This window comes from Actinomyces gerencseriae DSM 6844 (genome assembly GCF_000429265.1).
Classification (GTDB): Bacteria; Actinomycetota; Actinomycetes; order Actinomycetales; family Actinomycetaceae; genus Actinomyces; species Actinomyces gerencseriae.
The window spans coordinates 232,430-321,621 of record NZ_KE386872.1 but is presented as its reverse complement, the minus strand read 5'-3'; the positions used below and the strand labels follow the sequence as shown (position 1 = coordinate 321,621).

Genomic DNA, 89,192 nt, shown 5'->3' with positions numbered 1-89,192 from the left:
GTCGTACCCGGAAGCGCGCGGTCGTACCTTAAAGACCCTCTAAGGTACGACCGCGCGAAGTTGCGTACGACCGCGCGCGCCGGGGGTACGACCACGCGGCTTTACGTACGACCGCGCGGGACCGATGACGCACGGCGACGAAGCGGCATACGCTCCCCGGCGCCCCGGGCTCCACAGGCCGACGGCGCACGGCGCGCGGACCAGCAGCGCAGGACTGCGGGACCCGCGGAACGCAGCAGAACCCATGCCGACGCCAATGCGCGCACCCGCAAACAACGCGCGACGAGCACCCGGGACCTCCGAGACTCATTCGCGCAGGGGCGCGCCCGGAACGCTCTTAGCGCCGAACGAACCCCGCCGGCGGATAGTGCGGCGCGGGCCGACGTCCTCCGCGGAGACGACGACGAGCGGGCCCCGCCGGCAGGACGACGCAGGCCCGGGACGCGCGCCAGCACTCGCCCCGGAACCATGCCCCCCCGCACCGGGGACCGGGAGACGTCACATGCCTGATGACCTTTTCATCCTCGTGCCCGCTCCCCCACCGGGGACCGGGCCACACCCGCACCCGCCCCGGAACCATCCGACCCTTCCCGGGGCGGGGAGATCAGGTCCCCGCCACACCCGCACCCGCCCCGGAACCATCAACCGGCACCCCGAGACCCCGACGAGAGAAGACCCGAACAACCCCACCCACCACGCCCCCACAACACGAAGAACCGCAAAGGTGCGGTCACGCCCTGGGACCCCTCCGGGCGGATCCTGCGCATCCCCGGCGCGGCCTCCGGTGCGCTCACGCCCCGGGAACCCTCCACGTCGCCCGGGGGTCACGCGGGGAGCGGCCATCGCGCTCGACCAGCCCCTCATCGCGCAGGGCTTTGAGTCTCTTGAGCGCGGTCTGCCGCGTCACTCCCATTGCCAACGCCACGTCGGCGGTCCCGAGCGGCCCGGTCGACCGGAGCAGGGGCACGATGTCAAGCGCAGCATCGCCGACCCGCTGCGCGACCGGCTCGGAGATCCGCGAGGATGCGTCGAGCCGCACGATGACGCTCGTGGAGGTCTGCCGGTAGACCGGGTCCCCCAGACCCGACTGCCGCATCTCCCCCACCATGCGTCGGATCCCCTCTCCGAGCTCCTGAGCATAGCCGAGATCGGAGCACGCCCGGGCGATACGCGGATTCCGGGCGTAGCGCGCGATCTCCAGAGGGCGAGAGGGATCGATGAAGCCGGGGAAGCGCCCGGGCGACGAGACCTCGATGCGGTGCGGGAAGATCGAGATCCTGATGTGGTCTCCGGCCATCGAGTAGGAGCGATGGATGACGGCGTTGACCACCGCCTCCATCCAGGCCTCCCGCGGGATCACATCGACGGGTCCGAAACGCCCGTCCGCCCTCAGGGCCCGACGACGTGGCGCCCACTCGTCGACGAGCATCCGGGCGGCGTCGATGACATCCGGGATCGCGCCCTCCAGACGCCGGTCGCCGTCGGCGATCATGGTCTGCCGCGAGCCAGCGCCGGCTTCATCCTCCTGGTAGCGCAGGACCCGCACCAGAGACTGCGGGAGATACCGCTGGGGACGCTCGCCGAGAAGAAGAAGGCCCGCGATGGTCAGCCTGTCCTCCGCTGTGACGAGGCTCCTGGCCCGAAGCACGTGCAGGTCATCTCCGAGCGCACCGATGCACTGGCGGAGTCGATCCACGTGCCCGGGATCGATCGCGCTCATCCCGACCGGCGCCGGTTGAGCCTCGTAGCTGTCCGCCTCCCGATCGTAGACGAGCTCCTGCCACGCCGCTCGATTCAGTGCGATGGTCGAATCGCCCGCCCGGATGAAAGCCTCTCCGTCCGTACGCTGGTGGGCGTGCCGGCTGGGCGCCACGACGAAGAGCAGGACGCGGCCGGAAGTCCCCTCGCCGTCGACGACCTCGACCTCCTCGGTTCGAAGCAGCAATGGGGGCTCCACGAGCTCCACGGGAGTGCGGCGCAGGCGATTGATGCGACCGAGGTCGGCGTCACCGCCCTCAACCCTCCCCTCGCTCAGTCCAACGGCGACGATCCCGCCCTCGGCGTTCGCCATGCCGATGACCGCGGCGGCCAACTTCTTGGCGTCAACGCGGAAGGCCTTGCGCTCGAACCACTGCGACTCCGGGGCCGAGAGGAGTCTCGCCCCCCTCTCATCGGGATCGAGTCCGAGCAGCACGTCGAGATCAATCCAGTCCACAGAACCGACTGTAAAAGAATTAACAGTAGTTGTCAGTCGGGTTGTCAGTACTGCCAGAGCCGTCAACGACGCCACCGGTGACCGTCTGCGGTCCCCGGCAGCCGCCCGGATGCGGGTCTCCCGGCCCGGTGGCTCCCGCCCACGGGCCGCCGCTTCCGATGGTGCGCGGGTGTCCCTCACGGAGTCCAGCTCCGCCCCCGGACCGCCGGGCCGCTCCGCCCGGGGGCACTCGGGCCCACTCAGAAGTGCGAGCTCGACCCGGAGGAGCCCCCGCCGCCGGACCAGTCGCCGCCGGACCCGTCACAGCCGGACCAGCCCGAGACGGAGGGCGACCATATGGCCGCTGACGTGTACGTGATGACGAGTCCCGAGATCGGCAGTGAGTACTGCGACGAGTCGCCCGTTATCGGCACGCGTCGTCCGACTGCGCCCGAGCGACCGGCCTCCGGCGAGGACGGGTTGACTCGAATGGTCGAGGCCGGATCGTATGAGCCGCTCCTCCCGTTGAGACTCCATCTGCCCGAGTACCGGCGGGAGAAGTCGCCGGACCACGACTCCACCCCTTTCTCGAACATCCGGAGGCGCTCGGCGTGCCTGTGGGAGCGGTCGGCGTCGATCGCGCTCCTGGCCAGCTGCTCGGCCCAGAAGCGGATCTGACCGGAGATCGAGTCGAGCCGGTCCAGGGCCTCCGCGGGCCCCAGCCCGCCCCGGCCCAGCTCGACGGTCATCCGGTCCAGTGCACGCGCCTGCTCGCGCAGCCACATGCGCACGACGTGGATGTTCGTGCTCAGGGGGCGCCTGGCCTTGTGCATGCGGGGAGTGCCCGCCCCATCGCACAGGCTGTCGAGAACGGTCAGGTCCTCGCGGATCGGCCCCTGCTCATTGGCCCAGGCCTGCTGCCATCCGGCGGATCGCGTGAACAGTGCCGAGGCATGGGCGATGACACCGTTGAGCGAATCGAGCTCGGCCGCCCGGCGCTCCAGGTCCTGCGCCCTCGAACGCACCTTGAGCACCGCCCACTGCGCCCCACGCGGTCGCCCGAAATCGCCGAGACGCCGGGGAAGCTCGACGTAGTCCCTCTCACACGGACGAAAGCGGGCGAGGACCTGGGCGCCGTGGGCGTCGTCGGCGGGGATGAGCCCCGCCCTGCTCCGCATGACCTCGTAGTCGCGGATGACCCGGGCGCAGTGACGACACGCCCGCTCGAAGGCGCTCCTGCCGCTGATGGAGATCCGGACGAGCGCCGAGAGCTCGACGACCCCCAGGAGAACAACTCCCGCCGCCACCATGATCGCCTTGAAGGACAGGAACCGGCTCCCGATCGAGCTCGCGGTCTCCCGCGCCATGTCCTCGAAGCCGCCGGCCCAGTCGCCCGAGCGGAACGCTTTCTCGCCGGCGGACCGGATATCCCCCTGCGCATCCGCGTCGACCTCGACATCCTCGCCGACGTAGCAGCCGACCCAGCGACCGGACGGCGAAGCCGCCAGGACGATCACGTCATCGTCCCACTGGCTGGAGCCGGAGGAGAGGAGCCACTCGGGGTGCTCCGCGCGCGCGTAGTCGAGGACCTCACGATCGAAGTCGGCGTCGTAGTCGACGTCGAGCGTGAGGACCACCAGGTGGACATCCTCTCGGAAGTCGACCTGTTCGAGCGAGGTCCGGACGGCGTCGTCCTGAAGGATCCCGGCCTCGTCGTGGACCTCGACCCGAGGGGGACGCGTGCTGCTCGACGACATCCAGATGACGACGATCGGCAGCACGATGAGGGCGACGCCCAACGCGACCTTGAGGGCGAGCACGCCAAGGGCCCGACGGCCCCCGAGCACCTCCATAACCCTCACGATCACGCACCGGCCCGCTCAGAAGTGCGAGCTCGACCCGGCTCCGGAGAAGCCCCCGCCGGAGTACCCGCCGCCCGAGAAACCGCTGCCGCCGCCCGAACCGGAGGAGGACGGCGACCAGCTGGCCGCCGAGCTGTAACCGGTGACGAGCTCGGAGATCGGCGTCGAGAACTGGGAGGCCGATCCGGCGCCGACCCACCGCACACCGGAGGCGTCGGCGGCCGGGGAGGAGGGGTTGATGCGGATCGTCGAGGCCGGGTCGTAGGAGGACTGGTGCCCGCCCATGGCCCACCAGCCCGCGTAGCCGTTGGTCCTGCCCCACCCCCAGCCGCTCTGCGCGGACTCGTAGCGGCTGAGGCGGCCATCGCGATACGAGGACGTATCGGCCTCCAGCGCCCGGCGCGCCAGCGAATCGGCGCGGGCGCGCACGTCCCGGGAGATGACGTCCAACTCGTCGAGGGCCGCGGAGGGCGACAGCCGCCCCGAGGAGAGCTCGTTGGTCATGGCGGCCAGTCGGTTCGAGCGCTGCCGCAGCCAGTCGCGATCCTGCGCCGTACTGAGGTGACCCTTCGCCTCCACCGAGGCGCACAGGCTCTGGAAGGAGGCCAGGTCCTCATGGACGGGACCCTGCTCGTTGGCCCAGGCCTGCTGCCATCCCTCGGACATGGTCAGCAGGGCGGAGGCGTGGGAGATGGCGTCGTCGAGGGAGTCGAGCTCGCTGGCCCGGGTGTTGAGACCCCTGGCGTCCATCCGCCGCCTCCAGGAGAACCACTCGGCGCCGCGCGGCTCCCCGAAGTCGCGGAAGGCGCGGGTCAACTCCGCGTAGCGATCTTCGAACCAGGCGAAGCGGGCCAGCACCTGGGCGCCGTGGGCGTCGTCGGTGGGAATGAGCTCCGCCTTGATCTGCGTGCCCTCGTAGTCGGCGGTGACCTGCGCGTAGTGGCGCCGGGCCCGGGTGAAGGCCAGCCGGGCGCCGCTGCGACTCACGAGCATCAGGATCCCCAGGGCGCCGCCGCTGATCACTCCGAGCCCGGCGACGATGATCGCGCCCGACGGCGAGACGATCGGGCGGCCCATGACCTCGGCGGCATAACCGGCCATCTGCTCGATCCCCAGCGCCCACCGCTGCTCTCGGAAGGAGTTCTTGCCCGCTTCCTGAATCGCCCCCTGGACGGCGGTATCGACCTTGACGTCCTCGCCGAAGTAGCAGCCGGTCCAGCGGCCCGACGGCGAGACCGCCAGGATGACCAGGCCGTCCGCCCAGTAGTTGGAGTCGGAGGAGCTGATCCACTCGGGGTGCTTCTCGCGCGCGTAGCCGAGGACCTCGCTGTTGAAGTTGGCGTTGGGCTTGGCGTCGAGAGTGAGGACGGCGAGCTTCACGTCCTGGCGGAAGCGCAGGTTCTCCAGGGAGGAGGCGGTGGCGTCGGCCTGGAGGATCCCGACCTCGTCGTGGACCTCCACGGCGGGCGCGTGCACCTTGCCGAAGGGCCAGTAGGCGAATAGCGGCACCCCGACGACGAGCAGGATGACAACGAGAATCCTGAGGATCAATGACGCCACGGCGCGGGAACCGCCCCAGCGGATCAGTATGTTGCTCACGGGCCCCACAGTAGTCAGCGACGACCGCCCTCCGCGGCGGAAGCGGGCGACCCGCACGGGGAGGGCTGCCCCGGCGTGCGTTATCGCCGTGCTGGCCACCGTGGAGGGCGACCCGCACGGGGAGGGCTGCCCCGCCCTCACCCTTGGGGAGCGGATCTGACCTCGCCAATCCCGTCGCGCTCGCCTCTGACCCCTCCCCCCCCCCGGCGACGGGCCCGCGTCCGAGGGCGGCCGACGCGCTCAGGGCCGGACGGCGACCGCCTCGATCTCGACTCGGGCGCCCAGCGGGAGGGCGGCGACGGCGAAGGCGGCACGGGCGGGCAGCACCGGAGCGGTGAAGAAGCGGGCGTAGACCTCGTTGACGGCCTTGAAGTCGGCGATGTCGGCGAGCAGCACGGTGGTCTTGACGACGTCGGCGTACCCGAGGCCGGCCTCGACCAGAATGGCCCCCACATTCTTGAGAACCTGCTCGGCCTGGGCCTCGACGCCGCCCTCGACGAGCGCACCGGTGGCCGGATCCAGCGGCACCTGCCCGGAGATGTAGACGGTGCTGCCGGCGGCGGCGCCGGTGGACACGGCCTGGGAGTAGGGGCCGACGGCGGCGGGGGCCTCGGCGGTGGCGATACGACTGACGGTCATGGTCCCTCCTGGGTACACGGGTGCGTTTCCGGTGCAACGGCATGGGTACGCGAGCAACCGGGTCAGACTACCCATGCCCCGGGCGCCCGCCGACCTCCTAGACTGGGCGGCAGCCGCTCGCATCGCCCCAGCACTCACCCCTCATCCTTCCCGCTCTTCTTCTCATCGTCGAGGACCACCGTGAAACTACCCAACATCCCGTCTCATGACGACCTGACGGCCCGAGCTCGCAGCCTCACCGGCCAAGCGGCCCCGAGCGCCGCCGAGGCGGCCGGCTCCACGTCTCGGACCTCGGCGGAGACGGGCCGCCAGGGATTCCCCGACGCCGTCGAGGCCGGACCCGGAGGCGCGCGGGGCTCCCGCCCCCGCTTCACCGGCACGCCGCCGATTCCGCCCGCGACGCCGATGGGCGAGCCCTCCCGCCCCCGCTTCACCGGCACGCCCTTCGCCCGAGCCACCGCCACCGCCTTCGCCTCGCGCCCGCACGCACGCAGTCTTGGAAGCACGTTCCTGGGCTCCGACCTGTTCCGCACCGGTTTTCGTCTCGGCGGTCGTGAGAGCAAGCGGCTCAGGAACAACGGGTTCGCGCCCGAGACCATCGGCGCCTCCGGCATGCCCGAGCTCGATCTCAACGAGCTCATCCACATTCACGGACGCCGCCTGCCCTCCCTCATGCGAAGCGCCTCCTCCCGACTCATCAAGCGCGATACCCGGGGAATCGTGGACAGCGGCTCGGCCACAGGCTCGCTGCACCAGGTCACCGTCTCCGAGCGGGAGCGGGCCCAAGGGGCCATGGGATGGACCCGCCTGTGCGTGGACACCGATCAGAACGAGACGTTCCAGCTCATCACGGACCATCATCTCGATGTCGTCATCGCCCCGGTCGGTCGGGACCCCGGCGAGTACGCCGCCGACATGGCCCTCATCCTGCCGCGGGGGATACCGCCCGAGGCGTGGCGGGCGCTGACGACCGATCCGGCGCGCCCGACGGCGCGTCTGCACCTCCTGGGCCAGGACCGCATCGGAGTCGACACGGGCGACCGGGCCTACACGCTGTTCCGGAACGTGCCGCACCCGGTGCGCGGTTCCCTCCTCGTCATGGGCAACCGGGTGACACGGGCCGAGCTGTGGGTGACGGACCGCCGCAACGTCACCATGTGGGACTGGATTCCCGCCTAGCCCGGGCCGTGACGACGCACGGCGTCGTCGGGCCCGCCCCCCCCGCGAGCACGGGGGTCCGCTGGATTGTGCAGTTTCCCCGGCCACCACTCGTAGTGCCCTCCCCCGCGAGCACGGGAGCCTCATGCGCGGATGAGACCGGATAAGCCCGGACGAGAAACGCGGGGAAGGCCATCCTCGCACGATCTCACATCCGACTTTCGGGATTCCCAGGACACGTCCAGTGATCGGTGACACACTGACCCCATGCACCCACGCGCAGGACAACCAGCACAGCCCGACGACCTCGTCAACATCGATGAGGTCCTCTCCGCCTACTACGACCTCGTCCCCGACCCCGCCGTCCCGACCCAGAAGGTGGTCTTCGGGACCTCCGGCCACCGCGGCTCCTCCCTGGACACCGCCTTCAACGAGGCCCACATCGTGGCCATCACCGCCGCGATCGTGGAGTACCGGCGCTCCCAGGGCACCGACGGCACCCTCTACCTCGGCCGCGACACCCACGGCCTGTCCGAGCCCGCCTGGCGCACCGCGATCGAGGTGCTCACGGGCGCGGGCGTCACCACCGCCGTCGACGCCCGCGGGTCCTACACGCCCACCCCGGCCGTCTCGCACTCCATCCTGCGGGCCAACGGCGCGGGCACCGAGGCCGGCGTGCGCACCGCCGGCCCGGGCCTGGCCGACGGCATCGTCATCACCCCCTCGCACAACCCGCCGCGCGACGGCGGCTTCAAGTACAACCCGCCGCACGGCGGGCCCGCCGGCTCGGACGCCACCGGCTGGATCGCGAACCGCGCCAACGAGCTGCTGGCCGGCGGCTGGCGCGAGGTGCCGCGCGTTCCGATCAACGACGCCCTGGACGGCCCCCACGTCGTCAAGCACGACTACCTGGAGACCTACGTCGCCGATCTGGAGAACGTCATCGACATGGACGCCATCCGGGAGGCGGGCGTGCGCATAGGCGCGGACCCCCTGGGCGGCGCCTCCGTCGACTACTGGGGCGCCATCGGCGAGCGCTACGGGCTCGACCTCACCGTGGTCAACCCCGAGGTGGATCCGGCCTGGCACTTCATGACCCTGGACTGGGACGGCAAGATCCGCATGGACTGCTCCTCCCCCAACGCCATGGCCTCGCTGCGGGACAAGATGACGCCCGACGCCGCCGGCAAGACCCCCTACGACGTCGCCACCGGCAACGACGCCGACTCCGACCGCCACGGCATCGTCACCCCCGACGGCGGCCTGATGAACCCCAACCACTTCCTGGCCGTGGCCATCGAGTACCTCTTCACCCACCGCCCCGGCTGGCCCGAGGGCTGCGCGGTGGGCAAGACGCTGGTCTCCTCCAGCCTCATCGACCGGGTGGTGGCGGCCATGGGCCGCACGCTCGTGGAGGTGCCGGTGGGCTTCAAGCACTTCGTGCCCGGCCTCATCGACGGCTCCGTCGGCTTCGGGGGCGAGGAGAGCGCGGGAGCCTCCTTCCTGCGCAAGGACGGCACCGTGTGGACCACGGACAAGGACGGCCTCATCCTGGCCCTGCTCGCCAGCGAGATCATCGCCGTCACCGGCAAGACGCCCTCGCAGCTGCACGAGGAGCAGGTGAAACGCTTCGGCGCCAGCGCCTACGCCCGCATCGACGCGCCCGCCACCAAGGAGCAGAAGGCCAGGCTCGCGGACCTGGCGCCGGAGGACGTCACGGCCACCGAGCTCGCCGGCGAGCCGATCATCGGCCGTCTCGTGCGGGCGCCCGGCAACGACGCGCCCATCGGAGGCCTCAAGGTGACCACCGAGGACGCCTGGTTCGCAGCACGCCCGTCGGGCACGGAGGACGTCTACAAGATCTACGCCGAGTCCTTCAAGGGGGCCGAGAACCTGGCAGTGGTCCAGGAGGAGGCCAAGAGCGTGGTGGACTCGGCGCTGGGGCAGTGACGTCGGAACCTCGGGTACTCCGGGCCGGGCGGCTCGAGCACCCTGTTGGTCGATCTCGAACCAATCATTCGGCGGGTGCCCCGGGCCGGGCGGCTCGAGCCATCGGCTGCCGGGTCTCACTGATCCCCATCTCCGGAGCCCCGGGCCGGGCGCCCTGAGCCCCGGGGGCGGCGTAGCGCACCGCTCGCCGTCGTCTCCGCGGAGGGCTTTGGTCCGCGTCGCGCCGTTCCCCGGAGGGGTTCGTCTCGGCGCTCGGATGTTCGGATGAGTCCCGGAGATCCTGAGTGCTCGTTGCGCGCTGCTTGCGGGCGCACGGCACCGGCACCGGTACGGGTCCTGCTGCGTTCCACGGACTTCGCGGCCCCGCGGCCCCGAGCCGCTGGTCTGCGCACCGCGCGCTGTTGGCCCGCGCGCTGTTGGCCCGCGCGCTGTTGGCCCGCGCGCTGTTGGCCTGCGGAGCCCGGCGCCGAGGCTGCCCTCAATGCGGCCTTGCGCTGGTCTGTGCCGGTGGAGTTCGCCGCTGCACAGCCCATCACTGCATGCTCACCGTTGCGCTCCGCCGACCTGGGCACTGCACGCCACCGGCCTGTGGAGCCCGGAGCGCCGGGGAGCGTGCCCCGCTTCGTCCTCGTGCGCCATCGGCCCCGCGCGGTCGTACGTAAAGCCGCGTGGTCGTACCCCCCCCGCACGCGGTCGTACGCAACTCCGCGTGGTCGTACCTTAGAGCCCCTCTAAGGTACGACCACGCGCCCCCGGGTACGACCACGCGCCCCCGGGTACGACCACGCGCCCCCGGGTACGACCGCGCGCTCTGAGACACCGAACCACCGGCGCCCGCCCACCCCACCCACGCCCTCACACACGAATGGCGAGGAACCGGCCGACGACGGTGCGACGGCCGTGTCGAGCCCGGCCGACCCGGTTCCCAGAGTGAATCCCGCCGACCCGGGAACCGGAGCGAACGGGGCGTCATCACGCTCGCCGGGCGTCTTGCCGGCCTCCTAGGCTTGCGAGTGTGAGCCAGTCACCACCCGCCGGTCCCCGTGGCCGCAGCACCGAGCGCCCTGAGGAGAGGACGTCCGCCGCCGACCGGCCGCGCGAGGCCCCGGCCCCGCCGTCGTCCGCGCAGCCCGAACCGTCGGCACCGTCGCCACGTCCCGAACCGTCCCAGCCGCCCGCGCCGTCCAGACCCTCCTCGCAGAAGAAGCCCGGTCGTCGGCGCGGCAGGCGCGGCTGGGTGCCCAACTACCACGGGGCATGGGGGATGCTCGTCCTTCCGCCGATCGTCGGTATCGCCGTCGGAGGCTGGAGCCGGGTGGACGCCCTCGCCCTGCCGGCCTGGTGGTTCGCCTACTTCAGCTACTGGGTGCTGGCCCAGTGGATGCGCACCCGCACGGCCCGCAAGCGGGCAGCCCTCCGGGCTCCGCTGCTCACCTACTCGGCGGCCACGGCGGTCCTGGCGGTGCTCGCCCTGCTCCTCGCCCCCTATCTCGTGCGCTGGGGGCTCCTTCTGGTCCCGCTCGCCGTGGTCGCGATCCATCAGGCGTGGCGCGGCAGGGAGCGCTCCCTGCTCTCGGGGGCCGCCACGACGCTGGCGGCCTCCCTCATGGCCCCCGTCGTCTACGACCTGGGCACCGGGGGGCGCGGGGGTCCGCTGGGTCTGGGGCCGGACGCCGCGGCACTGGCGGGGGCGAGCCCGGACGGCTCGCTGACCGGGTGGCCGTGGATGTGGCTGGTCACCGGTTTCCTCGCGGCCTACTTCGTCGGCGCGGTCCCCTACGTCAAGACGATGGTGCGCCAACGCGGCGACCGGGGGATGATCGTCGGATCGGTCGGTCTCCACGCCGCGCTGATGGCGGCGGCGCTCGGCTGCGCGGCGGACGGGCTCCTGTCCTGGGCGCATGCGCTGGTGTGGGTCCTACTGGCGCTGCGGGCCACCGTGCTGCCGCTGATCCAGCTCAGGCGCATGAGGAGCGGGCAGCCGCTCATCAGCGTCAGGCTCGTCGGACGCCTCGAGATGATCGTCTCCCTGCTCGTGCTGCTCAGCCTGCTGCTGGGCTGAGCGGAACGAGCACCGCCAGGCCCGAGCGGCACGGGATCCATTCCCCATCGCCACCGGCACGGCCGCGCCGGACACTGACGGCGTGAACAACGGCGAGCCCCGCGACGAGGGCGATGAGAACGGTGACGGGCAGTCGGACGCCGGCTCCTCCCCGCGCTCGCGAACACAGGGGACCGCCGGCCCACGAGGACCGAGACCGCTCCGCAGCGCCCTGATGGGCGCCGGTCTCGCCGCGGCCATCGCGACCCTCGTCCTGCTGATCGGCACCCTCGTGACGTGGACGCGCTCGCCGCTGTCGATGACCATGGTCTCGCCACTCCTCCACGTGGTGGGAACGGGCGCCGTCGCGCTCGTGGGCGCCCGGGCGCTGCGCCCCTCCGTGCGACTCATGCGCATCGACGTCTGGGGCGCGACCGGAATCCTGGCCTTCCTCGCCCTCATCGGATGCGCCGTCGTCGGCACCGAGACCAGCGAGGTCATCAGGACGACCCGCACCGTCCCCGCGGTCACCGGCTGGTTGGTCACCGCATGGGCGTGCCTCTCCATCGCCGTCCTGACCCATATCGCCGCACGCGCGCCTCGTCGCGCCGAACGGTCTGCGGCGCGGCTCGAAGACGACTCCCCCGATCCCGAGGGGGACTCCGAGACCGCCAGCGCCCTGGACGACGCCTCCTCCCCGGACGCAGCGCCGGCCCCGACAGGACGCGCAGGGGCGGTAGGGCGGGTAGGGCCAGGGCCGCTGCCGCCCCGCGGCGAGCGGATGACACGCCTGCGCGCGGCCGCCGTCGGCGCGGCCGCCGTCACGGTCCTCGCCAGCGCCGCTCCGGCCGTCATCAACGAGCGCCTCGATCCGCTCATCCGGATCACGGTCGATGAGGCCTCCGAGGAGCCGCCCGAGTCGTTCCCGGCGGTCGAGGAGATCGCGACCGCCGCCTCCGCCCAGTCCCAGCCGGCCATCGCGGACCCCGACTGGACGACCTCCGTCGATTCGCACGAGCGGCACCTGCTCGCCGGAGCGCACGGAGCCGTCCTCGTCACCAGCGAAGGAGCCTACGGGCTCGACTCCGAGACGGGACGGGTCACGTGGTGCTTCGGGACCACCGGGCTCGGGCCGGAATCGAGCGCTGACGACGGCTATGACGACCATGCCAACCATGACGACCACGGCAACGGCGCCCTGCTCGGCGTCGACATCTACGCGGGCCGGTCCGCGTTCACCTCGCCCGACGGCGAGTGGCTCGCCTACGCATTCGACATCACCCCCGGTGGCTCCACCACCAGCACGAGCCCCTCCGAGGAGCTCAGCCGCGTCGTCGTCCTGAGCACCGGCACCGGCCGCGTCGCCCTCGACACGCAGATCGCCGGGGCGACACCGACCGTGCAGCTGACCGACTCCATGGCCGTCGTCGGCCAGCGGGTCTACGACCTCGCCGACGGCCACGAGCTCACGCCGCTGGACGCCGGTACGGCGGCGATCCCGGGACCCGGCGGGCACACCAATGTGCTCCTGCACGACAAGGGGGACGACGACACGGACCAGTCGGCCTCGTCGCTGTCGGTGAGCAGCCGGCCCGCGGAGTACTTCCGCATGTCGCAGCACGACAGGAAGCACCTGGGGGATGGCCGCAGGCTGGGCAGGATTCAGCGCGCCGAGGGGCGTCCCATGAACGTGGGCGGCTGGATCGTCAACCCCATCGACGTCGGAAGCGTCCAGGAGATCGACACCGGTGGAACCGTATTCCTGGACGACGCGTTCGTCGACAACGGCCGGGAGATCTCCTACGACGACGGCTGGGAGATCATCCGGGTCGAGGCCAGCTCCCAGGCGATCGTCGTCTGGGCCTTCGACAGGACCCTGGAAGGGGACCTCGAGACGACCGATCTCCACCCGCTGTCCATGTCCGTGCTCGACACGCGCACGGGGACGAAGATGCCCATCGACACGGCCGATCTCTATCGGCGTTCGGTGAGCGGAACGCGTCACTCGGCGCACGACATGGCCTTCCCGCTGAGCGTCGGCGTCGTGGACTCCGCCCTGTTCTCCACCCAGACGGAGGACTGCGGCAGGTACAATGGCAAGTTCGTCGTCGGGCTGAACGACGAGGACGGGAGGAGCCCCGACAGCCGCCTCCAGGAAGTCAGACTCGCGAACGGCACGATTCTGCCGTGGGCCGTTGTCACAATCCCATCGGTGATGAGAAAGGACGCCGACTCGGTGCTGTGCGCGGACGGAATGATCGTCTCCGTCGAGCCCCGGGACGGCGGCGTCAGCGCCGGCGCTCGCGCCGAGCTCACCGGTCGACGGGCGCCCCGCGGATGACGCGTCTCCCGGCGCCCCGGCCCCGACGGCACGCGGGACCCGACGTCGATCCGCCCCGATCCGCCCGGGTGCCGAGCCGGCACGCGCTCGCGAGGCTGATCTAGGCTGATTTCGTGAGTCAGCAACGCCCCTCGGGCCCCTCCGACCGCCACGTCGAGTACGTCTCCGGCGACCCGGCTCCGGACGACGGCGCCCCGACCGCGGGGGCGTCCCCGTCCGAGGCGGTCCCCTCCGCCGCGCCCTCGGCACCCTCCGATCGGGACGCCGTCTCCCCCGCCGGGGGACGGGAGCCGCGCTCCGGCATCCCCTACCAGCAGTCCCGGCCCGGCCCCGACGACGACATCCTGCTCGCCACCGGCAGGCCCCGCCGTCCCGCGAGGACCCGCGAGGGCGGGACCTTCATCCAGTCCGAGCGGCGCAGGCAGGAGAGGATCCGCCAGCAGCCGGGCCGGCGCGCCTGGGTGCCCAATCAGCACGGCGCCTGGTCGATGCTCGTCATGCCGGCGATCATCGGCTGGGTCGTGGGCGGCTTCAGCTGGGTCAACCTGCTCTTCATCCCGTCCTGGTGGGGCGCCTACCTCACCTACTGGGCTTGGTCGCAGTGGCTGCGCACGCGGTCCGCGCGCAAGCGGGCGCTACTGGTCGTGCCGTTGGCGGTGTACACCGGGTGGACCGGCGTGCTCATGCTGCTGACCCTGGTCGCCGCCCCGCACCTGCTGCAGTGGGCGGTGCCGATGCTGCCGCTGTTCGCCATCGCCCTGTGGGAGGTGTGGCGCGGGCGCGAGCGCTCGCTGCCCTCCGGGCTGGCGACGACGGCGGCGGCGAGCCTCATCGCCGCGGTGACGTACAGCCTGGCCGTCAGAGGGGCGGGCGGATTCCTCGGGACCGGCGGGAACAACACGGCGCTGCCCGGCGCGAGCCCCAACGGCGAGCTGGCGGGCTGGCCGTGGATGTGGTTGGTGACGGCGTCGACGGCGGCGTACTTCTGCGGGACGGTGCCGTACATCAAGTCGATGATCCGGGAGCGCTTCAACAACCGGCTCCTGGCCTGGACGGTGGCGGCGCACGCGGCCGTGGCGGCGGGGGCCGTGTGGCTGGCCGCCGGGGGATGGCTGCCGTGGCTGCACGCGGCGCTCTGGGTGGTGCTGGCGGTGCGGTCCCTGGTCATGCCGCGCTGGCAGTGGAGGCTGGTCGAGCAGCGGCACCGGCCGCTGCGACCCGGGACGATGGGGCTGGTCGAGGTGGTGCTCGAGCTGGTCTTCCTGGTGTCGATCACGACGGCGTAGCGCTCGGGCGATGGCCCCGAGTGGGAGCGCACGACCGGGGCGGGCCGCGCCGATCATCCGTCAGTGGACTCAGCGGTGTCCTGACGAACCCGGCGGTCGCCCAGATCCTGGCCGAGAGCGACCCTGACAGCCGACTCCAGGGCGATGTCCTCACATGGTCCGGCGCTCGGAAGGCCACCCGGACTCACGTTGATCGTCACATCCTGATCCGTCTCGACCACCTGAGCGTAGACGCCCTCGCAGTCGGCGGGTCCGCTGATGAACGTGACCTCGACGGTCGCGGGATCGAACCGGTTGCGCCACCGACGTCACCGGCACGACGACGGCAACCGCCCAGCAGCCCGGCGCCAAGAGTCATGACCGCAGTCGGATACTCGTTCATCGTCTCACGATGCCTCCGATGCTCCGGGCCCGACGTCGCAGCCGCGGATCGAGTCCCGATCATTGATCCACGCGTTGAAGATCCGCAGGGTTCGCACCGCCCAGATTCCCACCGAACCGGGGTCCGCGCCATTCGCATGAGCCGTCAGCCGCGCGGACCGTCCCACGCAGCGGCGGCCGCGAGCACCCGGTCGTTCTCCTCTCGCGTCCCCACCGAGACGCGCACGCCCTCCCCGGCGAAGGGCCGCACGAGCACCCCGGCCCCGGCGAAGTGCTCCGCCAGGCGCGCCGTCGCCTCCCCCACGCCGAGCCAGTAGAAGTTCCCCTGCGCATCGGGCACCGCCCACCCCTGCGCGCGCAGCGCCGCCAGCACGCGCTCCCGTTCCCGGGCCACGGCGGCCGCACGCTGCGCCGTGGTGGCCAGGGCCCCGGGCCGGCTGGCGGCGATGGCCGCGGCCTGCGCCACCAGCCCCACCCCGAAGGGCGTCGCCACGCTGCGGATCGCAGCGGCGATCGCGGGCGCCGCCACGAGGTAGCCGACTCGCATCCCGGCCAGGGCGTGCGCCTTGGAGAACGTCCGCGACACCACCAGGTTCGGGTAGCGGTCCACCAGGGTCAGCGCGTCACCGACGGCGTCGTCGGTGACGAAGTCGAGGTAGGCCTCGTCCACGAGCACGAGCGCCCGCTCGGGCACGCCGTCGAGCAGTGCGACCAGCTCGGCGCCGCTCAGCGCCGGCCCGGTCGGGTTGTTGGGCGTGCAGGCGATGACGGCGCGGGTACGCGGTGTGACGGCGGCGGCCATGGCGGCCACGTCGTGGCGGCCGTCGGCCGTCAGCGGCACCCTGGTCGCCCGCGCCCCGGCGATGGCGATGCAGATCGGATAGGCCTCGAAGGAGCGCCACGGCACGACGACGTCGTCCCCCTCGTCGCACACCGCGTCCAGCACGTGCTGGATGAGGGCGACCGACCCGTTGCCGACGACGACCCGCTCGGCGTCGACCCCGTGCCGCTCGGCGAGCACCGCCACGAGCGAGTCCGCCGCCATCTCGGGGTAGCGGTTGGCGCCCGACGCGGCCTCGGCGAGGGCCGACAGCACCCCCGGCTGCGGCGGGTAGGGGAGCTCGTTGCTGGAGAGCTTCGCGACCCGGCCGCCGCTCGGGCGCGCCCCGGGCACGTAGCCGGGCAGGGAGCGGACGGCGTCGCGGATGTGAACGGGGGTGGAGGCACTGCTCATGGCCGCATCCTCTCACCGGGGCGCGGGGCGGGTCGGAGCCGATCGACGGGCCGTCAGGAGGCCCGGTCCCCGGACGAGCGGGAGCGCCCCCGGCTGCCGCCCGTCCGCCGGGCGGCAGCGCGGGCGCGCCGGGGCGCGCCGGGGCGCGCCTCATCGCGTCCGTGATCAGCCGGCTCGCCGAGGCCGGCAGCCCGGGCGCGCCGGGGCGCGCCGCCCGTCGCTCCGGTCCGCCGGGCACCGAGCACAGCCGCGTCTCAGGAGCGCGTGGGACAATAACCTCATGGAGTTCCTCGTACGCACGATCGGCAACGCCGTCGGCCTCTGGCTGGCGACCACCTTCATCAGGGGAATGGACGTGCCGGGTACGCCGACGACGCTCATGACGATCGCCAACCTGCTCGTGGTCGGCCTCGTCCTGGCTCTCGTGAACTCACTGATCAAACCCGTGGCGCGGTTCCTCGCCTTCCCGCTGTACGTCCTGACCTTCGGCCTGTTCGCCCTCGTCGTCAACGGGGCGATGCTGCTGCTGACGAGCGCCATCACGGACAGGCTCGTCGGCGTCGGCGCGCAGGCGGGACTCACCCTGGGACTGCACGTGGACTCCTTCGGGTCGGCGATCCTCGGCTCGATCCTGGTCTCGATCGCCTCCGCCCTGGTGGTGGGCGTCGTCGGTTCGCGCGACGACTAGCGCGCGCCTCGACGGCGGCGCACGCGGCCCCTCGACGGCGTCGGCCCGGGAGACGCGCCCGCGCATCACGACGGCTCACCGGCCTGCGGCTCCGTCTGCGGCTCGCGCCCGAGAGCGAGCATGGTGAGGTCGGCCCGCGAGGACGCACCGGTCGTGCTACGGGTGACGTCGAACACGAAAGCGCTCGTCGTCGCCCCCTGCTCATCCGTACCGGTGAGCGCTCCCAGCCGCTCGGTCCACGCGTCGATCGTCGGATCCCCGCGCATGCCCTCGACGGCATCGGCGTAGACGCCGCCCCCGTGCGGGTAGCCAGGCGCGCCGGAGCCGGTGGTGTCCACGGTCACGACGGTGCGCGTGGGCGTGCGCGGGGTGGGCGCGCCGTCCAGGCCGGGAACGGCGTCGGCATTGTTCTCGATGTGCAGCGCGTTGACGTTGTCGGGCAGATCGGCCCCGGCCGTGGGCCCACCGGCCGTCAGCAGGGTCGTGACGTTGTACCTCTCGTTGACGGCGGGGTCCGCCGCGATGTTCGCAGCCACGATGGCCCCCTGCGAATGACCGTAGAGCCCCACCGGATCGTCCGGGCCGATCCCCGCCCGGCGCATGGCGGTGACCACGGCGCTCTCCATGTCGTTCGGCGCCCCGGCCACGGCCTGCAGATTGGTCAGGAGATCCTGCGGGTTGGTGCCGCCCAGGCCCCAGTCGGTGGTGCCCGGCACGACCACGACCCACGAGCTCGTGCCATCGGCGTGCATGGTGCGCACGATTCCGATGACGCCGCTGGAGGGGTCGTCGTCCTCCGCCTTGAGCGAGTCGCTGTAGCGGATGACGTCCGCGGCCGTGCCCAGCGGCCTGCTCAGCGCCGCCCCGTTCGCCGCCCCCTGCGCCTCGGCGCCGTCGGACCCGGTGAGAGCGGGCACGGCGGCGCCCCACGCCATCGGGTCCTCGGCGGCCGGCGGAATGGTGACGGAGGGACCACCGCGCACGGTGACGGTGGTACCGCTCGGATCGCCATAGCGCTTGGCGGCGACCCCCGCGGAGAGTATGGACATGTAGTAGGCGACGCGCTCCATCGGGGTCAGCGACGAGGCGGGGACCATCCGGCCCCCATCGGTCATGACCTCGGCGGGGAGCTTCCTGCTGATCTCCGGGTCGAGCCGCTCCGCGACGCCGGCCAGGTAGGTCTCGACGGCAGCCCCCTCGCGACCCGTCCTCGCGGCCCGGGCGTAGTCCACCAGGACCGCGATCGTCATCAGGTCCTTCCTCACCCACTCGGACAGGTCGGCGTCGGACATGACGACGGCGAGATCGTCCAGGACGTCGGCGAGGTCGCCGTCGGCGTGCGCGGTCAGACCGGGGTTCGTCACGGCCTTGCCGGCACCGAGCAGGAGGAGGAGCCCCGCGGGCGAGGTCGTCCCCATGAGGAGGCCCAGCGCGCCCCAGGAGGCCGCGCCGAGAGAGCCGAGTCCGGCGCCTCCGCCGGCCCGCGTCGCGGTGGAGGCGCCGGACTCGGCTCCGTCGTAGACGCGAACGCAGGCCGTGACATCGGCGGCGAGAGTGCGCAGGGAGTCGGCCGCGTCCTGGAGGGAGCCGACGCCCGTCGTCAGCGCCGTGGCGGCGTCGATCGCGCTGGTGCGCAGCGCCTCGAAGCCGGACGGCTCCCGCCACGGGTCCCGTGAGGCGCCGCAGGAGGGGAGCCCCGCGCCGCCGAAGCCCGAGTAGCACATGGGGTCGGACCAGGTGGCGCCGGTGCTGGCCGAGCCGTCTCCCCGGGAGAGCGCGCCCGACGACTCCTCGTCCGACTCGGGCGGGGCGATGGCGGCCCGCGCCTCGGCCTCGGCATCGAGGACGTGCGCGCGGGCGTCGTCAAGGTATCCGGCGGCATCGGTGAGCGTGGTGGCGAAGCCGGTCAGGGCGCCGGTATCGACCGCGTAGGTGCCGCCCGACACGACGGCGGTGACTCCGGCGGTCATCCCGGGCCAGGACAGGGTTGCCGACCCGTCGCCGTCGCCCGCCGTCGGAGGACTGACGCCGTGGGCCTTCGAGGGCGGACCGCTCGCGCAGCGCGGCATCGCGTCGCCCAGGGTCGTCTCGGGGAAGGGGTCCCTGGTGTTGTGGACGGACCTGTCGGCCGCGAGGAGGGCCTCCCCCGGCTCGCAGATGTCCCTCCCGTCCATCGCCTGCTGAGATGGGGCCCCGGCCTCCTGCTGGGAGGGCGGGGAGGCCGTCGCGACACTCATCCGACGACTCCGCACTGGTAGCCCGCGTCGTCGAGCGCCGTCATGGCGCTAGCGGCCGTCTCCAGGAGCGGATCGAGTCCGACGAGCAGGGTGCGAAGAGTGTCGAGCTGCGTCTGACAGGCGGTCGACGCGGGCCCCGTCCAGCTGGCGGGGACGGAGGCGGGGACGAGTGAGACGCCGGTGGTGGCGTCCTCCTTGGCTAAGGCGATGTTCAAAGAGGTCACGTCACGACGGTACGGCCGTCGGCCCACTCCCCGCTGAGCCCTTGTGAACGCCGCCTCGCAGGGGGTGCGCGCGCCGGCCTGTGGAGCCCGGAGCGCCCGGGAGCGTGCGCCGCTTCGTCGCCGTGCGCCACCGGGCACGCGCGGTCGTACGCGGTCTCACGCGGTCGTACGTAAAGCCGCGTGGTCGTACCCCCGGCGCGCGCGGTCGTACGCAACTCCGCGTGGTCGTACCCCCGGCGCACGCGGTCGTACCTAACTCCACGCGGTCGTACCCCCGGCGCACGCGGTCGTACCTAACTCCACGCGGTCGTACCTTAGAAGGGATCTAAGGTACGACCGCGCGCTCCCGGGTACGACCGCGCGCTCCCGGGTACGACCACGCACCCCCACGTACGACCGCGCGCGAAGAAGCGGATCGGGAAGACACTGGTGCGCAGACCGTCATCGGCCTCAGGCCCACAACTCGGGCACCAGTCGGGCCCGGTGAACGATCTCGGGCGGGAAGAGCGCAAGGATCTTGGCGCACAACCGGGCGGGATTGCGAAGGTCGTCCCAGGTGACGTGCTCACCGCGCCACCCCAAGCGCGCCAGCGCGTCCCGACGCTTCTTCTCCCGCCAGAGATCGGCGTCGGACTCGTACTTCAACCGACCATCGAACTCCAGATAGATCTTGAGCGCCGGCCAGGCCAGGTCCGGGAAGTAGACCACGACCTCGATGCCGTCCTCGACGCCGGGCTGCGGAACAGGTGCAGGCAGACCCAGAGCCGTGACGAAGCACCGCATGATCGACTCCCCGGGAGACTCGGCGAAGGGGGAGGCGATTGCGATGACCGCTCGTGCGCGCCTGGCGCCCGACCTGCCCGCCATGGCCTCCAGCTCATCCTGAAGCCGACGCCGAATGGTGGCCGCACGATGCTCCGAAGCGGTGCGCTGATCACGCGTGGGACGGACGAGAGCGCGCAGCGCCGAGTCCGCGATGCAGATGGATTCGCTCGGCGGCACGTCGAAGGCGCAGTCGAGAACCGTGCGTAGCACAGTGGTGACGGGAAGCCCGGAGACGGTGGTGATGTCGTCGTCGGGCATGCGAAGACTGCGTCGGCGAAGAAGCACGTCCGTCCTCCCTCCTCGCATCGACGGAACACGAGTTCCCGGGCGTCGGGGTTTCGAGGGGACGACGACGCTGACGTCCGGCTCCCATCCGCGGACTGATAGCCCATGAACCAGGGCGGCCGACTCATGACTGAGACAACGCGCCGAGGTGACTACCTGGCAGGCGGCGACGCAACGGGCCAGGCTGAGCGAGTGCGCCACTTCCCACGGGGGCGCACCGGAGGAGTGGAGATCGGCGTAGAGTCCACGCAGAAGCCTGACCGGATGAGCCATGAACGTCGGCGGGCCGGGTGAGGTGACGACGGGCGGGAGCCGGGGCGGCTCGGGATAGGTTTCCATGATGCGAGCGTGCCTCCGAGGAGGGCGGAGGCGTCACGACGGCGTTCCACCCTGTGGATATAGGTGTCACGACGTCGGCCTGTGGAGCCCGGCGCTGGTCTGTGCCGACGCGGCCCTGCGCCGGCCTGCGCCATCGCGGCCCTGCGCCGATCTGTACCGGTGGAGCCCGCCGCTGCGCAGCCCAGCACTGCATGCTCACCGCTGCGCGCCGCCAGCCCGTGCACCGCTGGCCTGCGGAGCCCGCAGCGCCTGGGAGCGCACACCGCTTCGACATCGTGCGCCATCGGCCCCGCGCGGTCGTACGCAATCTCACCCGGTCGTATGTAAAACCGCGCGGTCGTATCCCTACCGCACGCGGTCGTACGCAACTCCACGCGGTCGTACCTTAGAAGGGATTTAAGGTACGACCGCACGCTCCCGGGTACGACCGCGCGCCCCCACGTACGACCGCGCGCCCCCACGTACGACCGCACAAGCACGCCTCGGGCACGCACATCGCTCGACTCCATCGACTACTCGCGCCTCGAACGAGCGAACCACCCAGGCACGCGCGTCACCCGGGCGCTCGGTCGCGCGCTCTTCTTCGACGAGGCCCACCTACCGTTCTGCGTCACCCGGGCGCGCACGCCGCCCAAGCGCACACTCCCAGACCGCGGACCGCTCAGGCGGGTCGACGCACGCAGACCACGGCGTCGGAGCGCCGACCCGCCTCGCCGTCGGGCCCGACGACCTCCCGCCACCGCTCCCGCCCGGCCTCGACCCGCCATCCCTCCGTCGCCCCGGCCAGGCCCGCGAGGAGCTCGGCGGGGGTGTAGGTGCGCCCATGATGGCCGTGCCACGGCGGGTTGGTGCAGTGAACGGCGGTCAGCAGACGGCCTCCGGGGGACACGAGCCCGGCGCCCCGGGCCAGGAGGTCGATCAGGTCGAGCGACCCGGGCTCCGGGCCGCCATGAAGGTAGAAGGCGACGACGAGGTCGAACGGCCCCGCGGGCAGATCCTCGTGCGTCACATCGAGGACGATGCCGCGAACCCGCTGCTCCAGACCGCGCCCACGGGCCTCGGCCTCCATGCGCGCGATCGCGGTGGCGGACAGGTCGAGGCCGACGACGTCCCAGCCGCGCTCGGCGAGCCAGACGGCGTCGGCGCCCTCACCGCAGCCCAGATCGAGGGCGCGCCCCGGCTTCCAGGGGTCCGCGAACTCGGGCAGCCAGTCGTTGGGGTGCCCGGACCACAGCCGGTCGACGGCGGCATAACGCGCTTCCCACTGCTCCTGGCGCTCACTCATGCGGGCGAGACTAGCGTCTCCGGTCCGCGAGGCGCACCCGGGAGCCGGAGTCCGCCGCCGTCTCACCCGCGTGCCGCCCGGATCCTCGCGCGCCACCCGCGTCCGTGCGTCGAACCGAGCAGGTCGGCGCGAGGCCGACGGCGACGGCGGCCTCATCCAAAAGTCGATCTCGTGGCCCGGCAGTGACACGTGTTACTGTTAGCGACGTCACTCAACCCGGCATTCCTGAACCAGGGAGAGAGTTCACCATGACCCTGGCTGTTGTTTATGACGAGTTGCGTGCGGCGCGGAGAGCCATGGAGCAGTGCGTCGACGATTTGGCGCGGGTGTTCCCGGCGCACGGGAGCGCGGACGCATTCGGCGATGATGCGCTGGCCTCCGCGGCCTCGGCGTGGGCGCTGTCGTGCCGCGAGGAGGCGATGGCGGGCAGGAGCGCGGCGGATGGTGTTGTCGACGCCCTGCTGAGCACGGCCGATCGTCTGCGACGAAGCGATGAGGAGGCCGCGGACGCCGCGACGGCACTCGGGCATCGGACGCCCGGCGCCGGGGGCGCCGCCTCCGGGCTCGGCATAGGAGGAACGAGGAGCATGGGAGGCCTGCGCTGATGGTGACGACAGCAGCGGCGGGTGCTGATCTCATCGAAGCCGTTCCGGGAGATCCCGCACGAGTCCGGGAAGTCGCCACATCATGGCTGGAGACATCGCACACGGTCGGCGAGGCGCTGGAGAGCACCGCGACCGCGACACGGGCAACGCCCTCCTGGGAGGGCCTGTCAGCCCGGGCCTTCGCCGCGCATGCGACCGCCGTCGGCTCGGGCCTCGGTCAGGTGGCCGAGCGCATGCGGTTCGGTGCGGACGTGCTGAACGGCTATGCCGCATTCCTCCAGTTGGCGCAGGCGGAGGTGGAGGCGCTGCGGGCTCAGGCCCGGTGCCTGCATGCGGTCGGGGGCGCCGGGGCCCTGCCGGAGATGGCGACGCTAGTGCGCGCCCGCGCCGATGTGATGACGCGTCTTCACGCCGCCGCGCTCGACGCGGCGGCCCGGCTCCAGGGAGGATCCGAGGCGGACGCCGGGGGCTCGAACGGCATCGGAAACAAGAAGAAGGAGGCTAAGAAACCAATCTCAAGCGACCCGTTCGGCCCCCATGGGCTTCCGTGGATCAACGATCAGATCACCGGCAAGTACCCGGTTCCGTGGAGCACCACCAAGCAGGGCGAAATCGGCGACTGCTTCTTCCTCGCTGCTCTGTATTCGGTGACTCAGGACCCGGAGGAGGAGAAGCGCCTGCGCGAGAACGTCACCTGGAACGAGGACGAGAAGGCTTACGAGGTCAAGCTCTACGACTCCAACGGGGAGCAGCGCGTCGTCCTCGTGCACGACTACTACACCAATGGCGCGTATAGCCCAGGACCATTCAACCCCAGTTTGATCAACATCTACGAGAGAGCCTACTCCACGCTCTACGGCACCGACTACGTGGAAGGCGGCCAGCCGCAGGACGCCTTGCTCGCCCTCACCGGGAAGAGGCCCTCGAAAGTGGATAACTACGGCAAGGCTTTAGGATTCATCCCCTATCCAGGGGACACCTACGACGACGATGAATGGGAGAAGATGGAGGAGGCGGTCGACGAGGAGAGGCCCGTGGTCGCGTCATCGGGATCCTCGTCATCCAGGATGCTGCCGGGCGTCGCCGACGTCACTGGCGACGGGCACGTGGACCAGAGCGACGTGGATGCCGAGAATGGCGGCACCAGGGACTTCGAATTCCACAGCTGGCACGGCTACAGCGTGGTGGAGATGGACGAGGACACCGTGACACTGCGCAATCCGTGGGCGAACAGCAAGGAGGCGGGGGATGACGGCTTCGGTCATGACGCGAACGGTGACGGCCACATCATAGAGTCGGATGGCGAGAACCATGGGGACCGCGTCGAGGGGACGGGCGTCATTCGGATCAGTCGGGAGGACTACGAGAAGTTCTTCGAATCGACGGAGATCGGCGGTTGACGGGTGATGATGCGCTGGCGGATGACGACCAGCTGGCGGAGGCGAGCCGCAGCCAGGCTGGCCGCCCGGGCGGCCAGGGCCCGGCGAGCCCGGGCCGACCGGCCGCCCGCCCTGCGCATAGCGCTGCGCGCGCTGCGTCTGACCGCACGGGCGCTCCTGGTGATCGCCGTCATGACGACGACGATCGCAACGGTCGAGGTACTGGACCTGTGGTGGACCAGACCACCGACACGCACGACGACCGCGGTGAACCTGCACGACCCAGACATCTACAACTTCTGCGCCAACTATTGCTACACCGAGTGGCAATGGCGGACCGATACAGATCTCTTCCTCGCCGACGGCGGCAACCTGCGTGAGGAGCACCACTCCTGGGTCGCCACCTTCAGATGGAGCCGGAAGGCGACGGACACGGCCTACAACGACGTCGAACTGAAGTTGGGCGAGTCGGAGCACATCGGCGGCCTGGGAACACTCACCCTGGTAGAGGTCTGGCCCGAACCACTGTCAGAACGCCTCTACAGGGACTTCGCAGGCATCGGCATCCCCCCGGGCTGGCTGGGAAGATGCGGCCCCCTCTCGGGATTCCTGATCCGCCTGGAACCCGACCCCGGCATCACGATCTACGACTGCTCCAGCCCGCGAGACGGCGAAGACGAGGATGAAGAGTGCAGGCCCGTCCACGAACCCTGACCCCCAGCGGGCAGACGACGGACGGTCCCGGGAGGCGACGGATGATCCTGCGCGCAACGATCCTGGCGCTGGCGGTCCTGCTGATCGTGCTGAGCCTCGGCGATCTCCTCCTCGACTGGCCCTCACTGCCCTCGAAGGCGACCGTGCCACTGCTGATCCTCCTGGCGGGCCTGTCCCTCCTCAGTGAGAGACGACGCATTCGCCCACCTCGGCGAGGCGAGCGGAAGCAGAGCGAGCGAAGGACGTAAGGGCGCCGCCGTTGGCGCCGCACCGGCCCACTCCCCGCGGCGGCCGCCCCGACACGGCCGGCCCCGCCGGCCCGGCCACGGCCGCGCTGGACCGCCATATCCACCGTCGTCAACCGGCCCCGCCGGCCCGGCCACGGCCAGGGTCGCACAGCGCCGCTCGACCGGTTGCGGGCCGGCCCGCGGGGCGGGGCCCCGAGATGACGGGCGACGGCGCTACCCTCGCGCCATGACCGACCCCCACGCCGTCGACCCCGCCTGGGTCGCCTCCCGCAACGCCGCCGTCCTCGCCGACCCCGCCGCCCGCGTCGCCGGCAATGCCACGGCCACCACGAACGTCGAGAAGCTCACTCTGGACCGCGCCGTCGTCACCTCGATCGACACCTCGGTCTCCGACCTCATCCCCGACGCCGCCATCACCGACCAAAGGCATTCGGGCCGCTGCTGGGCCTTCGCGGGCCTCAACGTCCTGCGCGCCTCCCTCATCAAGGAGCTGAACGTGGAGTCGGTGGAGCTGAGCCAGAGCTTCGTCTACTTCCACGACAAGCTGGAGAAGGCCGCCGCCTTCCTGGACCGCGCCATCGCCGACGCCGAGCGGCCGCTGGACAACCGGGAGGTGACCGCGGCCCTGCGCGAGCCGATCGGCGACGGCGGCTGGTGGCCGGAGTTCGCCCGGATCGTCGCCAAGTACGGGATGGCGCCGCACGACGCCATGCCGGACACGGACTCGGCCACGAACTCCGCCGCCATGAACGACCACCTCGCCACGGTGCTGCGCCGGGCCGCCCTGCGCCTGCGCGCGGCCGTGGCCGACGGCGGGGACCCCGAGCCGATCCGCGCGGCGGCGATGGAGGACGTCCACCGGGTCCTCGTCATCCACCTGGGCACCCCGCCGTCCGAGTTCGTGTGGCAGTACCGGGACAAGGACAAGGCCTTCCACCGCGTCGGGACGATGACCCCGCGCGAGTTCGCCGAGCGCTACGCGACCGGTCTGGAGGAGTTCGTCGTGGTCGCCCACGACCCGCGCCCCGAGATCCCCCTCAACACCAGGTTCGGCATCGACCGCACCGACATCATGATCGGCGAGCCCACCCAGGAGCACGTCACCGCCGAGCTGTCCGTGCTCAAGGCGGCCGCGATCGCGGCCATCCGCGACGGCGAGCCGGTGTGGTTCGCCTGCGACGTGGCCAAGCAGCGCGACAAGGACGCCGGGATCTGGGACGCGGCCCTGCACGACTACGAGGGCCTGTACGGCGTCGAGCTGTCCATGACCAAGGCGGAGCGGCTGGTGGCGCGCGAGTCGGCGCTCACCCATGCCATGTGCCTGACGGGCGTGGACCTCCTCGACGGCGCGCCGCGGCGCTGGCGGGTGGAGAACTCCTGGGGCGACAAGGTCGGCGAGAAGGGCTTCCACACCATGAACGACTCGTGGTTCGACGAGTACGTCTTCCAGGTGGTCGTGCGCGCCAGTCGCCTGCCCGAGGAGGTGCGGGCGGCGCTGGAGGCCGACCCGGTCATCCTGCCCAGCTGGGACCCGATGCTCTGAGCCGGGGCGGAGCGTCGAGCCGGAGCGACGCCATCCTGCTCAGTGCGAGAGAGGCCTCCGCGAGCGTCGTCGCCCGCCGGCCTGGTGGCCCGCTCACAGCCGCGTCGCCCCGTGGGGACCCGTCACGCCGTGAGGACTCGGCGCCCCGAACCGGCTCGGCACCGGCGGCGAGAGGGCCCCGGCGACCAGTCGCACCGGATTGTCCAAATCTCCTACACGGACGCCATCAGGCATCATCCTCGGGCCGAACCGGCTCCTCCCGCACCCCATCCAGCCGCATCGCCCCCGTCGGCGAGCCGAGATCCGCGCCGTCCCCATGACGAGCCCCATAATGACCCCATGGTCGACCTCTCCGCCGTGTCCCCCGCCATCGCCCTGGGCCCCCTGGACGGCCGCTATCGCGCAATAGCCTCCCCACTGGTCAATCACCTGTCCGAGGCCGCCCTCAACCGGGCCCGCCTCAAGGTCGAGGTCGAGTGGCTCATCCACCTGACCGACCACGGCGTCCTGCCCGGTGCCCCTCGCCTGAGCGAGACGGAGAAGACCTACCTGCGCGGAATCGTCGAGGGCTTCGGGGCCGAGACGATCGCCGAGCTGGCCGACATCGAGGCCGTCACCCGCCATGACGTCAAGGCCGTCGAATACCTCCTCAAGCGGCGCCTGGCCGTGGCCGCGCAGTCCCCCGGCGTCGTCGGCGCCGACGGCGGCCCCACCGTGCTGCCCACGGTCGGCGAGATCGTCCACATCTTCTGCACCAGCGAGGACATCAACAACCTCTCCTACGCCCTGACCATCCGCGCCGCCGTCGAGCAGGTCTGGCTGCCGGCCGCTCGCGGCCTGGTCGAGGACCTGGCCGCCATGGCCCGCGAGTACGCCGACGCCGCCATGCTGGCGCGCACGCACGGCCAGCCGGCCACCCCCACCACCCTCGGCAAGGAGCTGGCGGTCCTGGCCCACCGCCTGCGCCGCCAGGTGCGCCGCGTCGAGTCCGCCGAGTACCTGGGCAAGATCAACGGCGCCACCGGCACCTTCGGCGCGCACGTCGTGGCCGTGCCCGGCGCCGACTGGCAGGCGGTGGGCCGCGGCCTCGTCGAGCACCTGGGCCTGACCTGGAACCCGCTGACCACGCAGATCGAGTCCCACGACTGGCAGGCCGAGCTCTACTCCGACGTCGCCCGCTTCAACCGCATCGCCCACAACCTGGCCACCGACGTGTGGACCTACATCTCGCTGGGATACTTCCGCCAGCGCCTCGCCGCGCAGGGCTCCACCGGCTCGTCGACCATGCCGCACAAGGTCAACCCGATCCGCTTCGAGAACGGCGAGGCCAACCTGGAGATCTCCTGCTCGCTGCTGGACACGCTGGCCGCCACGCTCGTCACCTCCCGCCTCCAGCGCGATCTCACCGACTCCACCACGCAGCGCAACGTGGGCGTGGCCCTGGGGCACTCGCTGCTGGCCGTCGACAACATCCGCCGCGGCCTGGCCGGGCTCGACGTCGACCGCGCCCGCCTGACCGAGGACCTGGAGGCCACCTGGGAGGTGCTCGGCGAGCCCGTCCAGCAGGCCATGCGGGCGGCCGCCGTCGCCGGGGCCACCGGCATGGCCGACCCCTACGAGCGCCTCAAGGAGCTCACCCGCGGCAAGAAGGTCACGCCCGAGAGCATGCGCGAGTTCATCTCCGGACTCGGCATGCCCGACGACGTCGAGGCGCGACTGCTCGCCCTGACGCCCGCCACCTACACGGGCCTGGCCGCCGAGCTCGTCGCCCACCTGGACGACTGAGGCCCGCGGGCCACGAGTCTCCGGCCGGGCATCGCCGGCCGGGCCAGGCGCACCGCCCGCACTGCACGGGGTTCGGGGGCTACTGGCCAGGGGTTGTCCGTACTGCACGAGACCCCGAACCCCGTGGAGTACACCCACCTCCCAGCCAGTACGACCCAAGCCTCGTGGAGCACGCCCGGGCTCAGCCTGACGGCAGCCCCTTCATGAACACCTCATATACACTCCGGAACCCTCCATGTGCACTCCATGTACAATCGCCATGTGATTGTCGATCTGGATGACCTCACGGAGGCCCTCGCTCGTTTAGAGCTGGAGGGCGGCGACTGCCTTGAGATCGAGGCGAAGACCTTCTCCGAGTACTCCCGCGCGGCCCTCGGCCCCACACTGTCGGCCTTCGCGAACCTCCCTGGAGGCGGCACCATCCTCCTGGGCATCGGCGAGGACCCGGTTTCCGTCATCGGAGTCCAGCAGCCGCACGAGCTCCAGCAGGCCCTCGTCTCGCAGGCCCGTCAGGGCTTCTCCACCGAGATCGCTGTCGATCCGCGTTCCATCGCCATTGACGGCAAGACCGTCATCGCCGCCAATGTGCAGGAAGTCCCCATCAACAGCAAGCCATGCCGGTGGCGGGAGACAGGATCGGCGTACCTTCGTCAGTACGACGGCGACTACCGCATGTCTCAACAGGAGCAGCAGCAGCTCCTTCTCCGGCACCAGCGCCCCCGACAGGACTCCGTTGCCGTTCCCGGCACCTCCGTGGACAACCTCGAGGGCGACCTGGTCCAGCGCTTCCTCCGAGCGGTTCGTACCGGCTCCACCGCGCTGACCGGCCAGTCCGACGCCGAGGTCCTCCTCAATCTGAATGTTCTCACCGAGGACGGAGAGGCGACCCTGGCAGGACTGTACGCACTGGGCCGTTATCCCCAGAGGCAGTTCCCCGGCCTGTCCATCACGGCCGCCGTCACCGGTGCCAACGACGGAGTCAGGGCAACGGATCGACTCACGGTCGCGGGCCCCCTGCCGCAGATGCTCACCGATGCCGTCGACTGGGTCGCACGCGCCACGCAGACACGCATCCGGTTCGGGGATGACGGGCACGGCCGCGATGTCCACGAGTTCCCGCTCATCGCGGTTCGCGAGCTCATCGCCAACGCTCTCGTCCATCGAGACCTCTCCGAGCCCGCGCTCTCGAAAGGGGTTGAGATCCGTCTGCTGCACGACCGTCTCATCATCTCCAGCCCAGGTGGTCTCTGGGGGCTGAGTGTGGACCAGCTCGGTACACGCGACGGGAAGTCTGCGGTCAACGAGCACCTCTACACCATCTGCACCTTCGCCACGGACTACGAGGGACGGCGCGTGATCGAAGGCTTGGGCTCCGGGATTCGGGAGGTCCGGCGCGCCCTGCGAGACGCGGACATGGAGTCCGTCCGCTTTCAGGACACCGGTGTGCGCTTCACGGCCCTGCTCCCCCGAGGCGCCCTCCTCTCGCCCGAGGATCTCACCTGGCTGTCCGACCTCGAGGCCCACGGCCTCGGCGTCGAGCAGCGCCACGCGCTTGTCGAGATGCGGCATGGAACCTCATGGACGAACTCCTCCTACCGCCGTCGCTTCGGCTGCGACTCCCAGCAGGCCCGTCGTCAGCTCCAGGAGCTGGTGAACCGGGGCTATGCCGAGGCCCGAGGACAACGCGGCTCCACCTCCTACGTTTTGGCCTCCGACGGCGCTCGGCCGGCTTCCGACGTCAAGGCCGTCACTGTTCCCGCGGAGATCTCCGCCCTGTCCACCAATGCGCCCACCGTCTGGGCCTGTCTTGAGGGCGGGCCGCGCACGCGCCAGCAGATCGTCGAGGCCACGCACCTGTCCTCACGCCAGGTGATGTACGCGCTCAGACGTCTCAAGGAGGCGGGAGCCGTTCTGACGGATGGCGGTCGGGGCGATATCACCACCAGGTATCGTCGAGCCTGATGGGCACGCCTATCGACTGCGTCTCCTACCTGGACGACTGACGCGCCCACCGCGCCATCGCGCCCCGACGGGTCGCGTAGTCCGTCGAGGCGGGCATTCTTACGCGAGGCGGGCATTCCTGCACGAGCCGGACGACGCCGTCGTCGGACTCGCGCCGAAATGCCAGCCTCGTGGTTCCGGCCACCGGGCAGTGGCCCCGCCGGACCGATCTCGACGCGGAACTGAACCGATCTCGAGCCGGAACCGGACCGATCTCGGCGTCCGGTGCGCATCGCCGGGGTGCGCCCCCGACACCCCCGTCGCCCCGACGGCGACTCAGGACCCGGAGCCGCCGAGCAGATAGCGGGCGCACACCCCGGCGACGCACTCCTCGGCGGGGTTGACGCCGAAACGGTTGGCATCCATGTGCAGCAGGTCGAGTGCACGGCGTCCGGCGGATCCCGTACCGATCTCGCGCACGGTGCGGGCGGCGTCGGTGGCCAACTGCCCGGTCAGCTCGTCGGCGCGCCCCCACCCCGGGACCTCGCCCAACCGGCAGGCGAGCACCTGCTGCACCACGGAGCCGAGCGCGGTGCCGTCGCGCAGGCGCTCGGGGAGGCGGGAACCCCACATGCGCAGGTGGGCACCCAGCAGCTCGGCCGGCGGTAGTGGTCCGACGGCGGCCGCATTCGCCAGGAAACGAGCGGTCAGGGCGACCCTGGGCAACGGGCGGGGGACTGTCCAGACCCGGTTGTCCCAGCACCAGCGACTGGAGACGTCGAAGTGCCGCTCGGCCTCCTCCACCCCCGTCGGACCGCCGTACTTGTCGTACTCGGGCCCGTACACCGAGCACGCGACGCCGGCTCGTCCGCTCCCGCCGCCTGCGGTCAGCGGGTCGGGGACGAGGCGCTCGACCGTGCGCACGCGCGCCCGCCGGGCGGCAGCGGCCACGACGCCAAGATGCTCGAAGACCTCGTCCAGCGCATCCGGATCGGCCTGCAGCCGCAGCCTCACGTGGTGACCACGCAGATCGATGAAGCGCAGGAAGTGGGCGGAGCGGATCGGCCAGCGTGCGCGAACCTCGCCAATCCAGCGCGCGATCGCGGGCAGCAGCGCATCGGTGTCGTCCCCGCCGGCGCAGTAGATGCGCGCGTACAGCCAATCGACCTCCTGGCCCTCCCGGTCCTCGAAGGCCGCCCCGGCTTGCGCACCGACGTCGTCCGACAGTCCTCTCACCGGTCATCCCCACCATTCTCGGGTCGCTTGGGCCACTGCATGTTGATCAGGTACTCCAGGACCGTCGCCCGGCCCGCGGACGTCGCGCCCGCCATCTGCTCCCTGGCCGGCAGGGCCTCGATCAGGCTGAGGTGCTCGGCATCCGGATCGACCCAGCCGCGCAGCGCCAGCAGCGACACCGGCGATCTCAGGTCCACGTACCGGGGCTTGTGCTCGTCCGACGTCGTGCCGAGCTCCGCCTGGGCGCCCAGGTGCTGATGGACGTAGACCTCCGCGGGGATGCCCCACCGCTCGCGCAGATCCGTCACTCTCACGAGCGTCGCCGCTGGATCGCGGTCCAGGAGGCCGGCCACCTGGGCGGCCGGGAAGGTCCAGGACTCCCGACGTGTGACCAGGCGCCCGTGGGTGGCGCGCGGGGCGTGGACCGCCTCGTCCGGCATCGGACCGGTCATCTCCAGGCGACGACTGGTCCAGTGATCCGCCAGGGGGGACATCCGGGCCCACGGGTCGCTCAGCAGAACCAGCCAGGAGCGGTATCCGCCGAGGCGGTACTGCGGGATGAGCCCGAGATAGGCCAGCCCCACCGGTCCGTGAGCGTCGGTCAGGAACAGCGTGTCGGTGCGCGGATCGTGGGCGAGCCTCAGCGCGCTCAGAGGCGTCGCATCCGGCGCCGCGGGCTCGCCGGGCAGTCCGAGCGGGGGAAGGACGCCGCAGGAGGCGGCCTGAGCGGTGTTGCAGTCGGTGGAGACCTGAATCTCCAGAACGCGCTCAGTGCCCCAGGCCGCGCGGATCCCCCGCGCCAGGCGCTCGCGGTACCCTCTGCCCAGCAATCGGTGGAAGCGGGCCTGAAGGGCGCCGTTGCCATTGGTGAAGGCGTTGACCACCACCAGGCCCCGACCCGCGCTCAGCGCCTCCCGATCGGCGCCGATCGGCTGAAGATAGGCGCCCATGTGCCGCGGCGAGGCCGATGCGCCTCCGGACATGGCCGCGCGCTCGGGATCCGGCCCGGCGGCGAGATCCCGCGCGGCCGCGCCCAGCATCTCCGGGTCGCCGTCGGGGGCGTGCGCCAGGCTCATGAGGAAGGCGAGCGGGTCCTCGCACACCCCGCCGCGCCCGTACCGGGCGACGTACCGGCGCACCATGAGGTCGTAGATGCGAGAGCGGGTCACCCAGGGGTCCACGAGCCCGGCCAGGGACTCGACCTCCTGGCGGAACGGCGACAGCCTCATCGGGTCGTCCCAGTCCCCCCGCGACTCGCAGTCCTCGTAGAGCAGGCCGCTGGGCCTGGCCCCCAGCTCGCCGTCGGGGAAGATCCGCTGCGCCAACCGCTGCACATCCATGAGCAGCTCCGCCCGCCCCGGACCGTCCTCGACCGTGATGGCCCTCCCGAGCCTCTCAAGCCGGTCGAGGTCCTCGCCCCAGAGGCGTCGCTGACCGTCCGAGAGCGTGGCCGCCAGAGCCGGGAAGGGGTCCGCGCCCCTCGGCCAGGGGGCGTGGGGGCGTACGGCTCCCGAGGCGAGCAGACGACGCAGACGCAGATGCGGATCCCGCCCGCCCACGAGTCGGGTGGCCTCGCGCACGGTCACCGGCGCCGCATCGGGCCGCGCGCCGGTCAAGCGGTCGTGGGCGCCGACGAGCCAGCGGGCCGGCTGCACCTCCTCACCCCGGAAGACCAGGCCGTTGGCGTAGTCGTGCTCCGCGACGACGGTCAGCCCCAGCGCGACGGCGGACAGCGCTCCGACCGGTCTCGCGGCGGTGTCGGCCGTACCGACCGCGTCCGGCGCCGCAGTCGGATCAGCCGCCGCACCCGCGCCCCCGGGCGCCCCGGCACCGCCCCCGACGGCCGAGCCGGTTCCGTCCGGTCCCGGGGACGATCCATCAGCACCGCCGACGCCGCCGGCGCGATCGGGTCGATCGACACCCCCGTCCCCGGGGACTTCCCCGACGGGCACGACGTCGTCCCTGACGGGGGCGGCCTCCAAGCGCAGGAAGCCGGCCGGATCGAGATCGCGCGCCGTCGCGGCGAGGATCCCGTGGGCGAGATGAAGCGCCACCATGGTGCGCCGGCGACCGCGAGCCGGCCGGCCGGCCTCGCAGACCGTGGTCAGGCCGGAGAAGGGGCTGGCCTTCAGGGCCGCCCGGGTGGCCAGCGTGTAGAGGGTTCGCAGCACGCGCGGGTCGTCGAGTCGCCGCCCGCGTCTGGTCAGCGCCGTCACCAGCGCGGGGGCGGCCACCGCCACGGCGCGCAGGTACTCGACGTCGTCGAGGCCGGCCGCCAGCAGGGCGCGACTGCGCTCCAGATCCGAGGCGACCGCCGCCTCCACATTCGCGTACTCCGCGTGCCGCTGGGAGACCAGGTCGTCCCAGGCCGAGAGCATGGCGCCGACGTCGGCGGGCAGGCGATCCCGCACATGGACCGTCAGACCGCTGACGCGCCCCTGGAAGACCCTGCGCTTGGCACGCAGGACGGCCCGGCGCTCGTCGCGCTCCAGGCCGGGGACGAGCCGGTACAGGGGTTCGAGCAGCCGTTCACCGGCCCACTCCATCTCCCGGTCGAGGCGGCGCAGCCGCTCAAGGGCCTGGACCAGGGCCTTCTCAGGACCGGGGACGGCCGCCGACGGGAGACCGCCCAGGCGCACGAGGGTGGGCAGCAGCGACGTCGCGCGAGCGGGCGCGGGGCCCGGTCCGGCGGGCCCGGCCAGCGCAGCGGGCGCAGCGGCTGCAGACCCGGCCGGCTCAACCGACGCGGGCGCGGGGCCCGGTCCGGCGGGCATCGGGTCCGGTCCGACGGAACCGGCCGCGCGGCCGGGCGACACCGGCGAGGCCGACGCACCGGCCCTCGAATCGGCGCGCATCATGCGAGCGCTCCTCTCACAACGCTCACCGCGGCGAATCCCAGCCACACGACGCCCAGCACGGTGCCGACCACGCTCAGCAGCACGCACGCCAGGCCGTAGAAGAAGTAGGCCCCGCGGACGGCCAGCCCCATTCGCGCCAGCGCCGGGGGCAACGGCGCACGCCTGACGACGCTGCGCAGAATGAGCATGGAGCGGCCGCGCAGGTTGACCGAGCCGGTCAGCGCCTCGATGGTGGCCACGCCGTCGGACTGGGTCAGGGGGTTGAGGTTGGTGACGAGCATGGTGAGCTGGAAGGCGCACAGGGTCAGGGCCACCTGCCGCGCGGTGCCCGTGAGCGCCAGGGCCGCCGCCGCCTCCGCACCGCACACCACGCCGTCGGAGCAGATGCCCGCGAAGGCGAGCATGGCGCGCCCGAGCCGCGAGCGCACCTGATAGGAATCGGTGCGATCCACGTAGGCGATCGGCATCACCCAGAACATGAAGGCCACCCCCAGGCCGCGGACGGGGGTTCCCAGGTAGCCGGCCACGATCGCGTGCCAGGACTCGTGCCCGACGATGCTCACCAGCTGAATGGCGACGGCGATGAGGAACACGGACGCGGGCGGACGGGGGCCTCCGGACAGGTGGATCAGACTCTCCACCCCCGCCGCGTAGCCCCCCGCCGCCGCGAGGACGAACAGCCAGCCGAGCGTCCGCGCCGGCAGGTGGTGGAGCGCCGCCGCCACGGGTGCGACCACTCTCCGGTAGCTGCGGATCAGCATGAACCGCGGCAGCATCCAGTTCCCACTCCACCGGGGCGGGTGGATCCGCTCGTGCCGTCCGACGTGCGGCGGTGCGACGTGGCGGCCATCGACGCGCTTGCGGGCGCGGTCCTGCGATACGACGACTCGGGGAGGCTCGCCGCCCTCCAGCAGGCTCTTGGAGCGCAGGTACTCCACGAGACGAGTGATGCGCTGCCTTCCGGCGGCGTCGATCTCCTGGGGCAACTGGTCGATGATGGTGGGCAGCGAGCGAGCCCCGTCGAACTGGTCGACGATGAAGGCCGCGGCCTTCCCGAGACGGTGGTACGCCCCCGACGCGCTGTCGAACAGCATCGGCTGGTCGTCCATCCCGACGATCATCTTCACTCCTCGGCGCAGACGCGGGATGTCGCTGCTCGACACCCTTGCGGTGCTCGTCGTCGTGGTCATCGGGTCATGACTCCCTCGGGTCGGTTCGCGGTGGCGTGGTTGGCGGCGGGCGGAGGGAACGGCGCCTCCACCCGCCGCCATGCCGTCTCAGCAGGACGACGTCGACGCGCAAGCGCTGCAGGACGGGCACGAAGCGCACGCCGCGCAGGACGGGCACGACGCGCAGGACGGGCACGACGCGCAGGCACCGCAGAAGGCGCATCCCAGGGCGTTGCCCTCGGGGAGCTCCTCGACGCCGAAGTCGCTGTCGGACAGTGTCAGATCGATGGTGCTGGCCATATGCTGTTCACCTCCTTTCTGGTTCGTGTCACTGGTCAGGAGCGAGGCCCGTGCTGGGCCTCGTCGAGGGGTCCGGTCCGTCTGCGGGGACCGGGCCCCTCACCCCGCGGAACGGGGCGTCTTCGGGGACTCGCGCCCGGCTCAGGGCGATGGAGCGGCGCGAGCCGGGACGGCCACGGTGACGGCGAGCATCTGATGGCGGCTCACCCCGTCGGAGTCGAGCAGGTGGCGCACGGCCGAGGGTGACAGCCCTGCGAAGACCGTGCCGGTCAGACCGCGGGCGGCGCTGCGCAGGTGCACCGAGTAGATGACGGCGGCGGCGCGGGCCATGGCGTGGCGGTAACCGTGGGCCCCGGCCCACGCGTCGGCCCGGTCGAGGTCGGCGGCCACCGAGACGATGGCTCCGGCGCGGGCGAACTCCTTCTGCACGGCCATGCCCTCGATCTCCTCCGGGTCCGGCAGGTCGCGCACGAGGTCGGCGCCGTCGGGCCTCACCCGGTAGACGCCTGGTCTGGCGCCGCGCGGCCGCAGGAGCAGGACGAAGGGCTCGAGTGCGACGGCGGCGGCGTCCCGGCCCCAGGTCTCGGCGTCCTCGACCAGGGCGGCCCGCACACTCGCCAGGAGCGGTCCGGCGTCCAGGGGCTCGGGCGCGTAGTCGGTGGTCGACGAGCGCCGCTCGAAGGTCCGCCGCACATCGTGGCGGTAGGGGCCATCCTGCTCCAGGACGGAGGCATCGAGGGCCTCGCCGCCCAGTGGCCGGCGCGGGCGTCGCGCGGCCAGGCCGTCGGAGGTGGGCGCGGCGTCGGGATCGGAGAAGCCGTCGATGATCTCGCGCAGGATCTTGTAGTCAGTGCGCATGACGACCTCCCGAGGCCCCCTGGTCGGCGATTCCCAGGTCGATGACGGCCACGACCGGCTCGCGCCGCGGATCGGCGCCGATGGCGGCCGCCAGCTCCCGCTCGTCCCAGAGGGCCCGAGCGCGCAGGGGCAGGTCCAGGCAGCGGGCGACGAGCCGGATGACCTCCAGGGAGCACCCGCAGTCCTGGATCGCGAGCCGCAGGCCGAAGGACATGTACTTCTTGGCGAGCTTGTCCATGTTGCCGGTCAAGACGAGTCGCACCGCGCCGTCGGGGACCCTGGAGGCGCCGGGTGGCGGTCCCACCAGGGCCAGGGCGTGGTCGCGCTCGATGTAGGCGTAGACGCCCGGCGCGAGCGGAGTCGGCGAGCCTCCGTCTCCGGGGGCGAGGGCCCCGGGGGACGCATCGCCGGCCTGGGTCTCGGAGGCTCCGTCGGCCCCGGAGGACGTGCCGCCGGGCACGAGGACGTAGGCGGTGACCGAGCCGATGTTGCCGCCGGCCGCCGTCCAGCGGCGCAGCTTCGAGGTGTCGTTCGAGGCGCCAGCGGTGTCGGCGGGGGGCTGCTCGCCCACAGCCGCCCGCGCTCCCGGGCGCAGCGGCTCGCGCACGCCGACCGCCAGGGCCAGCAGAGTGGCGAGCTCCGCGAGCGTCGGTCGGCCGCCCGGTGCGGCCGGGTCGCCGGGGCGTCCCGGGGCGGGAGCTCCGGCCTCCAGGGCCTCCTGGGCATCCGCCTCCCGCTCGCCGGGCGCATGCGGCGCGTCCGCCTCGGTCAAGGGCCCGGTCAGGGGCCAGGGCCGATTCAGGCGCTCCAGGTCGGCATCCGGCAACGACGTGCGCGGGCAGGTGGGCCAGTCCCGGAACTCGCGCTGAAGACGCAGGTTGGAGGGCTTGTAGTGCTGCTGGTGCCCCTTGGAGTCCATGAAGGCCGTCGGGGGGATGGCCACCGCCTGCTCGTAGCGGGCTCCGACGGGGGCGGAGGGCGCGATCGGCGCCGGCGACCCGTCCGCCCTTCTCGATGCGCTGGCCGCCGAGCAGACGGGGCAGCCCGGGCGAGTGGCCACCGGGCGGTCGGAGCGGGTGAAGGTCTCCAGGTCGATGCGCCTGACGTCGCCCGGCAGGTGGGTGACGGTGGCGCGGGCGATGAGCGCGGCCACGGTCCGCGCCGCCAGGCCGACGGCGAGGTCCCGGCGATCCGCGTCCGGCATCGCCCCGGGCCCGGGCTCATCGGCGGTGGCGCACTCCAGGCAGGGAGAGAAGCTCGGATCGATGTACGGTCCGACCGTCACGGCATCGTGCTCGATCCGCACGCGGAGCAGGGGGATTCCGAGCGTCCAGCAGCGCTCGGCCACGCCGGCGGCGGGAGCGGAGGCGGTCGTCTCGACGACGACGGCGAGGGTGTCGTCCGGCTCCGCGCCGGCGGCGGCCCGGGCGGACAGCGTGGGGTCGAGGGCGCCGATGATCTCCTCGACGAGCCCGGCGTCGCCCAGAACCGCCACGCGGGCGGCCGCCAGGCGGCGAGCCGCGTCCTGCCAGGAGTCGTTGACGCCCGTGGAGTCGCCCAGGCGCGACAGCAGGCAGGCCAGCTCCGGAGCCGGTTGCGGATCGGGGAGCGGATCGCAGTCGCCCTCCTCGACGATACCGCCGGTCCACAGCAGGGAGACGGCCTCGAAGGCGCCGCCGGCCCCTATCCCGGTGGTCTCGCCGATCTGCTCGACGGTGCGGGTGCCGTCGCAGGCCTGCAGCAGGGCGCCCAGGTGGTCGCGCGCGAACGCCCCGCCCAGGACCTGGCTCTTCCGTCCGCCGTCGAGCACCCAGGTGTCATCCTCGTCGGGACGCATGCGCACCCCGAGCCGGACCACCGGCCTGCGGGGGATGCGGAATTGCAGGTCCTGACGGGCGGCCCGACCGACGTCGGCCGCTCGCATCCCGGAGGTCGTCGTGCTGTCCGCCATTCAGATCACCCGCCCGGGCAGGAGGGCGGCGAGCGCGGGGACCCCGTCGCGCCGGGCGGCGTAGCGCCCGGAGCAGGTCTCGCAACGGTCGGTCGCGATGGTTCGGGCCAGGGAGGTCATACCGGTGACGAGATCGACGGTCCACACCTGCCCGCCGAGCCCGTCGGCTCCGGTGGCGTCGTCCGGGCCGGGCTCGCCGCCGTCGACCGGGCCCTCACGGTCCAGGACGCCCAGGGCCAGGGCGATCAGGCCAGCGCCGAGAACCACGTGATGCCGGGCGTATCCCTGGGGAAGAGGTTCGAGGTCCTCGGGAAGCGGGCGGTAGCCGTGCTGCTGCCGACGCCGGGCGTAGCAGTGGTAGCAGGCCGTGCGCCCGGGTACGACCAGGGGCCCGCAGCGCAACTCGGTGGGGGTCAGCTCCAGGCCCAGGGAGGGCAGGGACCGGGTGAAGGACAGGTCGTCCAGGGCCTCGCGCAGGGCGACGCGGTCGGCGTCGGCCACCAGGACAAGGCGGTCGGCATAGGGGACCAGGGCGTCCACCAGGGCGTGATCGACGGGCAGGACGACGTCCTGCGGCCGGGCGAGGCGGTGGACGACGGCCTGTCCGAACTGCCCTTGCGGCAGGTAGGCCGTGACCGGTCGTGCTGCGGCGGTTCTCATGCTCATGCTCGTTCCTGCGGATGCGGGTCAGGCGAAGGGCTGACGGACGGGGTTGATACCGGCCTCGTCGTGGGCCTTCAGGCCCATGGCGCGGGGTGCCTCGTAGAGGCGGGGGGTGGCGAGGTAGCGGGCGTGGTGGCTGAAGGACAGCGGCACCGCCTCGGGCACGAGGGTCTTGACCACGTGCATTCCGACCTGACGGGCCTCGTCGGTGGTCAGGTCCACCACGACGGCCTCCGACCCCGCCCGCTCCAGCGCGGAGACGACCCGGTCGAGCGAATCGTCGGACGATTCACGGATCCCCCGGAGCTCGGGCCGTCCCATGTCGGTCAGCCGGCGGATGGGCCGGGGGCCCTCCAGGAGGAAGTCGAAGACGTGGCGCATGGAGGGGGCGGCGTCGGCCAGGGCGCCGCCGACCACGGTCATGTCCTGGCCGGTGACCTCCTGGGCGCGGGGACTGCGCGCGTGACTGCGCAGGGCGATGCGCAACGAGGCGAGCTCGCGGTAGATCTTGGCCAGGGCCCGCTGCGGGTCGAGGTCGCAGGTGGCCGCCACCACCTGGGACAGCTCGGTGTCCGCCTCGGAGGTCTGGACCGCGTAGAGGATCGGAATCCCGTAGTCGGTCGTGGCGTCCCGGAGGTGAACCGTCAACTCGGTGGAGGTCCCGACGCGGTGGTACTCGGCGACCTCGGGGTCGAGGACGGCGGGGTCCACCACGATCTCGGGCAGCCGAAGCCGCTGCAGCCAGGTCAGGGCGATGGCGTCCCGTTCGATGACCTCCAGCAGACCGCCGAGGACCGCCTCGCGCAGGTCGGAGTGAGCCGCCGTGCCCGTGGACACCGTGTTGGTGAAGCGCTCGGAGGGGCTGTGCACCGGGAACTTCAGGTAGACCAGGATGGCCGGCACGAAGACCTCGCGCCCCCGGGTCAGGGACCAGCCCCGCACCCAGCGCAGCGGCACCCTGGAGTCGAAGGGGACCAGGCCGCAGTGCGGGTCCGCCAGCTCCGTGGGCGAGCAGGCGGGCCAGCGGTCCGGGCCGATGGCGGCGTCGCCGAGGCCGGCGGGGGTGTCCCAGATCAGGTCCTCGTCAGCCCACGAGCAGCTGGAGTAGCGCTCCAGGGACTCCACGATCGCGATGTGCCTGGCGAGATCGGGGTCGATGGCGCCGCCGGCGCCGTCGATGTTCCCGGACTCGACCCGATGCGTCCAGGTGCGCTGCGAGCGCAGCGCCGCCGAGAGGTCGCCGAGGAATCCGGTCCAGATCGAGAAGGGCGGCTCCCCCGAGGACTGCGACAGCTCCGCGGCGCGGGACACCAGGCCGACGGGCGACTCGAGGGACGCCGTGCGAGCCAGTGAGGGAGCGATCGGCTCCACGAGCGCAGACCTGTACACGGATCCGCCTTTCACGCTGGGACAGGGTCGGGCACACCTTCAGGAACGTGCCGTTGATGCGACGAGTCTGCCCGGATCGCCCGGAACCGCGCATCAGTCGTCGATCTACTGCGCTGTCTCTCTTGGAGTGATCGCACACGCCCCGTTCGAACGACCCGATTCATCCCTTCGGCGCACCGCCGGTAGAGGGATGTCGGACGCGCTCCGGGCCGTGGCGGCCCGCCGCCGTGCGGGCCCGGTTGATCCGGTCGTGCGAGCCCGGGCCGCGACACGCTGGCATCTCACGGGCGGGGCCTCGCCGAAGCGACCTCGCGACATCATCAAGCGCACACCCGGGGGGCACCGTCAAGCCGAGGTCTTGGGTATTCTGAATCGTAATATTATCGTTATCTTCCCGGAAGCCGCGGGCGTCTCTGACCACGGCTCGTGCCGGCTACTTCGCGAGGAGACGTATGAGTTCCCTGACTGCCCTTGACCCCGAGCACACCCTCGACCCCGAGCGCATCGGCGTCGTCCTCATCGACGACGACGCGATGGCACTAACCTGCCTGGAGTCCTACTTCGCCGCGGCGGAGGATATCCACGTCCTGCTCGCGACGCGCCACGCCGACCAGATGCTCGAGTTCCTCGGGTCGAACCGGGTGAACGTCCTCATCACCGACGTTCACATGGAGAGCATGGACGGAGTGGAGATGGCGCGCGAGGTGCTGCGGGTATCCCCCAGCACCGGCGTCATCCTGCTGACCACCGTGGACACGGACGACAGCCTCATCCAGGGCCTGAGCGCGGGCGCCAGCGGCTTCCTGCTCAAGAGCGCGTCCGCCCACGAGATCCTCTCCGCGGTCCGGACGGTGCACTCCGGGGCGAAGGTCGTCACTCCGATGTCGACCGCGCGGCTGATCGACTATGTGCTGGCCTCCGCTCACGCCGAGGACGGGAGCGTCACCCTCTCGAAGCGGGAGCGCGACGTCCTCCACATGCTGTGCGAGGGCGCCTCCAACCGCAGGATCGCGTCGCAACTGTCCATCTCCGAGGCCACGGTCAAGTCGCACATCTCCGTGCTGTTCACCAAGACGGGGACGAAGTCTCGCCTGGAGATCGTCGTGTGGGCCTTCAGGCACGGCTACGCGGCCACCGGCCGCGCGCCCGCCACCGCGCCTCGCGAATGAGAGCCCCGGGGCCGCCGCGGCGCTCCGGGCCCCGGGGCGCGCAGCTCACGCCGGGCCGTCCCGCGCCCGGCCCGGCACCCGGGAGGGCACGCGGCGTCGGCTCATCTGATGGAGCTCCAGACCATGACGACCAGGAAGAGGATGAACCACCACAGGTAGGAGCCGGCACCGACCCCGCCCGATCTCGCGGGCCGAGTACGCCGAGCCCGATCGGTTGGGACGTAGGGCTGCGGCTGCGCATACGGGTTGGGGCCCGCGGGGGCCGCCGGCCGAACAGGGCCGCCCATCGGTTGCGCGCCGTTGTAGCCGGGCGGCAGTCCGGGGCCACCGCCGTAGCCGGCCGGCCGCCCGGGTGCGCCGTTGTAGCCGGGCGGCAGCCCGGGCACGCCGCCGTAGGGCGTCGACGGCGCCGGTACGGGCGCCGGACCGGTCCGCCGCGCGGGTCGGGCAGCCCTCCGCCCATCGGGGCCCAGATGCCCGTTCGCGGCGCTCGGCCGCCCGTCGCGGGCGCGCCCGTATCCCGAGGGCTGCGGGGCGGCCGCCCGCTGGTCCTGCGGGATCTCGCGCCGCATGGCGCGTCGCTGCTCCTCGGCCCGGGCGCGCAGCGCGGCGGTCGGGTCGGGCCGGGCCCCGGAGTCGGACGCCGCCCCGTCATCGGGCGCAAGCCGATCCTCCCGCGTGCGCCGGTCGGGTCCCTCCTCCGACCGGCGCTCGGGCGAGGGGTCGTCGAGCTCCGAGTCGTCGAACAGCAGCGACCCCATGAGCGGATCGCCAAGCACGGAGCCGAAAGGGGCCTCATCGAAATCCAGGTCATCGGCCTCCCAACCGATGGGGGCCCAGGAGTCCGAGTCAACGTCTTCGCGAACTGGCGGCGTGGTCATGGGCCCAGGATCTCACGCCGAGCCGATTCCGGGTCCCTTCCGAGCCGGCCCCCCTCCACGCCGGGCCCCTTCCGTAGCGGCTCCGCGCCCATCCCGGGCCGACGTGACGCCGAGATTCCTGTCGATCTCACCATGGAGCGGCTCCGCGCCCATCCCGGGCCGACTCCGACCCCCGCGCCCCGCCCGTCATCGATCCAGCCACGGACCCGGAGCGGCCGGGACACCACTTGACACCCCTACCCCCTAGGGGTACTTTCGCCATTGCCTCGACGGAGGCTCGCAGGCGCGAAGGGAGTGAGGTCGCATGGCCGGCTACACGGGCACCAAGGACGACTACCTCAAGCGGCTGCGCCGCATCGAGGGGCAAATCCGCGGCATCTCCCGCATGGTCGAGGCGGACACGTACTGCATCGACGTCCTCACTCAAGTCGCGGCGGCCACCAAGGCCCTCCAAGCCGTCAGCCTCGGCCTGCTGGAGGACCACATGAGCCACTGCGTCATCCACGCCGCCCAGTCCTCCGACGCCGAGGGCCAGGCCAAGATCCGCGAGGCGTCCGACGCGATCGCCCGCCTCGTGCGGTCCTGAACGCACAACCCAAGGAGCACACCCATGTCCGAGTTCACAGCCGACGGCACCGACCGCACCACCACCCTCAAGCTCTCGGGCCTGACCTGCGACCACTGCGTCACCCACGTCACCGAGGAGCTCAAGAGCCTCGACGGCGTCAAGAACGTCTCCGTCGTCCTCGACAAGGGCGGCCAGTCGGTGGCCACCGTGGTCTCCGACGTCGTCCTGAACGACGCCGCGCTGGCGGCGGCCATCGATGAGGCCGGCGACTACACCCTCGACGCCGTCGAGCGCGACGTCGTCTGAGGGCCCCGCCCCACCCGCGCGCACGTGGTGCGGGACGCACGTCCCGCACCACGACCGGCTGCCCCCTCCCCGACACGCCCGGGCCCGGTTCCCCGTCCAGGTGGACCGCGGGACCGCCGGAGCTCCTCCCCCGGCGCGCCCGGCGGGCCCCTGCGGCGGCTCGCCGACTACGCGCTACCCGTCCTCCTCCCCCGGCGCGCCCGGCGGGCCCAGCACTCACGTCCAGGAGTCTGATCCATCATGACCCGAACCACCGGCATCGCCACCGCTCCCGCGGGCACCGCCGACGCGACCGGCCTGCGCGCCATCGACCTGACCGTGGAGGGCATGACCTGCGCATCATGCGTGGCGCGCGTGGAGAAGAAGCTCTCCAAGCTCGACGGCGTGAGCGCCAGCGTCAACCTCGCCACCGAGTCCGCCCGTGTCACCGCACCCGCCGCGATCTCCGACGACGACCTGCTCGCCGCCGTCGCCCGAGCCGGTTACACCGCCACCGTCATGTCGTCGGCCGCGTCATCGACGCCCCCGGCCTCCGGCGACCGGCATCCGGGTGAGTCCTCCGCGGCGGGCGCCGCGAGATCCGCGAGCGACACCCCGAGCGACCGCGCCGAAGAGGAGGCCGGCCCACCGGACGCGACCGGCCCGGCGGGCGCCGAGCGAGGACCGACCGGGGCCGTCGGCCGGGGGACGGCCCCCCGGGACGTCGCGGCGACCGACGAGCCCCCAGCCCCGCGCATCGGGGCCTCTCAGGTCGCCCGGGCCGCCGATCTGCGCATGCGCCTGACCTACAGCCTCATCCTGTCCGTCCCCGTCATGGCGATCTCCATGATCCCGGCCCTCCAACTGCCCGGCTGGCAGTGGACGGTCGCCCTCATGGCGATGCCGGTGGCGACCTGGGGCGCCTGGCCCTTCCACAGGGCCGCCGCCCGCGCGCTGCGCCACGGCTCCTTCACCATGGACACGCTCGTGTCCCTGGGGGTGGTCGCCGCTTCCGCCTGGAGCCTGTGGGCGCTGGTCTGGGGAGGCGCCGGGGAGATCGGCATGCGCATGACCATGGAGCTCATGCCGCGCCACCAGGGCCACGCGGCGCACATGTACTTCGAGTCGGCCGCCTGGGTCACCACCTTCCTCCTGGCGGGCCGCTACGCCGAGGCCCGCGCCCGGTACCGATCCGGCGACGCCTTGCGCGCCCTGCTCGAGCTCGGCGCCAAGGAGGCCGTGCGGGTGCGCCTGACCTCGCCGTCGGGCTCCGCCGACGCGATCGATGTCCTGGACGACGACGGCGCCCCGCGCGCCGACGCCGACCGCGCCGAGGAGCGAGTGCCGGTCGATGCGCTGCGGGCGGGCGACCTGCTGACGGTGCGTCCCGGGGAGAAGATCGCCACCGACGGCGTCGTCGTCGAGGGCCGCTCCGCGGTGGATGCCTCCATGCTCACCGGCGAGTCGGTGCCCGTCGAGGTCGGGATCGGCGACGCCGTCGCAGGCGGCTGCGTCAACACCTCCGGCTCGCTGCTGGTGCGGGCCACCGCCGTCGGCGAGGGCACGACCCTGGCCCGCATCGGCGCCATGGTCACGGCCGCCCAGGCGGGCAAGGCCCCGGTGCAGCGCCTGGCCGACCGGATCTCGGGGGTGTTCGTGCCCGCCGTGCTCATCCTGTCGGCCGCGACCCTGGCCGGCTGGCTCCTGGCGGGGCAACCGTTGCAGCAGGCCCTCATGGCGGCCGTCGCCGTGCTCGTCATCGCCTGCCCGTGCGCACTGGGCCTGGCCACGCCCACGGCCCTGCTGGTGGGCTCGGGGCGCGCCGCCCGGCTCGGCGTCGTCATCAAGGGGCCCGAGGTGCTGGAGTCCACCCGCGCCCTGGACACGATCGTGCTGGACAAGACCGGCACCGTGACGCGGGGTCGCATGAGCCTGGACGCCTCCGACGACGACGCCATCACGGTCTCCGACGGCACCGATCGCGCCGAGGCGCTGCGCCTGGCGGGCGCGCTCGAGGCGGCCAGCGAGCACCCCGTGGCCGCCGCCATCGCGCAGGCCGCCCGCGCCGCCGGATCGGGCTCCGGGGCCGACCCCGGAGCCGGTGCCGACACCGGTGAAGGCGGTGGGACCGGCGCCGGGATGTCCAGGGGGACGAGCGCCGAGGCGCCATCCGGGTCGGGCGTCCGCCCGACCCCGCCGCCCCGCGTGGAGGACTTCTCCAACCATGAGGGCCAGGGCGTGACCGGACGCGTGGAGGGCCGCGAGGTCGCCGTCGGCCGCCCGACCTGGATCGCCGAGCGCGGCATCGGGATCCCCGACTCGCTGGAGAAGGCCCTGGGGACCGCTCAGGACTCGGGTGCCACCGCCGTCGTGCTCGCAGCCGCCCCGCGTTCCGGCGGGGACGGAGCGGAGGGCCGGCCCTTGACCGCGATCGCCGTCCTGGTGGTGCGCGACACGGTGCGCCCGAGCTCGCGCGCCGCGATCGCCGACCTGCGCGCGCTGGGAGTGCGGCCGGTTCTGCTCACCGGGGACAACGCCCGCGCCGCCGCGCGCGTGGCCGCCGAGGTCGGGATCGCGGGCGAGGACGTGCGCGCCGACGTGCTGCCGGGCGACAAGCGCGACGTCATCGCCGAGCTGCAGGGCCGGGGACGGGTCGTCGGCATGGTCGGAGACGGTGTCAATGACGCGGCGGCCCTGGCGCAGGCGGGCACGCGCGGCCTCGGCTTCGCCATGGGCACGGGCACCGACGTGGCGATCGAGGCCGCCGACATCACGCTCGTGCGCGCCGACCTGGACGCGGTCGTCGCGGCGATCCGAGTCAGCCGGGCCACGCTGCGCGTCATCAAGCAGAACCTGTTCTGGGCCTTCGCCTACAACGTGGCCGCGATCCCGCTGGCCGCCGCGGGACTGCTCAACCCGATGATCGCCGGCGCCGCCATGGCGGCCTCCAGCATCATCGTGGTGGCCAACTCCCTGCGCCTGCGCCGCGCGGGCTCCGGGAGCGCCGAGGCCGGGGCGGGCGCCGAGGCCGGGACGTAGCCCTTCGCCGAGATCGGTTCAGTTCCGCACCGAGATCGGTCCGGGCTCGCGGTTCGCGACGCGAGGCCGCTCGCTCGGCACGACCGACCAGCCATTGGGGAGCACGCCCGGCTATGCTCCCGGACGCGTGGGACCGGTTGGAGCGCAGATGTGTCCAAATCTGCCACAAAGGCGTCGCGAGCCGACACAGGCGACGGAGAAAAGCCCGGAATACCAACGATTTTCTTCGAGCATTCCGACCGGTCCCGGGCCTTTGTGGCAGATTTGGACACGGGACCGCCACAGGCTCGGGCATCAGGGCCGCCCTGGCCGCCGTCTGGGGTCGAGGAGGCGCTCACGATATCTCCGCACCGCCGGGCGCACCGAGCCCGCCGAGCGCGCTTCGACGAGGCTGGCATTTCGGCGCGAGTCGGGCGGCGCCGTCGTCGGACTCGCGCCGAAACGCCCGACTCGACGCCCCGAGGCTCGACGGCCGAACCCGGCGGCATTGCGCGCCGCCGCCCCGCATCCTCACGCCGTCGGCGCGGGCCCCCGACGGAGACACGAGCCCCGGTGAATGAGGCGGACGGGAAGCACGGTCCGCTTCACCGAACCGGCTGCACCGCTGTCCGCCGCACCGCGGGCACGGGCACGGGCCAGAATCCGCTCGGCAGCCAGAGACCCCATCTCCGCGGGATCCTGGTCCACGACGCACACCGGGATCGCAATCGAGGACGCCATGGGGAAGTCCCCGAAGGAGACCAGCGAAAGACCAGCGGCGAGCAGCGGCGGGACGAGCAGCATGGTGCACGCGGCATTGGATGAGAACACGGCGGTAGGGGGCTCCGCGAGTCCGGTGATCCCCCGGATGGCCTCATCCGCCGTCCGCTCATCGACGACGCCGAGGCGCTCGAACTCGGGCCGGCAGTCCAGTCCGTGCTCGCGCAGGACCTCCCGGTGGACGCGCAGCCGCTCACGCGTGGTGGGCAGGTCGGAGCTGTCGCCGGTGAAGGCGATGCGCCTGTGGCCGTGCTCGATGAGGTGCTCGACGGCGAGCCGGGCCCCCGCGGCGTCATCGTGGTGGATGACGTCGGAATCGTGGCCGACCGGCTCCCGATCCACGAACACGACCGGGAGCCCGGCGGCGGTGACATCGAGATAGCCCTGGTCGGGCCCGACCGGCGCCATGATGAGACCGCTCGGAGCCCGACGCAGGAGGTTGCGCACAACATCCTCCTCCCGGTCCGGGTCGTGACCCAGGCTCGCGACGAGGGTCGACATGTCCGCCTCGCGCGCGACGGCGTCGACGGCGCTCACGATCACGGCGAAGAACGGATCCCCGACGTCGGGGACGGCGATGCCGAGCACCGGGACCCTCCCCGACCGGAAGACCCCGGCGATCGGGTTCGCTACGTAGCCGAGATCCCGCATCACGCCGCGCACCCGCTCGCGGGTCTCGGGACGCACGTGCGGATCGTCATTGAAGACGCGGGAGACGGTCTTCTGGCTCACTCGCGCGCGCGCGGCCACCTCGCGCATGGTGACCATCGGGCCTCCTGGGGCTCGGGACGGGGCGGACGGGGACTCATTGAACCACGCTCAACCGCGGGCGACGGCGCCCGGGCGGGGGCCGTCCGTCGGCCGCCCACTCGGGAGAGGCCCGTCGCGGCGGAGGCTGCGGCCACGGCGATGGCGCAGCGGCCGCGCGCCCGGCCGTCGGCCCGCACCTGCGCACCCGGCCGCGCCCGCCCGTCAGCGGTTGGTGTAGCCGCCGTCGATCGGCAGGCTCACGCCGGTGATCATGGCCGCATCGTCGCTGAGCAGGAAGACGATGGGCCCGGCGATGTCGTCCTCGGTGGCCCAGCGGCCCAGGGGCATCTGCTCCAGGTAGGGGCCCTCGATCTCCGGCTTGCCCCAGTACCAGGCGGACATGGGCGTCATGACGACGGTCGGGTTGACGCCGTTGACGCGAATGCCGTGCTCGCCGAGCTCCAGAGCGGAGACCCGCGTGATGTTGTCCAGCGCGGCCTTGGAGGAGCCGTAGGCGATGTGCCCCTTGAGCCCCACCAGGCTCGCCTGGCTGGACACGTTGACGATGGCTCCGCCCCGCCCCACGCGCACCATCTCCCGCGCGGCGTACTTCGTCACGAGCAGCGCGCCGCGGGCGTTGATGGCCATCACCTTGTCGAAGACCTCGACGTCGGCCTCCAGCGGCGTCTCGATGGCCCCGCCCCAGCCCCCGCAGTTGACGACGCCGTACAGGTCGCGGCCCTCGATCGCCCCGCGGACGCTGCCCTCATCGGTCAGCTCGAAGGGCAGGGGCCGCGCACCGGTCTCGTCGGCCAGGGCCGCCAGGGCCTCCTCATCGCGCCCGCCCGCAAGGACGGTCGCGCCGCGCGCCCGCAGACGCCGGACGGTCGCACCGCCGATGCCTCCGCTCGCGCCGGTCACCAGAATCGTGCGTCCATTGAAGAAGTCGTCCATGAGTGCCTCCTTGCATCCCTCGCATTCCTCCCGCGGGGTACCCGGGAGCGCCAGTGCATCCGGCGTCGGTGACGACAGTCCAACACGGCATGACTCCGGTGTCATTATGGCACTGATCACGATTGATTCCGGTGTCATAGGCGATTAGCGTTCGAATCACCCGGACTACCGGATCACCCGTCGCCGAAGCGAACCGCCGCGCCGAAGCGCACCACCGCACCAGCGCGTCGGAGCAGCGGCGCACCGGCGCGCTCAACGAGGAGGAGCCATGCGCGAGACACCGGGCGGCCCTCGCCGCCCCGCCGGCCGGGACGACCGTTCCGCGCCCGACCAGACTCGGATCGAGGACCTGTCCCTGGCCGTCGATCTGGCCAACGCTCTCGCCGCCCGGGCGGCGAGAGCCGGCGGACGGGTCATCCTGGGGATCATCGGGCCGCCGGGGTCCGGCAAGTCGACAGTCGCCCGGAAGATCGTCCAGGCGGTGGGGGACGACGCCGTCCTGGTCCCCATGGACGGCTTCCACCTCGCGCAGGAGGAGCTCGTCCGTCAGGGGAGCCGCGACCGGATGGGAGCCCCCGACACCTTCGACGTCGGCGGCTTCGCATCACTCCTGACCCGTCTGCGCCGCCAGGACGAGGAGGTCGTCTACGCCCCCGATTTCGACCGCTCCATCGAGAAGCCGATCGCCGGATCGATCGCGATCCCGCGCCGCGTGCCGCTCGTCGTCACCGAGGGCAACTACCTGCTGCACGACGACGACGGCTGGCGGGTCATCGCCCCACTGCTCGACACCACGTGGTACGTGGAGGCGCCCCGGGCCCTGCGGACGGAGCGGCTCGTGGCCAGGCGCATCGCGCACGGCGACGACCCCGCCCACTCGGAGCAGTGGGTGCGCACGGTCGACGCGCGCAACGCGCGGACCGTCGAGCGCACCCGCGCCCTCGCCGATGTCGTGCTGGAGCGGGGGAAGGGGGCCACGAGCATCGCACTGACGGCCTCGTCCCTGCCCCGCCTGGACGAGTCCGTCGCCGTCCCCGACTACGACCGCCGGACCGGGGACCGCCAGATCGTCCACCTCGGCGTCGGCGGCTTCCACCGCGCCCACCTCGCCCAGTACATCGACCGCCTCCGCCGGGGCGGGGACCTGCGCTGGCGGCTCGTCGGGGTCGGCGTCCTTGAGCACGACCGGGCCCTGCGCGACGCGCTCGCGGCGCAGGACGACCTCTACACCCTGGTCACGGTCGATCCCGACGGGAGCGAGCACGCCCGCGTGATCGGCGCGCTCTCGCAGTACCTGTTCGCCCCCGAGGAGCCGCGGGCCGTCATCGACGCGCTGGCGGACCCGCGGACCCGGATCATCTCCATGACGATCACCGAGGGAGGCTACGAGACCGACGGCGCGGGCGCGTTCTCCCCCCGCTCCGAGGCCGTGCTCGCCGATCTCGCGGCGGATGACGGCGCAGCGCCGGGCAGCGCCCTGGGGCTCATCGTCGCCGCGCTGGAGCGTCGCAGGCTCGCCGGCGCCGGGGGCGTGACGATCATGAGCTGCGACAACCTGCCTCGCAACGGCGAGGCCGCCCGGGAGGCGGTGCGCGGCTTCGCGCTGCGCCGCGCCCCCGACCTCGCGCCCTGGATCGACGAGCACGTCGACTTCCCCGGCTCCATGGTCGACCGCATCACGCCCGCGACCACCGATCGCACCAGGATGGACCTCGCCGAGCACTTCGGCGTCGAGGACGCCTGGCCCGTGCGCGCCGAGTCCTTCATCCAGTGGGTGGTCGAGGACCGCTTCCGCGCGGGGCGCCCCGCCTTCGAGGACGTCGGGGCGCGCGTCGTCGAGGACGTCACCCCCTACGAGCGGATGAAGCTGCGCCTGCTCAACGCCTCCCATCAGGCGCTGGGCCACCTCGGCCTGCTCGCCGGGCGCACCATGGTGCACGAGGCCATGCAGGACGCGGACATCGCGGGGTTCGTCGGCAGCTACATGCGCCACGAGGCGCTGCCGACGCTCGGTTCCGTCCCCGGCATCGACCTGGGGGCCTACTGCCGGTCCCTGGAGGAGCGCCTCGCCGGGGAGGCGGTGCGCGACACCCTGGACCGTCAGGTGGTGGACGCCTCCGACCGGCTGGCGACCTTCCTCGCCCCCGTCATCCGGGATCGCATCGCCGCGGGCGACGGCGTCGGGCACGGGGCCCTCATCCTGGCCGGCTGGCGCCAGCGCCTCGACGACTTCGAGCGCTCCGGCGCCGACGCCCGGGAGCTGCCCGATCCGCTGCGCGACCGGCTCCTGGACGCCGTGCGCGAAGATCGCGACCGGCCCGGCGCATTCCTGGATCTGCCGGAAGTGCTCGGCGACCTCGCCTCCTCGCCCGAGCTGCGGGCCGCCTTCCTGCGCGCCCGCCAGCAGCTGGCCGCCGAGGGGCTGCGCTCGGCCCTGAGGGCGGCGACGACCGCGAGGCCCTGAGACGAGCCCGGAGACCGCCATGGCAGCCCGGCTCCTTCGCCGAGATCGGTTCAGTTCCGCGCCGAGATCGGTTCAGTTCCGGCTCGAGATCGGTCCGGTTCCGCGCCGAGATCGGTCGAGTTCCGGCTCGAGATCGGTTCAGTTCCGCGTCGAAATCGGTCGAGTTCCGGCTCGAGACCGGTCCGGCGACCCGCGCTCGGTTGCCGGGGCTGCGGGGCCGGCCCCAGAGCCCGAGCCGACGGCGGACCCCGTCACCCGAAACCGGGGTGGCGCCCGGAAGGACCGTCCCGAACCGCTCACGCCGGACGACGCCGCACCCCCAGCCCCCGCCCCGGAGCCAGCTCCTCGACAAGAGCCGCAGTACGGGGATCGACCCGGCGCAGGTCATCGGCCCCGGACAGATCGAGAAGGGCGTTCACTCGTGCGGCGAGCCGGTCCTGGCCCGACGCGGCGGCCAGGCGCAGGTCGTCCCGCCACAGGCGCTGGTCGAGATCGACCACCTGGAGTCCCACCGCGATCGCTCCGGCGGCCCCGTCGGGGTCGTCATCGCCCAGGAGGACGGCGACGCGATGGGCGGCGTCGGTGATGAGCCCCTCGGACTCGTGGGTGGTGCGCAAGCGGGCGAGCCACCCGTAGCGGCCCTGGTCGGCGCCCTGGCACACGGGGCCGCGCACGAGTCGCAGCGCCTCCTGGAGCAGGCGGAGCTCCTCCTCGTCGCCCCCTCGCGCCTCAGCGCGCCGGGCCGCCGCCAGCAGGCCGCGGAGCACGTCCCAGTCCACGGCCACGTCGGGGGCGAGCGTCAGCCTGCCCTCGGCGTCCTCGCGCAGGTGGTCCGCCCCGGTCTCGTCGCGCCCCAGCCAGGAGCGGAGCCGATCGATCGAGGCCGCCACGACGTCGCCCGTCACGCCCAGCGGCCAGATCATGGATCCGAGCACGCGGGGGTGGAGTCCCTCGCGGTGCAGGGCCAGGCACGCGACTTCCTCGGTGAGCAGCGGGAGCCGCTCGGGATCCACCGCGCCGGGAGCCACGACGACGGCGGGGCCGAGCACCTGGACGCGCACCGGCGCGCTGCGCAGCGCCGCGGCCGATGGTGGCGAGGGCGGCTCGGGCACGGGGGGGACGCCCTCCCGCGACGGGATCGGCGAAGAGCTCGCCCAGGGCCTCCAGATCGGCCTCCGTGGCGCGCGTGACCCGCACGGCGACGTCGAGCGGCTCGACGCGCGCTCCGCCCGAGGAGTCCACCTCGATGCGCCAACGGGCATTGCCACCGCCGGTGCGCACGAGCGCGACCCCGCGGCCGCCCACGGGCGCGGGAGGGACGACCTCCTGGCTGACGGCCAGCACGATGTGATTGTTGTATCCGTTGTCGCTGTTGCCGGCGCCGACGCCCCCGCGCCGACCGGTGAGGACCTCGGCGGGCGAGGGCGCGCCACCATCGCTAGCCGCGCCCGCCGCACCCGCTGCGCCGCTGCCGCCGACTGCGCCGGCGATGTCCGGGGCGGCCTCCAGGCGGGCCCCGCACAGGGAGTGCAGGGCGGAGGGCAGGCCGACGCCGGTGACCCGGACGCGAGCCGACCACGGGTTGGTGCACAGCTCCAGGGCGAGGGCCGAGACGATCTCGGCGGCGAGCGAGGGCGCGCCGCCCACGGCCACGTCGCCGTCGACCATGCTCAGGTCGATGAGCACATCGGTCCCCCGCTCGTCCCGGCCCAGGGTCACCAGTCCGGTCCCCACCCGGGCGGGCTCGGCGGGGGCCCGGACGTCCGCCTCCCGCGGCAGCTCCCAGATCCTGCCCTCCTTACGCGTCCGCCACGGCGCGGGGGCCTCCGGGACGCCCCGCGTCAGGAACAGGATCACCGCGGAGTCGTCGACCCCGGCCGCGTAGGGCTCGGGCGGGGCGGCGAGGTCGGACAGGGACCGCAGGGCGGTGTCGAGCCGCCCCGCGCGCTCGGGGTCGGCGCCGACCCGCAGGAGTCTCTCGAGCTCGCCCGCGTCGGAGTCGGGGAACCTCCAGGAGCCGTAGCGCCGTCTCCGGGTCAGCAGGGCGAGTACGGAGGCGGCCGTGATCGCCCCGAACGCGGGGAGGTCCGCCGGGAGGACGTCGTCGATCCGCTGAGCCGGGGGCGCCTGCTGCTGCTCCCCGCCCGTGGGCTCCGGCTCGGGGGCCGGCGCGGGCGGGGCGAGGGTCGTCACGGCCTCGACGCGGGGGACGTCGGTCGCCGACTCCGGCATGATGAGGTACCAGTTCGGCTGGATGAGGCGCGCCAGCTCCAAGGACCGGCCATCGGGCTGCGTCCGGCCGGCGTTGAGGTCGTAGATCTGCTGATAGGCGCGGCCGTCGCCGAGCGTGCGCTCGGCGATGTCCCAGAGGTTGTCGTGGTAGTGGCCCTGCGGCGGCTGGACCACGTAGACGCGCTGACCCACGAGCTGAGCGCCGATCTCCGGGTCCAGCACCGTGTCGCCGAGCTTGTAGGTCACGTTGCCGACCACCGTGCCGGTGTCACCGGAGCCCTGGGAGGACTGAGGGTCCTGGGAGACCTGGGGCCCCTGGGGGAGTCGGGAATCCTGATCCTCTAGCCGGCTGGTCACCGGTCCGGCAGCTGAATCGGCCGACGAGCCGCTCCCCGGGACGGGAGCCGCGTCCCCCCGGGGCGCCTCCACGGCTGCCGCCGTCGCCGTCGGCGCGGGGGTCGGGGGCGCTGCGGCGGGCGCCGCGACGGCCGGCGTGGAGGCCGAGGTGATCAGCAGCGCGGTGATGACCAGCCTGCGCACCAGCGACTGCATGCCGCCCGACAGCGGCAGGTGCCCGGGCACGTCGTCGCCGCGCAGGGCTGAGACCAGCTCGACCGCGGTGCACGCGGTGAACTGGAGCCATGCCAGCCACACGACCCAGACGAGCACGCCCAGCAGCGCATCGACGGACACGGCGCGGGTCAGGACGCTCAGCGACAGGTCGGTCGGGATGGGCGGCAGCCCCAGGGTGGTGAGCAGGAGGATCGGCAGGCCGACGACGACGAGGAGCAGCGCGAGACCGGCGAGCAGTGAGCGCCCCGTCGCTCCGGGGCTGCTCGCGGGCGCTCGGAAGCGCTCGGGTCCGATGACGGCAGCGGACTGGCGGGAGGCCACGAGTCTCTGACCTTTCCTAGTTGGATCCGGTCTCCGCCTCCGCGGAGCCTGAGACGGTGATGTGGACGGTGGACAGGCCGACCAGGGAGAGCATGAAGGTGGGGACGTCCTCCTCCATCGTGACGGTCACCGTGTTCCCGGTGGTCGTCACGTCCGACCCGGCCGCGCCGGTGCCGCCGGCCGAGGACAGGTAGGCGTTCGCCGCCGCCCTCGCCTCCCGGGCGTCGAAGACGACGGCGCCGCTCCGGCGGAGCTCGCCGACCTGGACCCTCTGGGCGCCGGCCCGCGCGGCCTGCTCCCATCCCCGTCACCGAGATCCAGACCATCAACGTCCCAACCCCCGACCACTAACACACCGCCGCCCGACTCACGCTTCCGCCTGCCGGGGCCGCGGCATCGTCGGACCGATCTCGGCGCGGAACCGGACCGATCTCGGCGAAGGGAGCGGCGAACCAGTAACTCACCCCCGCCTCTCACCCACCACTCCCGCCAGCGGGAGCCGCGGCACCGCTACCATCGGCCGCATGAGTCCGCCCGCACCCGCGCCCGATCGCCGCCCGCACCTCGACCTGCGCACGGCGGTCATCGCCGTCCTCATCGGAGCGCTGACCCTGGGAGGAGTCGTCGGAGGCGGGCTGCTGGCCGCCGGAGACACCAACTACGCCCATCCGGCCGCCGTGGACTATCTGTACTACATGCCTCCGTCGGACTCGTGGGCATCGGGCTCGACCCAGCAGTGGTCCACGACCATCGACCCCGGCGCTTCCATCTTCACCTCCGCCGACCACCTCTTCTCCGTCAAGACCGACGGCGACGACACCCGGAACTCCACCCTGACCGCCTACACCATGGACGACTCCGGCCCGTCCACGGCCTGGACCACCACCGTGGACACCACTGCGGACAGCATCGCCACGAGCGGCGCTAAGAACAACCCCGTCTACCCCGCCTTCCTCATCTGGGGCAAGAACACCCTCATCCACGGCACGACCCTCTACGACATCACCACCGGCAACACCACCGACGCCCCATGGCCCACCGACGCCGTTCCCGTCGTCGCCGGCGACACCGTCGTCGCCTGCCAGAAAACCACCTGCGCAGGCTACCGCGAAGGCGACACCACCCCCGCATGGTCCTCCGCGATCCGCGCCCTCATCAAAGGCTCGTCCGCCGACGCGACCGACGTCGTCGCAGAAATCTCCGAGTCCGGCGACAACTACGCGACGGTGCACGTGCTGTCCGGCACGAAGTACGTCATCATCGCCTCCCGCTACGTCATCAACATCAGTACCGGGGAGATCCTCGACTTCGTCATGCCGGAGAAGAACACCTCCGTCTACGCCATCACGAGCACCGCCGAGGGCTGGGCCATCCTCTCGGTGGCGCAGTCCTCGAAGGAATGGCACCTATCCTTCTACGACGTGGACGGCGGGCGCGCCACGTCCACGCACACCCCGCAGAGGAGTCCCGATGGCGACCAGCCGATGTACTTCCCGGCCCCTCGTTCGGTCAAGGACTTCCAAGCGGTGTGGCTGAAGAACGACTCCGGGCCGCTGGCCGGAACAATGGAATTCACGACCGATGGCAGTAAGGACTGCGCGCAGAAGCTCTCGATGACGAATGCCGCCACGATCGACCTGTCCGGCTTCGACAAGGACACCTTCCCGTGCTTCGACAGGGTCGCCACTCAGGTCTCCGACAAAGCGAAGGTGGTGACAGCGGGAATGAGGCAGGTGACCAACGAAATCCCCTTCTCACTGATGTTCGACTCCGCGACGGGCGAGCGGATCGCCTTCGAGGGGCTGGACCCGGACAACGGGGCCGTCTTCGACGTGGTCGCCCCGAAGCAGATCATCGGCTACTCCCCCGCGGACGGCACGCTCATCAGCTACAAGCCCGCCAACGGGTGAGCCACTGGTCCGCCGCCCCCTTCGCCGAGATCGGTCCGATTCCGCACCGAGATTGGTCCGACGGCACAGTAGCCCTTCGACGCCGGAACCGCTGGCCGGATCCGAGCCGGAGACCACATGAGGAGAGCGGATGAGAAGTACAGCTACCCGTTGCCGTCCGACTCGGCGGCATACGGGTCGTCGTCGACCCCGTCGGGTCCAGCGGCGTGCGCCTCGGCAAGCCTGGCGGAGAGGTCGGTGAAGGCCTTCCTCAGACTGTCGACCTCGATCCTCACGGCCTCTGCTTGGGCATCGGCTATGGGGTCGGTCCAGGTGCCCGGGACGCTGAGCCTGGCGGCGTAGTGCTCGCCAACGGGTGCGGGTACGCAGAAACGGGTCACACCCACGGACGCAGAGCCAGCACCCCCGGGAGCGGGGGCGGTGGTTCCGGCGCGCACTGGACCGCCGCGTCCAGCAGGACGCTCATCTCCTCGGAGTCGGTGGGAGCCACGGCCTCACCCGCGGTGGTATAAGCCAGCACCAGGTCGCCCCTGTCGCCGTCGGCGAGGACCAGCCGGGCCAGCGCGTAGCGCATCGTGGTGATGCCATCGGGCTCGTGCGGCACGCTCGTCCACGCGTAGACCCCCTGGGGCAGCCCCTGGATCGCGGTGAACGTCTCCCACCAGTCCCCCTGGACAGCGTCTGAGGCCCCGTGGCCGGAGTGTCCCGAGGAAGCACCCCGTAACCCACGCACGTCGACGCCTGCTCGTAAATGTAGTCCTGCCCGAGCTCCGAGGCGATGGCCTCGAAGACCGCGTCGCCCTCCCCGGTCCCGTCCTGGCCGGTACCGGGCCTGCGCCAGTAGGCCGTCGCCACGGGCCTATCGACCGTCTCCGAAAACTAATCTCCAAAGTACCGGCGATACGAGGGCAACGCGTACTCGGGACGGGCAGCACGTCCGGGTGATAGACCCTGGGAACGCTCCCGCCCTCGGCCTCGGAGGCATCCAGAGCCTGCGCCCCACCAGCAGGGAGGCGTAGACCGCATCAGGACTCCTCTCATCGAACGGCAGGGACTTCTCCTTGCCGCCCGAGCATCCCGACACCACCTGGCACACCACGTACACCACCACGACAAGCAGAACCGCAGAACGACGAGAACCCATCACCTCGAGTAGCACCCCCACCGACGCCAGAGTTATACGCCCGGTCGCCCTCCCGGCTCCTCACAGCGGATGGCGTCGAACTCGTCCCAGCGGCCGCTCGCGGGCTCGGAGGGAGCGGCCAGGTCCGGGACGAGACCGACGACGTCGACGGCGACGCGGGCGGCCAGGTCGATATCGTCGAGGTCGTTGCGGGCCCGAGCGGCATCGACCAGCCGGTCGGTGGGCACGACGCCCACACTCAAAACGGGGTCGTCGACCGAGTCCGTGATGGCCCGGGCGGCCTGCCGGCACTGCTCGCGGGTCATGGCGTCATCTCGGGTGCCGACTCGGGTTCTGGTTCGGGGCTCGGCGTGGGAGTCGGCGTGGACGTGGATTTGGGTGTTGGTCTGGGCTCGGTCCGGTAGCCGGCCCGGTCCAGCAGGGTGGGGGCCCGACTGATCAGGGTGCCCATGATGGGCACGACGGCCTGCTGGGCGAGCCGATCGTCGCCCATGTTCCGGGTGGAGATGATCACGGCGCTATCGGCCTCGAACCAGGCGGCCGCGGCATCACCGCCGGCGGTCCAGGCGATCACCGTGGCATCGGTGCCCGGAGGACGGGTGGAGACCGCCCCGGGAATGGAGGCCCGACTATCCTGGAACGACATACCATCCCACCCGACCAGACCGTTGACCATGGAGGTAATCTCGATTTTGAGAGTCTGGCCGTTAGAGCCCCTGATATTGCAAATCCAATAGCCATCGGCGTCCTGGGGACTGTCGTCCACGGTGACGATCTCGGTGGGCGCCTCCAGGACCGGGGCGACATCACTGCGATACAGCCCCAGGCACAAGGGCTCACTCGGACCCCGAGCAGCCCACCACCACCAGCCCGCCCCCGCAGCGGCCAGGACCAGAACCACCACCAGCACCACCACGAGCATTCGGCGGCGGCGTTGGTGACGGCGGTGGTCAGCGGGCTCGGTGTCAGCGGGCATGATCGGGGCACGACAGGTTGGAGCGGGCGGTGGCTGTCATGGCGTCATCTCGGGTGCCGACTCGGGTTCTGGTTCGGGGCCCGGCGTGGGAGTCGGCGTGGACGTGGATTTGGGTGTTGGTCTGGGTTCGGTCCGGTAGCCGGCCCGGTCCAGCAGGGTGGGGGCCCGGCTGATCAGGGTGCCCATGATGGGCACGACGGCCTGCTGGGCGAGCCGGTCGTCGTCCATGTCCTGGGTGGAGATGATCACGGCGCTGTCGGCCTCGAACCAGGCGGCCGCGGCGTCGCCGCCGGCGGTCCAGGCGATCACCGTGGCATCGGTGCCCGGAGGACGGGTGGTGACCGCCCCGGGAATGGAGGCCCGACTGTCCTGAGCCGACATACCATCCCACCCACCCAGACCATCAACGTGGGAGGTGATGTGGACGTTGAGGATCTGGCCGTTGGACCCGTTGATGCCGCAGATCCAATAGCCATCGGCGTCCTGGGGACTGTCGTCCACGGTGACGATCCCGGTGGGCGCCTCCAGGACCGGGGCGACATCACTGCGATACAGCCCCAGACACAAGGGCTCACTCGGACCCCGAGCAGCCCACCACCACCAGCCCGCCCCCGCAGCGGCCAGGACCAGAACCACCACCAGCACCACCACAACCACCAGACGCCGCCGGCGCCTCAACCACCCCCACCACCGCCAAGCGGACTCGTCGAGAGAGTCGTCAGTCATCACTTGGCCGTCTTTCCGCCGTCTTCGACGCCTTGACTGAAGGTGTCGTGTATGTCCACAGAGGGGATGCTGGCGTCCTTGAGCCAGTTGGTGAACTGGCCGCGGTACTCCTCGGAGCCGCGCACCATGTCGAAATCAATAGTGTTGTTGTCGTCCATCCACTCGTAGAACTGACTGTAGTTATTCCCGTCCAAATCGGTGTAGGCCTCCTCCGGCAGGCGTCCGGCGTTGGACAGCTGAGCCATCATCGAGCCGTGAGTGGTGTCCTCCGCCTCCGCCGTCAAGTCGGACACGGCGGTCCGGGGATCGTCCGGGCTGGGCATCCAGGGCGTGGACAGGCTGAGGGCCGTCGACAGGCCCTGACCGGCCGGCCCGGCGGCAGACAGACCGGTGGTGAAGGCCGACAGGAGCGTGGAGTCGATCTTCTGCGCGGTCTCCGCGTCGTCCGACCGCTTGTCGATGGCCGACTGGCGGATGTATCCGAGCAACTCCCCGTCGGCGTGGGAGCCGTTCTTGAGCTCTGTGGAGAACTGCTCGTCCTGCCCGGCCATGGCCCCAGGGTAGCGGTCGATGATCGTCTCGGTCCGTCTTTGGGAGTAGTTGCCCGCAGCGCCCGACAGCGTCGTCAAAGCGGCGTCGTCGGTGCCGACCACGGAGACGAGCCTGCTGAGGTCGGAGGAGGAATAGCCCGGCAGGGAGGCGGGAGCCCCCTTGGACCACGCCGTCGGCCTCGCCCCTGAGCTGTCCTTCACTCCGTCCGCCACCTGCTCCAACTCCGTCATGGAGTTACCCAGAGTCAGCGCGACATTGTTCTTCGCCGTCGAGGAGAAACTCTTCTCACTGAGGCCCGCGAAATGCTCGACTCCCTGCTCGGTGGCCCAGGCGGCACGCTCATCAGTGGCATCCTGGCTCTGCACCCGCTTGGAAGAGACCCCCGCGACCGCAGCGGTCAGAGCCTCCACACCATCTGCGCCATGCACACTCCAGTCTCGCATGGTCAGCAGCCTCCACCGATCGGCGGTCACCCGGGAGGGGACCCACCCGCCCTCACCGACCACAGCACCACCACCAGCCGGGGCGAGACAGCCCAGTTTCGTGGTGAAGGCCGTGAAACACCCCGCCGCGCAGCGGCCTGCCGTCATGTACCATCGGCCTTCGACGCGGTGTGATAGGCGGGGCCGTCGGCGACTGGTGGAATCGTGTCAATAACGCCGTCCAGGACGGTCTTCATGCCCACGTCCTCGGCGGTATCCACGACGCCGGAGTGCAGGACAGCCCCGTCGCCCCGCGATACGGCCTGGTCCTTGAGCCGGTCCGTCCAGGCCCCCACATCCTCGTAATCGCCACGACCAGCACCGGAGAACCCCCGGGGCCGTCATGGTGGTTCGGGGTAGGAAGTGGACAGGACACGGGGCAGCGTGCTGACGGTGTCGGGCAGGGTGGGGGCGATGCGGGGGAACAGGTCCTGCAGAGCGCTCATGGCCGCATCGCGCTCGGCATCGGTGGCGGAGTCCATGAGGCCTGTGCGTATGCTCGCGAAGTGGCCGTCGGGGTACTCCCAGACCAGGTCGAGGTAACCGAGGCGGTCGTTCCTGTAGGTGTTTCCACGGCCCTCAAGGCCCTCGATGCTCAGGGGCGAGGAGTGGGAGTCGGCGGCCAGGGACTCGAACCTCGAGACGGACAGACTCGCCGCGGACGCGAGCTGGCTGCTGTAGTTAACCTCGATCCTCTTCAGCGGATAGGGGGACCCGAAGTAGATGCTGCACCGGAAATCACCAAGAGTGTACATGTCGAAGGCGTTGATCTGCTGGCCGGTGGCCTCCTCGATAACCCGGGCCGGCAGAAGACCGCAGACGGAGATGCCCTCGCCCACGCGCGCAGTGGCCGACGCCCGGGCGACCGCCCGACGATGCCGATCCCACGCACCCCGCCCCCAACAGGCCAACCCCACCACCAGCACCACCCGCCGCCACCGGAACCACCCTCTGAGTTCCCGGTTCGCCGAGTCATCACGAGTGCGCATACCGACGCCCGTCGTTCTCCCCGTTCGCATGGTCCCCGGTGAAGTTGTTCTCGAGGGTCCTGATCGTGGTCACGGCCGAGACCGCCCCTGCGTGAGGAACAAGACCACGCCATCAGCCGGGGCGTAGACTTTGTTCGTCGGTGACACGTTCCACAGATACCACGGCCTTGCGCGGTACAGGACCGTGAGCATCAGGATGGTCTCATCGGGCGGACGCTCTCCGAACATCGCATGCCGGTAATCGGCATCTGCCGGGTGGGCCTCAGCAGTCGAGGCGGACGAGGCCGACGCCGTCGTGACCGCGCCTGCTGACGCCCCGGGGCGCGGCGGAACCGGTTTCGTCAAGGAGCCGCTGGGATACTCCTGGGGCGCTAGTGCTAAAGGCGCACGTTCAAGTGTCGGCATGGTGACGGACCTTTGTCGGGTTCATTGGGGTGTGGGTGAGGCGGTTTGTTGTCCTGCTCCGGGGTAGGGGGTGTAGCTGAGCTCGGGGCCGTCGGCGACCGGGCCGATGGTCAGGGCGATGTGTCGGAGCACCTGTGTCAGGAAGACCTGCTGATCCTCGGATGAGACGTCGTAACTCGGCCCGCCGTGCAGGGTGAGGACGTGGCCGTCGGGGTACTGCCAGGCAATGTAACTGTCGGTCATGCCGTCCCTAGTGACAGTGATGCCCTGCCCGGCCAGGCCATCAATGCTGAGCGGGGCGGCCTCCGGGAGGGCCTGGACCTCCTCAAAAGTCCTTCCCGGTCCCTGAGCCCGATAGCCGTCCGTGATCCAGTCGGTGCCCCGGTACTCGAGTTCGAGGCCGTAGTAAGGGGCGGGCGTCTCAAGCCAAACGTTGACCTTCATGATGGACAGTCGTGCGGCCGATACAGCGGGCTCGTGCTCGCACTGGAACCTCTCGATCTGCCTTCCACCTGCGAGGTCCTCGAGGGTCCCTGCGCTGATGAGCCCGCACACGCTGACCTCGGGGGTCACCTGGTCCGCCGACGCAGAGGATGACGGGCCGGTCCGTCCGAGCGATGAGCAACTGGCCGCTGCGAGCACGACCGCGGTCACAAAGCCGGTAGCGAGAGCGGTGCGGGTCCGGGGACCAGTGGTTCTGCGTAGGCGCATGTCTCACTTCTTCAATGCCAGGGCCGCACCGGAGCCGGTGCCGCGACCGGAGGCGTAGTCGCCGTTGAAGTCGTTCCTCAGGTCCCGGATGGCCTGATCCCCGTCGCGGGTGGGATGGTTGACCGTGTTGGTCCACGAGCCGACCTCACCCGTGTTGCTGTCCAGCAAGCGGTTCAGGTCGATGTCATAGGTGCCGTCGCTCTTGTGGACGATCCACGGGTAGTCCGAGGAGCCGGGGACAGTGAAGTCCCGCTGGTCGAGCAGACCAGCGTTGGCGGCGTCCTGGATCTCCGCCGCCCACAGGCCGTTCGTGGGGTCCGAAGGCATCGCCGGCGCCACATGATGAGGATCGCTGCCGTCGAGGGCATCCGCGGCCACCGGGGTCGTCAAGGTGGTCAGGGCGGAGGCGACAGCTCCCCCGGCCTTACTGCCGACCGCAGCCCCCACAGGGCCGCCCACTGCGCTCAGACCAGCGGTCGCCACCGCGCCAAAGACCCCAACGGCGGTCTTAGCCTGAGTGCTGCGGGCCTCGGCGTCCTCGTCGAGTTTCTGATTGACTTCCCCAGCCTTGACATCCGCCATGCCAGTCAGGAATCCCATGGCCTGGCCTCCCCGATTGTAGGAGATGTTGATGGCGTTGATCTGCTTTCCCGGGTCCCCCTCGTGCGCGGCGACGCCCGCCTTGGACATGCTGCGCGAATAGTCGCCCAGGCTCGCTGCAACAGTAGCCATGGCGTCAACGTTGTCCGCCACCCGATAGGTCAGTTTATTGACATCGCTCACCGACGCCACGGGCAGGACCTCACCCGTGTCGATATCCTTCAAGACCTCATCACCAGAAGTCCAGGCGTTGGTCAGTTCGTGCGAGCAGTTGGCCAGTAGGACGCCGATGCGGGCCTTGGTGGTGTCGTTGTAGTCGTCCTCGCCAGTGCTGTGGGCCAGGCCGTGGATGGCATGACCGGCGAGCTGGGTGGCGCGCTGGCTCTGACCGGTCACGGAGGTGGCGCGTACGGAGGAACCCACCGCCAGGGCGGCGGTGTACCCGGCCAGGCCCTGGTCATCGACCCAATGGCGCTCGCACAGCGCATCGACCCGACTGGTATCCACCGACCCGTCAGCGGCCGCGGGAGCCAGGTAGCCCAGAGCCGCGTAGGGATTAGCGCCCATGGCCTCCAGGACCCCGGCCATCGGATCGAACGAGGCGCCAGAGATATGACGGCCGGCCATGGCGGCTCCCTGCGCCTCCTTGACCTGATCGGTGTCGAGATCGTCCAGGCAGTCGGCCAACTCGATCAACAGGTAACGATTAACAGTCAGATCACTCATGCGATCCCCATCAGTATCATGACCGCCCAGCATGGTGTTCAACACCGTCAGGTTGGCGCACTCCTCGGGGTCATCGACCGACTCCGTGATGGCCCGGGCGGCCTGCTGGCACTGCTCGCGGGTCCATCCCGGCCACGAGGCGCGGGGAGTGGACGCGGTGGCCAGCACGGTGCCCAGCAGGCTGGCGAGCTCGGTCGGTGCGTTGTCGGGGTCGGCGCACAACTCGCGGCTGTAGGACTCGGTCATCTCCAGCGGCAGAGAGGTCAGGTTGCCCGTCCCGATCGCATCGATCACCCCGCTGGCGTACAGCGGGTCGTGGCAGCGCCTGCGCATCGAGGCGATGATCTCGTCGTAGGAGCGGTCCGGCAAGTGGCCCTCGTCCAGGGCGTCGACCAGGTCCGCGGCGTCCTTGGAGCCCGCCCAGCGGCTCACGGCGTCGGCCGAGGTCAGTTCGACGTCGTCGGGGACATCGACCGTGACCACCCCGTCGGCGTCCATCGCGGCGATGCCCGACTCGTTGAGAGCGACAATATTGTCCTTGCAGGTGCCGAGCTCGGAGGCCCGGGATCGCAGCGTGGCGATGGCCGCATTGGCCGCGGTCCTGAAGTCCTCCGGCTCCCGGTATCCCCGGCTGGCCAGAGTGTCGCCCCCGGCGTCGTAATAGCCCGCGACGTCCTCCCTGGCCGTGACGCAGTCATCGGCCAGGTCCCGCAGACTCTTGATCGCCGTCTCCAGATTCTCCGGATTCATCGTGACCTTAGTCACGATCTCACCCCTCCCCGCCATCGCCGCCGGCGTCCTGGCCCGACTCCATCCAGGTGGCCCGAGGATCGGAATCGTCGACCTGATCGGGCTCGCGGAGGTAGGCGTAGTCGAGCGCGTCGAGCAGGTCGGTGAAGGCTTTCACCAGAGCATTGACGTCGGCCCTGGTGTACTCCGCCTGCGTATCAGCCAGCGGCCCGCTCCACGTGTCCGGGTCATTGATCTTGGAGCCGTAGTCCGTGCCGGGATCGACGGCGTCGTAGACCTTGGATCCGCCGCTGGCGGGGATCCCGAACATCGAGGACACCGACATGCTGAAACTCAGCCCGTCCGATACGTTGAAGCCCAGCTCCTCCAACTTTGAACTGATACTGGACCGCTGCGTCTCAAGAGTGGTCTTCATCTTGTTTTCAACCATGAAAACAGGGCACCTCGCACAATGAATAGGACGACCAGCAGAGTGGCGGCCAGCAGGAGCAGCGACATCGGAGCAGGAACGAATGGTCTGACAGCGGCGAGCGAAGAACCAACTCCAGGATAACAGGGAAGTCTCGTTGCGTCACCGTCCCTGCACCCATCCCGCCTATCCCGCCGGGCCGTCCACTGCGGGTGTCGGCCCAGCGGTGCGGGGGATGTGGATCCAGGACCAGCCGGTGGTGGTGGCCAGGATGCCGCGGCCCAGGGGGACGGGTCCACCCACCGAGCGGGGCAACGACGCGTGGAGCCTGTCGCCGTCGGACATCGATCGTGGTGCCAGCAGGACGCCGGTGCGGTTCCTGCGCACCGAGGTCAGCAGATTCTGGCCGTACCCCTGCACCTCATCGAGATTGCAGGCGATGAGGACGCCGCCGGAGTGGTCGCGGCAGGTCTGCATGTAGCTGCTCACGGCCGCGGCGAGCTTGTGGTCCTTGCCGAGGATGTCGAGGTCGTCGATGATGACGAGAGTGTCGTTGTTCTTGTTGTCGTCATTGTTGAGGAGCTTGGTGAGCTGGTCGACCGTGGCGGTGGCGTCGAGCACTCCTGCCACGCCGGGGTGGTGGGCCCAAGCGGTCAGGGGTGAGCGGCGCGGGAGGATGAGGATCGCTCGGGCGCCGGTCTGAAGGGCGGTGTCGAGGGCGAAGGCCAGGGCGGTGGAGCGCCCCGAGCGGCGGGGGCCGTAGATCAGGACGCCGTTGCCGATGTCCTCCATGTCGATGGTGCGCACCGACAGGGTGTCGCCGCCGATGCCCAGGGCGAGATGACCGGGGGGCACGGCGGGGCCCAGGGCCAGGGCCTGGGGGGCGTCGATGACCATGGGCAGCTCATCGACCCGGGCGGGGCGCGCCTCGCGGGGAATCTGGCCCCATCGGGTGGCGGCGGCCCTGGCCCGCTGGTAGAAGGCGGCCCTCTGGGCGGTGCCGGCGGGGTCGGCGTCCAGCAGGGCCAGGTGGACCTCGCGGGGGCGGGTCCCGGAGCGGAAGGCGCGGCCCGGCGGCATGCTCACCGGTACGTCCCGGGCGCGCATGCCCACCAGGTCGAAGTGGTCGGGCGAGGGCATGCGCAGCACGAGGCGATCCTCCAGGGCCATGCCCATGCGGCCGCGGAAGCTGGTGCGGTCCCCGGTGAGGACCACGCGCACTCCCGCGGCGGCGCCCTCTCGCAGGAGATTCTCGACCTGGGTGATCAGTTTGCCGCTGTCCTGGGTCTCGTAGACGGTGGTGAAGGCGTCCCAGCGGTCGATCAGGACCACGAGGTAGGGCAGGCGCTCATCGGTCGGGGCGGCGGCGCGCTGCTCGGCCAGGGAGGAGTAGCCCTCCAGGGCGAGGGCCTGCTGGCGGCGGGCGGTCTCGGCCCCCAGCATGTCCAGCAGGCGGCGGATGCGGTCGGACTGGTCGCGGGTGACCACGGCCCCGGTGTGGGGCAGGGACACCAGCGGGCCCAGGGCGCCCGAGCCAGCGTCCAGGCCGTAGAGGTGGACCTCGCGCGGGGAGGCGGTGCGAGCGATCTGCACCGCCAGGGTGCGCAGGAAGGCCGACCGGCCCGAGCGCGGGGCCCCGGCGACACCCAGGTGGCCGGCGCGGGTGTAGTCCCAGGTCATCGGCCGCTGGGCCTGCTCGCCCGGAACGTCCTCCAACCCGATGAGCAGCGGCGGCAGAGAACCCGCGACCCGGTCGTCGTCCTCGTCCGGGCCGGCGGAGGCTGCGGGGGCCCCGGCCCCGTCCGCCCTCTCCGGGCCGACGGCGGCTTCGACCCTGCCGGCGGCGTCCGGGCCGGCCTCCCCGCCCCGGCCCGCGTCCACGCCGGCCCCGGCGCCGTCGGCGGTGGCGCGGCCGGCGCTGGTGGGGTCGGGGTCGAGTTGGTCGAGAGTGATCAGGTCGGGCAGGGGCTCCAGCCATGGCCGGTGGGGGCGGGGGGCGCCGGAGCGCTGGTGGGCGCCGATCATGGAGTCGACCAGGCGGGCCAGGTCGGTGGGAATCGAGACGTCCTCCTCGATCATGGATCCGGCGGGCGCGGAGCGGGACAGGGCCTCGAGTGTCAGCGGCTCGAGGCGCGGCCCGACGGTGCGCACCGCCCCGTGCGGCCGCCCACCCACCCGGGAGGCCTGGAACTGCATGAGCCTGCCGTGGCCCAGGCGCGCGTGGGCGCGCCCGGGGATCGACGGCGGGATGCGCGCCGAGGCGGAGGACTCCACCACGTCCTGGGAGTCGGACTCGTCGGTGACCCGCAGCGCGATGCGCAGGTTCGTGTTGGACTTGATCTCGGCCGACACCACGCCGGCGGGCCGCTGGGTCGCCAGGACCAGGTGCACGCCCAGGGAGCGGCCGCGCCGGGCGATGTCCACCAGGCCGGTGACGAACTGGGGCAGCTCGGCCACCAGCGCGGCGAACTCGTCGATGATGAGCATCAGGCGCGGCATGGGCTCATCGCCCGGCCCCATGGCCGCCACGTAGTCCTCGATATCCTTAGCATTGGCGCGGGCCAACTGGTGCTCGCGCCGGCGCAGCTCGGCGCCCAGGGACTCCAGGGCCCGGGAGGTCAGGTGCCCGTCCAGGTCGGTGACCATTCCGACCGTGTGGGGCAGGCGGGCGCAGTCCTTGAACGCCGCGCCCCCCTTGTAGTCCACCAGGACGAACGTCATCGCCTGCGGGGTGTTGCCCACGCACAGGGCGGCGATGAGGGTCTGGAGGAGCTCGGACTTGCCCGAGCCCGTGGTCCCCGCCACCAGGGCGTGCGGCCCGTCGGCGCGCACGTCCAGGGCGAAGGGGCCCTCGGCGTCCTCGCCGATGATCGCCCTGGTCGTCCGCGCCCCGCCCCGCCAGCGCGACAGGACCGTCTCGGCGTCGGGATCCTCCAGGCCGATCAGGTCCAGCAACCGTGAGGAGCGCGGGATCGCCCCCTCGGCCCCTTGGGCGGATGCGTCGCGCACGGGCGCCAGGGCGCGGGCCACGCGCTCGGCCCAGCCCGGCGGGGGCGCATCCAGCACGACCTGCTCGACCTCGTCGGCCCCCGTGCGGGCCACGGTGGCCAGCGGCTCGTCGGCCATGACCACGGACCGGCACTCCTCGGGCAGCGCCACCCGGTCGGCGTCGATGCACACGAACATGACGCCCGCCCTCGGGCCCCGGCGCAGCGCGCTCGCCATGCCGGGCACCAGGCGCAGCGCCCGCGCCCCGTCGAGCACCACCACCATCCGCTCGCCCGCCGCGCCGCCCTCCTGCTCGCGCTGGTCGATCAGCGCGCCCAGGGCGCCCACCAGGCGGGCGATCGACTCCTCGTCCACGGCGGCGCGCACCCGCGCCCCACCGCCGTCGGGGACCCGGGCGTGCGGCAACCAGCACACCCACTCCCACCACCGACCCGCCTCACCGGCGATGGCCGGATCGACCAGCACCATGAGGCTCAGCTCGGCCGGGGAGTGCAGGACCGCGCACTGGGACACCATCCACCGCGCCGTCCCCCGCCGCCCGGGCCCGGCCACCCCGATCACGCCCAGCGTCCCCAGGGGCACGCTCACCGGCACGTCCGGGGCGGTCCACCTCAAAGGCTCCTCGTACGAGGCCCGCTCGGGCACGCTCAGCTCGACCTCGCTGGGCACATCCGCCGTCCCCACCCTCAGATCCAACCAGTCCCCATCGGACACGCGCCGCTCCCACAGCCCCGCCCTCGGGCCGGTGGCCCGCAGCATGACCTCCGCCGGATCCGGGTGGTCCCGCCTGCGCAGCCCCCGCTCGGCCACCAGCGCCTTGAAGGCCGCGGTCTCGGCGTCGTGCTTCTGCTGCTCGTAGCGGGCCATCGCCTGACGGAACATCTTCTTGCTGTTAGCCCGACCGGCAAGACGGTTGGCGATCATCATGATCGGGGAGAACGCCAGGAACACCAGCGACGCCACCCGATGGGTGACGAAGAACATGACCCCGCCCATCACCACCGGCGCCAGCAGCATCACCGGCGAGAAGGGCGGCCTGCGCATATCCCTGGGCTCGCGCGGCAGCGTGAACACCGTCGGGCGCTCGGGCCGAGCCAGCCGCGGCGGACGATTGAAATCAACACTCGGGGCGCCGGCGGTCGGAGTCACCACCGCATCCGCATCCGGGACGGGCCCGACCATCAGCTGCACGTCCCCCACGCTCAGAACCGTCTCCTCGGGCCACCTCGCGCATCCCTCAAGACCGCGGCGATCCAGCTCCACCAGCCCGCGCCGGGCATCGGGATCCAGCTCCACATGCTCGGGCAGCACCGCCCGCGCCCCCTCCCCCCGTCTGAGGCGACGGCGCTCCCGACGGCGCTCCCTGCGCTCCAGGCGCCGACGACGACGCCTGGCCCACCACGACTCGTCCGCGCCCTCCCCGTCCCCGGAGTCCTCCTCCTGGCCCGCGCCACCGCGGCCCAGCACCAGCGGGCCGGGCAGGACCCGCCTGCGCACCGGCCGCGCGGGCGCCTCCAGGCCCTGCGCACCACCCAGCGCCTCGACGCGCACCTCGCCCCCCACGCCGACACTCACCCGCACCACGGCCCCCGAGACACCCGACACCTCGACATCGCAGCCGGCGCCCCCGATCGTGTACTCACCCAGGCCGAGGCGGTGGACCGCCCCGGCCCCGGGGCCGCCCACCAGGCGCAGTTCGACCAGACCGCGGGGCTCACCCGCACCCACCACCGGCCCGCCGAGGCCAACCACCGCCCCGTCGCGCAGGACACCCTCATCCAACCGCGCCCCCGGGTCCAGGAGCGCATCCCCGACCCACAGGTCCGGGACCCGCCCCTCCCCGACACCGGGCGGGCCGTCGGCATCGTTCAGCCCACCGCCCCCGTCAGAACCACCCGCCCCACCGGACCTGAGATCGACAACGACCCCGCCCCCGGCGCGTCCTGCGCCCGCTGCGGTCCCCGAGCCATCCGACGGGGGCGGGGGCGCCGCGCCCCGCGAGTGCGGGAGGCTCGGATGCGGGCGCTGCTGAGCCCCCGCGCCCGCACGCTCATCAAGCGCACGCGCCAGATCGGCGACCGTCGCCCCCTCCCCCACCGAGACCAGCGCATCCTCGCGCACCTCCGGGCCCGGCCCGGGGCGCACAACAGTGAGCAGCAGATCCACTGACGACTCCCCTCTCGGATTCACCCCGAACCACTCACGCCGACCAACGCCGCACGAGCCTCCTGAGGGCATGGTCCAGGGATCCACCCGGCGGGCACGGACGGCCCGCCCCGACGGCGCACCGCCCAGCCACCGCACTGTGACGCACGCAACCCAAGCACATCCGCTCCCGCAGAACAACCCCCACGCTCCCTCAGCACTCGCAGTTCGTCCACGTAACAACGCATCCACCACTCGCAACCGCCCGCCCCCACCGGCGCGGCGCCGTCACCGTCCCCCGCCCGCAGATCTTCCATAGGACTGGGCGAACTCCCCGGTCCCGCCCGTAGACTTCCACCATGACCTCCGCTCTGCCCCCGGACCCGCGGGTCGCCGGCGCCGCCTCCTCGACGCCCGCGACCTCGCCCGTCGGCATCCCCCGGATCGGTCTCACCCCCATCATCGCGAAGCGCCCGACCCCGCCGGCCGCGCAGCCGCCCCGCTCGACCACCCTCCTGGTGGACGCCGCGCCCCACCGCCTGCGCCGCATCGAGGACCTGCTCGACGTCGCCCTGACCGCCGTCGGCGCCGCCTCGATGTTCATCCTGGCGGCCTACGCCCGCGAGACGACCACCGGGGTCACCGCCGATGTGCAGAACGCCCTGGCGATCCTGCTGCGCCAGATCCTCGTCTTCCCCCTGCAGACCGTCGAGGGCCTGGCGACCTTCGCGGTGCCCGTGGCCGTCATCCTGCCCAACCTCATGCGCCGCTCGTGGCGCACCACCGGGGAGGCCCTGCTGGCCGGCGTCGGCGGCTTCCTCCTGTCGTGGACGACGCTCGTCGTGGTCACCATCTGGGCCCCGCACGTCATCGTCTCGGGCCTGACGATCACCACCTCGGGCATCGCCCGGGTCGGCATCTCCACGGTCTTCGCCATCCTCGCCGGCATGCTCACCGGCTCGGGCGAACGGCGCACCTCGCGGACGGTGCGCTACGGCTGGACCGCCGTGTGGATCATCGTCGGCCTGACCGTTCTGCGCAGCGCGCTGACCCTGCCCGGCGCAATCCTGTCCGTGCTGCTGGGCCGGATCCCGGGCCTGGCGGTCCGCTACGCGTTCGGCGTGGAGGACCGTCGCGCCCACGGCATCGCCCTCGTGCGCGCCCTGCGCCGCGCCGGGATCGACGCCGTGCGGGTGGTGCGCATGGACCGCGCGCCGGAGGCGCGCGCGTGGACCGTCGAGACCGACACCCCGCTGGGCTACACCGAGCGGGTGCGGGAGAACCCCCTGACCAGGCCGGCCGTCCTGGCCGAGTCCGACGACGACTGGATGGAGACCGCCGAGGCCGACGAGGAGGTCGCCGCCACACTCCTGCCGGAGGAGACCGCGACGATCGTGCGGGCCGACGACGTCGATCTGACGGCGGTCCTGGCCGAGGCATCCTCGGCCGCCCTGACCGAGGGCCGCCCCTCGGTGCACCGGCTCTACGCGGTGTGGGACGCCGACGGCACCCGCTACGACGTCACCGTCCTGGACACCGACCAGCAGGTGGCCGGCTTCGTCTCCACACTGTGGGATCGCATCCGCGTCAAGGGGCTGTCCCCCGAGCGGGGCCTGTCCGTGCGCTCCGCCGCCGAGCACGCGGCCCTCATGGCCCTGGAGGCCCGACGCGCCCATGTGCGCACGCCGGCGCCGTTCGGGATGGCCGAGGCCGACGAGTCCGTCCTGCTGGCGACCGATCACGTCGTCGGCGCCCGCTCCCTGGGATCCCTCGGGTCGGTCTCCAACGACATCCTGGGGCAGCTGTGGGACCAGCTGGGCCGCGCCCACGCCGCCGGCCTGGCCCACCGCGCCATCGACTCCTCCACCGTGGTCGTCGATTCCGCCAGTCGCGTCTGGCTCCTGGACTGGGACTCGGGCGAGACGATCTCCTCCGAGCTGTCGCGGCGCGTGGACCTGGCTCAGGCCCTCGCCCTGACGGCCTCCGTCGTCGGGGTCGACCGCGCCATCGCCGCGGCCTCCCGGTCGCTGACCACCCCGCAGCTCGCCTCCATCGCGCCGATGCTCCAGCGCGTCGTGCTGCCCGCGGCCACCCGCGACGCCCTGGGACGGCGCGGCCGGCTGCTCCAGGAGCTGCGCGACGCCCTGGTGGACCTGACCCCCACCGCTCACGCCGAGCCCGCCAGGCTCGCCCGGTTCTCCCCGCGCACCGTCATCATGGCCGTCGTCGGGCTCACGGCCCTGTGGACGCTGCTGGCGCGCATGAACTTCGAGCAGATCAGCGAAGCCGTGTCCACGGCCAACGGGTGGTGGGTCCTCGCCGCCCTCGTCTTCTCCCTGGCGACCTACCTGGGCGCCGGCCTCTCACTGGTCGCCTTCAGCCCGGTGCGTCTGAGCGTGTGGAGATCGACCGAGGTGCACCTGGCCAGCTCCGTGGTCGCCCTGGTCGCCCCCGCCGGCGTCGGCGGAGCCGCCATCAACCTGCGCTTCCTCAACCGCAAGGGCGTGCCCACCCCCGTCTCCGTGGCCACCGTCGCGCTCGTGCAGGTCGTGCAGTTCCTGGTGGCGGTCGTGCTGCTCATCGTCCTGGCCGCGATGACCGGGCAGTCCACCGGCCTGACCCTGCCCTCGGCCTGGCTCGTGCTGGGGGCCGTCGTGCTGATGGCCGTCATCGGCTCGGCACTGTTCGTACCGCGCGTGCGCACCTGGGTGTGGGCGAAGATCGAGCCGACCTACCGGCAGGTGTGGCCGCGCCTGGTGTGGATCATGTCCAACCCGCTGCGCCTGGCGCTGGGCGTGGGCGGCACCCTCCTGCTGAGTCTCAGCTACATCCTCTCCTTCGGCGCGAGTCTGTGGGCCTTCGGGTACACGTTGCCCTTCTCGGTCCTGGCCATCACCTACCTCGCCTCGAACACGGTGGGCTCGGTGGTCCCCTCGCCGGGGGGTATCGGTCCGGTCGAGATCGCGCTGACCGCCGGACTCGTGGCGGCCGGCATCCCGAGCGGGGTGGCCCTGCCGGTCGCGATCGTCTATCGTCTGGTTACCTTCTGGATTCCCATCCCCACGGGCTGGCTGAGTCTGCAGCGCCTCCAGCGGACCGGGGATCTGTAGAAGGACACGCCTTGTCGCTACCATATTTCCTTGCGAGCACTTGTTATGGTAACCATGTGGCAGAAGCACTCGATGAATAAAGGCACCATGAGTACGACCTTGCATGGGCCCTCAAATCCCATACCCCAGTGGCGTCCCAGTTTCCTCCATCGCATGACCGGCCGACACGTGTACGTGTCGATCGGGATCCTCGTCGGCATGGCGAACATCGTGCTGGCGACCAAGAGTCTCAACGCCTTTCGCCCCAGCACCATCGATTTCGCCTTCACGGTCGCGGCGCTCCTCATCCTCGCCGTGATACCACTGCGTCCCGTCTGGGGCGTCATCGCCTACCTCGTCTGCTGGCTCCTCCTGCTCGCCCTGCCGGACACCTACTCCTCGGACATGACGCTGACCCACGTCGCCTTTTTCTTCTTCCTGGGGCGCTTCCTCCCGCCGGGGTACGCGGGGGTGGTCTTCCTCATCACAGTCGGCGCCAACATCCCCGCCATACAGCGCGACGCGACCGGCGCCTTCGATTACTCCGGGCTACTGGCCTTCCAGATCACCATGGGGCTGATCATCATTCCCATCGGCTCCATGATGCGGGCCAGCGAGCGGTCGCGCCTGGAGGAGGCGCGCCAGGCGGAGGAGCGCCTGGAGGAGCTGCGCCTGGAGATCTCCCGGGAGATGCACGACCTCATCGCCTACTCCATGTCCCAGACCGCCCTGAGGGCCCAGCGCGCCGCCGCGGACACCTCCTACCCCGAGGCCGCCCGCAAGGACTTCGCCGCGCTGGAGGTCACGGCCGCCGACGCCCTCCACGAGCTGCGCCTCCTGCTGCGCACCCTGCGACGGGCCACCCCCGAGCTCGCCCTCGACGTCGCCCAGACCACCGGGCTCGGGCACGTCGTCACCGATCTCGGAGCCGCGGTGCGCGCCGTGAGCGACGACATCGCCGTCGCCGGATTCGACGTCACCTACCAGTGCCGCGGGAGCGCCTCCCCCACGCGCTCCCAGGCCTCCACCCTCTCCCGGGTCGTCCGCGAGATGGGCGCCAACATCGTTCGTCACGCGGAGCCGCACGCCCCGGTGACCATGACCCTGCGACTGGGCCCCGACGCCATACGCCTGGTCTCCACCAACCGGATCCGCACGACGCCCGGCGATCTGCCCCGCTCCGGCTCGGGGGTGCTCGGCATGCGCGAGCGCCTGACGGCCATCGGGGGCGAGCTGACGACGCTCGCCGACGACGGCTCCTGGATCGTGACCGCCACCGTCCCGGTGGACAATTCGCGGACCCCGCTCCCCGGGGGCGACTCATGATCCGCGTGGGCCTGGCCGACGACGACGCCCTCGTCCGCGACACCCTCACCGAGCTCCTCGCCACGACCGAGGACATCAGGGTCGCCTGGACCGCCTGCGACGGCCGGGAGGCCCTCGACCTGCTGCGCTCGCCCGAGGCGCCCGACGTCCAGGTCCTGCTCCTGGACGTCCAGATGCCGCGCATGGACGGCATCACTCTGGCGCAGAAGGTCCGGGAGGACTACCCCGAGGTCGGCGTCCTCATCCTGACCACCTTCGTCGCCGACGGCGTGCTCAACCGCGCCCTGGCGGCCGGCGTGCGCGGCTTCATCGCCAAGGAGGACCGGGTGACGAACATGGCGGACACCATCCGCAACGTGGCCGCGGGCAACACGGTCCTGTCCCCGACCTCCTCGGCCATCATCGGCGGCTGGTCCGCGCCCGCCACCCCGGCGGCCGCGCCCTCGCCCGACGTCCCGGAGGCCCTGCCGCCGGGCGTCACCCTGTCCCCGCGGGAGTCCGAGGTCCTGGTCCTCATGGTCGAGGCGCTGTCCAACAAGCAGATCGCCACCCGGCTGGGACTGAGCGAGACGACCGTCAAGACCCACGTCTCCGCGCTCATCGGCAAGCTCGGCGTCCAGGACCGGGTGGGCGCCGTCGTCTACGCCCTGCGCAACGGACTGGTCTGACCATCCTCCTATCGGAGGAGACGACCGGAGGATGTACAGCCGCGGCGAACCGTGCATGATTGTCCTTGTCAGGTTCACTTCAAGGAAATGAAAGGTGATGTAGATGAACTCATCTCCCTCGGGAGCGTACTACATTTGGCGTTCCAGCTGGTGGTGGATGGGCCACTGACTCATCGTCATCGGTTGGTTCCCCCCCCTGAGGGATCCCGCTCATTTCTCTGAAGTCCCTGACATATGCGGTCCCTGAATCACCCCTGACAGTCCCTGAATGCCCTGGGCCCTGAGTCTCCCTGAAACTCCCTGGTTTCCCTGAGGGTCTCTGGTCATCCCTGGCTGTCCCTGCCCGTGCGGGTGGAGTTGGTTCGTCCAGAACGGACTCCACCCGCACGGCTCATTCCACTCTCCCCCGGAAGCATGCCATTGAAATTCCCATGGAATTCCCCCGTCACTGAGGCCGCGCCGCTGCGCCCCGTCTCAAGCGCGGCGGGCGCTCATTCCGCCGCCGCGCACGACCACTTCGAGATCGAGAGCGTGCTCGACGTTCTCTCCCAGGTCGGTCCGCCCAATCTAGCCAAGCGACGCGTCCTCGAGTTCAGCTGCGGCGGGCCCCGGTCACCCTTCCTCATCGCGGCCGCCGGGCATCATGTTCTCGCCGCGGACATCGACTCCGAGAACCTGGCCACTATGGCCGAGCGGCTCGTCCCCTCCACGCCGGAGCGCGCCGACATCGCCACGCGCGTCGAGCTGCGGCTGACGGACATACGGAATTTCTGGTTCCCCGAGGAGTTCAAGGCCGTCCACATCCCGGCCGCCGGGCTCGCCCTGTTCGACGCCGTCCAGCGCTGCGAGATACTCAAGCGCGCCGGAGATCACATCGGCTCGGGCGGTTTCCTCATCATCTCCACGCAGGAGGTCCGACGTTCGGCCTCGTCCCTCGTCGGTGCCGGGGCTCCCGCCATCCAGCCGGTGGAGCACCTGGCGCTCGAGGGCCGCCGGAAGCCCGGTCTCCACTGGGACGTGGATCTCGAGACCCCGCAGTCCCAGTTGATCGCGTCGTCCTGGCTCGCCACCACCTGCACCCGCCTGGGCATGGCGGTGAGCTACCAACGATCCCGGCCCGACCCGTCCTACCCCGGGCACATGCACGTGACCCTCGCCGCCCGGCAGTCCTAAGCGCCCGCCTCGTCCCCGGCCCTCAGCCGAGGACGAGGCGCTCGGCCATCTCGGCGTGAGCGCTCGGCGTGCCCGCCAGCAGGGAGCCCGGCTCGCGAACGTCCAGTCGCGTCCCGTCCAGACGGGTCACCACCGCGCCCGCCTCCTGGCAGATCAGCATGCCGGCGGCGGCGTCCCATGGCCGCAACCAGGGGTGGACCAGGCACCCCGCCCGTCCCGCGGCCACCTCGACGAGCTCCAGCGCCGCCGCTCCGTAGCAGCGCATGCCCCGGGAGGAACGAATGATCCCGGGCAGGTGCCGCAGGCAGTCCAGGGCGTGGAGGTGGGCGATGACGACGCCGTCGGTCAGAGGGGTGTCCGCGATGCGCGGCAGCCGCCGATCGCCGTCGGCGTCCTCCCCGAGGAGCCGCCCCGCACGGGCGCCCCGTCCGACCACGGCCGTGCAGAGGCGGTCGTCCACCGGATCGGCCACGATCCCGAGCACCGGCACCCCGTCCTCGACGAGAGCCAGCGAGATCGCCCAGTGGCGGTGGACCGCCACATAGTTCAGCGTGCCGTCGATCGGGTCGAGCACCCAGACGCGACCGCGCCAGGAGTCGACCGTGTGCCCCTCCTCCCCCAGCAGCGGGTGGCCCGTGGGGGCCAGGCGCTCGGCGATGAGAGCCTCGATGCCGCGATCGACCTGGGTGACGACGTCGTTGCGGTTGCGCTTGGTGTCGATGCGCAGTTCCTCCCCCGGGTCGAGCCCGAGCCGCGCCCCCGCGCGGACCGCGTCGAGAGCGAGCGCGAGCAACCGGTCCAGCTCGACGGCGTCGTCCTCGTGGGCGAGTGGTGCGGTCTGCGAGCTCGTCAATGGTCTCTCCCTTCAGCGGGTCGGAGCCCGGGACCACCTTGCGCGATGCCGCTGCGGCCCCCGGTCGAGGACGCAGCATACCGCTCGCCAGCACGGGCGTCCGTGCGGCCCGGCGGGCGACCGGCTCGGTGATCCCACCGGCCGATGCCCCAACCCGCTGGGATCCGCTGCAAGAGGCCCGCCTGTCACCGCTTGCTAAAGTTGGTCGCAGAGGCATGCCACGAGGCGAGGGGTCGGATCGATGAGCACGCTGGGCGACGTGGTCGCCTCCCTGACGGCGCACGGACGAGCCGTGGCGACCTACGCCCCCGACGACCTGGCCGGACGACGCATGTACATGGCCGTCGGAGCGATCTTCGGAGTCGGGAGTATTATCGTCAATGTCCTAGCCACACCCGTTGGCGTGCTCCAGCTCCCCGATGTCGCCTTCATGCTGGTCGCTCTCATCCTGGTGACTGCTATCCCGCTGCGGCCGGCAGCGGGACTCATCGCCTACCAGCTGTGCTGGATCGTCCTGCTCGTCGCCCCGGAGGCCTCCGCGTCGGACATGGTCATCCCCAACGGCGCCTTCTCCCTCTTCCTGGGCCGTTTCCTCCCGGCGTGGCCGGCGGTGTCCCTTTTCCTGATGAACGTCCTGGTCGACGTCGCGTCCGCCCTGATACCGCCGCCAGCAGAGATCACCGCGACCAACATCGCCGGTCTTCTCTTCAACCTGCTCCTGTGCGTCCTGCTGCTGTCGGTCGGAATGACCCTGCGCTCCGCCGAGGTCGCCCGGCGGCGGGAGGTCGGCCGAGCCGGCGAGCAGCTGGAGGAGATGCGCCTGGAGATCGCGCGGGAGATGCACGACCTGGTCGCCTACTCCATGTCGCAGACCGCCCTGCGCGCCCGGAGGGCCGCCACCGACGCCTCCTACTCGCCGGAGGCGCGGGAGGAGTTCGCGGCCGTGGTCTCGACGGCCTCCGACGCGCTCCACGAGCTGCGCCTGCTGCTGCGCGCCCTGCGCCAGACGACTCCCGCGCAGGGCTCGGCGGTGGCGACGGCCACCGGCCTGGGTCATGCCGTCGTGGACCTCGACGCCGCCGTCCGGGCCGTGAGCGACGACGTCTCCGCCGCGGGCTTCGACGTCGTCTTCCGCTGCGTCGGCGAGGAGGTCCCCAGTCGCCTCCAGGCGAGCGCCATGTCCCGGGCGGCCCGTGAGATGGGGGCCAACATCATCCGTCACGCCGACCGCGAGTCCCCCGTCACGCTGACCCTCGCTCTTGGCCCCGATGTCCTCCGGCTCGTGTCCACCAACGGCATCGCCGGTGCCGGTGGCTCCTCCGGGCTCCCCCGCTCGGGCACCGGTATCCTGGGCATGCGCGAGCGCCTCGCCGCGATCGACGGGACCCTGACGACCCTGGCCGAGGACGGCTCCTGGATGGTCGCCGCCACCGTCCCCCTCGCCTCATCACACCCCGCCCCGCTGAAGAGGACCGCATGACCACGATGATCGATGTCGGGCTCGCCGACGACGATCCCCTCGTTCGCCGCACCCTCACCGATATCCTCAATACGACCGAGGACATACGCGTCGCCTGGGCCGCCCGGGACGGGCAGGAGGTCCTCGATCGTCTGGGCTCGGGGGGCACCACCGTCGAGGTGCTCCTCCTCGACATCCAGATGCCGCGCATCGACGGCATCGCGCTGGCGGAGATCCTCCACCGGGAGCGCCCCGAGCTCGGCGTCCTCATCCTGACCACCTTCGTCGCCGACGCCGTCCTGGAACGCGCTCTGGCCGCCGGGGTGAGGGGCTTCCTCGCCAAGGAGGACCCGATCACCACCCTGGCCGACACGATCCGCCACGTGGCCAGCGGCAATATGGTCCTGTCCCCCAGCTCATCGGCGCTCATCGGGCACCGGGCGGCCCCGTCCGCGCCCGCTGCGCCGAGCACCGCCCCGGCGCCGAGGGCACTGCCGGCGGGCGTCGCCCTCTCCCACCGCGAGCTGGAGGTGCTCGCCCTCATGGTCGAGGCGCTGTCCAACAAGCAGATCGCCCACCGCCTGGGCGTCAGCGAGGCCACGGTCAAGACGCACGTGTCGGCCCTCATCGCCAAGCTCGGCGTCCAGGACCGGGTCGGCGCCGTCGTCCACGCCCTGCGCAACAGGCTTGTCTGATCGGCTCATCCCATCGACTGAGCCGATCATCCGATCCCCCGTCGCGCGGCGGGGAGAAGCATGGGGATCGCCACGCAGCACGACCCCTGAAAGGCTCCGACATGCTTCACCCCGCCCGCGATTCCTCATGGTCCCTCCAACGCTGAGCGCCGACGTCTCGCAAGGCCCCGCCATGACCGCATTCAGCACGACCGCTCTGCCGCTGCACCGCGGCGCCGGGGCCCGCCGTCACCACCGGCTCTCACTGCGGGATCGCACGGAGGTGACGGCGGTCCTGGAGAGCCTGACGACCGTCACCGAGCCCGGCATCTCCGACCTGCGCGTCCTGGAGCTCGCCTGCGGCTCGGGCCGCCTCACCCTGCCCCTGGCCACGGCCGGCCACCGAGTGCTCACCACCGACATCGACCCGCAGGCCCTCGTGCACCTCGCGGCCGAGCTCGCGCAGCACACCCGAGCAGTGGAGCGGATCGAGCTCCGCACGGCGGACATGACCGCCTTCTCCTTCGAGGAGTCGTTCAAGGCGGTCTGCCTGTCCACGAGCTCGGTCACACAGGTGGCGCCCGAGGAGCGGCGCCGCGTCCTGGAGCGCGCGGCCGATCACCTGGCGCCCGGCGGGGCCCTCATCGTCTGCACCGAGTACCTCCTCGACGAGGCCCCCGCGATGGCGTCGTACTCCCCGGATCCCCGCATCCGCCTTGACGACGAGGCCGACCAGGACCGTCGTCGAGTCACCCTGACCTGGGGCGAGGAGCGATACGCCTCCGAGCTCTTCGTGGTCCCGCCCGCCTGGATCTCGCGGACCTGCAAGAAGCTGGGGCTGATCGTCACCTACCAGCACTCCCGGCCCGATCCGGTGCTGCCGGGCCGGGCCAACGCCGTCGTCGCCGCCGTCAAGGCCCGGTGACCGCGGGCCGGCGCCTCGGATGCTCGTCCGCGCGGGCCGGCGCCCCGGGCGGCCCCTCAGGCGCTCGTCCGCTCGGCTCGGCGCGACCTCACCGAGCGCACCCACCAGGCGAGGCCGAGGGCCACCAGCCACAGGGGCGAGACCTCCACGGCCAGCCGCGTCTCCCCCTCCTCCACCGTCAGCGTCCAGGTCACGAAGGCGAAGAAGGCCAGGGAGCCCCAGGCGGCGACCCACCCGCCGGGCAGTCGGAAGGCGCTCGCCTCGTGCAGCTCGGGCCGCAGGACGCGGAAGCGCATGTACGACACGACGATGATGCACCACACCGCGATGAACAGCACGCTGGCCACCGTCGTCACCGCGATGAAGGCTGTCATGATCGAGGTGGACACGTACATCAGCGGGATCGAGGTCAGCAGCGCCGCGCAGGTGACCAGCAGCGCCGGGCCTGGCACGCTGCGCGCCGTCAGGGTGCGGAAGACCCGCGGAGCGTGCTCGGACCACGACAGCCCGAACAGCATCCTCGACGTCGAGTAGATCCCGGAGTTCGCGCTCGACGCCGCCGCCGTGAGCACCACGAAGTTGACCAGGCCCGCGGCGATGCCGAGCCCGGCCAGCGAGAACATGGACACGAACGGGCTCGACTCCGGCGACACCTCCCGCCACGGCGTGACCGACATGATGGCCGCGAGCGCCCCCAGGTAGAAGATGACGATGCGCACTGGGATCGCGTTGATCGCCTTGGGGAGGGTGACCTCCGGGTCCTTGGCCTCGGCGGCGGTGGTGCCGATGAGCTCGGTGCCCACGAAGGAGAACACGGCGATCTGGAAGGCCGCGGCGAACCCGTGGAACTTCTCGGGGAACAGGCCGCCGTCGCGCCACAGGTTCGCGATGTCCGCCTGCGCGCCGCTCGGCGGGGTGAACCTGATGACCACCAGCACGATCCCCACGACGACCAGGGCGATGATGGCCACGATCTTGATGATGGAGAACCAGAACTCGATCTCGCCGAACGCCCGCACGGTGGTGAGGTTCAGCCCCAGCAGCAGCGTTACCGTGAGCACCGGCGCCACCCACAGCGGCAGGTCGGGCCACCAGAAGCTGATGTAGCCCGTGATGGCGATGACCTCGGCGACGGCCGTCACCAGCCAGCAGACGTAGTAGGTCCAGCCGGTGAAGAATCCGGCCCAGGGCCCGATGAGGTCGTGGGCGACGTCCGCGAAGGACTTGTACTCCAGGTTGGACAGGAGGACCTCACCCAGGGCCCGCATGACGAGGAAGAGGACGCCGCCGATGATCGCGTAGACGAGGAGCACCCCGGGGCCGGTCGCCGAGATGGCCTTGCCGGAGCCCATGAAGAGTCCGGTGCCGATGGCCCCTCCGATGGCGATGAGCTGGATGTGCCTGTTGGTGAGACGTCGTTGCAGCTGTTGGTCCTGAGCGACCTGCTCGGCCATGGGAACTCCTCGAGGTGTGCGGACGCGGGCAGCCTACTCGCGCGTGGCCGCGCCCGCGCCGTGCGGCCTCGGATAGGCTCGGAATGATGATCACATCTCGTCCCCCCGGGCAGACCGCTCGTGACGCCGCCCTGGACCGTCTGCCCGCCGCCTTCGCCGTCCTGGTGGGGGCGTGGGCCCTCATCGCCTACTCCGTGGGCCAGTGGCGCTCGATGACGGTACCGAGCTGGGACCTGGCGATCTTCGCCGAGCTCGCCAAGGCCTATGCGCACGGGCAGGCCCCGATCGTGCCGATCAAGGGCGACGACTACAACCTCCTGGGCGACCACTTCCACCCGATCCTCGTCCTGCTCGGCCCGCTCTGGCGCCTGTTCCCCACTCCGCTGGCGCTCCTGGTGGTCCAGGACCTGCTCCTGGCGGTGTCGGCCTGGCCGCTGACGCGCCTGGCCACGCGCCTGCTGAACCGGCCCGTCGCGGGCGCGCTGGGGCTGTTCTACGTCCTGTCCTGGGGCTTCCAGGGCGCTGCGCAGGCGCAGTTCCACGAGATCGTCTTCGCGGTGCCGATGCTGGCGTGGGCCTCGGCCGCCTTCGTGGAACGTGACTGGGAGGCGTGCGCCCTGTGGCTCGTGCCGCTGGTGCTGGTCAAGGAGGATCTGGGGCTCACGCTCATCATGGCGGGCGGTGCCATGGCCCTGCGCGGCTGGCGGGAGGCTCGTGCGGGCCGGGCGCCGGCGCTCGACGGCGGCGGGAGCGGCGGGAGCGACCGCGGAGGCGGCCCGGCGTGGCTCCGCTCCGCGCGGTCGCGTCCGCCGGCATCCTCCGAGCAGCCGCGTCCCGGGCGCCGGGGCGAGTGGCCGCCGGCGGTGCGGATCGGCGCGCACCTCGCCCTCTTCGGCGCACTGGCCTTCGTCCTGACGGTGTTCATCATCGTGCCCCTGCTCAGTCCGACGGGATCCTGGCAGTACGGGCTGGACGGCAACACCGGGGACGGCGTGGCGGCCGCCGGCAGCGGCGGCACCCTGCTCGACCGCCTGCTCTCCCCGGAGGTCAAGATCACGACGCTGTTCATGCTGGCGTGCACCGCCGGCGGGATCGGCCTGACCTCGCCGTGGATGGCGCTCGTGCTGCCGACCCTGGGATGGCGCTTCCTGGCGGACAAGGAGGCGTACTGGGAGTGGAAGTTCTGGCACTACAACGCCGCGCTCATCCCCATCGCGCTGGGGGCGCTGCTCGACGTCGTCGCCCGACTGCGGGAGCGCAGAGCCCGGCGCTCCGCAGCCGCGCCCGCTGAGCCGCCCGAGCCCGTCGCCTCCGCTGAGCCGCCCGAGCCCGTCGCCTCCGCTGAGTCCGCTGAGCCCATAGCCTCCGCCGCGCCCGCTGGGCCGCCCGAGCCCGCCCCTTCCGCCGCGCCCTCCGCCCCCGCTGAGCCCGCCAGGCCCTCCAGCGGCTGGCTGGTCGCGCCCGTGTGGGCCCGCTGGACGGTCGCCGTCGGCGTGACGATCCCGCTGATCATCGGGATCGCAACCGCCTCCGACCTGCCCCTGTGGGCCATGACCCAGAAGGGCTACGGCTCGGCGTCCCCCCGGTCGGACGCCGCGCAGCAGGTGCTCGACGTCATCCCCGAGGGGGCGACCGTCGAGACGGATCTGACGCTCCTGGCCTACCTCGTGCCCAAGGCGACCGTGTCCTGGGTGGGCACCTCCGGCGAGTCCGGCCGGGCCAAGGACTACGTCATCGTGGACTCCCGCTCCACGGCCTGGGGCGGCAGGCCGCCGAAGGACGCCGCGCAGTGGGCCACGCAGTCCCGGCACGTCGCCTACGACCTCGTGCTCGACGTCGACGGCTTCCAGGTGGCGAAGCGCGTTGAGTGAGTCGTCGGGCCGGCACGACCGGGCGGGCCGGGTCAGTGGGACCAGTCGAGCCGGTCGGACCGGCCGGGCCCTGCTCGCCGTCGGACTGGGCGGGGCTGCCGGCACGCTGGCGCGCGCCGGTCTGGAGGAGCTGCGGCCGCACGACGCCGTGCACCTGCCAACGGCGACCCTGACCGTCAACCTGGTCGGCGCCCTCCTGCTGGGCGCGCTGACCGGTTTCCTGGCCGCCATGGGCCCCGACCGGGGAGGTCTCGGACTCGTGCGACTGGCCGCCGGCACCGGCCTCATGGGCGGTCTGACCACGCACTCGACCTACATCCTGGAGGTCGCCCGCATGCTCCAGCACGATCGCGCGGTCCCGGCGCTGGCCTACCTGCTCGGCTCGCTCGCGGCCGGCCTCGCCGCCGCGGCCGTCGGCCTGGTCCTGGGCGACCGGATCGGACGACGCCGATCGCACCGGCGGCCGCACCGGCAGGAGAACCCGTCATGACCCCGGCGGCCTGGGCGGGGCTCGCCATCGCCGGCGGCCTGGGGGCGGCCGCCCGCTTCACCGTGGACACGCGCGTGAACGCGGTCGTCGCCCGACGCCGGCGCGCGCGCACCGGCCCGCGACGACCCCGATGGAGCGACGCGATCCCGCTGGGCACGATCGCCGTCAACCTCACGGCCTGCCTCCTGCTGGGCCTGCTGGCCGGGCTGGCCGCAGCCCCCTCCTGGCCGTCATGGATCGACGCGGTGGTCGGCACGGGCTTCCTGGGCGGCTACTCGACCTTCTCGACGGCGAGTCTGGAGGGCGCCCGCCTGCTCCTGGACGGCCGCGGCGGAGCGGCGCTGGCGCACGCCATGGCCATGACGGCGGGCGCCCTGGCCATGGCGTTGATCGGCGCGGGTCTCGGATCCGCGTTGGCGCGAATCGGCTGACCGCGAAGAAGCCGACCGCCCTGAGCGTGATCCTCGGCTCCGCGTCGGTGTGAATCCGCTCGCGTGCGAAGGGGCGTTGTCCCCATACCGCGGGACACGCATCGTGGAAGAATCCCTCCCGAATCCTTCCCCAACCTTGCGAGCAGAGAGCCGCACATGACCCCTTTCATCTGGTGCGCCGTCATCGGCTGCGGGATCCTGGCGCTGTCCCTGGTCCTCGACGGCCTGACGGATGGGCTCGACGATCTCCTCTTCGACGGCTCCCTGCCGGTCCTCGCCGCAGCGCTGGGCGTCTTCGGGGCCGTCGGCGCCGGCGTGCAGGCCATGGCCGGCCAGCGCGTGGCGACGGCGGTGCTCATCGGGGCGCCCCTGGCGGCGGCGCTTGCCGCGGGCACGGGCACCCGCGTCCTGTGGGTGCGGTTGAAGCGCTCCATGCCCCGCAACGCCGTCCCGCTGACGCCGGGGGAGCTGGTCGGCACGGAGGTCCGGGTCCTGTGGTGGAAGGACGGCCGCGGCGAGGTCATGGCGAGCTCGCGCGGTCACCAGCTCACCCTGGAGGCCCACTCCGAGGATCCTCTGCACGCCGGCTCCACCGCCGTCGTCCTGGAGACGGCCGACGACGCCCTCGTCGTGACCTCCCTGAGTCTCGATCCCTGACGCGCCTCAGCCGCTCACCCCCATATCACCCGCACAACCACGTACACAAGGAGATCGATGCTCTACGCAATCATCGCGCTCGTCGTCCTGGCGGTCCTACTGGGGCTCTACATGCTCTCGCGAGTCGTCGTCGTGCCCTCCAACCTGACCGGCCTGGTGGCCGGGTCCACCCGCAACGGCGAGATCAAGATCATCCGGCCCGGCGGGCGGGACTTCGTCCTGCCGATCATCCAGTCGATCCAGTACCTGCCCTTCACCCAGAACACGATCGGGTTCCGCGTCACGGCCGAGGACGAGAACAAGATCAACGTCAACGTCTCCGCCGTGGCCGCGGTCAAGGTCGGCGACTCCGACGAGCAGGTGCGCGCCGCCGCCAAGCGCTTCCTCGGCAAGCCGAACACCGACCAGGCGATCGCCGACTCGGCCCGCAACGCGCTCATCGGCTCACTGCGCTCGATCGTCGGCCACATGACCATCACCGACCTCATCTCGGACCGCGACGCGCTCCAGCAGAACGTCTTCGACGACGCCAAGTCCGTCATGGCCAACATGGGCCTGGAGATCGACGTCCTCCAGATCTCCGAGATCACCGACGAGGGCGGCTACATCGACTCCCTGGGCGTGCCCGAGCAGCAGCGCGTCGAGAAGGACGCCCGCATCGCCCGCGCCAACGCCGAGAGGGAGGCCAAGGACGCCGAGGTGACCTCGCGTCAGCAGATCGCCGAGCGCGAGCGCGACCTGTACCTGCGTCAGGCCCAGCTCAAGGCCGAGACGGACAAGGCCCAGGCGGAGGCGGCCTCGGCCGGCCCTCTGGCCCAGGCCGCCAAGGAGCGCGAGATCGCCGTCATCGAGCAGGAGGCCGCCCAGGCCAAGGCCGCGCTGACCGAGCGCGAGCTCGACTCGACGGTGCGCAAGCCCGCCGACGCCTCCCGCTACCAGCGCGAGCAGGAGGCCGAGGCCACCAAGGTCGAGTCCATCCGCAGGGCGGAGGCGGAGGCCGAGCGTACGAGGCTGGACGCCAAGGCCGATGCCGAGGCGACCGTGGCCCGCGCCGAGGCGAACGCCCGTGCGACCGCGGCCCGCGCCAAGGCGGAGGCCGAGGCGATCGCGGCCCGTGGTCGTGCGGAGGCGGAGGCCGTCCAGGCGGCCGGTGAGGCCGAGGCGAAGGCCATGAGCGACAAGGCGGACGCGCTGGCCAAGTACGGGGAGGCCGCCACCCAGCAGATGGTGCTGGACAAGGCCCCCGACATCGCCCGCGCACTGGCCGAGCCGATGGGCAGCGTCAAGGACATGTCGATCATCTCCACCGATGGCGCCTCCGCACTGCCCAAGGCGGTGGCCGGCAACGTGGAGCAGCTCAACGCCGTCATGCGGTCACTGACCGGCTCGGGCCTGACCGACATGGTCAGTCGCTACCTGGATGCCAAGGACGACGAGGGCGGCAGGCGCTCGTCCACGGCGTAGTCGCCGCGCCGGCGCCCCGGCCGACCCGGGGCGGGAACGGCGCACGGGCCCCGGCCCGAGGCGATGCCCGCCGCCGTCGCCCGGTCCGCTCGGCCGTGCTGATGCGGGCCGGGCCACGCGCGCCAGCACGGGCGGGGCCGGCGCGGGCGAGGTCGGGGGGCTCAAGGCGGTGTTCCGATTGTGACCTCCGCGGGAGTGCCCCGTACGGGCGTGGATACGCCTGCGCCGACGCGGATCGGCGACCGGGCGGGCCGGGGCGGGCGGCGCACGACGTCGCACGCCGTCTGACAGACTGCCGTCCATGTCGATCGCACCGCCCACCGACCCCGCCACGCCGCCCACTGACCCCGGTGCGCCCCCGCACCGCAGCCAGCGCCTGATCATCGTCCTGCTGATCGTCATCGCCTTCCTTCTGGCTGCGATCGCGGGTCTTCTACTGATCCGCGAGTTGAGGAAGCCGCAGCAGGTCACCACCGCATCGCCCACGGCTACGCAGCCATCGACGGCGCAGGAGACCTCCGCCCCCTCACTGACCGATGCCAGAACCCTGGAGGTCGCCCACGGCGAGGTCACGCGCAACCCCGACGACGCCCGCGCCAAGGGGAATGCGGATGCGCCGGTGGTCATGGTCGTCTACTCCGACTTCGCCTGCCCGTTCTGCACGCGCTTCGCCCAGGAGGTCGAGCCCGAGCTGGCCGACCTGATCCAGGACGGCACGCTGCGCATCGAGTGGCGCGACCTCGCGCAGATCACCGAAACCTCTCCGCTGGCCGCCCAGGCCGGGATCGCCGCCGGCAACCAGGGCAAGTTCTGGGAGTTCCACGACGCCGTCTACGCGGCCGCGAACCCTCAGGACCACCCCGAGTACACCGAGGACTCCCTCGTGGAGTTCGCCAGGCAGGCGGGCGTGCCCGACGTCGAGCGCTTCCGCACCGACATGAACGACGCCGCCACCGTCACCGCGGTCAATGAGGCGACGCAGCACGCCCACGATATCGGCATCCAGGGCACGCCCTTCCTCATCGTCAACGACGCGGCCATCAACGGGTTCCGTCCGGTGGACTACGTGCGCAACACGATCGCGGAGCAGGCGGCCAACGTCTCCTGAGGCTCACCGCACCACCGGGCGCACCTTCCGCACCACCAGACACGCCTTCCGCACCACCAGGCGCACCTTCCGCACCACCAGGCGCACCTTCCGCACCACCAGACACGCCCGGCATGCGTGCACCGCCTAACACGCACTCTCACCGCACCACCGGGCACGCCCGCACCACCATGATCATCAGCACCTATTCAACGGAACACCGCACCAGGGGCTTGACCCGTGTCGCCGCGAGAGCCACCCGCGCGGTCGTACCTGAATGCGTGCGGTCGTACCCGAGCCCGCGCGGTCGTACCCGGATGCACGCGGTCGTACCTTAGGGAGGCTCTAAGGTACGACTCGGCGAGAAAAGGTACGACCGCGCGAAGTTGCGTACGACCACGCGGCGCCACGTACGACCCGGCGCACGAGGATACGACCACGCGACACCTGGACACGCCGAACCACCGGCGCACGGCCATCCCGACGATATCCCGGAACACGAAGACCTCTTGCGGACTCAGAGACTCAGAAGTCTCGGACATGCGCGAGCGGGGCGCCGCCCCCCCCCGCCCCACCGATGCGCACGACGGACATCGATGAAGTTGCAAGGCTGAAAAGCGGCATCAGAGTCAGGCATCAAAGGACCCGCCACCCGCCCTCGTCCACCTGCCGATCACTCTGGCGAGCCGTGCGGGTGTCGCCGTCCAGCCGTTGGCCGTGAGCCTCCGAGCCGTCCGGCGGGGCCGAGGCGTCCCAGATCGCACGCGCAGCCTCATCAGCCGCCCGCCCACCGGCACGGGCCCGGTTCCCGACCCGCTCCGCCCGCCGACGCCGC

At 71.6% G+C, this 89,192-nt stretch carries 70 protein-coding genes; 32 read left to right on the top strand and 38 right to left on the bottom strand.

What is annotated here, in order from left to right; genetic code table 11:
- Positions 1-790 precede the first annotated feature (790 nt).
- The 4 genes from G448_RS0113045 to G448_RS0113030 form a co-directional block, all read right to left on the bottom strand.
- Positions 791-2,215 (bottom strand): ATP-binding protein, encoded by a 1,425-nt coding sequence (locus tag G448_RS0113045; protein ID WP_034495287.1) that lies wholly within the window; start codon positions 2,213-2,215, stop codon positions 791-793.
- 239 nt (positions 2,216-2,454) lie between these two features.
- Complete coding sequence (locus tag G448_RS0113040; RefSeq protein ID WP_034495286.1) at positions 2,455-4,047, bottom strand: DUF5129 domain-containing protein; 1,593 nt, start codon at positions 4,045-4,047, stop codon at positions 2,455-2,457.
- Positions 4,048-4,074: 27 nt separating this feature from the next.
- Entirely contained in the window at positions 4,075-5,655 is a 1,581-nt protein-coding gene (locus tag G448_RS0113035) for a DUF5129 domain-containing protein (protein WP_034495284.1), read from the bottom strand.
- Positions 5,656-5,895: 240 nt separating this feature from the next.
- Positions 5,896-6,294, bottom strand: coding sequence for a Rid family detoxifying hydrolase (locus G448_RS0113030; RefSeq protein WP_026408334.1), 399 nt, complete (start codon positions 6,292-6,294; stop codon positions 5,896-5,898).
- Between the two features lie 180 nt (positions 6,295-6,474).
- On the opposite strand from G448_RS0113030, the gene G448_RS0113025 reads away from it, so the two are divergent.
- The 5 genes from G448_RS0113025 to G448_RS16680 all read left to right on the top strand — a co-directional run bounded on the left by G448_RS0113025 (position 6,475) and on the right by G448_RS16680 (position 15,070).
- Complete coding sequence (locus G448_RS0113025; protein ID WP_026408333.1) at positions 6,475-7,473, top strand: hypothetical protein; 999 nt, start codon at positions 6,475-6,477, stop codon at positions 7,471-7,473.
- Positions 7,474-7,719: 246 nt separating this feature from the next.
- Positions 7,720-9,402 (top strand): phosphoglucomutase (alpha-D-glucose-1,6-bisphosphate-dependent), encoded by a 1,683-nt coding sequence (gene pgm / locus G448_RS0113020; RefSeq protein WP_026408332.1) that lies wholly within the window; start codon positions 7,720-7,722, stop codon positions 9,400-9,402.
- A 1,015-nt stretch (positions 9,403-10,417) separates the two neighbouring features.
- Positions 10,418-11,464, top strand: coding sequence for a YwiC-like family protein (locus G448_RS16690; RefSeq protein WP_084436763.1), 1,047 nt, complete (start codon positions 10,418-10,420; stop codon positions 11,462-11,464).
- Positions 11,465-11,546: 82 nt separating this feature from the next.
- The gene (locus G448_RS16685; RefSeq protein WP_051269064.1) at positions 11,547-13,784 is read left to right on the top strand and encodes a hypothetical protein; all 2,238 of its coding nucleotides are present in this window, start codon (positions 11,547-11,549) and stop codon (positions 13,782-13,784) included.
- Between the two features lie 113 nt (positions 13,785-13,897).
- On the top strand, positions 13,898-15,070 hold the full coding sequence (locus G448_RS16680; protein WP_026408331.1) for a YwiC-like family protein: 1,173 nt from the start codon (positions 13,898-13,900) through the stop codon (positions 15,068-15,070).
- A gap of 526 nt (positions 15,071-15,596) precedes the next feature.
- Here the strand turns inward: G448_RS16680 and hisC are convergent.
- Positions 15,597-16,685, bottom strand: coding sequence for a histidinol-phosphate transaminase (gene hisC, locus G448_RS16670; RefSeq protein ID WP_051269062.1), 1,089 nt, complete (start codon positions 16,683-16,685; stop codon positions 15,597-15,599).
- Between the two features lie 280 nt (positions 16,686-16,965).
- On the opposite strand from hisC, the gene G448_RS0112985 reads away from it, so the two are divergent.
- The gene (locus G448_RS0112985) at positions 16,966-17,373 is read left to right on the top strand and encodes a phage holin family protein (protein ID WP_026408330.1); all 408 of its coding nucleotides are present in this window, start codon (positions 16,966-16,968) and stop codon (positions 17,371-17,373) included.
- Positions 17,374-17,438: 65 nt separating this feature from the next.
- Here G448_RS0112985 and G448_RS16665 read toward each other — a convergent pair whose 3' ends face one another.
- The 4 genes from G448_RS16665 to G448_RS0112965 form a co-directional block, all read right to left on the bottom strand.
- The gene (locus G448_RS16665; RefSeq protein ID WP_245572337.1) at positions 17,439-19,610 is read right to left on the bottom strand and encodes a hypothetical protein; all 2,172 of its coding nucleotides are present in this window, start codon (positions 19,608-19,610) and stop codon (positions 17,439-17,441) included.
- On the bottom strand, positions 19,607-19,834 hold the full coding sequence (locus tag G448_RS0112975; protein ID WP_026408329.1) for a hypothetical protein: 228 nt from the start codon (positions 19,832-19,834) through the stop codon (positions 19,607-19,609). Before G448_RS0112975 ends, G448_RS16665 begins: the two co-directional genes overlap by 4 nt.
- A gap of 450 nt (positions 19,835-20,284) precedes the next feature.
- Complete coding sequence (locus G448_RS0112970; RefSeq protein ID WP_245572336.1) at positions 20,285-20,917, bottom strand: hypothetical protein; 633 nt, start codon at positions 20,915-20,917, stop codon at positions 20,285-20,287.
- 1,027 nt (positions 20,918-21,944) lie between these two features.
- Complete coding sequence (locus G448_RS0112965; protein WP_026408327.1) at positions 21,945-22,568, bottom strand: class I SAM-dependent methyltransferase; 624 nt, start codon at positions 22,566-22,568, stop codon at positions 21,945-21,947.
- A 248-nt stretch (positions 22,569-22,816) separates the two neighbouring features.
- On the opposite strand from G448_RS0112965, the gene G448_RS0112960 reads away from it, so the two are divergent.
- From G448_RS0112960 to G448_RS0112930, 7 genes are all read left to right on the top strand, one after another.
- On the top strand, positions 22,817-23,173 hold the full coding sequence (locus G448_RS0112960; protein ID WP_156911049.1) for a hypothetical protein: 357 nt from the start codon (positions 22,817-22,819) through the stop codon (positions 23,171-23,173).
- A complete protein-coding gene (locus tag G448_RS0112955) occupies positions 23,173-24,573 on the top strand; it encodes a C2 family cysteine protease (RefSeq protein WP_026408325.1) in 1,401 nt (466 codons plus the stop codon). The genes G448_RS0112960 and G448_RS0112955 overlap by 1 nt, the downstream gene beginning before the upstream one ends.
- Positions 24,574-24,594: 21 nt before the next feature.
- Positions 24,595-25,266 (top strand): hypothetical protein, encoded by a 672-nt coding sequence (locus G448_RS0112950; RefSeq protein ID WP_026408324.1) that lies wholly within the window; start codon positions 24,595-24,597, stop codon positions 25,264-25,266.
- A 41-nt stretch (positions 25,267-25,307) separates the two neighbouring features.
- Positions 25,308-25,514, top strand: coding sequence for a hypothetical protein (locus G448_RS0112945; RefSeq protein ID WP_026408323.1), 207 nt, complete (start codon positions 25,308-25,310; stop codon positions 25,512-25,514).
- 226 nt (positions 25,515-25,740) lie between these two features.
- Positions 25,741-27,057 carry a C1 family peptidase gene (locus G448_RS0112940; RefSeq protein WP_026408322.1) on the top strand — a complete coding sequence of 439 codons (1,317 nt, stop codon included), beginning with the start codon at positions 25,741-25,743 and terminating at the stop codon, positions 27,055-27,057.
- A gap of 339 nt (positions 27,058-27,396) precedes the next feature.
- A complete protein-coding gene (gene purB, locus G448_RS0112935; protein WP_026408321.1) occupies positions 27,397-28,842 on the top strand; it encodes an adenylosuccinate lyase in 1,446 nt (481 codons plus the stop codon).
- A 261-nt stretch (positions 28,843-29,103) separates the two neighbouring features.
- Positions 29,104-30,804, top strand: a complete 1,701-nt coding sequence (locus G448_RS0112930; RefSeq protein ID WP_034495378.1) for an ATP-binding protein — start codon at positions 29,104-29,106, stop codon at positions 30,802-30,804.
- A gap of 315 nt (positions 30,805-31,119) precedes the next feature.
- Here G448_RS0112930 and G448_RS16660 read toward each other — a convergent pair whose 3' ends face one another.
- The 8 genes from G448_RS16660 to G448_RS0112890 form a co-directional block, all read right to left on the bottom strand.
- Positions 31,120-32,010 carry a lantibiotic dehydratase C-terminal domain-containing protein gene (locus tag G448_RS16660; RefSeq protein ID WP_051269081.1) on the bottom strand — a complete coding sequence of 297 codons (891 nt, stop codon included), beginning with the start codon at positions 32,008-32,010 and terminating at the stop codon, positions 31,120-31,122.
- A gap of 5 nt (positions 32,011-32,015) precedes the next feature.
- Positions 32,016-34,877: a lantibiotic dehydratase family protein gene (locus G448_RS16655; protein WP_245572335.1), complete on the bottom strand. Its 2,862-nt coding sequence runs from the start codon at positions 34,875-34,877 to the stop codon at positions 32,016-32,018.
- Positions 34,874-36,040 carry a PqqD family protein gene (locus G448_RS0112915; RefSeq protein ID WP_034495370.1) on the bottom strand — a complete coding sequence of 389 codons (1,167 nt, stop codon included), beginning with the start codon at positions 36,038-36,040 and terminating at the stop codon, positions 34,874-34,876. The genes G448_RS16655 and G448_RS0112915 overlap by 4 nt, the downstream gene beginning before the upstream one ends.
- 114 nt (positions 36,041-36,154) lie before the next feature.
- The gene (locus G448_RS17845) at positions 36,155-36,346 is read right to left on the bottom strand and encodes a thiocillin family RiPP (RefSeq protein WP_084436759.1); all 192 of its coding nucleotides are present in this window, start codon (positions 36,344-36,346) and stop codon (positions 36,155-36,157) included.
- A 141-nt stretch (positions 36,347-36,487) separates the two neighbouring features.
- Complete coding sequence (locus tag G448_RS0112905) at positions 36,488-37,204, bottom strand: hypothetical protein (protein ID WP_026408318.1); 717 nt, start codon at positions 37,202-37,204, stop codon at positions 36,488-36,490.
- Positions 37,194-39,155 carry a TOMM precursor leader peptide-binding protein gene (locus G448_RS16645; RefSeq protein WP_051269058.1) on the bottom strand — a complete coding sequence of 654 codons (1,962 nt, stop codon included), beginning with the start codon at positions 39,153-39,155 and terminating at the stop codon, positions 37,194-37,196. Before G448_RS16645 ends, G448_RS0112905 begins: the two co-directional genes overlap by 11 nt.
- Positions 39,156-39,821 (bottom strand): cyclodehydratase, encoded by a 666-nt coding sequence (locus G448_RS0112895; RefSeq protein WP_026408317.1) that lies wholly within the window; start codon positions 39,819-39,821, stop codon positions 39,156-39,158. It lies immediately after the preceding gene.
- Positions 39,822-39,842: 21 nt separating this feature from the next.
- Complete coding sequence (locus G448_RS0112890) at positions 39,843-41,207, bottom strand: YcaO-like family protein (protein WP_026408316.1); 1,365 nt, start codon at positions 41,205-41,207, stop codon at positions 39,843-39,845.
- 452 nt (positions 41,208-41,659) lie between these two features.
- On the opposite strand from G448_RS0112890, the gene G448_RS0112885 reads away from it, so the two are divergent.
- Positions 41,660-42,376 (top strand): response regulator, encoded by a 717-nt coding sequence (locus G448_RS0112885; RefSeq protein ID WP_026408315.1) that lies wholly within the window; start codon positions 41,660-41,662, stop codon positions 42,374-42,376.
- Positions 42,377-42,477: 101 nt separating this feature from the next.
- Here G448_RS0112885 and G448_RS0112875 read toward each other — a convergent pair whose 3' ends face one another.
- Positions 42,478-43,257, bottom strand: coding sequence for a hypothetical protein (locus G448_RS0112875; RefSeq protein WP_026408314.1), 780 nt, complete (start codon positions 43,255-43,257; stop codon positions 42,478-42,480).
- Positions 43,258-43,561: 304 nt separating this feature from the next.
- Between G448_RS0112875 and G448_RS0112870 the strand changes: the two genes are divergently transcribed.
- The 3 genes from G448_RS0112870 to G448_RS16640 all read left to right on the top strand — a co-directional run bounded on the left by G448_RS0112870 (position 43,562) and on the right by G448_RS16640 (position 47,149).
- The gene (locus tag G448_RS0112870) at positions 43,562-43,843 is read left to right on the top strand and encodes a metal-sensitive transcriptional regulator (RefSeq protein ID WP_026408313.1); all 282 of its coding nucleotides are present in this window, start codon (positions 43,562-43,564) and stop codon (positions 43,841-43,843) included.
- A gap of 24 nt (positions 43,844-43,867) precedes the next feature.
- A complete protein-coding gene (locus tag G448_RS0112865; protein ID WP_026408312.1) occupies positions 43,868-44,131 on the top strand; it encodes a heavy-metal-associated domain-containing protein in 264 nt (87 codons plus the stop codon).
- A 240-nt stretch (positions 44,132-44,371) separates the two neighbouring features.
- Positions 44,372-47,149 (top strand): heavy metal translocating P-type ATPase, encoded by a 2,778-nt coding sequence (locus tag G448_RS16640; RefSeq protein WP_051269056.1) that lies wholly within the window; start codon positions 44,372-44,374, stop codon positions 47,147-47,149.
- A 510-nt stretch (positions 47,150-47,659) separates the two neighbouring features.
- Here the strand turns inward: G448_RS16640 and G448_RS16635 are convergent.
- Positions 47,660-48,676, bottom strand: a complete 1,017-nt coding sequence (locus tag G448_RS16635; RefSeq protein WP_034495277.1) for a LacI family DNA-binding transcriptional regulator — start codon at positions 48,674-48,676, stop codon at positions 47,660-47,662.
- Positions 48,677-48,880: 204 nt separating this feature from the next.
- Positions 48,881-49,612, bottom strand: coding sequence for an SDR family oxidoreductase (locus G448_RS0112850; RefSeq protein ID WP_026408311.1), 732 nt, complete (start codon positions 49,610-49,612; stop codon positions 48,881-48,883).
- Positions 49,613-49,880: 268 nt separating this feature from the next.
- Here G448_RS0112850 and G448_RS0112845 point away from each other — a divergent pair, with 268 nt between their 5' ends.
- Positions 49,881-52,076: a nucleoside/nucleotide kinase family protein gene (locus tag G448_RS0112845; RefSeq protein WP_084436757.1), complete on the top strand. Its 2,196-nt coding sequence runs from the start codon at positions 49,881-49,883 to the stop codon at positions 52,074-52,076.
- A 296-nt stretch (positions 52,077-52,372) separates the two neighbouring features.
- Here G448_RS0112845 and G448_RS18295 read toward each other — a convergent pair whose 3' ends face one another.
- From G448_RS18295 to G448_RS19055, 3 genes are read right to left on the bottom strand one after another with little or no spacing between them, the layout of a single operon-like run.
- Positions 52,373-52,861 carry a hypothetical protein gene (locus tag G448_RS18295; protein ID WP_169720856.1) on the bottom strand — a complete coding sequence of 163 codons (489 nt, stop codon included), beginning with the start codon at positions 52,859-52,861 and terminating at the stop codon, positions 52,373-52,375.
- A complete protein-coding gene (locus G448_RS16630) occupies positions 52,806-55,202 on the bottom strand; it encodes a LysM peptidoglycan-binding domain-containing protein (RefSeq protein WP_026408308.1) in 2,397 nt (798 codons plus the stop codon). The genes G448_RS18295 and G448_RS16630 overlap by 56 nt, the downstream gene beginning before the upstream one ends.
- A gap of 16 nt (positions 55,203-55,218) precedes the next feature.
- The gene (locus G448_RS19055) at positions 55,219-55,353 is read right to left on the bottom strand and encodes a hypothetical protein (RefSeq protein ID WP_281170960.1); all 135 of its coding nucleotides are present in this window, start codon (positions 55,351-55,353) and stop codon (positions 55,219-55,221) included.
- A gap of 373 nt (positions 55,354-55,726) precedes the next feature.
- On the opposite strand from G448_RS19055, the gene G448_RS0112820 reads away from it, so the two are divergent.
- Positions 55,727-57,112, top strand: coding sequence for a hypothetical protein (locus G448_RS0112820; protein WP_026408307.1), 1,386 nt, complete (start codon positions 55,727-55,729; stop codon positions 57,110-57,112).
- A 143-nt stretch (positions 57,113-57,255) separates the two neighbouring features.
- Here G448_RS0112820 and G448_RS18290 read toward each other — a convergent pair whose 3' ends face one another.
- From G448_RS18290 to G448_RS16615, 12 genes are all read right to left on the bottom strand, one after another.
- A complete protein-coding gene (locus G448_RS18290) occupies positions 57,256-57,498 on the bottom strand; it encodes a hypothetical protein (RefSeq protein WP_156911047.1) in 243 nt (80 codons plus the stop codon).
- On the bottom strand, positions 57,489-57,716 hold the full coding sequence (locus tag G448_RS18285) for a hypothetical protein (protein ID WP_156911046.1): 228 nt from the start codon (positions 57,714-57,716) through the stop codon (positions 57,489-57,491). The genes G448_RS18290 and G448_RS18285 overlap by 10 nt, the downstream gene beginning before the upstream one ends.
- 572 nt (positions 57,717-58,288) lie before the next feature.
- Positions 58,289-58,561 (bottom strand): hypothetical protein, encoded by a 273-nt coding sequence (locus G448_RS0112805; protein ID WP_026408305.1) that lies wholly within the window; start codon positions 58,559-58,561, stop codon positions 58,289-58,291.
- Positions 58,558-59,232 (bottom strand): hypothetical protein, encoded by a 675-nt coding sequence (locus tag G448_RS0112800; protein ID WP_156911045.1) that lies wholly within the window; start codon positions 59,230-59,232, stop codon positions 58,558-58,560. The genes G448_RS0112805 and G448_RS0112800 overlap by 4 nt, the downstream gene beginning before the upstream one ends.
- A 36-nt stretch (positions 59,233-59,268) precedes the next feature.
- A complete protein-coding gene (locus tag G448_RS0112795) occupies positions 59,269-59,958 on the bottom strand; it encodes a hypothetical protein (protein ID WP_156911044.1) in 690 nt (229 codons plus the stop codon).
- Entirely contained in the window at positions 59,958-61,100 is a 1,143-nt protein-coding gene (locus tag G448_RS0112790) for a DUF6571 family protein (RefSeq protein WP_342663551.1), read from the bottom strand. Before G448_RS0112790 ends, G448_RS0112795 begins: the two co-directional genes overlap by 1 nt.
- On the bottom strand, positions 61,097-61,288 hold the full coding sequence (locus tag G448_RS0112785; protein ID WP_026408301.1) for a hypothetical protein: 192 nt from the start codon (positions 61,286-61,288) through the stop codon (positions 61,097-61,099). The genes G448_RS0112790 and G448_RS0112785 overlap by 4 nt, the downstream gene beginning before the upstream one ends.
- A 45-nt stretch (positions 61,289-61,333) precedes the next feature.
- Positions 61,334-61,831 (bottom strand): hypothetical protein, encoded by a 498-nt coding sequence (locus G448_RS0112780; protein WP_026408300.1) that lies wholly within the window; start codon positions 61,829-61,831, stop codon positions 61,334-61,336.
- Between the two features lie 576 nt (positions 61,832-62,407).
- Complete coding sequence (locus G448_RS0112770) at positions 62,408-62,959, bottom strand: hypothetical protein (protein WP_026408299.1); 552 nt, start codon at positions 62,957-62,959, stop codon at positions 62,408-62,410.
- Positions 62,960-63,100: 141 nt separating this feature from the next.
- Positions 63,101-65,188, bottom strand: a complete 2,088-nt coding sequence (locus tag G448_RS0112765) for a DUF6571 family protein (RefSeq protein ID WP_156911042.1) — start codon at positions 65,186-65,188, stop codon at positions 63,101-63,103.
- A 4-nt stretch (positions 65,189-65,192) separates the two neighbouring features.
- Positions 65,193-65,603 carry a hypothetical protein gene (locus G448_RS0112760; protein ID WP_156911041.1) on the bottom strand — a complete coding sequence of 137 codons (411 nt, stop codon included), beginning with the start codon at positions 65,601-65,603 and terminating at the stop codon, positions 65,193-65,195.
- A gap of 165 nt (positions 65,604-65,768) precedes the next feature.
- On the bottom strand, positions 65,769-70,757 hold the full coding sequence (locus tag G448_RS16615; protein ID WP_051269054.1) for an FtsK/SpoIIIE domain-containing protein: 4,989 nt from the start codon (positions 70,755-70,757) through the stop codon (positions 65,769-65,771).
- 338 nt (positions 70,758-71,095) lie between these two features.
- Here G448_RS16615 and G448_RS0112750 point away from each other — a divergent pair, with 338 nt between their 5' ends.
- The 4 genes from G448_RS0112750 (at position 71,096) to G448_RS0112735 (ending at position 76,992) form a co-directional block, all read left to right on the top strand.
- Complete coding sequence (locus G448_RS0112750) at positions 71,096-73,846, top strand: lysylphosphatidylglycerol synthase transmembrane domain-containing protein (RefSeq protein WP_026408296.1); 2,751 nt, start codon at positions 71,096-71,098, stop codon at positions 73,844-73,846.
- A gap of 153 nt (positions 73,847-73,999) precedes the next feature.
- Positions 74,000-75,151, top strand: a complete 1,152-nt coding sequence (locus G448_RS0112745; RefSeq protein WP_026408295.1) for a sensor histidine kinase — start codon at positions 74,000-74,002, stop codon at positions 75,149-75,151.
- On the top strand, positions 75,148-75,819 hold the full coding sequence (locus G448_RS0112740) for a response regulator transcription factor (RefSeq protein WP_026408294.1): 672 nt from the start codon (positions 75,148-75,150) through the stop codon (positions 75,817-75,819). Before G448_RS0112745 ends, G448_RS0112740 begins: the two co-directional genes overlap by 4 nt.
- Before the next feature lie 414 nt (positions 75,820-76,233).
- Complete coding sequence (locus tag G448_RS0112735; protein ID WP_026408293.1) at positions 76,234-76,992, top strand: class I SAM-dependent methyltransferase; 759 nt, start codon at positions 76,234-76,236, stop codon at positions 76,990-76,992.
- Between the two features lie 22 nt (positions 76,993-77,014).
- Here G448_RS0112735 and G448_RS0112730 read toward each other — a convergent pair whose 3' ends face one another.
- Positions 77,015-77,845, bottom strand: a complete 831-nt coding sequence (locus G448_RS0112730; RefSeq protein ID WP_026408292.1) for an inositol monophosphatase family protein — start codon at positions 77,843-77,845, stop codon at positions 77,015-77,017.
- Positions 77,846-78,086: 241 nt separating this feature from the next.
- On the opposite strand from G448_RS0112730, the gene G448_RS0112725 reads away from it, so the two are divergent.
- From G448_RS0112725 to G448_RS0112715, 3 genes are all read left to right on the top strand, one after another.
- Entirely contained in the window at positions 78,087-79,325 is a 1,239-nt protein-coding gene (locus G448_RS0112725; RefSeq protein WP_245572334.1) for a sensor histidine kinase, read from the top strand.
- Between the two features lie 5 nt (positions 79,326-79,330).
- A complete protein-coding gene (locus G448_RS0112720) occupies positions 79,331-79,999 on the top strand; it encodes a response regulator transcription factor (protein ID WP_026408290.1) in 669 nt (222 codons plus the stop codon).
- Positions 80,000-80,171: 172 nt separating this feature from the next.
- Entirely contained in the window at positions 80,172-80,903 is a 732-nt protein-coding gene (locus G448_RS0112715; protein WP_034495267.1) for a class I SAM-dependent methyltransferase, read from the top strand.
- A 56-nt stretch (positions 80,904-80,959) separates the two neighbouring features.
- Here G448_RS0112715 and G448_RS0112710 read toward each other — a convergent pair whose 3' ends face one another.
- Entirely contained in the window at positions 80,960-82,357 is a 1,398-nt protein-coding gene (locus tag G448_RS0112710) for an amino acid permease (RefSeq protein ID WP_026408288.1), read from the bottom strand.
- Between the two features lie 86 nt (positions 82,358-82,443).
- On the opposite strand from G448_RS0112710, the gene G448_RS0112705 reads away from it, so the two are divergent.
- The 6 genes from G448_RS0112705 (at position 82,444) to G448_RS0112680 (ending at position 88,378) form a co-directional block, all read left to right on the top strand.
- The gene (locus G448_RS0112705; protein WP_026408287.1) at positions 82,444-84,228 is read left to right on the top strand and encodes a DUF2079 domain-containing protein; all 1,785 of its coding nucleotides are present in this window, start codon (positions 82,444-82,446) and stop codon (positions 84,226-84,228) included.
- Positions 84,221-84,718, top strand: a complete 498-nt coding sequence (locus tag G448_RS0112700) for a FluC/FEX family fluoride channel (RefSeq protein ID WP_245572333.1) — start codon at positions 84,221-84,223, stop codon at positions 84,716-84,718. Before G448_RS0112705 ends, G448_RS0112700 begins: the two co-directional genes overlap by 8 nt.
- Entirely contained in the window at positions 84,715-85,149 is a 435-nt protein-coding gene (locus G448_RS0112695) for a fluoride efflux transporter FluC (RefSeq protein WP_026408285.1), read from the top strand. The genes G448_RS0112700 and G448_RS0112695 overlap by 4 nt, the downstream gene beginning before the upstream one ends.
- A gap of 156 nt (positions 85,150-85,305) precedes the next feature.
- Positions 85,306-85,806 carry a nodulation protein NfeD gene (locus G448_RS0112690; protein ID WP_026408284.1) on the top strand — a complete coding sequence of 167 codons (501 nt, stop codon included), beginning with the start codon at positions 85,306-85,308 and terminating at the stop codon, positions 85,804-85,806.
- Positions 85,807-85,863: 57 nt separating this feature from the next.
- Positions 85,864-87,270: a flotillin family protein gene (locus G448_RS0112685; RefSeq protein WP_026408283.1), complete on the top strand. Its 1,407-nt coding sequence runs from the start codon at positions 85,864-85,866 to the stop codon at positions 87,268-87,270.
- A 301-nt stretch (positions 87,271-87,571) separates the two neighbouring features.
- Entirely contained in the window at positions 87,572-88,378 is an 807-nt protein-coding gene (locus G448_RS0112680) for a DsbA family protein (protein WP_026408282.1), read from the top strand.
- Positions 88,379-88,993: 615 nt separating this feature from the next.
- Here the strand turns inward: G448_RS0112680 and G448_RS18595 are convergent.
- Positions 88,994-89,192: hypothetical protein (locus G448_RS18595; RefSeq protein WP_211228018.1), on the bottom strand; the 199-nt coding region annotated here is incomplete at its 5' end.

Excerpts from the sequence above, each read along its gene's own strand:
- G448_RS0112760 (WP_156911041.1), bottom strand. The coding sequence starts at position 65,603 with ATGGTTGAAAACAAGATGAAGACCACTCTTGAGACGCAGCGGTCCAGT.
- G448_RS0112710 (WP_026408288.1), bottom strand. The coding sequence starts at position 82,357 with ATGGCCGAGCAGGTCGCTCAGGACCAACAGCTGCAACGACGTCTCACC.
- G448_RS0112960 (WP_156911049.1), top strand. The coding sequence starts at position 22,817 with ATGACCCTGGCTGTTGTTTATGACGAGTTGCGTGCGGCGCGGAGAGCC.
- G448_RS0112795 (WP_156911044.1), bottom strand. The coding sequence starts at position 59,958 with ATGACTGACGACTCTCTCGACGAGTCCGCTTGGCGGTGGTGGGGGTGG.
- G448_RS16665 (WP_245572337.1), bottom strand. The coding sequence starts at position 19,610 with ATGAGTGTCGCGACGGCCTCCCCGCCCTCCCAGCAGGAGGCCGGGGCC.
- G448_RS0112750 (WP_026408296.1), top strand. The coding sequence starts at position 71,096 with ATGACCTCCGCTCTGCCCCCGGACCCGCGGGTCGCCGGCGCCGCCTCC.
- G448_RS0112950 (WP_026408324.1), top strand. The coding sequence starts at position 24,595 with ATGACGACCAGCTGGCGGAGGCGAGCCGCAGCCAGGCTGGCCGCCCGG.
- G448_RS16645 (WP_051269058.1), bottom strand. The coding sequence starts at position 39,155 with ATGGCGGACAGCACGACGACCTCCGGGATGCGAGCGGCCGACGTCGGT.
- G448_RS0112865 (WP_026408312.1), top strand. The coding sequence starts at position 43,868 with ATGTCCGAGTTCACAGCCGACGGCACCGACCGCACCACCACCCTCAAG.
- G448_RS0112800 (WP_156911045.1), bottom strand. The coding sequence starts at position 59,232 with ATGCCCGCTGACACCGAGCCCGCTGACCACCGCCGTCACCAACGCCGC.
- G448_RS0112680 (WP_026408282.1), top strand. The coding sequence starts at position 87,572 with ATGTCGATCGCACCGCCCACCGACCCCGCCACGCCGCCCACTGACCCC.
- G448_RS0112885 (WP_026408315.1), top strand. The coding sequence starts at position 41,660 with ATGAGTTCCCTGACTGCCCTTGACCCCGAGCACACCCTCGACCCCGAG.
- G448_RS0112790 (WP_342663551.1), bottom strand. The coding sequence starts at position 61,100 with ATGACGGCAGGCCGCTGCGCGGCGGGGTGTTTCACGGCCTTCACCACG.
- G448_RS0112850 (WP_026408311.1), bottom strand. The coding sequence starts at position 49,612 with ATGGACGACTTCTTCAATGGACGCACGATTCTGGTGACCGGCGCGAGC.
- G448_RS0112940 (WP_026408322.1), top strand. The coding sequence starts at position 25,741 with ATGACCGACCCCCACGCCGTCGACCCCGCCTGGGTCGCCTCCCGCAAC.
- G448_RS0112820 (WP_026408307.1), top strand. The coding sequence starts at position 55,727 with ATGAGTCCGCCCGCACCCGCGCCCGATCGCCGCCCGCACCTCGACCTG.
- G448_RS0112685 (WP_026408283.1), top strand. The coding sequence starts at position 85,864 with ATGCTCTACGCAATCATCGCGCTCGTCGTCCTGGCGGTCCTACTGGGG.
- G448_RS0112705 (WP_026408287.1), top strand. The coding sequence starts at position 82,444 with ATGATCACATCTCGTCCCCCCGGGCAGACCGCTCGTGACGCCGCCCTG.
- G448_RS0113030 (WP_026408334.1), bottom strand. The coding sequence starts at position 6,294 with ATGACCGTCAGTCGTATCGCCACCGCCGAGGCCCCCGCCGCCGTCGGC.
- G448_RS0112875 (WP_026408314.1), bottom strand. The coding sequence starts at position 43,257 with ATGACCACGCCGCCAGTTCGCGAAGACGTTGACTCGGACTCCTGGGCC.
- G448_RS16655 (WP_245572335.1), bottom strand. The coding sequence starts at position 34,877 with ATGATGCGCGCCGATTCGAGGGCCGGTGCGTCGGCCTCGCCGGTGTCG.
- G448_RS0112970 (WP_245572336.1), bottom strand. The coding sequence starts at position 20,917 with ATGCCCGACGACGACATCACCACCGTCTCCGGGCTTCCCGTCACCACT.
- G448_RS0112955 (WP_026408325.1), top strand. The coding sequence starts at position 23,173 with ATGGTGACGACAGCAGCGGCGGGTGCTGATCTCATCGAAGCCGTTCCG.
- G448_RS16640 (WP_051269056.1), top strand. The coding sequence starts at position 44,372 with ATGACCCGAACCACCGGCATCGCCACCGCTCCCGCGGGCACCGCCGAC.
- G448_RS0112695 (WP_026408285.1), top strand. The coding sequence starts at position 84,715 with ATGACCCCGGCGGCCTGGGCGGGGCTCGCCATCGCCGGCGGCCTGGGG.
- G448_RS0112905 (WP_026408318.1), bottom strand. The coding sequence starts at position 37,204 with ATGCGCACTGACTACAAGATCCTGCGCGAGATCATCGACGGCTTCTCC.
- G448_RS0112985 (WP_026408330.1), top strand. The coding sequence starts at position 16,966 with ATGGAGTTCCTCGTACGCACGATCGGCAACGCCGTCGGCCTCTGGCTG.
- hisC (WP_051269062.1), bottom strand. The coding sequence starts at position 16,685 with ATGAGCAGTGCCTCCACCCCCGTTCACATCCGCGACGCCGTCCGCTCC.
- pgm (WP_026408332.1), top strand. The coding sequence starts at position 7,720 with ATGCACCCACGCGCAGGACAACCAGCACAGCCCGACGACCTCGTCAAC.
- G448_RS0112725 (WP_245572334.1), top strand. The coding sequence starts at position 78,087 with ATGAGCACGCTGGGCGACGTGGTCGCCTCCCTGACGGCGCACGGACGA.
- G448_RS17845 (WP_084436759.1), bottom strand. The coding sequence starts at position 36,346 with ATGGCCAGCACCATCGATCTGACACTGTCCGACAGCGACTTCGGCGTC.
- G448_RS0113040 (WP_034495286.1), bottom strand. The coding sequence starts at position 4,047 with ATGGAGGTGCTCGGGGGCCGTCGGGCCCTTGGCGTGCTCGCCCTCAAG.
- G448_RS0112845 (WP_084436757.1), top strand. The coding sequence starts at position 49,881 with ATGCGCGAGACACCGGGCGGCCCTCGCCGCCCCGCCGGCCGGGACGAC.
- purB (WP_026408321.1), top strand. The coding sequence starts at position 27,397 with ATGGTCGACCTCTCCGCCGTGTCCCCCGCCATCGCCCTGGGCCCCCTG.
- G448_RS16635 (WP_034495277.1), bottom strand. The coding sequence starts at position 48,676 with ATGGTCACCATGCGCGAGGTGGCCGCGCGCGCGCGAGTGAGCCAGAAG.
- G448_RS0112735 (WP_026408293.1), top strand. The coding sequence starts at position 76,234 with ATGCCATTGAAATTCCCATGGAATTCCCCCGTCACTGAGGCCGCGCCG.
- G448_RS0112870 (WP_026408313.1), top strand. The coding sequence starts at position 43,562 with ATGGCCGGCTACACGGGCACCAAGGACGACTACCTCAAGCGGCTGCGC.
- G448_RS0112715 (WP_034495267.1), top strand. The coding sequence starts at position 80,172 with ATGACCGCATTCAGCACGACCGCTCTGCCGCTGCACCGCGGCGCCGGG.
- G448_RS0112720 (WP_026408290.1), top strand. The coding sequence starts at position 79,331 with ATGATCGATGTCGGGCTCGCCGACGACGATCCCCTCGTTCGCCGCACC.
- G448_RS0112965 (WP_026408327.1), bottom strand. The coding sequence starts at position 22,568 with ATGAGTGAGCGCCAGGAGCAGTGGGAAGCGCGTTATGCCGCCGTCGAC.
- G448_RS0112805 (WP_026408305.1), bottom strand. The coding sequence starts at position 58,561 with ATGACCCGCGAGCAGTGCCGGCAGGCCGCCCGGGCCATCACGGACTCG.
- G448_RS0112745 (WP_026408295.1), top strand. The coding sequence starts at position 74,000 with ATGACCGGCCGACACGTGTACGTGTCGATCGGGATCCTCGTCGGCATG.
- G448_RS0112945 (WP_026408323.1), top strand. The coding sequence starts at position 25,308 with ATGATCCTGCGCGCAACGATCCTGGCGCTGGCGGTCCTGCTGATCGTG.
- G448_RS0112895 (WP_026408317.1), bottom strand. The coding sequence starts at position 39,821 with ATGAGCATGAGAACCGCCGCAGCACGACCGGTCACGGCCTACCTGCCG.
- G448_RS0112740 (WP_026408294.1), top strand. The coding sequence starts at position 75,148 with ATGATCCGCGTGGGCCTGGCCGACGACGACGCCCTCGTCCGCGACACC.
- G448_RS0112690 (WP_026408284.1), top strand. The coding sequence starts at position 85,306 with ATGACCCCTTTCATCTGGTGCGCCGTCATCGGCTGCGGGATCCTGGCG.